Raw genomic sequence first — 114,043 nt, 5'->3', positions numbered from 1 at the left:
TGCGGGAACTCAAGAATCCTGCGCGAGGCTGGGATGGGCTCGTGGTGGGGGAGGCCACTCGGTGCTGGTTCGGGAATCAGTTCAGCCTGACGTGGCCCAAGTTCGACCGGTATGGCGTGTCGTTGTGGATCCCTAGCCTGGGAGGTCGGTTCGAGCCCGACAACACGGTGCATGACATGGCTATGACGATCACGGGCGGGTTGTCGAAGAGTGAGCGGCAGCATGTGCAGCGCAGGGTTCGGGCTGCGATGGCGGCTCAGGTGTTGATTGACGGGAAGCATCAGGGTGGGCGGGCGCCGTACGGGTATGTGGTGGTTGATGCGGGGTTGCATCCGAATCCGCGGAAGGCGCAGGAGGGATATCGGCTTCGGGTGTTGGAGATTGATGACGTTGCTGCGCCCGTTGTTGAGCGGATCTTTGAGATGTACCTCGACGGGATCGGGCTGAAGGGGATCGCCGAGATTCTGAACAGGGATGGTGTGTTGTGTCCGTCTGCTCATACCCCTCGGCAGAATCGGCATCGGAGGGGCGACGGGTGGCAGCACTCGGTGGTGAAAGCGATCCTGGAGAACCCTCGGTACACCGGCTACGCAATCTACGGCCGGTGGGAGAAGGTTGAAGAGCTGCTGGATCCGGATGATGTGGCAGCCGGCCACGTCGTGCGGTTTCGGCGGTCGGCGCAGTCGAAGATCGTGCGGTCGCGCGAGCCCGCTCATCCGGCGATTGTCTCGGTCGAGACCTTCACTCGGGTGCAGTTGGAGATGCGGGCTCGGCGTGGGTCGGACATGGCGAGTCGGGCGTCGCAGCCGCGGACTCGGGTGGCACCTAGGGCGACGTACCTGTTCCGTGGGGCGATTCGGTGTGAGAGCTGCGGGCGGAAGATGGAGGGGGCTCCGCGGAAGCACGCGATGTTCTATCGGTGTGCCGCTCGGACGCTCGTTCCGGGAGCTAAGGAGGAGCTCGGGCATCCGCCGACTGTCTATCTTCGCGAGGACCATCTCTCGGATGGGGTGAACGCCTGGATTGCGCGACTGTTCAGCCCGAAGAATCTTGATGAGACTGTTGCAATTCTTGTAGGGGCTCAGGGCAAGGAAGATGCCGTTGACGCGGCTGAGCAGGGCTTCCGGGGTCGGATCGCTGCGGCGGAGGCGACGATAGGGCGCCTGCAGCGGGCGTTGGAGGCTGGGTGGGATCCGGAGGCGCTCACGGGGCAGTACAACGCTGCTGTGGCGGAGAAGAAGGCTGCTCTTGCCGGGCTGGAGGCGTTGGAGCCGGCTGAGCGGCTGGGTGCGTCCGATATTCGCGCGATGGTGAAGGAGCTTGGCGCCATGAAGGCGGTGTTGGATCGGGCCGATCGCGGGGATCTGGCTGACCTGTACGGCGCCTTGGGACTGGAAGTGTCCTATAACCACAAAACGCGGGTGGCTGATGTCTCCATCAGTACCCCGCGTGTGGTTAGCCTGCGTGTCCGAGGGGGGACTTGAACCCCCACGTCCCGTAAAGGACACTAGCACCTCAAGCTAGCGCGTCTGCCATTCCGCCACCCGGACGAGTGGTCTGCCGCTCGGTGGTGCTCTGTGCGGCGCCGACTGGAGAACCTTAGCAAACCCCACGGGTGAATTTCACATCGGGCCCGGGCAGGATGGGGGGTATGACTTTTTCTAGCTCTGGGGACCAGCCGTCGTACGCGCCGGATGGCGAGGTGGTGGAGCTGTGTAGTGAGTTGATCCGGTTCGACACCACCAACTACGGCAACGGGAAGAGCAACGGGGAGCGGGGCGCCGCGGAGTACGTGGCGGCGAAGTTGGACGAGGTCGGGATCGACTCGACGATCTACGAGTCGGAGCCTGGGCGGGCCAGTCTGGTGGCGCACTGGGAGGGGGAGGACCAGAGCGCCGACCCGCTGCTGGTGCACGGGCATCTGGATGTCGTGCCGGCTGATCCGAAGGACTGGAAGGTGGACCCGTTCGCGGGCGAGATCTTCGACGGGTGTGTCTGGGGGCGGGGCGCGGTCGACATGAAGGACTTCGACGCGATGGTGCTGTCGGTGGTCCGGGCGCGGCAGCGGGTGGGGAAGAAGCCGCGGCGGCCGGTGCGGCTGGTGTTCACCGCGGACGAGGAGGCCGGCGGCCTGTACGGCGCGCAGTGGCTGATCAAGAACCATCCGGAGACGATCGCGGACTGCACCGAGGGGATCGGTGAGGTCGGCGGATTCTCGGTGACGCTGAAGGACGACCAGCGTCTGTACCTGATCGAGACGGCCGAGAAGGGCATGAACTGGATGCGCCTGAAGGCCCGGGGGACCGCGGGGCACGGGTCGATGGTGAACAACGACAACGCGGTGACGAACCTGGTCGAGGCGGTCACCCGGATCGGTAACCACGAGTGGCCGTTGCGGCTGACCCCGACGGTCAAGGAGTTTCTCAAGACGCTCGAGGACGTGCTCGGGACCGAGCTGGATCCGGAGGACATGACCGAGACGCTGGCCAAGTTGGGCAGCTTCAGCCGGATGTTCGGGGCGACGCTGCGTAACACCGCGAACCCGACGATGCTGAACGCCGGCTACAAGGTCAACGTGATCCCGGGCGACGCGGAGGCGCATGTCGACGGGCGGTTCCTGCCGGGGTACGAGGAGGAGTTCTTCGCCACCATCGACGAGTTGCTGGGTGACAAGGTGCAGCGCGAGACGGTGATCGAGGACATCGCGCTGGAGACCGGATTCGACGGTCGTCTGGTCGAGACGATGAAGGCCTGCCTGGCCGCCGAGGACCCGCTGAGCCGGACCGCGCCGCTGCTGATGTCGGGTGGCACGGACGCGAAGTCGTGGTCGCGGCTCGGCGTTCGGTGCTTCGGATTCGTGCCGCTGCAGCTGCCGCCGGATCTGGACTTCATGGGCATGTTCCACGGCATCGACGAGCGGGTGCCGACCGCCTCGCTGGAGTTCGGCTCGCGGGTGCTGGACCGCTTCTTCGACGAAGCCTGACAGCCGGTACTACGGTCCGCGCTGCCGCCTTGCTGCGCTGAAAACACATCCCCGCAGCGCTGCGCGATGCGGGGATCTGGAAGGGGCGAAGGCCGGCGCCTGCAGCTGGTGGCACGGCCGGGGCTCAGGAGGAGCGATGCGCGCCGTTACTTCAGTTGGCCGCGGATGGCGCCGGCGGGGAACGGCGTGTTGTGGACGTTGACGTAGTACGCGCGGGGGTCCGCGCTGATCGCGGCGGCCAGTTCGGGGGTGATCGTCCGGCAGCCGGTCATCTCGGGTCCGGGCAGGCCGTCGGTGTCCAGTGGGATGACGACCGGGCCGGCCACGTGCCGGGCGCCGAGGTGGATGTGCGCGGCGGTGGGGGTGACGATGTCCTGCCAGCTGAGGGTCCAGCAGAACGTCGTTCCCTCGATGGAGTAGGTGAAGAAACCGTGGCCGTCTTCGTCGGCGGCAGCGGTCTCCTGGCCGCCGCTCAACGGGATGGCCGGCGCCGCGGTGGCGGCCGGTACGGCGAAGGCTGAGATCCCCAGGATGACGCTGACCGCGATGGCACTGGAACGACTGAACATGATCCCTCCCGGTGAAGTGACTACATCGCAGTTCTACGTCGTGGAGCCACCCACCGCCATGGCTGAACCCTCAACAACAGTGAAAAGTCAGGTCGAGCGCCGGGTCGGCGAGAGGTGCAGAGCGGTTCGGAGCCGGGGCAGTACGGCCAGTAGCCGGGGTGGTGGGGTGGTTCCGGTGAGGAGGGTGAGGGTCAGGCGGTAGCGGAACGGGGCCGGGACGAGTTGTTCGCCGTCGGCCAGTTCGTGGGAGAGCGCGCTCTTGGGGATCAGGGCCAGTTGGGAGCGGTGTCTGGCCATCGCGACCGTGGTGGCGAGGGTGACTCCGCGGCGGGGTGTGGCGCCGAGGGCGATCAGGCGGGTGCGGATCTGGTCTCCGCCGCGGTCGTAGGTCGAGAAGGGCAGATCGCGTCCTCTGAGCGGCTGGCGGCCGGTGCCGGGGAGCTCGACGCCGCGCGGTACGAAGAGGACGAGCTCGTCCCGGCCGACCGGTCGGGCGATCGTGCCGCGGGGGAGCACCATCTGGTCGGCGATGGCGATGAATGCTGCATCCATGGTGCCTTCGGCAACCATGGTGGCGAGCTGCTGGCCGTGGTCGACCTGCTGCTCGATGACCAGGTCGGGCAGTGCGGCGTCGAGAACGGGGAACAGGATCGGTGCCAGGCTGACGAAGGTGCCGACGGCGAGTCGCTCTCCGACGGCGGCCGCGCGGGTGGCCTCGTACAGCTCGTCGAGGTGGCTGAGGATGTGCTCGGCCCGGCGGGCGAGTTCGGTGCCGGCCGGAGTCGGTCTCGCGCCTCGGGTGTCACGGAAGAAGAGCTGGGTGTCGCAGCTACGTTCCAGCCGAGCCAGCCGCTGGGAGGCCGAGGGCTGGGAGATCCGCAGTTCCCGGGCAGCGGTACCGACCGAGCCTGTCCTGCTGATCGCCAGCACGAGCTGGAGATCCTCGACCGATGGTGATGAGGGCATAGGGACAGCCTATGAGCGATGACAATTTGCTGATGGCTACCAGGTACCGTCCCACAGCGCGACGATCGATGGGTGACAGCTCGTCGGGATGCGTTGTTCTTGCTGGCAGGTGGTGGGTCCGCGGATCTGGCGTTCCGGATCGCGCAGGTCGCGCTGCCGCTGGTGGTGTTGCAGGAAACGGGGTCCGTGGCGGCGACGGGGCTGGCCGGTGGTGCTGCCGGCGTACCGGTTCTGCTGTCGCCGTGGTGGGCGCGGCGGGCCAGGCAGTGGGTCGATTCGGGGAGTCGGCTGGCCGTGGTCGCTCTTGTTCAGGCCATCGCTTTGGCGATGGTCCCGGCGGCGGCTGCCTTCAACCAGCTGCACGCGGGCTTGCTGATCGCGAGCGGGTTGATGCTCGGCTGTGGTGACGCGCTGAGCACTCCGGGCCGCAGCGCGCTGCTTGCCGACACCGGAGATCGATGGGACCAGGCCAATAACAGCAGGGATCGTGCGGTGGTGCTGCTGACCTGGCAGGACGGGATCCGGCGGCTCGGGATGATGGTTGGCCCGCCGATCGGGGCGTTGGCGGTGGCGACCGGCTTCACCAACGGGTTGCTGTGGGTGGAGGCAGCCGCAGTACTGGCGGCCGGGCTGCTGGCAGTTGGGGTTGTGGGGGAGCGGTCACCAGCCGAAGCCCCGGCGATGCCGTCGATCCGGGAGAGTCTGGTCGGGCGGCAGGACGTGCTCTATGGATGGATCGCCCGCGGGACGGGTTGCCTGACCTGGTTCGCGTTCACGCTCGGGCTCTCGGTGATCGGAGCTCAACGCGGCCAGCCCGGCGTGTACCTGGCGGCCGGGATGTCCGGCTACGGGATCGGGTCGGTGCTCGGCACGCTGGCATCGTTGGCCGTGATCCGGCGGGTCTCCCCGGTACCGCTCGCAGCCCTCTCGTGGGCCTTGATGGGGTTGTGCTGGGTCGGAATGGGCGTCTGGACGACCCCACCGGCGGTCGCCGCGCTGGGAGCGCTGTCGGGCGTCACCGTCGTACTGGGGATCGCCGCGATCTCGATGCTGATCACCCGGTCGTCGGCGGGTGCCGAGCGGCGGACGCTGCTGTCCGGGCAATCGGTCGTGGTCAACGCCAGCAGCTCGGCCGGGCTCCTGATCGGCGGGCCGGTGATCGCGGTCGCCGGTGCCGAGAACACGCTGGTCGGGGCGGGCGCGCTGACCGCGGCGGTGGCGCTCGGAGTTCTCCTGGTACGGCGAAATCGGGCTGCGCGGGACACGGCGCCCTGCCAAACTTCGGGCCATGTCGGACAAGATCACGATCACCACGCTGGCCGAGCGGCCTGAACTGAACCAGAAGCTGCGGGAGTTCTCCGGTAGCTGGCCGAAGTTCATGCAGCAGGACCCGATCGGTACGGCGTTGATGGGGCGGGTGCCGGAGCTCTTTCCCGAGCACGTGCTGTTGGCGTTGGAGGGCGACGACCTGGTGGCGCACGGTCGCAGCATCCCGTTCGTGTTTCCGGACGAGGAACGCGCCGAATTGCCGGCCGGCGGGTGGAACCAAGCGCTGATGTGGGGTGTGGCGGACCATCGCAACGGCCGTACGCCGACGGTCGCGAGCGCGCTGGAGATCTCGATCACGGCCGCTCATCTGGGCCGCGGGCTCTCGCACGACATGCTGGCGGCGATGCGGCAAAACGTGCAGGCGATGGGGCTCAAGACGCTGTACGCGCCGGTGCGGCCGAATGGTAAGCAGGACGCGAGGCAGCCGATGACGGAGTACATCCGGCAGGTCCGGGAGGACGGGCTGCCGGTGGATCCGTGGTTGCGGGTGCATGTGAAGGCGGGGGCGGAGCTTGTGAAGGTCGCGCAGACCTCGATGGTGATGGCTGGGTCGCTGGACGAGTGGCGGGAGTGGACTGGGTTGGCGTTCGACCGGACGGGTGAGGTGATCGTGCCGAAGGCGCTCGTTCCGGTGCGGTGTGATGTCGAGCACGACTATGCCGTGTACGTCGAACCGAACGTCTGGGTCCGGCACGAGCTCTGACGTACCCCAACTAATCGGGGTACTCCGGCACGAGCACGCGACGCACGATCGGCTCATGACCACGACAGAGCAGGGCAGGACTACAGCGCAGAACAAGGACACCGTTCGGGAGTTCATCGACGGGTTGTTCACCAAGGGCGACCTGGGGGCGATCGATACCTATCTGGCCGAGGACTTCGTCAACCACGATCCGCCGTTCGGGGTGTCGGCCGATCGGGAGGGGATGCGGGCCGCTGGGCAGATGATGCGGGCGAGCTTCCCGGACTGGCACAGCGAGGTGCACCAGCTGATCGCGGAGGGCGACCTGGTCGTCGAGCGGTTCACCGCGAGCGGTACGCACCGGGGCGAGGTGATGAGAGTGCCGCCGACCGGCCGGACGGTCAGCCTGCCCGGGATCAACATCTTCCGGCTCAGGGACGGACGGATCGTCGAACGCTGGGGACGCCTGGACGATCTTGGCTTTCTCAAGCAGCTCGGGCTGGCTCCGGCGTAGCATCAGGATCATGGCGGCCGGGGCTGATCGCCTGGAGGTGCTGATCCGTCGCTGCTATGCAGGGCTGGGGACCGATGAGTTGCGGTCCGAGGTGCTTCAGCGGCTCCGCGGGGTGCTGACCGTGGACGCGGCCTTCTTCGCCACCGTTGATCCGGCGACGCTGCTGTTCACCTCGGCGGTGGCGGACGAGCCGTTGCGCTCGGCAACTGCTGAGTTCCTGGCCGGTGAGTTCGGGCGCGCGGACGTCAACAGGTTCGCCGTACTCGCCGATGCGGCCGACCCGGTCGCCTCGCTGGACCACGCGACCAAGGGTGAGCGCGCGGCGAGTGCGCGCTCGGCCGAGGTGATGACGCCGCTCGGTCTGGGCGACGAGCTGCGGGCGGCGCTCATGTCCGGCGGTCGGTGCTGGGGTGTGATCTGTCTTCACCGTGAAGACGCCGCAGCCGGGTTCAGCGACGCCGACCTGACCCTGGTCAGACGACTGGCGCCTCATCTGGCGGAGGGTCTGCGGCGAAGCCTGCTTGTCGGTGAGCGACGGGAGGGGTCGGCCGGTCCGGGGGTCATCGTTCTCGATGCCGGGCTCAGGGTCGACTCGATGAGCCCGGAGGCGGAGTACTGGCTGACTGAGCTGGCGGATCAGGAGTGGGCCGTGCACGGCGACCTGCCGATCGCGGTACGGCTGGCGGCGAGCCAGCTGCGGCGGCTGTCCGAGCTTCCCGCGGAGGCGCCGGTACTGAAGCTGCGGACCAAGGCCGGGCACTGGCTGGCGATCCATGCGTCGGTACTACGCGGCGCGGACGAGCAGACCGCGGTGGTGATCGGGCCGGCCACGCCGGTGCAGCTGGGCTCCATGTTGCTGGATGTGCACGGGCTGACGCCGGCGCAGCAGCGGGTCGCGGCGCTCGTACTACGGGGTCGGTCGACCCGTCAGATCGTCGACGAACTGCATCTGTCACCGCACACGGTGCAGGAACACGTCAGAGCGGCGTACGACAAGGTGGGCGTCGGCAGCCGCCGGGAGATGATCGCGGCCCTCCTCGGCGAAGGCTGACCCAAACTCGTTAGAGGGTCCGCATGACCCGGATGATGCGGCGGCGGAGCCAGACGCGGCGGGTGCCGTCGGGGTAGCGCCTCAGGCGGGCGAGTTCCCAGCCGCCGTACTCGGCGTGCTCGGTGAGCAGCCGCCGCACCGCCCCGCGCGACTCCGTCCTGGGCACCTCGAACTGCTGCAGCTCGTATTCGGCCATCCGCACCTCCGCACCTCACGGAACACCTGCTAACTCACGAAACATCCTCCAGCGCGGCCACGATGGCCGGCGGCAGAGTGAGTTCCTCCACACCCAGGACCGACTTCAGCTGCATCGCCGTCCGGGCCCCGACGATCGCCGCGGTCACCCCGGGCCGGTCCCTGACCCAGGTGAGCGCCACCTCGAGCGGGGTCCAGCCCAGTCCGTCAGCGGCACGGGCGACCGCTTCCACGATGCCCGAACCTCGCCCGTCGAGATAGGGGTCGACGAATCTGGACAGATGCTGAGACGCCGCGCGCGAGTCGGCCGGAATCCCGGTCCGGTACTTCCCAGTCAACACACCCCGCCCAAGCGGCGACCAGGCCAGTACTCCGATCCCGAGGCCACCAGCAGCCCGGATGGCGTCCGCCTCGGCGTCCCGGGCGAGCAACGAGTACTCCACCTGGTTCGACACCGGTACTGCGCGCCCCGGCCACGCCTGCTGCCAGGTGACCGCACGGGCCGACTTCCACCCTGCGTAGTTCGACACACCGACATAGCGGACCTTGCCGGAGTTGACCGCGTGGTCGAGCGCCGACAGCGTCTCTTCCAGTGGCACGTCGTCGGACCAGGTGTGCAACTGCCACAGGTCGATGTAGTCGACGTTCAGCCGCCGCAGCGATCCCTCCAGGTCACGCAGCAGGGCGCCACGGGACGTGTCGGTGATCCGCTCGCCGCGGCGGACGCTGAAGCCGGCCTTGGTCGCGATCACCAGGTCGTCGCGGTCCACCACGTCGCCCAGCAGCGACCCGATCAGTCGCTCGCTGTCACCGTCGCCGTACGCCGCCGCGGTGTCCACCAGGGTGCCACCGGCGGCCACGAAGGCGGCGAGCTGTTCACGCGCCTCGTGCTCGTCGGTGTCGCGTCCCCAAGACATGGTGCCCAGGCCGAGCCTGCTCACCGTGAGGCCACTGTGACCGAGATAGCGCTGCTGCATGGACCGAGCCTATTGCGGGTCACCGGCAACGGCTCGTTAGGCTCGCCTGTCATGCGACTCGGACTCAACATCGGCTTCGTCTTCGGTGGCGACGACCACCTCGATCATCTGAGGCTGGTGAGGGAGGCCGAGGCACTCGGATTCTCGGTCACCTGGGCGGCGGAGGCGTACGGCTCGGACGCCGCCACCCTGCTCACCTGGATCGCCGCCCAGACCACCACCATCGACGTCGGAGCGGCGGTGTTCCAGATCCCGGCCCGGACCCCGGCGATGACGGCGATGACCGCGGCCACCCTGGACCGGCTGTCCGGCGGCCGGTTCCGGCTCGGCCTGGGCGTCTCGGGGCCGCAGGTGTCCGAGGGGTGGCACGGCGTACGCTTCGACAAGCCACTCGCGCGCACCCGCGAGTACGTGGCGATCGTCAACTCGGCGATGCGGCGGGAGACCGTCGTGTTCGAGGGTGAACACTTCACCTTGCCGCTGCCCGGTGGCCCCGGCAAGCCGCTGAAGCTGTCCATCCGCCCGGTCCGCGACCACGTGCCGATCTACCTGGCCGCGGTCGGACCCAAGAACCTCGAGCTGGCCGGCGAGATCGCCGACGGCTGGCTCGGCATCCTGAACGACCCCGCCTATCTGGGAGAGCAGTTGAATCACATCAAGGCGGGCCGGTCGGCCCGCCAGGAGGGCCTCGGCATGGACGGCTTCGACGTCGTCGCCCAGGTCCCGGTCGTGGTCGGTGACGACCTGGCCGCCGGTGCCGACCCGATCCGTGGCTACACCGCGCTGTACATCGGCGGGATGGGCAGCCGGGAGAAGAACTTCTACAACGCGCTCGCGGTCCGGATGGGCTACGAGAAGGAAGCCAAGGAGATCCAGGACCTCTACCTGGACAAGAAGCACCGCGAGGCGATGGCGGCGGTCCCACAGGCGTTCATCGACTCGGTCTCGCTGCTCGGTGGCAAGGAACGGATCGCCGACAAGCTCACCGCGTACGCCGAAGCCGGGGTGACCACGGTCGCGCTGACCCCGTTCGAGCCGACCGTCGACCAGCGGATCGCCACCCTCCGCACAGTCGCGGAGGCCCTGGAGCTCGCCGGGATCGGTGACTGACCCCCGATGACGATTTGGGACGCCATCATCCTCGGCATCGTCGAGGGATTGACCGAATTTCTGCCTGTGTCGAGCACGGGCCATCTGACCATCACCGCGAAGTTGCTCGGGCAGAAGATCGACGATCCGGCGGTCACCGCGTTCACCGCGGTGATCCAGTTCGGGGCGATCGCGGCCGTGGTGCTGTTCATGTGGAAGGACATCAGCCGGTACGCCGTCGCCTGGTTCCGCGGGCTGCGCCATCCGGAGTACCGCGGTGAGCTGGACCACCGGATGGGCTGGTTCGTGATCGTCGGCTCGCTGCCGATCTGCCTGGTCGGGTTCCTGGCCAGGGACATCATCTCCGGACCGCTGCGCAGCATGTGGTGGGTCGCGGGCTCACTGATCGTCTGGTCGTTCTTCATGGTCGCGGCCGAGAAGCTGGGCAGCAAAGCCCGGCCGCTGACCCGGATCACGTTGCTCGACGCGATCGTGATGGGCCTGATCCAGTGCCTGGCACTGATCCCGGGTGTGTCCCGCTCCGGCGCCACCATCACGGCCGGTCTGTTCCGCGGTCTCGACCGGGTCGCCAGCACCAAGATGGCGTTCCTGCTCGGCATCCCGGCGCTGGTCGGAGCGGCCGTGTTCGAGCTGAGGCACGCGCTCAGTGGCCACATCGGCGTGGCGCCGCTACTGGTCGGCACGGTGGTCAGCTTCATCGTCGGCTACGCGTCCGTCGCCTGGCTGCTCCGGTTCGTGGCCAAGCACTCGACCTCGATCTTCGCCTTCTACCGGATCCTGCTCGGCGTGGTCATCCTGATCCTGCTGGCCACCAGCACCATCACCGCCACCTGAGCCAGGCACCACGCAGTACCGGCTGAACGCAGAACCGGGCTTTCCCGTGTGGGGAGCCCGGTTCCGTCGTTACAGGTCAGTTCGGGGTACTGCGGTCCGGGTTGGGGGAGGGGCCGAGCCAGCCTGCCTTGCGGAAGCCGACGTACATCGAGGTGCAGGTGACGGCCATCAGGGCGAGCACGGCGAAGTAACCGTAGTACCAGCGCAGTTCGGGCATGTGGTCGAAATTCATCCCGTAGATGCCGGCGATCATCGTCGGGGCGGCCGCGATCGCGACCCAGGCGGCGATCCGGCGCATGTCGTCGTTCTGCTGGACCGAGACGCGGGCCAGGTGCGCGTTGAGCGCCGAGCTGAGCAGGGTGTCCAGCGCCTCGGTCTGGTCGGAGACCCGGATGACGTGGTCGGCCACGTCGCGGAAGAACGGCGCCGCCTCGGGACTGATCCCCGGCACCGCGCCGCGGGCGAACGCCTCGATCGGCTCGCGCAGCGGGGTGATCGCCCGGCGCATCTCCAGTACTTCGCGCTTCAGCGTGTAGATCCGGGCCGCGTCGCTGGTGCGCTCGGGGGAGAAGACCGAGGACTCCACCTCGTCGACATCCACCTCGACGGCCCCGGCGACCGTCTCGTAGCCGTCCACGACCGAGTCGCAGATCGCCCAGAGCACCGCGGCCGGGCCGTGGCCGAGCACCGAGGCGCGCTCCTCGAGCTCCTGGCGCGCGGTGGTCAGCGGTGCGCCCTCGCCGTGCCGGACCGTGACGACGTACCGCTTGCCGACGAAGATGCTGACCTGGCCGGTCTCGACGGCGTCCTCCGCGTCGACGTACCAGAGCGTGCGCAGGACCATCACGAACGAGTCGTCGTACCGCTCCACCTTGGGGCGCTGACGTGGTGCCAGGGCGTCCTCGACCGCCAGCGGGTGCAGGTCGAACAGGCGCTGGACCCGGGCCAGTTCGGCGGCGGACGGTTCGTGCAGCCCGATCCAGCCGAACGCCTGGCCGTCGTCGTCGATCGCCCGCGCCACGCTCTCGGGATCCTTGGGCAGGTTGTGCCGCGCACCCTCGGAATAGACCCCGCAATCGACGATCACCTTCCCATCATGGCACCGGTGACTTGTCCGACCGGATAACGTGCCGTCTATGCCCACGGTGATTCTGGTCCGGCACGGACGCAGCAGTGCCAACACGTCCGGCGTACTGGCCGGGCGGACGCCGGGGGTCAACCTCGACGAGACCGGCGTCCAGCAGGCGGCGGCGGTGGCCGAGCGGCTGGCCGTGCTGCCGCTGGCCGCGATCGTCACCTCGCCGCTCGACCGGTGCCTGCAGACCGCGGAGGCGATCGCGAAGCACCACCCGACGTTGCATCTGGCAACGGATCCGCGGCTGACCGAGTGCGGGTACGGCGACTGGACCGGGGAGAAGATCAGCACCCTCGCCAAGGACCCGCTCTGGGCGGTCGTCCAGCAGCACCCGTCGGGCGTGACGTTCCCGAACGGCGAGTCGATGCGCGGGATGCAGCAGCGCGCGGTGGACGCGATCCGGGACCACGACGCGGCACTGGCCGCCGAGCACGGCGACGGCGCGCTCTGGGTGGCGGTCTCGCACGGTGACGTGATCAAGGCGATCGTCGCGGACGCGCTCGGCCAGCACCTGGACGCGTTCCAGCGGATCGTCGTCGACACCGCCTCGACCACGATCATCAGCTACACCAAGACCCGCCCGTTCGTGGTCCGGCTGAACGACTCCGGCAGCGAGCTCGCATCGCTGATCCCCAAACCGCCGGAGCAGTCCGAAGGCGAGGCCGCGGAGTCCCCAGTACAGTCCTCTGACGCCGTGGTCGGCGGACGGTAACTAGAACATGCTCGGTAGCCCCCTGCGTGCTGCGCGGCACTCGGCACGGCACCTCGCCGCACTGGAGCAAAGGCAACGATGGAAAAACATCGCGGCCATCACTCCAGCACGCCGAGCTACCGCACCGAGCACCTGCTCGCGACTGCAGGGGACTACCGAGCATGTTCTAGGGTTCCTGGTATGGCGCGCGTAGTGCATTCGTATGACGATCCGGACCGGTTCGTCGCCGGCACCGTTGGTGAACCCGGTGCCCGGACCTTTTTCCTGCAGGCCAGGGCGGGTAACCGGCTGACCTCGGTGGCCTGTGAGAAGGAACAGGTGATGGCGCTCGCGGAGCGGCTGGACGTGATGCTCGACGAGGTCGCGCGGCGGTTCGACCGGGAGCCGGCCGCGCCGGGTGGGGTGGACGACACCGACCCGCTGGAGCAGCCGATCGAGGAGGAGTTCCGGGCCGGCACCATGACGCTGGCCTGGGAGGCCGACGCCGAGAAGGTGGTGATCGAGGTCTACGCCGTGGTCGCCGGCGAGCAGGCCGAGCTCGAGCAGACCGACCCGGTCGCGGCCGCGCTGGAGTCCGAGGACGCCGAGGTCTTCATCGTCCGGATCAGCGAGGAGCAGGCCCGCGCGTTCGCCCGCCGGGCGGTCGCGCTGGTCGCGTCCGGCCGGCCGAGCTGCCCGTTCTGCGGCCGGCCGATCGACCCGGAGGGGCACATCTGCCCGCGCGCCAACGGCTACCGCAGGCACGTCCGCGAATGATCGACCAGGACCTGCTCGCCCGCGGTGAGCTGTCCCTGCTCGGCCGGCTGGTGGCCGCGTCCAACGGAACCTTCCAGGGCACGGTCAGCCTGGACGGCGAGTCGGCCACGGTCGTCTACAAGCCGGTCGAGGGCGAGCGGCCGCTCTGGGACTTCCCCGACGGCACCTTGGCCCAGCGCGAGTACGCCGCGTATGTCGTCTCGGAGGCGCTCGGCTGGAACCTGGTGCCCCCGACGCTGCTGCGCGACGGACCCATCGGAGTCGGCATGGTCCAGCTCTGGATCGACGAGGTCGAGCTGCCCCCGGGCGAGACCGAGTTGGTCGACATCGTGCCGCAGGGCCGGGTGCCGAAGGGCTGGGTCGGCGTCCTGGACGCGCTCGACGGCCGGCACAACCCGGTCACGCTGGTGCACGCCGACAACGTCGCCCTGCAACGGATGGCGGTGTTCGATGCCATCGTCAACAATGCCGACCGCAAGGGCGGGCACGTGCTCAACCCCGGCGACGGCCGGGTGTTCGGTGTCGATCACGGAGTCACCTTCAACGCCGACGACAAGCTCCGCACGGTGTTGTGGGGCTGGGCCGGTACGCCGGTCCCGGACGAGCTGCTCGAAGACGTCAGGAAACTCGCGGATTCCCTGGCCGGTCAGCTCGGAACGGAGCTGACGGACCTGATCACCGCCGTCGAGTTGACCGCGACCCGCGAGCGGTGCGCGACGCTGCTGAAGACCGCGACCTTCCCGCTCCCCAGCGATGACTGGCCCGCCATTCCCTGGCCGGCCTTCTGAGCTAGCCGGACCGCCCCCACTCACAAACCCGCTTCGCGCGGCGCAGCGCCCACCCCGCCACGCTTGACCAGGACCTGCCGCGCGCGGTTTGTGAGTGGGAGCGGTCCGCGACTAGACGCCGGCTGGTTGGCGGAGGGTGCTCGGGCTGATGCCGCGTTCGCGTTTGAAGGCGGCGCTGAAGCTGAACGCGTCGGCGTACCCGATCCGGCGGGCGACCGCGCCGACCGACGAACCCGGCTCGGCGAGCAGGTCGGCGGCCAGGGTCATCCGCAGGTCGGTGAGGTAGCCGAGCGGGCTCTCGCCGGTGAGGTCCGTGAAACGCCGGGCCAAGGTGGTGCGCGAGACTCCTGCGATATCGGCGAGTGAAGCCAGCGTCCACGGGTCGGCGGGGGAGCGGTGCATCGCCTGCAGGACAGGGCCGACGACCGGGTCGCCGAGGGCGGCGTACCAGCGCGGGGAGTTGAGGTCGAACCAGTCGCGCAAGGTGCAGACCATCAGCCAGTCGACCAGCCGGTCGAGGCTGACCTGACGGCCGAGCTTGCCGATCGCCAGGGCGTTCTCGATGTAGTCGAGCAGTGGCGTGCAGTCGTAGTCGTCGGCCACGATCATCACGGCGGGCAGTCCCTGGATCAGCCGGCGAGGCATCTCCTGGCGGACGTGATAGGCGCCGGCCAGCAGGACCGTGCCGCCGGGCTGTTCGGTCTCGGGCTGAGCACCGATCGTGCCGTCGCAGGTGACGTCGATCGGCTCGATGGCTGGGTCGAGCCCGACGCTGCCGGAGCCGGAGCCGGAGCCGGGGCCGGAGCTGGGATCGCTGCTGGATTCACGACCGGCGGGCGGGGCGGTGCTGAAGACGAAAGGCTCGGGGCCGCGGACCACGGCGGTCTCGCCGGGCTTGAGGTGAACGGTTTGACCGTCGACGTGCAGCCAGCCTTCGCCGCGCAGGGGTGCGCACAGGGTGAGGGCGGCGGCGTCGGTGAAACGCAACGCGGTGCCGGCCGGCAGGACCGGCGTACCGAGGACCGAGCCGTTGGCGCGGACGGCGTACAGGAGCTCGTCGAGGGGATCCATGGAGCCAACGTATTCGGTGGGACCAATGGACAGGTGGACGGCGATCTCACGCATGGCCCGCGGCGGCCGTGGGCGGTTGGCTGTGGGTATGACGATTCTGGTAGTTGGAGCGACAGGGAAGACCGGCCGGCGAGTGGTTCCGCAATTGCGGGCCGAGGGCAACGAAGTACGGGCCGCCTCGCGGTCCGGTGAGGTGCGGTTCGATTGGAACGAGCCTGCTGGTTGGGCGGCTGTGCTCGAGGGTGTCCGGGCGGTGTACCTGGTGGCTCCGGACGATCCGGCCCCGACCGAGGGGTTCGTGAAGCAGGCGGTGCAGGCCGGTGTCGAGCGGTTCGTCGTGTTGTCCGGGCGGGGGATCGACCAGGCGGACAAGGATGCCTGGGCCGGGATGCGGGAGGGCGAGCGGGCCGTGGCGGCGTCCGGAGTGGGATGGACGGTACTGCGGGCCAACAACTTCAACCAGAACTTCAGTGAGGACCTCTGGCGCGAGCCCGTCCTGGCCGGCCGGCTGGCGTTGCCGATCGGCGCGGTCGGGGAGCCGTTCATCGATGTCCAGGACATCGCCGAGGTGGCCGCTCTAGCGCTGACCGGTGACGGTCACTCCGGGCAGGTGTACGACCTGTCCGGGCCGGAGTCGCTGACCTTCGCCGAGGCTGCCCGGATCATCGCGGACGTGCGGGGGAAGCCGATCGAGTACGTCGAGTTGTCGCCGGCGGAGTACCGGGAAGAGCTTCTCGCCGCGGGGTATCCGGCCGAGGCCGTGGAGGCGCTGGACAAGATGTTCGCCGGGATGCGCCAGGGATTCCTCAACGAGCCGACCGACACCGTGGAGAAGCTGCTCGGGCGACCGGCCACCACCTTCGCGCAGTACGCCGAAGACGTCTGGCGCACCTCATAGCGCATCCGGGCCGGGATCGCGCGATGGATCGGGGAGTGGAACCAGGTCATGGCGCGAATTCGCTGACTGGATAGGCTCCCTCCCATGCAGGCGTGGACGAAACCAGAAATCCCGGTCGTACCCGGGCCGGCCCGGCGTCTTCACCTCTACGACACCGCGTCGGCGGGGCTGGTCGAGGTGCCACCGGGCGACGACGGCGCCGCCCGGATCTACGTCTGCGGGATCACGCCGTACGACGCGACCCACATGGGGCACGCCGCGACGTACGTCACGTTCGACCTGATCAACCGGTTGTGGCAGGACGCCGGGTACGACGTGCGCTACACCCAGAACATCACCGACGTGGACGACCCGCTGCTCGAGCGCGCGACCGCGACCGGCGTCGACTGGACCGACCTCGCGCAGAGCGAGATCCAGCTGTTCCGCGACGACATGACCGCCCTGCGGGTGGTGCCGCCGCAGAACTACGTCGGCGTGGTCGAGTCGATCGAGCTGGTCGTCAGCGCGATCGAGGACCTGCAGCGGGCCGGCGCGGTCTACTCCGTCGACGACGACCTGTACTTCGCGGTGAAGGCCGACCCGAGGTTCGGCGCGGTCTCCGGGTACGACGTGGAGACGATGCGCGCGCTGTTCGCCGAGCGCGGTGGCGACCCGAAGCGGGAGGGGAAGCGCGACCCGCTGGACAGCCTGTTGTGGCGGGCCGAGCGGCCGGGGGAGCCGGCCTGGGACTCACCGTTCGGGCGCGGCCGGCCGGGCTGGCACGTGGAGTGCTCGGCGATCGCGCTGAAGCACCTCGGGATGACGTTCGACGTGCAGGGTGGTGGCAGCGACCTGATCTTCCCGCACCACGAGATGTCGGCTAGTGGCGCGCAGGTGGCGACGGGGGAACACCCGTTCGCGCGGGCTTACGTGCACCAGGCGATGGTCGGGCTGGACGGCGAGAAGATGTCCAAGTCCAAAGGCAACCTGGTGCTGGTGTCTCGGGAACGCCAAGCCGGCACGGACCCGATGGCCATCCGGCTGGCGCTGCTGGCGCATCACTACCGCACCGATTGGTTCTGGACTTCCTCAGACCTGCTCGATGCGCAGGAGCGTCTTGACGTTTGGCGGGGCGCGATCAGCCGGGGCTCAGGTCCAGACGGCGCCGCAGCTGTGGATGCCCTGCGCGCCGCACTGACCAACGACCTCGACACGGTCGCCGCCCTCGCCGCCGTAGACCAGTGGGCCGAAACGAACGGCGACGACACCACAGCTCCGGCGCTCATCGCCCAGGCCATCGACGCCTTGCTGGGGATCAAGCTCTAAGCCACATCTGGTGGGTTCGAAAAGCCAGCGGCGACCTTGCACAAGTTATTCCCCGTTCAAGGTCGCCGTTTGGTGTTCAGAGTCGCCGCTTCAGCCCGTGACTGGGTGGTGGGTCTTCACCGGGGTGGGGGTTGGCGCGGCGGGGGCCGGTTGCTCCGGGGCGGGGATTGGGAGTGTGGTTGTCGGCTGGGTTGGCTTCGGGGTGGGCTTGGCGGCCGGCTTGGCGCAGGTTGCTGAGGCTAGGCGGATGGTTTGGGCGCCGCCGAGGTTGATGGTCAGGCCGGTGATGGTGAAGGCGCCGTCGGAGTGCTTGGTCTGCTGGTTGACCGTGATGGTGGCCAGGGGTGCGGCCGGGATGGTCGCGCTTTGCTTGACCGTCGGTACTGCGACCCGCTGACCCAGCAGCGTCAGGGCACCGATGTCGACACCACCCTGATCGCCGGAGCACCAAACGCTGAGACTCTCGATGCCGAGCAGCGAGCTCGGCGGGGTGAGCAGCAGCTTGCACAGGTCGGGCAGGTTCTTCACCGGCAGGTCGACGGTCTTCAAGTCCGGCAGCGGAATGCCGAGCGAGGGCAGCGGGAGATTCGGGATCGGCAGCTCATCGGCGCCGGTGGCCGGCAAGGTGGCGCAACTCTTCTTCAGGTCCGGCGGAAGCTTCACCTGGTCGAGGATGTCGGGCCCGACCACGACGTCGAACAGCTCGACCGACGCCGCATCGTTGCCCGCGGCCACCGTCCCGGCGCGGACGGACAGCAGCGGGTTCTTCGGCAGCTCGAGCGCGGAGGAGGTCTGCCGCTTGCCGTTCGACGATTCGGCGTACGGCGTCTTCGCGATCGGCACCTGTCCCTCGGCACTGACCGCGTACGCCGAGGACGGGCGGGCGGCCGCGTTGCCCACCGGCGCCCCGGCGACCACCGTGAACGCCACCACCCCGGTCACAGCCGCGAACGTCGTCACGGTCGGCACTAGTCGCTGCATCGTGATCCTCACTTCTCCGCCGAATGCTGCATCAAAAGACTCATTTGCTGTCGATCAGAACGAGAGTTCCGAGTGGCACCTGCTGAAGAAGGGCGAGTGCTTTCTTCGGCACCCGGACACAGCCGGCGCTGACGGCCGCTCCGAAAACCTCTGGCCGGGGCCAGCCGTGGATCGCGACCGTACCAGGACCGCCACCGTACGTGTCGAGAGTGGGACTGTGCGCACCCAACGGCAGCACGATCGGCGACGCCGAGCGCTTCGGGTCGACGATCGAGCCGAGCAGGAAGGTCCGTCCCGGCGGCGTCGGGGTGTTCTTCGCGCCGACGCCGGCCTTCCAGCGGCCCAGACTCCTGCCCTGCTTGAACAGTTCGATCGTGCGCGACCCGGTGTGCACGCGGATCAGGTACGCCGACGAGGCCCGGTCCAGCCCGTCGTCGCGCAACCACCCGGTCGACCGGTTCGGTTTCGACGGGAGCAGCACCTGGACCCAGCCGTCGGACCGGCCGACGACGGGCAGCCAGGTCGGCCCGAACTGGGTCGGGCCGATCTTCGCGAACGGATCGCCCTCCGGAGCGGAGTACAAGGCGGTCTGCGTGCGCGGGTGGACGACCAGGCCGTCGGTTGCGGCGAACGGGTCGGCGTCGAGCGGCGCGGTGGTGATCGTGGTGTGCGTCGACGAGCCGGTCAGCGTGCTGAGGTCGACCGCGGCCTCGGCGTTCTTGCGGTTGCCGAGGATCCCGACGACGGCGACGGTGGCGAGCACGAGGAGCACGGCCAGTGCCCCGATCGACCCGCCGCCTCGCTCGTCGGCGCGTGTCTTGCGCATACCAGCTCCCCAGTGGTCCCGTCGTCCGACGAGGATAAGCCGCTGTCCGCCGAAGATGCTACTGCGCAGTACGGGTCACGCTCAGTCAGTCAGTCGGGGCGGTCCGTGTTGCGCCGGCGGAGATAGCGCTCGAACTCCGCGGCGATCGCGTCTCCGCTGGCCTCGGGCAGGTCGGTCGTGTCGCGCTGCTCCTCCAGGGACGCCACGTACTCCGCGACCTCCGGGTCCTCCTCGCTCAGCTCGTCCGCGCCGCGTTGCCAGGCGCGAGCCAGCTCGGGCAGGTCGCCCTCGGGCATCGGGAGATCCAGCAACGCCTCGACCTTGCTGAGCAGCGCCAGCGACGCCTTCGGGCACGGCGTACCGGCGATGTAGTGGGGGATCGCGGACCAGATCGACACCGCCGGTACGCCGAGGGCGCCGCACAGGTCGGCGAAGACACCGGTGATGCCGGTCGGGCCCTCGTAGCTGGACGGCTCGAGGCTCCACGACGCGGTCAGCTCGGGATCGGACGACGACGCGGTGACCGGGATCGGCCGGGTGTGCGGCGAGTCGGCCAGCAGCGCGCCGAGCACCACGACCAGCTGCGCGTTCGACTCGTCGACGATCTCCAGCAGTTCGCGGCAGAACCCCCGCCAGCGCATGTTCGGCTCGACGCCACGGATCAGCAGCACGTCGCGGCCGGTGTCGTCGGGCCGGGCCAGGAACACCCGGGTGGTCGGCCAGGTGAGCCGCCGGACGCCCTCGTCGTCGAACTCGACCTCGGGCCGCTTCACCTGGAAGTCGTAGTAGTCCTCCGGGTCGATCGCGGTGACGAGCTCCGCGTCCCACTCCTCGATCAGGTGATCGACCGCTCCGGTGGCCGCCTCGGCCGCGTCGTTCCAGCCTTCGAACGCGGCGATCACGACCGGATCCCTCAGGTTCGCGAGATCTGCCACTCGCCACCCCCTGTCCTAGTCGTCTCAAGTGCCTTACCGGACTGCCCAGCCTACGTGCATAGCGTGCCGCACGGCGGCGGTTTCACAGCCAGCGGAAAGGTGTCGCCCACCGGTTCCGTAGGATCGCCGCATGACCCTCGAAGCGGTGCTCTGGGACATGGACGGCACGTTGGTGGATTCGGAACCGGTCTGGGCGCGGGTCCAGATCGAGCTGCTCACCTCACTGGGCGCCACCTGGACCGAAGAGGACTGCATGGCGCTGGTCGGCAGCGACCTCGCCGACGCGGTCAAGGTGTGGATGGCGCAGTTGCGCCCCGGGGTGATCGAGCCCGAGGAACTGGCCGAGCGGATGTACGGCGAGGTGGTCCGGTCGCTGAAGGAGGGCGTCGTACTGCGGCCTGGCGCGCTGGAACTCCTGACCGGCCTGAAGGCGGCGGGGATTCCGTGCGCCCTGGTCTCGGCGTCGTACCGGGTGATGATCGACGCGGCACTGTCCCATCTGTCGCCCGACCTGTTCGACGTGATCGTGGCCGGTGACGAGGTCCGCAACGGCAAACCACACCCCGAGCCGTACCTGACCGCGGCGGCCGAGCTGGGTGTCGACGTGACGAAGTGTGTGGTGATCGAGGACTCGCTGACCGGCGTCCAGGCCGGTACCGCGGCGGGGGCGTTCGTGGTCGCCGTACCGCAGTGGGTGACGATCCCGGTGGCGCCGCGGCGGCTGGTCCTGCAGTCACTCGAACAGCTCACCCCGGATGCGCTGCGCGACCTGCTCCACTGAGGGGTTACCTTCTTTGAGTGCCTGTGGGGGTGTTCTGGGGGAAGGTTGAGATGGTGAGTGTGATGATGCGGCGAGCCGCGTGGCTGGCGGCAGCCGGTGTTCTGGCGGGCTCGATCGCCGGCTGTGGCAAGCCCGGCGCGGGCGGGCCGAGTCAGGACGAGCCACCACCGAAGCAGTTGGTCATCAAGGTGGCGACCGCCGATTCCGTCACCTCACTCGACCCGGCCGGACCGTACGAGATCGGCTCCCGCACGCTGCAGGCGAACCTTTTCCAGACGTTGCTGACGATCATGCCCGGCAAACCGACGCCGGTACCGGACGCCGCCGACTGCCAGTACGACGCACCGACGACGTACACCTGCAGTCTGAAGGACGAGCTGACCTTCCCGAACGGGCACGAGCTGACCTCGTCGGACGTGAAGTTCAGCTTCGACCGGCTGTTGCGGCTGAAGACGCCCGGCGGCGCGGCCGGGCTGTTCTCCTCGGTGGCCTCCGTGAGTACGCCGGACCGGCTGACCGCGGTCTTCACGCTGAAGAAGCCCGACGCGCGATTGCCGTACCTGCTGACCACGACGGCTGCGTCGATCGTCGACGAACAGTTCTACCCGGCCACCAAGCTGCTGAGCGACAACGCGATGGGCAGCGGGCCCTATCAGCTGAAGACCTATCAGCCCGGCACCTCGGCGGTGCTCGGCAAGTTCAAGAAGTACCGCGGCTCGCGGGCGGCGCAGAACGACGCGGTCGAGATCAGTTTCTTCCAAGACGCGCCGTCGCTGACCCAGGCGATGACGACCGGCAAGGCCGACATCGGCTTCCACGGCTTCGGGCCGGGGACGCTCGAGAAGCTGCGCGCCGGCGAGCAGGTCCAGGTGGTCGAAGGGGGATCGGCGGAGATCCGCTTCTTCGCCTTCAACCTGCGTTCGCCGGTCGCCCGCAAGCCCGCCGTACGACGGGCTGTCGCGCAACTGATCGACCGGCCGGCCATCGCCAAGAAGGCGTACGGCGATCACGTGTCGCCGCTGTACTCGGTGGTGCCGCCCGGATTCGCCGGGCAGGTGGACGCGTTCCGGACGCAGTACCGGGAGCCGAACAAGGCGGCCGCCGCGGCGATCCTGCGCGAGGCCGGCATCGTCACGCCGGTGACGCTCACCCTCGGCTGGACGTCCTTCCAGTACGGCGCGGGCGCCAAGGCCGAGGTGTTGGAGCTGAAGCGGCAACTTGAGGCATCGGGGCTGTTCAAGGTGGTGCTGAGGAGTGCCGAGTGGCCGAGGTACCAGCAGCTCGCCAAGGCCGGGGCCTACGACTTCTACCAGGCCGGCCTGATTCCGGACTACCTCGACAGCGGTGACTACCTGCAGCCGTTCGTCCGGGAGAGCGGGCAGTTCCAGAACGGCTACCGCAGTACGGCGGCCAACAAGCTGCTGGACCAGGAGATCGCGGAGCAGAACCAGCTCGAACGCGAAGCGTCGCTGACCGACCTGCAGAACCTGCTGGCCCAGGACAGCCCCGTGGTGCCCAGCTGGCAGGGCCGGCTGACCGTTGTCGCGGGCAAGAGCGTCGAGCACGTCGACAAGGCCCTCAATCCGCTCTCTTTCCTGTACTTCTCGCCGCTGCGCAAGTAACCCTCGGTGGCCCGGCAGTGTCAGTGACAGCGCGTCGCCAGCGACCGTCGGTAGGTACATGCTGTACTGCGAGTTGTCCCACGATACGGGACGATTTCCTACGCATCACGATCGGGCAACGCAGCACTTTGGGCGTTTGACTCCGGCGAGTAATGGCGGCAGGTTAAGGCGGCAGCTAGACCGGATCCGCACCAGGGTCCACCGACACAGGCAGGGGAACACATCGCGTGACGACACCACTCGAGGTCGAGCCCGGCAGAGACGATCCTGAAGCAGTCCTGAAAGGGATGCCCAAGATCGAGGGACGCTCGCTCGGCCAGATCGCGTGGATGCGGCTCAAACGGGACAAGGTCGCGGTCGCCGGTTTCGTCATCATCATCCTGCTGATCCTGATGGCGATCTTCGCCAACCTGATCATCAAGCTCATCGGCCATCCGCCGAACCAGTTCAACCAGGGCCTGATCGACACCGCGGGCGGCACGCTGGCGCCGATCGGCAAGTTCGGCGGGATGAGCTGGGACCACCCGTTCGGGGTCGAGCCGGTCAACGGCCGCGACCTGATGAGCCGGGTGATCTACGGGTCCCGGATCTCGCTGCTGATCGCGTTCTTCGCCACCCTGCTCTCGGTGGCCATCGGGACCACGATGGGCATCGTCGCGGGGTTCTTCGGTGGCTGGGTCGACGCCCTGATCAGCCGCCTGATGGACATCTTCCTGGCTTTCCCGCTGCTGGTCTTCGCGATCGCGCTGGCCGGGGTGGTCCCCGACGACGCCTTCGGGCTGCAGGGCGACTCGCTGCGGATCCTGCTGCTGATCTTCATCATCGGGTTCTTCAACTGGCCCTACATCGGCCGGATCGTGCGCGGCCAGACGATCTCGCTGCGCGAACGGGAGTTCGTCGACGCGGCCCGCAGCCTCGGCGCCCGGCGGCCGTACCTGCTGTTCACCGAACTGCTGCCCAACCTGATGGCGCCGATCCTGGTCTACGCCACGCTGCTGATCCCGACGAACATCCTGTTCGAGGCGGCGCTGTCGTTCCTCGGCGTCGGTGTCCGGGCGCCCACGGCGACCTGGGGCGGCATGCTGTCCGACGCGGTCACCTACTACACGATGCCGCACTTCATGCTCTGGCCCGGTCTGGCGATCTTCGTCACCGTGCTGGCGTTCAACCTGTTCGGGGACGGGCTGCGGGATGCACTCGACCCGCGGGCTCGCTGATCTCACCGTTCCACCGTTGCTGACAAGAAGGGGTGTACCAGCACCATGAGAACCAAACGATTGAGGACGGCCGCCGCACTGGCGGCGGTCGTCGCGCTGGGCCTGTCGGCCTGCGGCGGCTCAGGCACCGACGGCGATGGCGACGGTGGGACCGGAACTGGCGCGAAGTCGGAGTTCAACACCGCGCTGACCCAGGTCGTCAACCCTTCTGACAAGAAGGGTGGCACCATCAAGCTGGCCAACAGCGACGACTGGGACACCTTGGACCCGGGGGAGACCTACTACGGTTTCGCCTGGAACTTCGCCCGGCTGTACGGCCGGTCGCTGGTGATGTTCAAGGCGGCTCCGGGCAAGGCGAGCAGCGAACTGGTGCCCGACCTGGCCGAGGGCCTCGGGGTGCCCAGTGACGGCGGCAAGACCTGGACCTACAAGATCCGCAAGGGCATCAAGTACGAGGACGGGTCCGAGGTCAAGGCGGCGGACGTCAAGCACGCCGTGCTGCGCTCCACCGACAAGGAGACCTTCCCGAACGGCCCGGCGTACTTCGAGGCGTTCCTGAACCTGCCGGCCGGTTACAAGGGCCCGTACAAGTCGAAGGGTGTCAACACCGACTCGGCGATCAGCACCCCCGACGACTACACCGTCGCCTTCCACCTGAAGAACGCCTTCGGTGGTTTCGACTACCTGGCTCAGCTGACCCAGACCATGCCGGTCCCGGCGGCCAAGGACAAGGGCGCGCGGTACCGCGACCACGTCCTGTCCTCCGGCCCGTACAAGTTCGAGACGGTCCAGCCCGGCAAGCAGTACACGCTGATCCGCAACGACCAGTGGGACCAGGCGACCGACCCGAACCGCAAGGCGCTGCCGGACCGGTACGAGGTCGCGCTGAAGGTCAACGCGGACGACATCGACAACCGGGTCATCTCGGGTGACCTGCACGTCGACGTGGCGGGCACCGGCGTGCAGCCGGCGTCGCTGAGCAAGGTGCTGACCGACCCGGCACTGAAGGCGAACGCGGACAACCCGACGCTGGCCCGGCTGTGGTACACGTCGATCAACCCGACCGTGAAGCCGTTCGACAACATCGACTGCCGCAAGGCCATCCAGTACGCGATGGACAAGACCGGCTACCAGACCGCGTACGGCGGTCCCTTCTCCGGTGGTGAGCTGGCCACGACCGTGCTGCCGCCGCTCATCCCGGGCTACGAGAAGTTCGACCTGTACCCGGCCGGCCCGGACAGCAAGGGCGACGTGGCGAAGGCCAAGGAATCGCTGACCGCCTGCGGCCAGCCGAACGGATTCTCGACGAACATGGCCTACCGGGCCGACCGTCCGCGCGAGAAGGCCACCGCCGAGGCGTTCCAGCAGGCACTCGCCCGGGTCGGCATCAAGCTGACCCTCAAGGGCTACCCGGCCGGTGACTACTTCTCGCAGTACGCCGGTCACCCGGGCTTCGTGGTGAAGAACAACCTCGGCCTGGCCACCAACGGCTGGGGCGCGGACTGGAACGACGGTTTCGGCTACCTGTCCCAGATCGTCGACAGCCGGGTCATCCGGCCGACCGGTGGCTCGTCGAACACCAGCGTCCGGATCCCCGAGGTCGACAAGATGCTCGACGCCGCGATCCTGGAGACCGACAAGTCCAAGCGCGAGCCGATGTGGGCGCAGATCGACAAGAAGGTGATGGAGGAGTCGGTGATCTACCCGGGCGTCTACGCCAAGAGCCTGTTGCTGCGGCCGAAGGGTCTCACCAACGTCTTCGTCAGCGACGCCTTCAACATGTACGACTACCTGAGCCTGGGTGTCCAGTAACAGGTCCGTCCCTGCCACCGGAACTCACGTTAGGTAGGTGAAGGCTGCAGGCGCCCGGCCCGGGAGGATCTCCCGGGCCGGGCGCCGGTGCCGACCACTGTGATCACATACATCATCAGGCGCCTGCTGGCGGCTGTCGGGCTGCTGTTCATCGTCAGCGCGATCACCTTCTCGATCTTCTACCTGGTACCGCGCTGGGCCGGCGCCTCGCCGGAGACCCTGGCGACCCGCTACGTCGGTCGGGCGGCGACCGAGGAGACGGTCAAGCTGACGGCCGAGCGGCTCGGTCTGTACGACCCGATCGCAGTGCAGTACTGGAACTGGGCCAAGGGTGTCGTGGTGGGCGCCGAGTACGACTACGGCGCGGGTGTCGAGCGCTGCCCGGCACCGTGCCTGGGGTACTCGTTCATCACCAAGCAGCCGGTGTGGCCCGAACTGCTCGACCGAATACCGGTGACCATGTCGCTGGCCGCGGGCGCCTCGGTGATCTGGCTGGGCTTCGGGGTCGCCGTCGGCGTGCTGTCGGCGCTGAGACGCGGGTCGGTGTTCGACCGGGCCGCGATGACGGTCGCCTTGGCCGGTGTCTCGTTACCGATCTTCTTCACCGGCCTCATCTCACTGGCCTTCTTCAGTTACCGGCTGGGCTGGACGGTGCCCGGCGGGACATTCGTGCCTCTCGGTGAGAATCCGGTGAAGTGGGCCCAGGCGCTCACCCTGCCGTGGATCACGCTGGCCTTCCTGTTCTCGGCCCAGTACGCCCGCCACACCCGGGCGGGCATGCTGGAGACGATGAACGAGGACTTCATCCGGACCGCCCGGGCCAAGGGGCTGAAAGAACCCACCGTGGTCGTGCAGCACGGCCTGCGCGCGGCCCTGACGCCGATTCTCACCATCTTCGGTCTGGACGTCGGGCTGCTGCTGGGCGGCGCCGTACTGACCGAGAAGACCTTCTCGCTGAACGGTCTGGGCAAGTACGCGGTCGACGGCATCGTCTCCAACGACCTGCCGAAGATCATGGGTGTCACGATCCTGGCCGCGGTGTTCATCGTGGTGGCGAACCTGATCGTGGACCTCCTGTACGCCGTCGTCGACCCGAGGGTGCGGACCAAATGACCACCAGCAACGTGTTCCTGTCGGTCCGCGACCTGCGGGTCCACTTCCCGACCGACGACGGCCTGGTCAAGTCCGTCGACGGGTTGTCGTTCGACCTGGACCGGGGCCGCACGCTCGGCATCGTGGGCGAGTCCGGCTCCGGCAAGAGCGTCACCAGCCTGTCGATCATGGGCCTGCACAAGGGTGGCTCGGCCAGGATCAGCGGCGAGGTCCTGCTCGACGGCCAGGAGTTGGTCAGCTCGAGCCAGGAGGAGGTCCGGCTGCTCCGCGGCAAGCGGATGGCGATGATCTTCCAGGACCCGCTGTCGGCGATGCACCCGTACTACACGGTCGGCCACCAGATCATCGAGGCCTACCGGGTGCACAACAAGGTGACCAAGCAGGTTGCCCGCAAGCACGCGATCGAGATGCTCGACCGGGTCGGCATCCCCCAGCCGGACAAGCGGGTGGACGCCTACCCGCACCAGTTCTCGGGCGGTATGCGGCAGCGTGCGATGATCGCGATGGCGCTGTCGTGCGACCCCGACCTGCTGATCGCCGACGAGCCGACCACCGCGCTCGACGTCACCGTGCAGGCGCAGATTCTGGACCTGATCCGGGACCTGCAGCGTGAGTTCAACTCCGCCGTCATCATCATCACCCACGACCTGGGCGTGGTCGCCGAACTGGCCGACGACATCCAGGTGATGTACGCCGGCCGCGCGATCGAGTACGGCACCGCGGAGGACATCTTCGACCGGCCGCAGCACCCCTACACCTGGGGTTTGCTCGGCTCGATGCCGCGGATCGACCGGGAGCGCACCGAACGACTGATCCCGATCAAGGGCACCCCGCCCAGCCTCATCAACGTGCCGCCGGGCTGTGCCTTCAGCCCGCGCTGCAACTACGCGCACCTCAACGCCGGCGCGAGTGAGACCGAGCGGCCTGAGCTGCTGGACATCGGCTCCGGGCACAAGGTGGCGTGCCACCTGTCCCCGGCGCGACGCCAGGAGATCTGGACGACCGAGATCGAGCCGAAGCTGTGATATCGACGCCACGACGGAGCCACTGTGACTTCTGCTGAAACCGAGCCGGCCGCGCCGGTCCAGCCCACCGGCGAGGAACTGCTGTCGGTGACGAAGCTGACCAAGCACTTCCCGATCCGGCGCGGTCTGCTGCAGCGCCAGGTCGGTGCGGTCCAGGCCGTGGACGGGCTGGACTTCACCGTGACCAAGGGCGAGACGTTGTCGCTGGTGGGGGAGTCGGGCTGCGGCAAGACCACCACCGGCCGGCTGCTGACCCGGCTGCTGGAGCCGACGGACGGCAAGATCATCTTCGAGGGCCGGGACATCACCCACCTGTCCGAGGGCAAGATGCGTCCGCTCCGCAAGGACGTCCAGATGATCTTCCAGGACCCGTACGGCTCGCTGAACCCGCGGCACACGGTCGGCAAGATCGTCGGTGCCCCGTTCCGGCTGCAGAACGTGAAGACCGAGGGTGGCACCAAGAAGGCCGTCCAGGAACTGCTCGAACTGGTCGGCCTGAGCCCGGAGCACTACAACCGCTATCCGCACGAGTTCTCCGGAGGTCAGCGCCAGCGGATCGGCATCGCCCGGACCCTGGCGTTGCGGCCGAAACTGATCGTGGCCGACGAGCCGGTGTCGGCCCTCGACGTCTCGATCCAGGCGCAGGTGGTCAACCTGCTGGAGGACCTGCAGACCGAGTTCGATCTCACCTACGTGATGATCGCGCACGACCTGTCCATCGTCCGGCACGTGTCGGACCGGGTGGCGGTGATGTACCTGGGCAAGATCGTGGAGATCTCCGACCGGGTGGGTCTGTACGAGACACCGATGCACCCGTACACGCTGGCCCTGCTGTCCGCGGTACCGATCCCGGACACCAAGCGCAGGGGCAAGCAGGAACGCATCCGCCTCCAGGGCGACGTCCCGAGCCCGATCAACCCACCCCCGGCCTGCCGCTTCCACACCCGCTGCTGGAAGGCTCAGGACATCTGCAAAACAGTGGAGCCCCCACTTCTCGAACTGGCCCCCGGCCACCAGGCAGCCTGCCACTTCCCCGAAAACCAGCCAGGCGGCGAAGCACCCGCGAAGGCCACCGCCAGCTGAAAAGAGCCGCTCGGATACCCGAAGAACCAGCTACGGTTCTTCGGGTATTCCGGATCGACGTACCGGGGACGAGGAGGCAGGATGGCTGGCATCGACGGCCGCTTCGGGTCTCCGCGTGATCAGTCCGGCAAAGCCGAGGGTGGCTCGGACGAAATCGGGTCTGCGGCCGACGGGCTGAATTCGTCCGCAGTACTCGGTTGGGCCTATTACTGTGACGGCGTTCGGGTCAACGACCACACCACGTATCCGGCCGCTCTGGCGGCTGCGCGGCGCGGCAAGGGGTTCGTGTGGATCGGCCTGCTGGAGCCGACCGCGGAGCAGATCGCCGGTCTGGGTGACGAGTTCGGGTTGCATCCGTTGGCGTTGGAGGATGCGGTCAAGGCCCATCAGCGACCCAAGCTGGAACAGTACGCGGGTGGCGAACCGGGCCAGGAGACTTTGTTCGCGGTGTTCAAGACCGTTCGGTACGTGCCGCATGACGAGCTGACCGCCAGCTCGGAGGTGGTCGAGACCGGCGATGTGATGGTGTTTTGTGGCTCGGGGTTCGTGGTGACGGTGCGCCACGGCCGACATGGTGAGCTGACCGGGTTGCGGCAGTCGCTGGAAGCGGAGCCGGCACGGCTGGCCAAGGGGCCGGGAGCGGTGCTGCACGCGATCGCCGACTTGGTCGTCGACACCTATCTCAAGGTCGCCGACGAGGTGCAGCTGGACATTGATCTGGTGGAGGCCGAGATGTTCAGTCCCCGGGGCTGGCGCAACATCGAACGCGTCTACCAACTCAAACGCGAGGTGCTGGAGCTGAGGCGGGCCGTGGCGCCCCTGGCCGAACCGCTCCGGTCGCTGAGTGAACGCGACAGCAGACTGGTGCCGTCGGAGATTCGCCTGTACTTCCGCGACGTCGACGACCACTTGCAGCGGGTCCGTGACCAGATCGCCGGCTTCGACGAACTGCTGAGCTCCATCCTGGCCGCCGGGTTGGCTCAGGTGCAGGTGGCCGAGAACGAGGACATGCGGCGGATCGCCGCCTGGGTGGCGATCTTGGCCGCCGACACGATGCTTGCCGGGATCTACGGCATGAACTTCGACCACATGCCCGAGCTGACCACCAGGTACGGCTACTACGTCGTGCTCGGGGCGATGGCGTTGCTGTCGGTCGCGCTGTTCGTCTTCTTCAAGCGCAAACGCTGGTTGTAGCTCACCCGCAGTCGAAACTCGGTCACCTCATGCTGCCGTCCCGCGCCCCGGTGCCAAGACGCCGCTGGGTTTCCTCGTTCTGGCGTTGCCCGACCAGGGTGCTGTTGATGCCGATCAGGTTGACCAGGAGCACCCGGAAGCCGGCGGTTCGTTCCACCATCCGCTCAAGATGGTCGGCGACGTCACGCAGGTAGCGCTGCAGCTCCCCGTCGACGCGGTACTTGCCGAACCCGGCCTGCAAGCCGGCCAGCATCGCCGGCAGCGGCTCGGTGGCCCGCTGAAACTTCACCACCTCACGCAGTAGCTCTCGGCGTGGCGGACAGTGACAACGAACTCGGGCCCGGTGAACACGTGCAACTCACCGAACTCGATCCGTTCCACGTCGTCGAGGTACCGGGCCGGCCGCAACACCGTGAACAAGACGTTGTCGTAGCGCTCCAGCTTCGGCCGCTGATGAGCCATGACGGTGTCCTCGACCGCCAGCGGACGGATCTCGAACTCCTCGGCAACCGACTGCACCTCGGCCGCATCGGGCCGGTAGAGGCCGATCCAGCCCATCCCGTGCTTGTCGCGAAGGAGTTCGTAGGTGACCTCCAGCGACTCCGGTTCGCTGTCCCGCTTCCCGTCGACGTACACAGCGTTGTCCATGACACCCACACCATCACCCCTTCCCATACCGCACCGCAGACACCGGGTGCTCCGCCGGACTAGGGAAACCGTGAGGCAAACGCGACCGAGGCACCGGCAGCTGCCAGTGTCAGTAGCATGGCGATACCGGCGTAGCGCGAGGTGACTTCCTTGTCGACCTTGTCGAAGCCCACTGACGACCCGATGTCCTTGTAGACGTCCTCCAGCTCACCGGCCGACTCGGCTGTGTAGGCCTGGCCGCCGCTGATCTCGGCCGCAGTGCGCATTTCGGACCGATCCGGTGGTACCCGCTGGCGGATCCCATCCATTTCGATGAACCCCGAATCGGTGCCGAAGGTGATGGTGTACACCGGGACACCCTTCTTCTTCGCCTCGGCGGCCGCGTCCTGCACCGGCCGTCCGACCGTCCGCTTACCGTCCGAGAGCAGCACGATCCGGCCTGGCGCCGGCTCATCGGGGTGATCCGGATCTGGCGGTACCTGGGTCAGCGCCTGCAACGAGGTGAAGATGCCTTCACCGGATGCAGTCGACTCCGCCAGCTCCAGGCCGTCGATGGACCGCAGCACCGTCGCTCGATCCGTGGTCGGCGGCACGACGATCGAAGCGGTGCCGGCGAACGACACCACCGCCACGTTGAACTTCGCCGGCAACTGGTTGACGAAGTTCTTCGCCGACTTCTTCGCCGCCTCCAGCCGGTTCGGGTCCACGTCGGTGGCCATCATCGACAACGACACATCCACCGTGACAACGATCGTCGCCCGCTCCCGCGGCACCTTCACCTCGTCCTTGGGCTGCGCGAACGCCACAATGCACGCCATCGCCCCCAGCAGCCCCAGCACCACCGGCACATGACGGCGCCATTGAGGACGCCGTGGCGCGACCCGATCCAGCAACGCGATGTTGGTGAACCGCACCGCGTACTGCGCCCGTCGCCGCTGCAGCACCACGTAGACCACCACGACCAGGGGAACAAGCAGGAGAAGCCACAGCCTCGCCGGAGACAAGAACTCCACCGGATCACTCCCTTTCCACCCTGGCCAGCCCAGGCTACTCGTCCGATGCAATCGGCGATCACACCCGACATCCATGCTTGACCAACCGCCGTCCCGGAGCCGTCTCCTGAGCAACAGCGGAGGTCGCCTCTGGTCGCGCTGCCCCACGGGCCGGTCCCGGGCTCCTCGACCCGGCCGGCGCCGTAAGGGTGTAGCGGTGCGATGGGGGTTCGCCCGGGGTGGAGGCAGGCAGGCACCGCCGTGGTTCGGTTGGGCCCGGTGCCCCGGCCGCCGACACGAGTGCGGGTGGGCACGACGCGCCAGCCACCGACACGAGCACGGGTGGGGCGAAGCGCCGGCCTGGCGATGCGATGCGGGTCGGCCGGGGATCGCGGCTGGCCCGAATGGGTTCGGGTGGGCACGAGACGCCGGCCCGCGAGTTGAGTACGGGTGGGGCGATACGTGTGTCGCAACCGACATCTCGGCGTACCGCGTTCGACAATGTCGAACACCTGGCGTTGTGCCGCCTCGCTAACGCTCCTAGATTCCAGTTCTCCGTGGTCGTCACGGGGTGGAAGGGAGTTTCGGAATGGCTACGACAGCTGATCCAGAAGCGGTGAAGGCGAAGACCCTTCTGGGGGAGTGTTCCGCCGAGCTGGCCGGTACGTTCATCCTGATCCTGTTCGGTTGTGGCGTGGTCGCCCAAGTGGTCGCCGGCGGAGGCGGGCTGGGGGATCACGATTCGATTGCCTGGGCCTGGGGTATCGGCGTCACACTGGGCATCTACACCGCGGGCCGGATGACCGGCGCGCATCTGAATCCGGCGGTGACGATCGCTCTGGCGGCGTTCCGCGGGTTCAGCTGGAAGAAGGTGCTGCCGTACTCGGTGGCACAGTTCCTCGGGGCGTTCCTGGCGGCGCTCGTGGTTCGCTGGAACTACACCGAGGCACTCAACAAGTTCGACCCGGGGCTGACGATCAAGAGCCAGGGTGTGTTCTCGACCCTGCCGGGCAACGGCAGTACCGAGCTGGGCGTGGAGATGTGGGGCGGTTTCCGGGACCAGATCATCGGTACGGCGATCCTGATGTTCGTCATCCTGGCGATCACCGACCTGCGCAACACCTCGCCGGCGGCCAACCTGGCGCCGTTCATCGTCGGCCTGCTGGTGGTCGGCATCGGGATGGCGTGGGGGACGAACGCCGGCTACGCGATCAACCCGGCGCGTGACTTCGGGCCGCGGCTGGCGTCCTTCTTCACCGGCTACGGGGGAGCGTTCAAAGATCAGTTCGGGGATCTGTATTTCTGGGTGCCGATCGTGGCACCGATCATCGGCGCGCTCGTCGGCGCGTTCCTGTACGACCTGCTGGTCGGCCGCAACCTGCCGATCGCGGACGAGGACGAGGAACCGGGCCGGCTGCCTTCCGAATCCGGGGCCGAGGGAGAAACGACCACATGAGCATGCAGCGTGAGGAGAGGAAATTCCATGGCTGACTTCGTAGGTGCCGTCGACCAGGGCACCACGAGTACCCGCTTCATGATCTTCGACCACTCCGGGAACGAGGTGGGCAAGCACCAGCTCGAGCACGAGCAGATCCTGCCTCAGGCCGGCTGGGTCGAGCACAACCCGGTGGAGATCTGGGAGCGCACCAGCTCGGTGATCCGGACCGCGCTGAACGCGCAAGGGCTGCATGCGAGCGACCTGGCGGCGCTCGGCATCACCAACCAGCGTGAGACGGCCGTGGTCTGGAACCGCAAGACCGGACGCCCGTACTACAACGCGATCGTGTGGCAGGACACCCGGACCGACCGGATCGCGTCGGCCCTGGAGCGCGCAGGCAAGGGCGATGTCATCCGGCAGAAGGCCGGGCTGCCGCCGGCGACGTACTTCTCGGCCGGCAAGGTGCAGTGGATCCTGGAGAACGTCGACGGGGTCCGCGAAGCCGCCGAGGCCGGTGACGCCGTGTTCGGCAACACCGACACCTGGCTGCTGTGGAACCTCACCGGTGGCACCGAGGGTGGCGTCCACATCACCGACGTCACCAACGCCAGCCGCACGATGCTGATGAACCTGGAGACGCTCGACTGGGACGACGAGCTGATCTCGTTCTTCGACATCCCCCGGCAGATGCTGCCGGAGATCCGCCCGTCGTCGGATCCCAACAAGTACGGCGAAACGCTCGCCAACGGCCCGCTCGGCGGCGTAGTACCGCTGACCGGTGACCTCGGCGACCAGCAGGCGGCCACGGTCGGCCAGGTCTGCTTCAACCCCGGCGAGGCGAAGAACACCTACGGCACCGGCAACTTCATGCTGCTGAACACGGGGACCGAGCTGGTCCGCTCCAAGGCGGGGCTGCTCAGCACGATGTGCTACAAGTTCGGCGACGACGCGCCGGTCTACGCGCTGGAGGGGTCGATCGCCGTCACCGGTTCGGCCGTCCAGTGGCTGCGCGACCAGCTCGGCATCATCTCCGGCGCCAGCGAGACCGAGACGCTGGCCCGTCAGGTCAAGGACAACGGCGGCGTGTACTTCGTTCCGGCGTTCTCGGGCCTGTTCGCACCGTACTGGCGGTCCGACGCCCGCGGCGCGATCGTCGGGCTGTCCCGGTTCAACACCAACGCTCACCTGGCCCGAGCAACACTGGAGGCGATCTGCTACCAGAGCAAGGACGTGGCCGACGCGATGGAGAAGGACTCGGGCGTGAAGCTCGAGGTGCTCAAGGTCGACGGCGGCGTGACCGCGAACGAGCTCTGCATGCAGATGCAGGCCGACATCCTCGGCGTACCGGTGAGCAAGCCGGTGGTCGCGGAGACGACCGCTCTCGGCGCGGCGTACGCGGCCGGGCTGGCGGTCGGGTTCTGGAACAACACCGACGAACTGGTGCAGAACTGGAACGAGGACAAGCGCTGGAACCCGGAGTGGAACGACGAGCAGCGGGCGGACGGCTACAAGGGCTGGGAGAAGGCCGTCCAGCGCACGCTCGACTGGGTCGACGTCGACTGACGGCCCGCACGGCACCACGGAGTACAAGGCGATAGACGGAAGGAACAGCACAGTGGGCGCAGTGGCACTGTCACCGCAAGCGAGGACCGAAGCCATCGAGGCGATGGCAGACGGCCGGGAACTCGATGTCCTGGTGATCGGTGGCGGGGTGGTCGGCGCCGGGTCGGCTCTCGACGCCGCGACCCGGGGCCTGACCACCGGACTGCTGGAGGCTCGTGACTTCGCGAGCGGCACCTCCAGCCGATCCAGCAAGTTGGTGCACGGTGGCCTGCGCTACCTGGAGATGCTGGACTTCCGGCTGGTGCACGAGGCGTTGCAGGAGCGAGGACTGCTCCTGCAACGCCTGGCACCGCACCTGGTCAAGCCAGTGCCGTTCCTCTACCCCTTGCAGCACAGGTGGTGGGAGCGGTTCTATGCGGGCGCGGGCGTCGCCCTGTACGACGCCATGGCGCTCAGCTCGGGTCTCGGCGCCGGCCTGCCGATCCACAAGCACCTCACCCGGCGCGGAGCCATGCGGCTGGTCCCCAGCCTCAAGAAGTCGGCCCTGGTCGGCGCACTCCAGTACTACGACGCGCAGGTCGACGACGCTCGCCACACGATGGAGCTGGCCCGTACTGCGGCGTCGTACGGCGCTCATGTCGCCAACCGGGTCAAGGTGACCGGCTTCCTCCGGCAGGGCGAGCGGGTCACCGGTGTCCAGGCGAAGGACCTGGAGAGCGGGCGCGAGTTCGAAGTACGGGCCAAGCAGGTCGTCAACGCGACCGGTGTCTGGACCGACGACACCCAGGCGATGGTCGGCGAGCGTGGGCAGTACCACGTGCGCGCGTCGAAGGGGATCCACCTGGTGGTGCCGAAGGACCGGATCCAGTCCAGTAGCGGGATGATCCTGCGGACCGAGAAGTCCGTGCTGTTCATCATCCCGTGGGGCCGGCACTGGCTGATCGGCACCACCGACACCGACTGGAACCTGGACAAGGCCCACCCGGCCGCGACCAGCAAAGACATCGAGTACCTGCTCGACCACGTGAACGAAGTGCTGGTGACACCGTTGACGCGCGAGGACGTGGAGGGCGTGTACGCCGGGCTCCGACCCCTGCTGGCGGGGGAGTCGGAGAGCACGTCGAAACTCTCGCGTGAGCACGTCGTCGCGCACGCGGCTCCCGGGCTGGTGGTTGTTGCCGGTGGCAAGTACACGACGTACCGGGTGATGGCCAAGGACGCCATCGACGCGGCCGCGAATGCCCTCGACGGCCGGGTGCCCAAGTCGGTCACCAAGAGCACCCCGCTGGTCGGTGCCGACGGCTACCACGCGATGTGGAACCAGCGTCACCTGATCGCGCGGCGCTCCGGGCTGCACGTGGCCCGGATCGAGCACCTGCTCAACCGGTACGGCGCACTGATCGACGAGGTGCTCGCACTGGTCGAGGCGGATCCGTCGCTGGGCGAGCAGTTGCCCGGTACGCAGGACTACCTCAAGGCCGAGATCGTCTACGGCGCCACGAACGAAGGCGCTCGTCACCTCGACGACGTGCTGGCCCGGCGTACCAGGATCTCCATCGAGGCGTGGGATCGCGGGGTCGAGGCAGCCGAAGCGGCGGCCCGGCTGATGGCCCCGATCCTCGGCTGGGACGAGGCGACGATCGAGCGCGAGGTCTCCTTCTACCAGCAGCGGGTCCGGTCCGAACGCGACTCCCAGGACCAGCCCGACGACGAATCCGCCGACAAGGTCCGCCTCGAGGCCCCGGACATCGTCTCGCCCGCCTGACCTCTGAGGGGTCAACCCCTCAGTTGGTGGGTTGCCCCCTGGGATTCTCGGGAGGCAACCCACCCTTTGAGGGGTTAACCCCTCAAAGGGCCGCCCAGGGCCGTGGCGATCAGCGCAGTACCGGGGGCGGTGCGGCCGCCGGGGCCGGGAGACGGGATTGTGTTGTCGGTGGTGAGTTCACCAGAGCACTCGGAGCAGCAAACGGTCGCGGTCGTGGACTTGCCGCACGTCGTGTGAGTGAAGCGGATGGGTTGTCCAGCTGGCGGGGTGGCCCACCGATCACCCCATGCCGTCAGGGCGATCAGCACGGGGATCAGCTCCCGTCCGGACTGGGTGAGGGAGTAGGCGTAGCGGACCGGGTTCTCCTGGTACGGCGCTCGCGTGACCAGCCCGGCCGCCATCAGCGTGCCGAGACGGTCGGTGAGCAGGTTGCGCGAGATACCCAGATCGCCGACCAGTTGGTCGAAACGGTCCAGCCCCAGGTACAGGTCGCGCAGGATCAGTGGGCTCCACCAGTCGCCCATCACCTCCAGCGACTGGGCCAGCGAGCAGTGCATCTCGGCGAAACTCGTGTTGCGCATGACCGCATCCTACTAAGTTGCGTCATTGAACTCACCCTCCTAGGCTGGGGTTTCCCGAGGAGAGGAAACGGCATGTACCACCGATTCGTGGCCGGCCGGGTCCGGCAGGCCTTCGCCGAGATCAGCGCGGGGAACACCGAGGCGATGGTGTCCGGGATGGCGCCGACCTTCACCTACCGGTTCTACGGGGACCACGCGTTGTCGGGGGAGCGGCACACCCGCGAGGCGCTTCGGCGCTGGTGGGCGCGCTGTCAGAGATTGTTGCCTGAGACAAGGTTCGACGTGCAGGACGTGCTGGTTGCGGGCTGGCCGTGGGACACCAGGGTCGCGACGGCGGTCACCGTCGACGTCGGCCTGGCCGACGGGACGCGGTACCAGAACGTCGTGCACCAATTCCTCCGGATGCGCTGGGGGAAGATCACCGAGGTGCGCACGCTGGAGGACACCGCCGTCCTGGAGCGGACCCTGGACCGGCTGGCGGCGGCGGGGATCGAGGAGGCGCATGCCGCCCCGATCACGGATCGAGAACCCGCCGCCGCTTGACGCCCGGCTAGGGGCTACTGGTTGGCGATGGTGACGGTGTACCTGGCGTCGTCGTCGGTGAACTGGTAGTCGCCGGCGCCGGTGATGCGCTTCGCGCCGAGGTTGTCGTCGTCGTCCGGCTCGTCACCCTCCATCAGCGTGAGCACCCTGTCCTGGGTGACCGGAACGTCCTGGATGTCCTTGCTGTCGCCGGTCACCATCTGGCTGCTCCACAGGACCTTGCCGTCCTGCACCAGGTAGGCGTCGTCGGCGCCGGTGAAGTCCTCCTGCTCGTGACAGACGATGTGCGTGATCTTCAAGCCGGCCTGGATGCCTTCCGGTGCAGGCGTTGCTGCGTCGGCGACGGCCGGGCCGGCGATGACAGTGGCCGTGCCGAGTGCCGCGGCGATGAAGAGATGACGTACTGAGGACATGGTTTTCTCCCGAGTGTGAACTGACTCTTCGAACGCCATGGACGCTAGGCCGCCAGTGCATCAAGCGTTTGACAGCCACATCACGGTTGCCGCTCTTCGAGCCTGCTCGAAACGTCTACTGGTCGGGGCGGATCCAGCCGAAGGTGCGCTGGACGGCGGCCTGCCAGTTCGCGTACTCCGTCGCGCGGCGCTCGGGCTCCATGTGCGGTAGCCACTGACCCGCGCGGTGCCAGTTGCTGCGCAGGCCTTCGAGATCCGGCCAATAGCCGACCGCGAGCCCGGCGGCGTACGCGGCGCCGAGGGACACCGTCTCGGTCACCATCGGCCGCACCACCGGTACGTCGAGCAGGTCGGCGAGGAACTGCATCAGCAGGTTGTTCGCCGTCATGCCACCGTCGACCTTGAGTGCGGTCAGAGCGATCCCGGAGTCGGCGTTCATCGCGTCGACCACCTCCAGCGTCTGGAAGCCGGTCGCCTCGAGCACCGCCCGGGCCAGATGGCCTTTGGTGATGTACGACGTGAGGCCGGCGATCACGCCACGCGCCTCACTGCGCCAGTGCGGCGCGAACAGCCCGGAGAAGGCCGGCACGATGTAGGCGCCGCCGTTGTCCTCGACAGTCCGCGCGAGCGTCTCGATCTCGGCGGCCGTGTGGATCAGCCCGAGCCCGTCGCGGAACCACTGCACCAGCGAGCCGGTGACCGCCATCGACCCTTCCAGCGCGTACGCCGCGGGCTCCGACCCGATCTGGTAGGCGACCGTGGTGAGCATGCCGTGCGTCGACCGGACGATCTCCTTGCCCGTGTGCAGCAACAGGAACGACCCGGTCCCATAGGTGCACTTCGCCTCACCGGGACTGAAACACGTCTGCCCGAACAACGCGGCCTGCTGGTCCCCGAGGGCCGCCCCGATCCGTACCCCGGGCAGCACCGCGGTCGCGGTCGCGAACACTCCCGACGACGGCCGGATCTCGGGCAGAACGGTGCGCGGTACGTCGAACGCGGCCAGCAGTTCGTCGTCCCACTCGAGCGTCTCGATGTTCATCAGCATCGTCCGGCTCGCGTTCGTCACGTCGGTGGCGTGCAGACCGCCGTCCGGGCCGCCGGTGAAGTTCCAGATCAGCCAGCTCTCCATCGTGCCGAACAGCACCTCGCCACGGTTCGCGCGCTCCCGCAGGCCCGGCGTGTGGTCGAGCATCCAGCGCAGCCGGGGCGCGGAGAAGTACGTCGTGAGCGGCAGGCCGCACAGGTCCGCGAACCGGTCGGGCCCTTCGTCCCCGGCGAGTTCGGTGATGAGCCGGTCCGTGCGAGTGTCCTGCCAGACCACGGCATGACCGATCGGCTGGCCGGTCTTGCGATCCCACAGCAGGCTGGTCTCCCGCTGGTTGGTGATGCCGATGGCAACGATCTGGGACGCGTCGGCGCCGATCTGCCGGATCGCGGACGGCACCACCCGGGTCACGTTGCGCCAGATCTCGGCAGCGTCGTGCTCGACCCAGCCTGGCTTCGGGAAGTACTGCTTGTGCTCGCGTTGCGCGACCGAGACCAGCCGCCCCCGCCGGTCGAAGAGGATGCAGCGGGTGGAGTTCGTGCCCTGATCGACCGCGGCGACATACTGCTCAGCCATCGGTATCTCCTCGGTACTTGGTCATCGGTCCTCGCGCAGGTCGCGGCCGATGGCCTCGGCGGTGGCGCGCACCATCGTGACCAGATCGGCGCGATGGCGCAGCCGGCTGTCACAGATGCGTTCGATCCGGCCGGTCAGCCCGACCGCTCCGACCACCAGGCCGCCGAGGCCGCGGATCGGGGCGGCGATGCCGGCCAGCTCGACAGTGTGCTCCTCGAACTCACCCGCCCAGCCCTTCGCCCGTACGGCGGCGAGCTCCTCGGCCAGCCGAGCCGGGTCGGTGATGGTCCTGGTCGTGTAGGCGTCGAGTTTGCGTGGCCGGGCTGCTCCGGACGCGTCGAAGGCAAGCACCGCTTTACCGAGAGCGCACGCGTGCGGCGGCAGCGTCGTACCGACGTCGAGGTTCTGGTCGCTGTCGTCAGGGCGGAAGACGTGGTGGACCACGACGACCTTGCCCTCGACCAGGCGGCCGACGCGGACGACCTCACCGCTGCGGGAGGCGAGTGAGTCGGCCCAGTTGATCGCGCGGCTGCGCAGCTCGTTCGGATCGAGGTAGGTCTCGCCCAGCCGCCCGAACGCGTCACTGAGCCGGTACTGCGCGCCGCTGCGGTCCTGCTCCACGAATCCGACCTGGTGCAGCGTCTTGAGAATGCCGTGCACGGTCGCCTTGGCCAGGCCGAGGGCGTTGCTCAGATCGGCGACGCCCAACCCGCTTGGCGCGGCCGCCAGCAGCCGCAACACGGCCGCGGCACGCTCGATGGACTGCACACTGCCCGGCACACCGGCAGGCTACCCGCGATTAGGCGTCATGGCTGCCCCTGGTGGCCGCGGTTCGCCCGCCACAGCGAATAGCCGAGCTCGCCGCCCTCGTGCTCGCTACTCGGTGGCGATCGCCCGCAGTACGTCGAGTTTGGCCGCCCGCCGGGACGGCCAGACCGCAGCCAGTACGCCGACCGCGCCGGTGACCAGGACGGCGATCAGCAACTGGAGCACGGGGATGTCGAGGACGCCGAGACCGTCCTCCTTCATCACCTTCTGGACGGCGGCGCCGAACAGGACACCGATCAGTAGTCCGAGCAGTGCTCCCAGCAGGGCGATCGCGATTGCCTCGACCTGCAGCATCCGGCGCAACTGCGGGCCGTCCATGCCGATCGCGCGGAGCAGACCGATCTCGCGGGTCCGCTCGATCACGCCGAGTGCGAGGGTGTTCACGATGCCGAGGACGGCGATCAGGATGGCGAGGGTGAGCAGCATCGCGATCGCGCCGAGCACGAAGTTGATCGGTTGGCGCTGAGTCTGCGCGTAGGCCTGCTGGTCACGCACCCGGACGGCCGGGTAGTCGGTCAGCTGACGGGCGACGGCCAGCCCGACCGTGCCGGGATCGGTGCCGTCGGCAACTTCGACGTACAGGGTGTTGTCGGTGCCGGCGCCGCCGGCCTGGACGAAGGCGGGCATCGCCAGGATGACGGCGTTGAGCTGACGGTTCGGCGCGATGATGCCGGTCAGCCGGAGGGTGTGCTTGCCGGTGGTCGTGGTGAGCACGTACTTCTTGCCGACCTCGAGGCCGAGCTGCCGGGCGAGGTTGCGGGGGACCACCGCGTCGCCGGCCTTCAAACCGTCCGCCGAGCCTGAGTCGAACGTGGTGGTGATCGGGCCGTCGATCGTGCCGTCGTCGATGCCGGCCACGGTGATCCGGTTGCCGTCGAGCTCGCCCGGCATCTGCCGGACGCGGTGCACGGAGGCGACTCCGGGGACCTTCGCGACGGTGTCGCCGACCTGGCTGCTGAACGGCTCGTCGGAGCTGACCAGCAGTTCGGCGGTACCGATCGCGTCCTGCAGGCTCTGGTTGATCGAGGCCTTCGCCGATGCCGCGATGACGACCAGGCCGCTGATCAGGGCCAGCGAGATCATCAGGGCCGAGGCGGTCGCGGAGGTCCGGCGCGGGTTGCGCTCGGCGTTGCGCCGGCCGAGGGTGACCGGCGCCTTGCGGCCGAACGGCGCGATGAGTGCGCGGACGGCGTACCGGCTGATCAGGGGGCTGGTCATGATCACACCGACCAGCACGAGAGCGGCGCCCAGGGCGAGCAGGATCGTTGCCGACAGGCCCTGCAGCGTGAACGCGATCGGGACCAGGATGGCGGTCATCAGCAACAGGAAGCCGCCGATCAGGAGGCGGACGAGCAGCGAGCGTTCGGGGACGCTGACGTCGTCGCGCATTGCCGCGACGGGGGAGAGCTGGCCGGCTCGGCGCGCGGCCGGGTAGGCGGCGAAGAGGGTGATGCCGACGCCGACGACGTAACAGGCGATCACTGTCGCGGCGCTGATCTGGAGGTTCGCGCCGGGGATGGCGAGATCCAGCGACTTGTAGAACGCTTGCAGGCCGGCCGCCACGGCAGCACCAAGCAACAGGCCGAGGGTCGAACCGGCTACGCCGATCACGAACGCTTCGGTGAGGACGGTGAAGGTGACCTGGGCCCGGGACGCGCCGATCGCGCGCACCATGGCGAGCTCACGGGACCGCTGCGCGACGAGCATCGCGAAGGTGTTGATGATCAGGAACGTCCCGACGAACAAGGCGATCCCGGCGAACAGCAACAGGATGGCGGTGAACCCGCCGAAGGTGTTGTCGACCGCGTTCTCGCTGTCGGCCGCGACCTGGGCCGCGGTCCGGACGCTGACGTTCTTGCCGACGATCTTGGCGATCGCCTGGGTGACGGCTTGCACGTCCTGACCGGGCTCGACGGAGACGGTGATCGAGGTCCAGCCGGCCCGGCCGAGGAGGAGCCGCTGGGCGGTGGCCGCGTCGAAGGTGATCAGCGGGGCACCCGCCGACGGGCCGGACGTGTTGGGGGAAGTGACCGCGGTCAGGGTGGCGGTGAGCGCTTTGACCGGGGTGACGACCTTGACCTGGTCACCGATCTCGTAGCCCTCGCGTTTGGCGGTCGGCTGGTCGAGCGCGAGCTCGTGCTGTCCCCACGGTGCCTTGCCGTCTAGGACGCGGAAGGTCGCCGTCCGCGCGTCGCGCGGCCAGCTGCCGGCGTACGTGGGAAGGCCGAACGCGTCGGTCGGCTGACCGTCGGAGCCGAGCACCTGGGCGCCGGCGGCGAGCAGTTGCGGGTCGGTGCCGGCCACGCCGGGGACGTTGGCGATCTGGTTGGCGAGGTCGCTGGACAGCGTGGCGGGGCGGGCGCCGGACAGGCCGGCGTTGCTCCTGAATGCTTCGACCGGGGTGACGGTGATGTCGGCGGGGCTGCCGGCGAAGTTCTTCTTGAGCGCGGCCGAGAGGGTGTCGGTGAAGATCAGCGCGCCGCCGACGAAGGCCACGCCGAGCACCACGGCGACCGTGCACAGGACGAAACGGAGCCGGTGCGCGAGCACCGACCGCAGGCCGAGCCGAAGCATCAGCCCGCTTCCCGGGTGTCGAGTTGCTTCATCCGGTCCAGGACGGACTCCGCCGTCGGGTCGAGCAGTTCGTCCTGGAGCCTGCCGTCGGCGAGGAAGACCACCCGATCGGCGTACGACGCCGCGGTCGGGTCGTGCGTCACCATCACGACCGTCTGGCCGAACTCGCGCACCGACCGGTGCAGGAAGCCGAGCACATCGGCGGACGAGCGGGAGTCGAGGTTGCCGGTCGGCTCGTCGGCGAACACCACGTCGGGCCGGGAGGCGAGCGCGCGGGCACAGGCGACGCGTTGCTGCTGACCGCCGGACAGCTCGGACGGCTTGTGGGTGAGCCGGTCCTGCAGGCCGATCGTGGTGATCACCTTGTCGAGCCACTCCGCGTCGGGTTTGCGGTTGGCCAGGTCCAGGGGGAGCGTGATGTTCTCGAGCGCCGTGAGGGTCGGGACCAGGTTGAACGCCTGGAACACGAAGCCGATCCGGTCGCGGCGGAGGTGCGTGAGCCGCTTCTCGTCGAGCCGGGTGAGCTCGACGTCGCCGAGCACCACCTGCCCGGTGGTCGGCCGGTCGAGCCCGGCCAGACAGTGCAGCAAGGTCGACTTCCCCGACCCGGACGGCCCCATGATCGCGGTGAACCGGCCCTTGCCGAACTCCAGGCTGACATCCACCAGCGCATCCACCCGGGTGTCGCCACTCCCGTAGCTCTTCCCCAACGCAGCAGTCCGAACAGCCGCACCCTGCTCAACAACTCTCACCGTCACACCCAGAACGCTAGCTGCCCTCAGGTTCCCGCCACCCCGTCAGCCCACCTCAACCACGAACTACTTCGTTGTCTGTGGTGTTCGCTGGGCTGCCGGGTGCGAGTGCGGGTCAGGCGTCGATGACGACGGGGATTACTACCGGGCGGCGGCGCCAGTGGCGCCAGGTCCAGTTGCCTACGGCTCGGCCGACGAGTTCTTCCAGGGCGTTGGCGTCGCCGATGCTTTCGGACGCCGCCTTGGCCAAGGTGTCCTCGATGACCGGGATGACGTCCTTGAACGTGGTGTCGTCGTGGACGAAGCCGCGGGCCAGGAAGTCCGGCGGCTCGGCCAGCCGGCCGGTGTTGGCATCGACCAGCATGACGACCGTGACGACACCTTCCTCGGCCAGCGCGCGCCGGTCCTTCAGGTTCGCCTCGGTGACTCCGCCGACCGTCATCGCGTCGACGTAGACGTAGCCGGCCTCGACCTTGCCGGTGATCCGGGCGCGGCCCTTGTCCAGGTCGACGACCACGCCGTCCTCGGCGATGATCACCCGGTCCTCCGGTACGCCGGTGCTGACGGCGAGCGCCGCGTTCGCCTTCAGGTGCCGGTACTCGCCGTGCACCGGCATCACGTTGCGGGGCTTGACCAGGTTGTAGCAGTAGACCAGCTCGCCCGCGCTCGCGTGGCCGGAGACGTGCACCTTCGCGTTGCCCTTGTGGACGACGTTCGCACCCCAGCGGGTGAGGCCGTTGATCAGGCCGTAGATCGCGTTCTCGTTGCCCGGGATCAGCGAGCTGGCCATCAGCACGGTGTCACCGTCGCCGATCCGGATCATGTGGTCGCGGTTGGCCATCCGGGCCAGCGCGGCCATCGGCTCACCCTGCGAGCCGGTGCAGACCAGCGTGACCTTGCGGTCGGGGAGCTTCTCCAGTTCCTTCAGGTCGACGATCAGGCCCTTCGGGATCTTCAGGTAGCCCAGGTCGCCGGCGATGCCCATGTTGCGCACCATCGAGCGGCCGACGAAGGCGACCTTGCGGCCGCCGGCCTTGGCCGCGTCGAGCACCTGCTGGATCCGGTGCACGTGGCTGGCGAAGCTGGACACGATGATCCGGCCGGGTGCGGTCCGGAAGACGGTGTCGATCGCGGGGCCGAGGTCCTTCTCGGCGACCGTGAAGCCGGGTACGTCGGCGTTCGTCGAGTCGGTCAGGAACAGGTCCACGCCCTCCTCGCCGAGCTTGGCGAAGCCGCGCAGGTCGGTGAGCCGGCGGTCCAGCGGGAACTGGTCCATCTTGAAGTCACCGGTGTGCAGGACGACGCCGGCCTTGGTCCGGATCGCCACCGCGAGACCGTCCGGGATCGAGTGGTTGACGGCGAAGAACTCGGTCTCGAACGGACCGAGCCGGCGCCGCTCGCCTTCCTTGACCTCGATCGTCTTCGGCGTGATCCGGTGTTCCTTGAGCTTGGAGGTGATGAACGCCAGGGTCAGCTTGGAGCCGACCACAGGAATGTCGGCGCGCTCCTTCAGCAGGTACGGGACGCCGCCGATGTGGTCCTCGTGACCGTGCGTGAGGACGATCGCGTCGATCTTGTCCAGCCGGTCCCGGATCCAGCCGAAGTCCGGCAGGATCACGTCGACGCCGGGCTGGTGCTCCTCGGGGAACAGCACGCCGCAGTCGACGATCAGCAACCGGCCGCGGTGCTCGAACACGGTCATGTTGCGGCCGATCTCGCCGAGACCGCCCAGAGCGACCACGCGCAGGGCGTTGTCGGGGAGGCGAGGCGGCTGGCCGAGATCGGGATGCGGATGACTCATACTGCGGACCGTATCCGAACCGGGTGGTTGTCCCTGGCATCGACCGGGTGTGAGCAGAAACTCAGGCAGGTGCTAACAGGCGTCCGCAGCCGGTCGCCGAGGGGCCTCATCCGTCCACTCCGACCAGATCCACGCCCGCCGATTCCCGGGCCACCTCTTCCACCGAACGGGACGGCAGCGGGGGCGGAGTACCGCCCCAGGACGGGCAGAGGGCCTTGTGGTCGCACCAGTCGCACAGCGGTCCGGGGCTCGGTCGCCAGTCGCCGGAGTCCAGCGCCCGGGTGATCGCCGTCCAGAGCGCCCCGACCTTGCGTTCACAAGCGCGCAAGTCCGCCTCGTCGGGGACGTAGCGGACGATCTCGCCGTTGCCGAGATAGACCAGTTGCAGCATCGCCGGTACGACGCCGCGCAGCCGCCACAGCACGAGGGCGTAGAACTTCATCTGGAACAGCGCCTTCGCCTCGAAGAACTCCGACGGCGAACGGCCGGTCTTGTAGTCGACCACCCGGATCTCACCGGTCGGCGCGACGTCGAGACGGTCGACATAGCCCCTGAGGGTCAGGCCCGACTCCAGTTCGGTCTCGACGTACAGCTCGCGCTCGGCCGGCTCGAGCAGGTTCGGATCTTCGAGGGCGAAGTACTTGCCGAGTAGTTGGTGGGCCTCGGCCAGCCACTTGGCCAGCTCCGCGCCGTCGGCGTCCTCGGCGAACAGCTCCGCGACCTCGGGCTCGGCCTCGAGCAGCCGCTGCCACTGTGGCTCGACCATCTCGGTGGCTTGCTCGAGAGTTCGCTGGCCGCGGGGCAGATCGAAAAGCCGCTCCAGTACGGCGTGCACCACCGTGCCGCGGACCGCCGCGGAGGACGGTTTCTCCGGCAACCGGTCGATCACGCGGAACCGGTACTTGAGCGGGCAGCTCATGAAGTCCGCGGCCCGGGACGGAGACAGCGCTCCGCTCGGGTGGCCGTGTGGGTCGACTGCTGCTGCAACGCTCATGCCCGCAAGGCTAGGCCAGACCACCGACAGTTGGTGCCCACCGCGCTGGGGCTGTGGACAACCTCCCGACGCTCACCTTTTGGGCGAGCTCGGCCCAGGGGTCGGGGACGGGACCGCGGCCGGGTCGATGAGGACGAGGTCGATGTCCCACTGACCTTCGCAGGCGGCCCGGCGTACCAGGGCCTGGCCGGCGGCGTACTTGCCGGCGGTGAAGAACACCTCGGCCTCGAAGCCCTCGTTGTCCATCCCGGCGGGGCGATAGCCCACGGCGGTGACGGCGTCCTGGATCAGAACGGTCACCTCGTCGATGGGCTTCGCGGTGACCGCCCGCACGGTCAGGTGCCCTTGGGTTTTCTGCACGTGGGTGACCGTAGCGAAGCTGCTGAAGGTCAACCCGGCAGGCAGCAGCGCGGTCTCGGCCGGGGGAGCGGTAGCGGGCGTCGGGCACGCACCTTTGGCGTCGCTGCCGGAGCACCCGGCCAGCAGGACGGCCGACACGGCAGCAGTCGTTGCGATCAGCGCCCGGACGACCATGGCGCCAACTGTAGGGTGCGCGCCGGGATTGCAAGGGTCGTAAGCCAGTGAAATGTGGGTTGCCCGGTGTTACCGTGACCGCGCATCGTGGCGCGTGGGGCGCCCCTGTTCTCCTGGAGGCACGCGTGGCCATGCGCAGGAAATCCCTTGTTCCCTTGATCGCCGTGGCGGCGGTGACCGCCTTGGTGGGTGGTGGTGTCGTCTCGGCCGCCGGTCCCGACAGCGGTGGCGTAGCGCCGTCCGTGGAGTCGGCCGCGACCGCTGATCCGGTAGGCGCCGAGGAGTGGATGTACCAGCAGCGCGCCAACCCGGACGGCTCCCTCCCGGACGCCGCCATCGAGTCGGCGCTGACACAGTCCAAGCAGATGAGTGACGTGGCGATGAAGTCGCCGAGCACCGACCAGGTCTGGAAGGGCCTGGGCCCGAGCAACATCGGCGGCCGGATCCGTGACGTCGCCGCCGACCCGACCACCAAGGACGTCGTCTACATCGCCACCGGTACCGGCGGCCTGTGGCGGTCCTACAACGGTGGCGCGACCTTCGCCACCGCGTGGGACGACCAGCTGCCCCAGTCGATGGGCGCTGTCGCCGTCGACTCCAAGGGCGTCGTCTGGGCCGGTACGGGCGAGCCCGACCACGGCGGCGGTTCGGCGTACTACGGCAAGGGCGTCTACAAGTCGAAGGACGGCGGCGCCAAGTGGTCCAACATGGGCCTGAAGACCGGCGACACGATCGGCCAGATCGTCATCGACCCGCGCGACGACGACCGGGTCTTCGTCGCCGTGATGGGCGCGCTGCACGACACCGAGCCGACCCGCGGCCTGTTCATGACCGAGAACGGCGGCCTGACCTGGACCCGGGTGATCGTCCCGGACAGCGCCAGCACGGGCGCGATCGACGTGAGCATCAACAAGTCCAACCCGGACATCATGCTGGCCACCACCTGGGACAAGATCCGGGACGAGAAGTCGCGGATCTACGGCAAGAACTCGTTCCTCTACCGCTCGACCGACGCCGGCCGGACCTGGACGAACATCCACCAGGCGCCGCTGCCGCAGAGCACCGACGTCGAGGGCCAGCCGAACACGGCGACGTACGTCGGCCGGATGGGCGTCGACTTCAGTGACAGCGATCCCAACCGCGCCTACCTCATCTCGAGTGCCGCCGGCGGCAACTTCAACGGCTTCTTCACCAGCGCCGACGCCGGCGCGACCTGGACCGCGGTCGGACCGACGACCGGCGGCACCTTGCAATCCATCAGCGGCGGGTTCGCCTGGTGGTTCGGCCGCGTGTACGTCGATCCGGTCAACCCGCTGCACGTCTTCGTGGCCGGTGTCAGCCTCGCCGAGAGCCTCGACGGCGGTCTCACCTGGACCACCTCGCAGACCGTGCACGCCGACCAGCACGGTCTCGAGTGGGATCCGTTCACTCCGGGCAAGGTGATGCTCGGCAACGACGGCGGCTTCTACTGGTCGACCCAGAACGGTGCGGCCCGCGGCCTGTGGGCCAAGACCCCGCACCTGCCGGTGACGCAGTTCTACGCGATGGACGTCTCGCACCAGGACGGCTCGCGGGTCAACGCGGGTTCGCAGGACAACGGCTCGCTGAAGTCGTGGGCGGCCGACAACACCGTCAACGGGGACTGGTTCAACTTCGTCGGCGGCGACGGGATGATGAACCGGATCGACCCGACCAACGACCGCAAGTACTACGGCTGCTTCCAGAACGGCGGCTGCCGCGGCTTCGTGGACGGCGCCGGCTTCGTGATGACGATTCCCGGTGCGCGGAAGAACTGGGTGGCGCCGCTGGAATTCGCCGCCGACCCGCGGCACATGTTCGGCGCCAGCGAGTACGTGAGCCGGATCAACACCGATGCGGGCCAGCGGGTCTGGCAGCGGATCAGCCCCGACCTGACCGAGGGCACCGAGCCGCGTGCTCCGGGCTTCGGGACGGTCACGGCCCTCGGTACGACGAACGCCGACCCCAACCTGGTCTACGCCGGCACCGACAGCGGCCTGGTCTGGGTCAGCCGCAACGCGATGGCCGCTCCCGACCAGGTGACCTGGGAGAAGCTGCAGAGCCCGTCGTTCCCCGGCCGCTGGGTCACCCGCATCACGGTCGACCCGCAGAACCCGGCCATCGCCTGGGCCAGCTTCTCGGGCTGGCGCTCCGGTGACTCGTACCCGCACCTCGTGATGACCCGTGACGGCGGCCGCACCTGGTCCGACATCACCGGCATCCGCATCCCGCAGGCGCCGATCAACGATGTCATCCGGCACCCGTCGAAGAAGTCCTGGCTGTTCATCGCCACCGACGTCGGCGTCTTCCGCACCACCAACCTGGGCAAGACCTGGGTCAAGGTCGGCGGCAACCTGCCGCTGGTCCCGATCAACGACATCGACCTGCCGGCGGGCAGCCAGACCCTGTACGCCGCGACGTACGGCCGCAGTATCTGGACGACCTCGCTCGCCGACGCGGGCTGAGAACCGCGAAGGGCCGACCCTGCGACGCACCAGCCGGCCACCCCGACGGCCCGCCACCTGGCGGACCCTCGGGGTGGTCGCGCTGTCGGCCCTCTTCCTCGCGCCACTCGCCGTCATGGTGCTCGGATCCCTCCAGCGGCCACTCCAGCCACCTCCCGACGGGCTTGACCTGTGGCCCAACCCGGCTGAGTGGTCGAACTACTGGACCGTGCCGCGGTTCATGCCGCTGGCACGACTCCTGCTGAACTCCCTGCTGCTCGTGGTCGTCGCCGTACCGGTCACTGTCGTCGTGACCTCCATGGCCGGCCTCGCGATCGTCACGGCCCGCGGCCAGGTACGCCGCTGGCTCATCGGCCTGTCGGTGCTCATGCTTCTGGTGCCCGCCGCGGCGCTGTGGGTCCCGCGAGTCGTCCTGCTGCGCAGCCTGGGCCTCGCTGACACCCCACTCACTGTCGCCCTGTTGTCTCTTGCGGGCACCACCCCGTTCTATGTGCTGCTGTTCGCCCTGGCGTACTCGCGGATCCCCGGCTCGTTGCTCGAAGCCGCCGTCCTCGAAGGCCTGAGCCCGTACGCCGTCTGGCGGCAGATCGCGATTCCGCTGGCGCGCCCGGCAGTGGTCGCGGTCGCGGCGCTGTCGGGCCTGTTCTACTGGTCCACGTTCATGGATCCGCTGACCCTCGTGTCGTCACCCGCCAACTGGCCGGTGGCGCTCGGTCTGCGGAGCCTCAGCGAGATGGAGGCTGCTCTGTACCCGATCTACCTCGCCGCCGCGGTGATCGTCACCGCGCCCGCGCTGATCGCCTTCTGCATCGGCCAGCGCTCGTTCTTCTCCACCGTGGAACGCGCGTGAGGGCCCGTACTGCGCTCGCCGCGCTGGCCGTGTCCGCGCTGCTCGCGGTGAGCGCCTGCTCCGGGGAACCGGACGCGGCCGGCCAGCCCCAGGCGAGTAGCCCGCCGGCGAAGATCACCGTGCAGGTCCGGGCCGAGCCGGAGGAGGCAGCGGTCTACCGCAGCCTCGTTTCGGCGTACCAGAAGGAAACTGGCGGCGAGGTCGAGCTGGTCGCGGTCGGCCGGTCGGACCACCTGACCCGGCTGTTCACGGCGTTCGCGTCGGGTAAGGCGCCGGACGTCTTCCTGATCAACTATCGCGAGTACGCGCCTTTCGTGCAGCGCGGAGCGGTCGCGCCGGTGGGCCCGCTGCTCGACCAGCAGAAGCTCGACCGAGGCGGGTACTACGAGGAGCCGCTGAAGGCGTTCAGCTATCGCGGTGAGCTGCAGTGCCTGCCGCAGAACATCTCCTCGCTCGTTGTGTACTGGAACCGCACACTGTTCCGGAAGGCAGGCATCGCCCCGCCCAAGGCGGGCTGGACCTGGGCGGAGTTCGTAGCGATCGCCAAGGCTCTGACCACCGCGCAGACGAAGGGCGTCGGCATCGACGCGTCGATCACCCGGATGGCGCCGTTCATCTGGAGCAGCGGCGGCTCGATCGTCGACAACGACGAGAACCCGACCCGTACGACGCTGCACGAGCCCGGCGCCCGCGCCGCGCTCCAAGCCGTCGTCGACCTCATCGGCACGGGCGCTACCCCGACCAAGGCGCAGTTCGCCGCGCAGGATCTGGACGAGCAGTTCATGACCGGCAAGGTGGCGATGTTCCTGAGCTCGCGGGTCGAGGTCCCGGCGCTGCGGGAGCAACGCGGGCTCGACTTCGACGTGGCCGGCCTGCCCGTACTGGGCAAGCCCGCGTCGGTCCTGCACTCCGACGCGTACTGCGTCGCGAGCAGCTCGAAGCAGCAGGACGACGCCGCGAAGTTCATCGCCTACGCCGTCGGTCAGCAGGGCCAGACCATCACGGCACTCGGCGGACGGACCGTACCGTCGTTGCGCGCGGTCGCGACGTCGCCGGCCTTCCTCAGCCCGACCCGCGCGCCCGCGTCGTCCCAGGTGTTCCTCGACGCGATCCCGCACTTGAGGCACACGCCGGTGACGCCGTCGTGGCCGGAGGTCGAGGATGTCATCGGCAACCAGCTCGAGCGGGCGTTCTCGGACGGCGTACCGCTCGACCAGGTGCTCGGCGAGATCCGGAAGCAGGCGGACCCACTGCTCAAAGGCCGATGAGTCTGCGAGTCGTTGCCGCGCACAAGGTGTTCCGGGCGCACGGCGGGGCGCGGGTGGTGGCCCTCGACGGGGTCGACCTCGAGGCGGCGGACGGCGAGCTGCTCGTCATCGTCGGGCCGTCCGGGTCCGGCAAGTCGACGCTGCTGCGCGCGATCAGCGGGCTGGAGACGCTTGATTCGGGGCAGGTGATCATCGGCGGCCGGGACGTGACCGGAGTACCGGCTGGCCGGCGGGATGTCGCGATGGTGTTCCAGGAGGCCGCGCTTTTTCCGCATCTGAGTGTCGCGGCGAACATCGGGATCGGCGAACGGGCGCGCGGTGCGCGGCGACGTGAGGTCGAGGCGCGGGTCGTGGAGGTGGCGCGCAGTCTTGATGTCGAGCACCTGCTGCGGCGGATGCCGGGGGAGCTGAGTGGTGGCGAGAGGCAACGAGTGGCGCTGGCGCGGGTGATGATCCGGGTGCCGTCGGTCTGCCTGCTGGACGAGCCGCTCGCGTCGGTGGATGCCGAGTTGCGGCTGCGGATGCGCGGCGAGATCCGGGCGGTGCAGCGGTCGCTCGGGATTCCCATGGTCCACGTCACCCACGACCAGCTCGAGGCGATGGCGATGGGGGACCGGGTCGCGGTGATGGACGGCGGCCGCGTACTCCAGTGCGACACACCCGCCGCCCTCTACGCCCGTCCCGCAACAACAGCAGTAGCCCGCATAGTCGGCCCGCTACCAATGAACCTGCTACCTGCAGTCGACGGCGTAGTCGTCGGCGTCCGCCCCGAACGGGTCCGGCTGTGTGGGGACCCCGGAGGTGGGCGCCCGGGCAGGGTGGTTGCTGTAGAGCCAGCTGGCGAGGAGTGCCTGGTCCGGATCCAGACCGACAGTGAGTTGCTTGCGCGGTTGCCTCTGAGCGACGTCCCGCAGGTCGGCGAGCAGGTATCCGTGGTCTGGCGGCCTGAAGACGAACATCACTTCGATGCACTGAGTGGTCAGCGGCGATGAGGCGGTCGCCGCTCGCCGTTCCGTACCTGCTGGGGTCGGCGCTGCTGGTGCTGGTTCCGTTGGGGTTGGCTGGGGTGCTGGCGTTCAGTGACTACTTCGGGTTTCGGGGGCCGGAGTTCACCGGGGTGGACAACTTCGTCCGGGTGATGGGGGACGGCGCGTTTTGGAGCGCTGTGGGGGTCAGTGGGCTGGTTGCCGCGGTTGTTGTGCCGCTTCGGCTGCTTCTGGCGATCGGGGCCGCGTTGCTGCTCGCCCGCGGGCGTGGAGCGACGACAACGGTCGGCCGGACGTCGGCGTACCTGCCATCTGTCATCCCCGACGCCGCCTGGGCTCTGCTGTGGCTGTGGATCCTCAACCCGCTGTACGGGCCCTTGCCCGCCCTGCTCGGTGCGCTGGGCGTCCCCGATCCCGGCTTCCTCACGACGCCGTGGGGAGCCCGGCTGGGGCTGGTGCTGGTGATGGCCTTCCAGGTCGGCGAGGCGTTCACGGTCGCACTGGCCGCCCGGATCGCTATTCCCGCGCGACTGCACGAGGCGATCGAGCTGGAAGGTGGGTCCGCCTGGTTCGCGATGACGCGGGTGACGCTGCCGGTGATGGCGCCCATCGTGATCGTCCTGGCAGTGCGGGACGTGGTCGTCGTCGTACAGAACGCGTTCGTCCCGGCCCTGCTCGTCACCGGCGGCGGGCCGGTCAACGCGACCCTGACCGCGCCGCTGCTGATCTACCGCCGGGCCTTCGAGTACGGCGAACTCGGCTACGCGAGCACCCTGTCGGTGACTCTGCTCGTGCTCACCGCTGTCGCGGCCGCGCTCCCGCTCTGGATCGCGGCACGCCTGGCCGCTCGCCAGCGGACCCGGCAGTAGGCGGCTCACAGCGAACTCCCAGCGGACTTTCGGCCAACCATCGGCCTCGGTCGGCATGGTGGAGTCGTAAGCGAGCTGAGGAGACAAGAAATGCACCAACACGACCTGGGCCTGGAGCACGACCTGGGCATACTGCGACGGCGGAACGTCCTCCGGTTGCTCGCGGGAGCGGGCCTGGCGGTAGTCGCCGGCTGCTCCGCCGACGAGGCCGCCCCAGGCGGGAGCACCCCGTCGGCCGGCACTCCATCGGCCAGCGACCCGTCGGCCAGCACCACCTCTGGTACTCCGACCACCGGCGCCTCCACCCCGACCAACGTCGACGAGATCCCCGAGGAGACCGCCGGGCCCTACCCGGGCGACGGGTCGAACGGCCCGAACGTCCTGACCGAGTCCGGCATCGTGCGGAGTGACATCACCAAGAGCTTCGGTTCCGCCTCCGGAGTGGCGACCGGTGTCCCGCTCACCGTCGAGCTGCTGATCATGGACGCCGCCAAGGACACCGCGTTGCCGGGTGCGGCGGTCTACATCTGGCACTGCGACGCGGAGGGCCGTTACTCGCTCTACGACGACGAGATCGGCGAGGAGAACTACCTCCGCGGAGTACAGGCGGCTGACGCGCAGGGCAAGGTCACCTTCACCACGGTCTTCCCCGGCGCGTACCAGGGAAGGTGGCCGCACATCCACTTCGAGGTGTACTCGTCGCTGTCCGAGGCCACCGCTGCCGGGAAGATCAAGTCGACCTCACAGCTGGCCCTGCCGGCCGACGTGTGCAACACCGTCTACGCCTCCTCCGGGTACGACGGCAGCTCGCAGAACATGGCCAGAACGTCGCTGGAGAACGACATGGTGTTCCGCGACGACGGTGCTGAGCACCAGATGGCGACCACCACCGGCAGTGTTCAGGCGGGGTACCAAGCGCGGCTCACCGTGGGTGTGTAGCGCGCGGTTACCGCCGGACCAGTAGCGTTGCCTCGATGTCCGAGTCGCGTGATCCCCAGAGTCCCGCCCAGCCTGCCGGTCCAACCCCCGGTACCTGGGTGATCGGTAGCGTCCGCGGCATCAAGCTCACCATGAGGTTCACCTGGTTGCCGGTGGCCGTACTGCTGGCGCTGGGCTTCTCCAACATCATGGGCGCGCAGTTCCCGGAGCTGGGCAGCTGGCGGTACGTCGCGTCGTTCGGCTTCGTGGTCGCGTTCACCGCGTCGATCCTGCTGCACGAGCTGGCCCACGCGCTGGTCGCGCTGCGGTTCGGCATCCCGGTGACCGAGATCAACCTCGGGTTCTTCGCGGCCGGCACCCACATCGAGGGGGAGCGCAAGAGCCCGTTCGAGGAGTTCGCCATCTCGATCGTCGGCCCGCTGGCCTCGCTGCTGGTCGGCGGACTCGCGTACGCCGGCTCGCGGGCGGTGGACGAGGGCGTCGCGCACGTCGCGTTGTTCAACCTCGCGATCGCCAACCTGATCGTCGGCGTCACCAACCTGCTGCCCGGCCTGCCGCTGGACGGCGGCTGGGTGCTGCGGGCGTTCGTGTGGAAGCTGACCGGCAACATGCACACCGGCACCATCGCGGCGGCCTGGGCGGGACGGGTGCTCGCGATGGCGGTCCTGGCGGCGCCGGTGCTCATGCGGGAGCTCTTCGACCGGCAGCCGACCGTGATCGACTACATCATCGCCCTGGCGATCGGGTTCTTCCTCTGGATGGGCTCCACCGCGTCCCTGATGCAGGCGCGGCTCCGGCGCAAGCTGCCCGCCCTGCAGGTGCGCACCCTGGCCCGTCGCGCCATCGCAGTACACGCCGGTACGCCGATCTCCGAGGCGGTCCGGCTCGCGATCGGGGCGCAGGCCGGTGCCGTGGTGGTCACCGACGGCCAGGACAAGCCGCACGCGCTCGTCTCGGAGGCGGCTGTCAGTGCGGTGCCGCCGAACCAGCGCCCGTGGACCACGGTCGGCGAGGTCGCCACCCGGATCAGCGCGGGCCACATCATCGGCATCAACGACACCGGTGAGGAGATCCTGGGCATGCTCCGCAAGAACCCGGCCTCGGAGTACCTGGTGCTCGACGCCAACGGCGGCGTCTACGGCGTGCTCGCCACCGCCGACGTCGAACAGGCCTTCCGCTCCCGCTGACGGGGAGGTCAGCGGTGGCGAAGTAGGGTGAGCCCTCTTATGTCTGATCTTCGTGATTTTCCTGATGCTTCCTTCTCCGGGGTGCACCACGGGCCGCTGCAAGCCGGCGAATGGGTGACGCTGTCCGACTCGAAGGGGCGCCGGCACTCGGTGTTCCTGGAGCGGGGGAAGATCTTCCACACCACCAAGGGCGGCATCGCGCACGACGAGCTGATCGACGGCCCGGACGCCGTGGTGGTCCGGTCCGCGGGTGGCGTCGAGTACCTCGCGCTGCGGCCGCTGATGGCCGACTACTCGGTGTCGATGCCGCGTGGCGCGGCGGTGATCTACCCCAAGGACACCGCCCAGATCGTGACCATGGCCGACATCTTCCCCGGCGCGAAGGTGGTCGAGGCCGGAGCCGGTTCGGGCGCACTGACCACCGCGCTGCTGCGGGCGGTCGGCATCCACGGCCAGGTGATCTCGTACGAACGCCGCGAGGACTTCGCCGAGGTGGCCCGCAAGAACGTCACCGGCTTCTTCGGCGCGGAGCACCCGGCCTGGCGGCTGCAGGTCGGTGACCTGGTCGAGTCGCTGGACGAGCAGGACGTCGACCGCGTCGTACTGGACATGCTGGCCCCCTGGGAGTGCGTTGACGCCGTCGCGGCCGCTCTGGTGCCCGGTGGGGTGTTCTGCGCGTACGTCGCCACCACGACCCAGTTGAGCCGGGTCGTGGAGACGCTGCGGGCGCACGGCGAGTTCACCGAGCCGCGGGCCTGGGAGTCGCTGGTGCGGGACTGGCACGTCGAGGGGCTGGCCGTGCGGCCGGGGCACCGGATGCAGGGTCACACCGCGTTCCTGGTCACCGCGCGGCGGATGGCGCCCGGCGTACAGGCGCCGCGGAAGAAGCGCCGCCCGGCGCCCGGCGCGTACGGCGACGACTATTCCGGACCCCGCAAGTCCGATACCCCCTCGCAGGTGCCGGGGACAACGGAATCATCCGCAACCGACACGTGATGGGATTCGGCTTGCTCAGTGAGGTTTTCTGGGTAAGGTCCATAGGGTCGAGCCCCACATGGTGAGGTGATGATCGTGGCTGGAGACGAGAGTCCTACCGCGGCAGAGCTGCGTAACCAGGTCCGTTACCTGGAGGCCGAGGTCGCAGCGTTGCGGCGGAGGTTGTTGGAGCACCCGGCGGACAGCCGGTCGCTCGAGAGCAGACTGTCCGAAACCCAGGCGTCCTTGGCGAGTGTGACCGCGCAGAACGAGCGGTTGGCGGACACGTTGCGCGAGGCCCGAGAGAAGATCATCGCCCTGAAGGAGGAAGTCGACCGGCTGGCCCAACCGCCGTCCGGTTTCGGTACCTTCCTGGGCCGCAACGACGACGACACGCTGGACGTGTTCACCGGGGGACGCAAGCTCCGGGTCGCGGCGAGCCCCTCAGTCGACCTGGACGCGCTGCGGCTCGGCCAGGAACTGATGCTGAACGAGGCGCTGAACGTGGTCGAGGCCTGCGACTTCGAAGTCGTCGGCGACGTGGTGATGCTGAAGGAGCTGCTGGCCGACGGCGAGCGGGCACTGGTGATCGCGCAGGCCGACGAGGAACGCATCGTCCGGCTCGCCTCGCCGCTGCTCGACCAGCCGCTGCGGGCCGGCGACTCGCTGCTGCTGGAGCCCCGCTCCGGCTATGTCTACGAGAAGATCCCGAAGTCCGAGGTCGAGGAGCTGGTGCTCGAAGAGGTCCCGGACATCGACTACACCCAGATCGGTGGTCTGGCCGGCCAGATCGAGCAGATCCGGGACGCGGTCGAGATGCCGTACCTGCACAAGGACCTGTTCCTCGAGCACGAGCTGAAGCCGCCGAAGGGCGTCCTGCTGTACGGGCCGCCCGGCTGTGGCAAGACGCTGATCGCGAAGGCGGTCGCCAACTCGCTGGCCAAGAAGGTCGCCGAGCGGACCGGGGTGGAGGGGCAGAAGTCGTTCTTCCTCAACATCAAGGGTCCGGAGCTGCTCAACAAGTACGTGGGTGAGACCGAGCGGCACATCCGCCTGGTCTTCCAGCGGGCCCGGGAGAAGGCTTCCGAGGGCATGCCGGTGATCGTGTTCTTCGACGAGATGGACTCGCTGTTCCGCACCCGCGGTTCCGGCGTCTCCTCCGACGTCGAGAACACCATCGTCCCGCAGCTGCTGAGCGAGATCGACGGCGTCGAGGGCCTGGAGAACGTGATCGTCATCGGTGCCTCGAACCGCGAGGACATGATCGACCCGGCGATCCTGCGGCCGGGCCGGCTGGACGTGAAGATCAAGATCGAGCGGCCGGACGCCGAGGCGGCCCGGGACATCTTCTCGAAGTACCTGACCACCACCCTGCCGCTGCACGCCGACGACGTGAACGAGTTCGGTGGCGACCGGCGCGAGTGCGTGAACGGGATGATCCAGCGCACGGTCGAGCGGATGTACACCGAGGCCGACGAGAACCGGTTCCTCGAGGTCACCTACGCCAACGGCGACAAGGAGGTCCTGTACTTCAAGGACTTCAACTCGGGCGCGATGATCCAGAACATCGTCGACCGGGCCAAGAAGATGGCGATCAAGGCCTTCCTGGACGACAACCAGAAGGGTCTGCGGGTCCAGCACCTGCTGCAGGCCTGTGTGGACGAGTTCAAGGAGAACGAGGACCTGCCGAACACGACCAACCCCGACGACTGGGCGCGGATCTCCGGCAAGAAGGGCGAGCGGATCGTCTACATCCGGACGCTCATCTCCGGCAAGCAGGGCACCGAACCAGGCCGCTCCATCGACACGGCCACCAACACCGGTCAGTACCTGTAGCCCAAGCTCCACCACCAGCCGCCCTCGGATCTCCGGATCCGGGGGCGGCTGTTTGTCTGCCCTGCGCAGGTCGAAACATTTCGGCCGCAATCCGCTCATGGTATCGATCAGCGGATTGTCGAAAAGTATCGGACTCCCTGGTGGATAAGGGGAACAGTGACAACGAAAGTACGAAAATGTTTCGCAAACCTCCCAGGGAATTCACTCTTGATTTATCGGTGCCCCATGCCCACGATCACTGCGTGACGTCACCCGATAACTGACCGCCCCCAGAAAAGGTGAGCTGCATGATCAGAAGAAGCCTTGCGGCCCTGGCCGCCGGCGCCCTGGCCGCCACCGGCCTCGCAGTACTCGTCCCGACCCCCGCGGAAGCCGCCAGCACCCTCGGCGCCGCGGCGGCCCAGACCGGCCGGTACTTCGGTACCGCGATCAGCGCCGGCAAACTCGGCGACTCGACCTACACGACCATCGCCAACCGCGAGTTCGACATGGTGACCGCCGAGAACGAGATGAAGCTCGACGCCACCGAGCCCAACCAGAACCAGTTCAACTACACCGCCGGTGACCGGGTCGCGAACTGGGCGGCCAGCAACGGCAAACGCCTGCGCGGCCACACCCTCGCATGGCACTCTCAGCAGCCCGGCTGGATGCAGAACCTGAGCGGCACCGCGCTGCGCAACGCCATGCTGAACCACGTCACCCAGGTCGCCACCCACTACCGCGGCAAGATCTACGCCTGGGACGTGGTCAACGAGGCCTTCGCCGACGGCAGCTCGGATGCCCGGCGCGACTCGAACCTGCAGCGCACCGGCGACGACTGGATCGAGGTCGCCTTCCGGGCCGCCCGGGCCGCCGATCCGGGTGCCAAGCTCTGCTACAACGACTACAACATCGACAACGTCGACCACGCGAAGACCAAGGCCGTGGTGGCCATGGTCCGCGACTTCAAGAGCCGCGGGGTGCCGATCGACTGCGTCGGCCTGCAGGGACATTTCAACAGCGGCAATCCGGTGCCGAGCAACTTCCAGACGACGCTGTCGACCTTCGCCGGGCTGGGCGTCGACGTACAGATCACCGAACTCGACATCCAGGGCTCCGGCACCGACCAGGCGAACAAGTACCGCCAGGTGACGAACGCCTGCCTGGCGATCGCCCGCTGCAACGGCATCACCGTGTGGGGCGTGCGGGACACCGACTCCTGGCGGCCCGGTGACACACCCCTGCTGTTCGACGGCAACGGCAACAAGAAGCCGGCGTACACGGCAACGCTGGACGCTCTCAATGGAGGAGCTACACCGACCGATTGCCGCAACGGGTACGTCGCGCTGACGTACGACGACGGCCCGAACCCCGGTAACACCCCGGCGTTGCTCAACGCGCTGCGGGCGGCTGGAGTACGGGCGACGATGTTCAACACCGGGCAGAACGCCGCGGCCAACCCGGCTCTGGTCGCCGCTCAGGCAAGTGCGGGGATGTGGATCGCCAACCACAGTTACACCCATCCGCACATGCTCACGCTGAGCACGACCGCGATGTCGTCGGAGCTGTCCCGCACCCAGACGGCCATCCAGAACGCCGGGGGCGGTACGCCGAAACTGTTCCGGCCACCGTACGGCGAGACGAACGCCACCCTCGAGTCGGTCGCGTCCGGTCTCGGGCTGAGGACGATCACCTGGGACGTCGACTCCCAGGACTGGAACGGCGCCACCACCGCGCAGATCGTCCAGGCCGCCGAACGGCTCACGAGCGGCCAGAGCATCCTCATGCACGACCAGTACGCGGCCACCGTCGCCGCGGTTCCGCAGATCGTCTCGGGTCTGCGCAGTCGTGGCCTGTGCGCGGGGATGATATCCCCGACGACCGGCCGCGCCGTCGCTCCCGACGCCATCGACCCGCCGCCAGGCGGCGGTTGCACCGCGACGTACTCCGACGGTCAGTCCTGGCCCGACCGCTTCAACGGTCAGGTCGCGGTGACCGGCTCCAGCAACTGGACCGTCACAGTGACCGTCCGCGCGCCGCAGAAGATCATCGCCACCTGGAACGCCGCCGTGAGTTGGGACAGCAGCGGTAACGTCATGACCGCCCGCCCCAACGGCAGTGGCAACACCTTCGGATTCACCGTCCTCCACGGCGGCAACCAAACCCGTCCGGCCGTGACCTGCACCGCCACCTGATCCCCAATCCCCTCAGGTGGTGAGACCGCCTACCACTAGACCTACTTGAGTGCCAGGGACCTGGTACCACCAGGTCCCTGGCTTCCAGCTCGTCACCAGCGGAGGAGGGGTCAGGGTTTCCCCTGATCCCCCCGGAGCAGCCCCGGGCGTACCGTTGCTGCCATGGCGACGGATGAGGTTCGGAAGGACCTGCGGGCCGCGGTGGCGGCACGGCAGGAACTGGGGGCGGACTACGAACCCGAGATCATCGAGGGGTTCCTGGCGAAACTCGACGCGCACACCGCACAGCACCTGGCCACGCCGCCGGTGAAGGCCGCGGAGCCGAGCCGGGAGAGCGACCCGGGCGGACTCGCCCTGGCCATCGTCTCGGTGGTGGCCGGCATCCCGATCACCGCGATCGCCGCCAACCAGGAAGGTGCCTTCGCCATCGTCATCTGCTGGGGCGGCCTGGTCGGCATCAACCTGGCCCGAGCAATCACCCGCTTCGTCAGCCGCTGAAGCTCAACGTTGCTGGGGCTCAATCCGGTTGAGGCTCAACCGCGGCCGAGCCTCAACCTCCGGTAGAGCCTGACCTCGGTCAGAGCTGGACCGGGACAGGTTTGCCGTCGGCGTCGAAGGCACGGACCTCTTGCTTCAGTTGATCGCTGTGGCCGAACATCCCGTCGACCTGAACCTCCGTGTAGGCGAATCCGTTGTCGACGACACCCTCCGTCCACTCACCGAACTTGCCGTTCCACACGGACCGGGCCTCGACGCGGGCGATCTCCGGACGGGCCCGGTACAGAGTCCACGTCTGCAGCGTGCCACTGTCTTTCGCCTTGGGGTCGGGGATCCCCTTCCGGGTCCACGACGGCAGCGCGCCGCTCTTTGTCACGAAGTCGGAACCTATGGTCGGGAACGCCAGCAATCCTTGCGCGGCGGTCGGCCGACTGGTCCAGAGCTTGTCGGCCACGACGATGATCGAGCCGAGCGGCCCGCGTTTCCCGGAGGGCGTGCGCGTCACGCAGAGTCTCACCCCCAGGTTGAAGGCAGTGGTGGTCGACGACGGGCCGCCGCGAGTTGGCTTGCCACGGGTAGGCCCCGCAGTTGGCGGCGGACCGACTTTCTTCGGCTGGATGGCCACCGCCAGGGCTCTCGTGCTGTTGCTGGTGATGCCGCGCACGTGGCGCGTCCACAGCAGTTTGGGAGGTTCGGTCTCGTTGGGCCACTGGCACTCCTTGAAGAGTTGCGGTACCAGGGGCGCCGGAACTGCACCGCGGTCCACCTTCGGCGCTCCCGCAGCGGGGGACACGCTAGGAGCAGGCGTATCCGCGACGCCTGGATCGGTGGTCGGGTTGTTGGTGACGACCAGGGTGCCGGCTACGACTGCCGCTACGCCGCCGATGGCAATTACCGGGGCGGCCCAGCGCAAGGCTGAGCGACCGGCCGTGGGAGTGGCCTGGTCCATCACCCGGTTGCGCAGCCGGGACCGCTGGGACGGGCTCAGCGGGGGCACGGGTGGCGGGTTCAACTGGGTGTTCATGAGAGCTCCTCGGTGACAGCGACCCGCGCCAGCAGGTCAGGAAAACGGCGACGGGTGCGGTGCAGGCGGGCCTTGACGGTGCCGACCGGTACGCCGAGCGCATCCGCGGCCTCGGCCTGGGTGAGTCCGGCCCAGACGACCAGTTCGAGCGTCTCCCGCTCGTGCCGGGGCAGCTTGGCGACGGCCCGGCGGATGGCCGACATCCGGCGTTCGTCGTCGAGCCTGCGCGCCACCTCAGCGGCATGGTCGCTGCCGTGGACGGGGTCGGGCAAACGGTCGATCAGATTGCGGAAGCGGGCGGCCGTGCGGGCCAGCGTTCGGCATTCGTTGCCGGCTACGACCAGGAGCCAGCCGCGGGCGCTCGGAGCGGTCAGTGGGCCCGGTGGGTTGCGCTGGAAGCGTCGCCAGGTGCTGAGGAACGTCGTCTGGACGACGTCCTCGGCGGCACTCCAGGAGGCGGTACGCCGGAAGGCGAACGCGTGCACCTCGTCCGCATAGCGATCGAACAGTTCGCCGAGGGCCAGCTGGTCACCGTGCCGCAGCCGTTCCCACAGTTCGTGGTCGGACCCCGGCCCTGGTCTGGTCTCGGGCCCTGGGGATCCGGCGGCCATCGCGGGCTCCGTCTCGTCGGTCAGGATGATGTTCACAGCCGTAAGTGACCGCTGGGTCCTCCGATGGTTGCATCGGCGCCGGACTTTCCTGCGGAGAGCTACGCCTGGCCGGTCGGCTGGGCGTAGGCGCGGACCAGAGGGCCCAGCAGGGCGACGGTGTCGGGCGTGAAGGGCCAGGTGGGGTCGTCCAGCTTGGCGACCAGGTCAGTAGGGGACATCCAGGCGCCCCACTCGACTTCCTCGGGCTGGTGCTTGACCGGGCCGTCCCAGACGCACGTGTAGAGGTAGGCGTGGTAGTTGCTGCGGTTGTCGGCGTAGTCGCCTTCAGGCAGCCGGGTCAACTCGACGCCGGTGATGCCAAGCTCCTCGTCCAGCTCGCGCACCACAGCGTCGTACGGGTCCTCGCCGGCGGCTACGACACCACCGGCGGCGATGTCGTAGTGGCTTGGGTAGACGTCCTTGGTGGGGGTTCTGCGGTGCACGTAGATCTCACCGGCACTGTTCCGGACCAGTACGGCGGTGGCCGCATGCCGCAGGTTGTCGCGCCGCATGACCGAGCGTGGTGCGGAACCGCATACTCGGCCATCGGCGTCCAGCAAAGCTACTAGTTCATCCACCCCCGCAGTCTCACATGCGGCTGTTCCGCCATACGACGAAGATCACGCATCCCGGGATGGTGGCCAGTCCCAGGACCGGCGCCTGGTTCACGATCAACGCGGCGACCACGAGCAGCAGCAGGTTCATCGCCGTGATCCACCAGCGCCGGACCGACAGGTAGAGGGCCGACCACAACAGCACGCGGAGCCGCTCGCCGGAGCGGAGTACCAGGTCTGCCTGGGCAGTGGTCGCGGACGACAGCACCAGCACGGCCGCCACCGCCAGGGCCGGCACCAGGACGGCTCCGGCGCGGGAGCCGCGCAGTACTGCGATGTCCGCGACCAGTACGGCGGTCATTGCCAGCGACAACGACCAGAGGGCGACCGACCGGCGGAAGTGCCGCCGGTAGGCCCGCACCAGTTGCCGTAGGCCATCGTCTTCGTCGTCCAGGTAGGCGAACGCTCCCGCGGCCGACGGTCCCAGCGTGATTGCGAGGACCAGGAAGAACGCCGGATAGTGCCACGGACGGTCGACGATCGCGAGCGCGGCCAGCAGTGGCAGGTTCACCACCACCATCGCGGCGTTGATCATCAGGATCCGGTGCACCGACGACCAGACCAGGTCCCACGACGACGGCTGCAGGTTGAGCTGGACGGTAGCCATTACTTGAGCCCGCTGGTCGCGATGCCCCGGACGAAGTACCGCTGCCCGAGCAGGAAGACGATCAGGATCGGCAGCACCGAGAGCACCGAGCCGGTCATGATCATCGCGTACTCCGCGTCGTACAGGCCGACGAAGGAGCGCAGACCGAGCTGGACCGTCCACAGGTCGTTGTCGGTCAGGTAGATGAACGGACCCATGTAGTCGTTCCAGGTGTTCACGAAGGTCAGCAGCGCGAGACTGGCCAGCGCGGGTTTCGACAGCGGCAGGATGATCCGGTACCAGATCGCGTACTCGCTCAGTCCGTCCAGCCGGGCCGCCTCGCTCAGCTCGTCCGGGATGGTCAGGTAGTACTGCCGCATCAGGAAGACCCCGAAGGCGCTGAAGGCTTGGAGCAGGATCAGCGACAGGTGCGTGTTCACCAGCCCTGCCTTCTCCATGATGATGTACTGCGGCACCATGTACGCCTGCCACGGCACCGCGATCGTCGCGATGTAGGCCAGGAAGAGCACGTCGCGCCCGGGGAACCTGACCTTGGCGAACCCGTACGCCGCGAAGCTGCCCGTCAGAACCTGCAACGCGGTGATCGTGACACTGAGGAAGAGCGAGTTGCCCAGATAGGTGCCGAGCGGGATCCGGCTCCAGATCCGGGTGAAGTTGTCCCAGTGGAACTCGTCGGGGATCCAATTGATCGGCACGGTGAAGACTTCGGTGTCGAGCTTGACCGACGACACCAGCATCCAGCCGAACGGCACCAGGACGGCGATCGCGAGCACGGCCAGGACCGCGTGCAGAGCCACCTGCCCCGCAGTACGGAGCGTTGACCCTCGTCGCGACGGTGGCGGCGTCGGCGCCGGCTCGACCGCGTCGAGCGGAGGCCGGCCGGTCATCGTGGCACTCATACCTCGTTCCTTTTCTGCAGGCGGAACTGGATCACGGTGATCAGCAGCACGATCACGAACAGCACCATCGCGATCGCCGAGGAGTAGCCGAACCGGCCCTGGGTGATGCCTTCGCGGAAGATCAGCTGGGACAGCACCAGCGTCGACCGGCCCGGCCCGCCCTCGGTCATGATCTGGATCAGGTCGAAGACCTTGAAACTGGAGATCGTCAGCATGATCAGCACGAAGAAGGTGGTCGGCCGCAACGACGGCACGGTGATCTGCCAGAACCGCTGCCACGCGTTCGCGCCGTCGACCTTGGCCGCCTCGTAGAGCTCGCCCGGGATCGTCTGCAACCCGGCCAGGTAGAGGATCAGGTAGTAGCCCAGATCCCGCCAGACGCTGGTGATGATGACCGCGGGCATCGCCCACGTGGTGGAGGTGGTCCAGCCCGGCACGTTGTCGATGCCGATCGCCCGCAGGAACTGGTTGATCGGCCCGACCTCGGGACTGAACAGCATGTTCCAGACCACCGCCACCGCGACCAGCGAGGTGATGTAGGGGAAGAAGAAGGCCGTCCGGAGGAACCGCACGCCCTTCAGCTTCTGGTTCAGCAGTACTGCGAAGCCGAGCGCCGCGGCCAGCGTCAACGGGATGTGCCCGACTGCGTAGTACGTGGTGTTGCGCAGCGCCGTCCAGAACGTGTCGTTGCCGATCATCCGCCGGAAGTTGTCCAGGCCGACCCATTCGGGTGGGCTGTAGGAGTTCCAGGCCATGAACGACAGCGCCAGTGAGGCGATCACCGGGACCAGCGTCAGGGTGGCGAAGCCGAGGAAGTTCGGCAGGATGAAGCTCCAGCCGACGAGCGTCGTCCGGCGGCGCTGCCGGCTGGGGCTGTGGCCGGCCCTGCGGCTCCGGCGGTGGACGGCGGAGGGGGTGGTGGAGGCCATTCGGTCAGCCCACCTCGGACTTGACCCGCTTGCCCATCTCCGCGATGCCCTGGTCGACGGACTTCTCGCCGACCATCACCAGTTCGTGCTCCTCGGTGAGGATCGCGTCGATGTCGGAGGAGTTCTCGCTGACCGGCATCTCCAGCTTGACCGTGTCGGGCTTGAACGCCTTCTTGGCCGGCTCGTCCTGCGGCATCCCGGCCAGCGCGAAGTACGAGCTGAGGATCGCGTCGTCGCTGTACGACGGCACCACGCCGATCTTGCTGATCGCGGCGGCGCCCTTCGGGCCGGAGGCCCAGCTGACGAACTGCTTGGCCGCGTCGGCGTTCTTGGACTTCTTGTTGACCGCGAAGGCGGTGGGGGAGCCGAAGGTGGTCACCTTGCCGCTCTGGTCCACCTGCGGCAGCGGGGCGATACCCCAGTCCGGGGTGGGCTTGCCGTCCTTCTTGTCCTGCAGCAGCCCGGCGATGTACCAGGTGCCCATCGGCATCATCGCGGTCTTGCTGGTGGAGAACATCGTCCGGTACGAGATCTTCTGGCTGGAGGCCGTTGCCCACGGCATCGAGGCGTCGGCCTTCTGCAGGTCGACCGCGACGTTGTACTGGTCCTTCAGGAAGCCGTAGTCGCCGCTCAGCAGGTCGCCGCCGGTCTGGGCCGCGGCGATCGCCTGGACGACCGAGCGCCAGGTGTGGTGGTAGGTGCCGTAGACCTTGCTGCCGCCGCTGCCCTTGGTGAGCTTCTTGGCCGCGGCCGAGTAGTCGGCCCAGGTCAGCTTCGACGGATCGACACCGGCCGCCTTGAGCATCGTCTTGTTGTAGTACAGCAGCCAGAAGTCCTGCCGGTACGGCAGGGCGAAGTACTCGCCCTTGAGGTCGAAGTCGGTCAGACCGGAGTACTTCGCCTTGTCGAGCTTGCCGGCCTCGTCGGTCAGCGGCAGCAACTGGCCGCGGTTGGCGTAGCGGGCGTAGTCGGTGACGTTCTTCATCGTCAGGATGTCGGTGCTGTCACCGCCGGCCAGCATCGTGGTGAGCTTGTCGGAGTAGTCGTCGGCCAGGATGTCGACCGGCTGGATGTCGACACTGGTGTTCTCGGCCTCGTAGCCGTCGATCAGCGCCTTGAACTCCGGCGTACTGGCGTAGTTCCACAGCGCCATCTTCACCACCGTCTTGCCGCCGGCCGAGGCGGCCGGCTTGTCGTCGCCGCCGCAGCCGGCGAGCGCGAGCGCCAGTCCGGCGGTGGCCGCCAGGGTCTTGAGGAGGGTGCGGTTCATGATCTCTTCCTTCTGGACAGGGGTTCTGGACGGATGGTTCAGGCGTGCAAGGTCATGGCTTCGGCGGTGACTTCGGTGCGCAGGGGTTCGCCGGCGGTCCACCGGGCGAGCTCGGCCAGGGCGTGGTCGGTGAGCCGCAGGATCTCCGTGCCCTGGGAGCCGGCGATGTGGGGCGTGATCAGGACACCCGGCAGTCCCCGCAGCGGGGAGTCGGCCGGGAGCGGCTCGGGATCGGTGACGTCGAGGATCGCGAACAACCGGCCGGTGGCGCACTCGGCAGCGAGGGCTGCCGGGTCGAGCAGGCTGCCGCGCGCGGTGTTGATGACGGTCGCCTGGTCGGGCAGCAGTTTCAGCTCCTGCTCGCCGATCAGGTGGCGCGTCTCGGGGAGTTCGGGCGCGTGCAGTGAGAGCACATCCGCCCGGGGGAGCAGGTCGGCCAGGTCGACCAGTTCGGCTCCGGCGGCGGCCACCTCGGCCGGGTCGGCGTACGGGTCGGAGACCAGGCAGGTGACTCCGTCGAGCACCCGGAGCAGGTCGACGACCCGGCGGCCGATCCGGGAGTAGCCGACGACTCCGACGGTCCGCCGGAAGTTGGAGAGGTCGCCGTACCCGGTGAAGTGCTGCCAGCCCTGGTACGCCGCCCGCTCGTCCGCCGCCAGGAAGGGCACCTTCTTGCCGGCGAAGATGATGGCGGCCAGCGTGTACTCCGCGACCGGGATCGCGTTCGCGTCGGCGGCGTTGCTGACCCGGATGCCGCGGCCCCAGACCTCGTCGGCGACCAGCGACCGGACGCTGCCCGCGCAGTGGAAGACAGCCTTCAGGTTGGGCGCAGCCGCGAGCCGCTCGGCGGTCAGCTGCGGAGCACCCCACGAAGTCACCAGTACTTCGACCTCGGCGAGCCGGGCGCGGACAGCGGGGGAGTCGAGCTCGTCGGCCCAGACCGGATCGCCCAGCGCGACCAGGCCCGCGAGGGTGTCGAGCCGCTCGGCGTCGAAATGGGCCCGGACACTGTCGCGGTCCATCACGACCAAGGCGGCTGGCTTGCTCTTCATGCATCTCCTGACGGCGGGTGGGCTGATACGGACGGGCAACAGTGCCGTCATCTGGTGTTCATGTGGGAACCTGGATATCCGGATTCGAACGCCGCCTTCTACGGCTCGAATCGAAACGGTCCGAAACGATCAGACTCGAACACGAGATCGGGAGGCGTCACGATGGCCGACGACCGGCTGTTCAACGTGCAGCGCCGTGAGCGCCTGATGGAGGAGCTCCGACGGCACGGAGCCGTCCGGGTCAAGGACATCGCGCAGCTGCTCGGCGTCAGTGAGCTGACCGTGCGACGGGACATCGCGGCGCTCGCGACGCAGAACCTGCTGACCAAGGTGCACGGCGGCGCGACACTGCCGACCGAGTTGGACTCCGCACCACCGAGGCGGTCCCGGCCGGCCGTCTCCCGCTTCACCATCGGCATGGTCGTGCCGTCGCTGGACTACTACTGGCCGCCGATCGTCGGGGGCGCCCGGACGGCCGCAGCGGCCCAGGGAGTCCACATCCAGCTGCGCGGATCGAGCTACGACCCCGCCGAGGACAGGCGGCAGATCAGCCGGCTGATCGAGGCACAGCAGGTGCAGGGCCTGCTACTGGCGCCAACGCTCGACGGACCGGGCGCTGACGAGATGATCGACTGGATAGCCAAGCTGCCAGTACCGGTCATCCTGGTGGAGCGCCAGACGCCGCGCTGGCGGCGTACGCATCCCCTGTTGGAGTGGGTGCGCAGCGACCACGCGCTGGGCCTGGAGCTGGCCGTCCGGCACCTGTACGACCACGGTCACCGCCGGCTTGGCCTGGTGCTCTCCAAGGGCAGTCCGACCTCGGCTCACCTGGCCGAGGGCTGGGAGTCGGCCTGCGCGGACCTCGGCCTGCCGAACGACCTGGTACTCCGAGACACGGTCGGCCTGGACCAGCCCGGCCACCGCGAGGTCATCGCGCAACTGTTGGCCCGCTGCCGCAAGACCCGCACGACGGCTCTGATCGTGCACAGCGATCCCGATGCGATGTCGATCGCGCAGTACTGCGCCGAGCAGGGCCTGGTGATTCCGGACGACCTGGCGTTGATCGCCTACGACGACGAGGTGGCAGGGCTGGCCGAACCGGCGATGACCGCGATCCGGCCCGGCAAACCGCAGGTCGGCCGGGTGGCCGTCGAGATGATGGTGTCGCGGCTGCTGGAGGGCAAGCGGCGGCCGACCCAGCGGGTACTGATCATCCCGGAGCTCATCATCCGGAACTCCTCAGTACCGCGGCCTGGCGTCGATTCTGGCGGCCTACGCTTCCCTGCTCCCGTCCGGGAGCTCCAAGAGGGCTGACGCGGTGCTGCCGTCGACCCAGGTGACCCGCAGCAGCCCGTCGTCGACCTTCACGTTCGTTGGCATGTCGCTCTTGACCGCCTTGCCGTGGAGCAGGACGAACGCGATGTAGACCAGCCCGGGGACGGGCGGACCCGCGGTGCGGACTGTCGAGATTTCCACCTGGTCGGCTTGTGGGCTGGTGCCCGTCTCCTGGTGCGTGAAGGCGCTGTCGAAGCCGTGGACGGGGATGACCTGCGAAAAGAGGTCACCGGTGGGCTCGACCGGCCAGCCGCTGACTTCGAGGTGGGTGTCCGGCGCGTGGTCGTGGACCCGCACTGCGCGGACCTCACAGCATCCCCGGATCAGGGAAGCCACCGTGAGGGCCGGACCCCACGTCACCGAGCCGCCGCGCCCTGAACCGTGGTCTGGCGAGTCGTGCTCAACCTCAACCCAGTGCGCCCGTCCAGTGGAGACACCTACTGCTGTTGCCCCGTCCACTGAGCACTGGAGAGTCTCGAACCCGTTCCGGTGAGTCGCCCCTCGCACCGGATGAACCAGTACTGCGCTGTTGTCGCGAGGCCGCTCGGATGCCGTGCCGGCCAGCGGTGGCATCGTGCTGGTCGAGTAGCCCAAGCGGGCGTACAGCGGCGAGTCGGACCGGGCGTCGCCGGGCACTGAGTGATCGGTGCCGTGGTTGATGACTCGAGAGATACCGTCTGCAGCAGTAGTGCTCACCAGCCAACCGGGTGCCTCCAGTGCTTTCACCGTGTCGACCCGCTCGCCCGGCAGCGGCTCCTCGATCGCTGTCCATACGGGGTGATCGGCAGGCAGGGCCAGGCCGAGCATGCCTTTCACTGCCCAGTACGGCGAACCCGGGCCGGAGTACGACTGCGCCATAGCCGGCCACTCGTCGTACCAGCCGATGCTGAGGAGCCCTTGTTTGTTGGGGACACCGTGGTCGGTGAAGTGGCGCAGCATGCCGGAGGAGGCCCGGCGGATCAGGCCAGGGCTCAGCTTGGTCGCTCCTGTCATCGCGCCGACCCAGAAGGGAGCCGCAGCGGCGAAGCGGTAGATGAGGCTGCGGCCCTGTTGCAGGGGTGAGCCGTCGGAGCCGACCAGCAAGGCTGCGTCGTCCAGGAAGCTACTCAGGCGCTCTGCCCAAGCCTGGCGTAGTTCTGGCGGGCAGAGGTCGGGTGCCATGTCTGCCCAGAGCAGTGGATAGACGTGCAGGGCCCAACCGTTGTAGTGGTCGTAGGAACGCTCCGGGCCATCGGCGTACCAGCCGCCACTGCGGTAGAGCGACTCGTGGACGGCTAGGCCGCTGTCGATGTCGTCCTGCGACCAGGACGCGCCTACTGAGCGCAGGAAGGTCTCGACGACGATCTGGAACCAGACCCAGTTGATCGGCGGATACTCCTCGCCGATGACAGTCGACAACCAGTCAACGATGTTTGCCTGGTCGGCAGCGTCCAGGCGATCCCACAGCCATGGGCGGCTCAGGTGGAGGCCCAGGGCGATCGAGCAGGCTTCCACCTTCGCCTGGCCGAGGACATCGGGCCGCGGCCAGGCAGTGGCGGAACCGGGGGTGGTGCCGGCGCGCAGGCCGGCGGCGTACCAGGTGGCGAAGTCGTGCGGGTCCTTGCCGTCTTCACCCTTCAAGCGGATGGCCGCCAGCAGGAAGGTCCGTGCGAACGCCTCCAACGTGTCGCTGTCCGGGCCGTAGCGGCTGGGCCGGCCTGGTAGCTCGATCCGGGCGTTGTCCGGTGATGCCCACGGGCGGAGCGACAGGAGGAGGTTGTCCGCGGATGCAGCCCAGTGGTCCCTCGTCAGCCCGGTAATGGGGGACAGGTCAGTCATGCTGCACTCCTGGCTCGATGGTCAGTTCAAAGGTTCCGCCTTGCCCTACTGCGATCGACAGGCGGTGGACGGCGTCGCCCCACACGTTAGTGAGCAGGGGGTCCGTGATTGCGTGGGTCTCCAGGTCGCCTTGGCCCAGCGCGGGATCCCAGACCAGCTTGACGATGCCGCCTGTCAGGGTGCGGAGGTCGGCCGAGCCGTCAGCTCTCGCGATGACGGTGCCGGCGAGGACGTGGCGTAGTACGGCCTTGGTTGTGGTTGGCCAGGCGTCTGTGACTACGACGGCTCCGGTCTTGCGGTCGACGCGGGCTGTGCGCTGCCAGTTGTCGCAGTTGGACTCAGGTGGGTATGCGGCGGCGATGTCCAGCCGTAGCTCGGCTGTGTCGTCGGTCAGGTGGGCTGCCACCTCGCGAGCGGTGTACCGCTGACCGTTGAGCTGGCCCTGGCCGTTGATCGTCGGGGTGTTGTGCCACTGGCTCTGCATCGTCCAGATCGTGTAGCGGTCCTCGTTGAAGGTACTGCGCGCGTAGGTCGGCTGGCCGAGGTCGATGAGTACCGGCGTGCCGTCGTACGCGACCAGGTAGGAGCCGACGTCGTTGTGGTTGTGGTTCTCGGCGTTGTGGCCGCCCTTGGCTGCCAGGGTGAGACCTGTCGCAGAACCGGCCTGTTGTCTCGCTACCAGGACTTGCACGTCGGCTAGCCAGGTGGTTGCCGGCAGTGGGGGGTCGGCTGGCTCGGCGGCCGTCCAGGCTTGGTCGAAGAGGCCTACCAAGGCCCTGCCCAGACCGGCCTCGTGGTTGATCAGTGGTCGCTTGTGTGCGGCTGCGTGGGCCATGACAGCCGGGTCTGCGATTCGCGCGCCCCAGCGATGCAGTACGTGCCAAGGCTGGTCCGCGGACGGGCGAGCCGGGCCGTCGGCGACGTTGACGTACCAGCCATCGCCGAGTGCCATCCGGTGCGGGAAACGCGCCAGTTCACGCAGTACTGGTGCGTCGAAGCTGTTCAGTGCGCCTGCGGTTGCCCAGTCGACCAACTCCAGCGCTGCCGCGAGACGTGCCGGGCCGTTCCACCAATAGGCGTAGCCCTCGTCGCAGCCGCCGTCAGCGGGTAGCGCGGCGACGTACCGGCCCAGTCCGTCGAGTACTAGGTCAACCACCTCGGCCTGCAGGTCCGGGTCGTCCACGAGCGTCAGGGCTGTGATGAGGACGTTGCTGTGAATCCATGGGTTCCAGTTGTGCTGCCGGCCGTCCAGACCGAGCCAGTGCCAGTCGCGGCGGCGCAGGAACGGGTCGATCACCCGCTCGCGTACCTCGGCACGCATCCGCCGCCGCAGCCCTGGGACCCGCTCGTCCAGGGCGCTGTCCAGCACCAGGTCGGCCCAGGCCAGGACCGCCGCTGACTCGCCGGCACCGAGGTCGACGTACGGGTCGCGGGGGTCGGGCAGCACCTCACCACGTGCTGTCGCGAAGGACTCGTGAGCTGCCCAGCACCAGCTGGTCTGCTCGCACAGCATGAGCAGCCCGTCAGCTGCTTCGTCCAGCCACTCCTGTGCGCCCGTAGCGGCCGCCACGATCACATTGAGGGCGGTCCGATGAAGCAGCTCGCGGACGCCGTCCTCGTACGGCGTCCGTTCGCCGTCCCGCCAGAAGCGCGCGTACTGGCTCAAGGTCGGGGTCGGCCACGGGCGGGCTCGCTCGGCCTCTGCCTTGGTCAGGAGTCCGGCCAAGACCTCGCGATCGACCGCTGCCCAGGCCTCCCGGTCTCGCAATGGCCGGACCGGAATGCGGTCTCTTGCACCCTTCAGCAGGCTTCGCAGGTCAGTCGTCACCCCGGGACCCTCGACGGTCCGGACCCGGCAGGCAAGGCGGTGAACCGTTCCGATCGGAAACGATCACACTCGATCCGGTGGCCACTCAGTGCCGCGTGTGCCGGATCTGCGGACCGGCGACATGCTCTGGTCGGTGCGACCACGTAGGCTCGATCGTATGAGTGTGCGGCGGATCATGGGGACCGAAACCGAGTTCGGCATCTCGGTTCCTGGCCAGCCCGGGGCCAACCCGATGCTGACCTCGAGCCAGGTGGTGAACGGTTATGCGCAGACGCAGCCGTTGGCGCGCAAGACGCGGTGGGACTTCGACGAGGAGCACCCACTGCGGGACGCGCGCGGCTTCGACCTGAGCAGGGAGGTGGCGGACTCCAGCCAGTTGACCGACGAGGAGACCGGGCTGGCGAACGTCATCCTCACCAACGGCGCCCGGCTGTACGTCGACCATGCCCACCCCGAGTACTCCGCGCCCGAGTGCACCAACCCGCGCGACGTGGTGGTCTGGGACAAGGCCGGCGAGCTGGTGATCATGGAGGGCGCCCGGCAGGCGCGGCAGATCCCCGGGGCACCACCGCTGAACCTGTACAAGAACAACACGGACAACAAGGGCGCGTCGTACGGGTCGCACGAGAACTACCTGATGCGCCGGTCGACGCCGTTCGCCTCGATCGTGCGGCACCTGACCCCGTTCTTCGTCAGCCGCCAGGTGGTCACCGGGGCCGGCCGGGTCGGGATCGGCCAGGACGGCAACACCAACGGCTTCCAGATCAGCCAGCGGGCCGACTACTTCGAGGTCGAGGTCGGCCTGGAGACGACGCTGAAACGGCCGATCATCAACACCCGCGACGAGCCGCACGCGAACCCGGACCGCTACCGCCGGCTGCACGTGATCATCGGCGACGCGAACCTGTCCGAGATCTCGACGTACCTGAAGGTCGGCACCACCTCGCTGGTGCTGGCGATGATCGAGGACGGCTGGCTGACCGACGACCTGTCCGTCGACCGGCCGGTGACCGCGCTGCACGAGATCAGCCACGACCCGACCTGCACGCACCTGATGACGCTGAAGGACGGCCGCAAGCTGACCGCCGTCCAGCTCCAGGTGGAGTACCTGGAGCAGGCCCGCAAGTACGTCGAGAACAAGTACGGCGACGACGCGGACCGACAGACCAAGGACGTCCTGCAGCGCTGGGAAAGCGTTCTCGACCAACTGGCGACCGACCCGATGAAACTGGCCGACCAGCTCGACTGGGTCGCCAAGCTGAAGCTGCTGCAGTCCTACCGCGACCGCGACGGACTGGAGTGGGACGACTCGAAGCTGCACCTGGTCGACCTGCAGTACGCCGACCTTCGTCCGGACAAAGGGCTGTACTACAAGCTGGTCAAGGCCGGCCGGATGCAGCGCCTGGTCAGCGACGAGGAGATCCGGATGGCCGTCTCACACCCGCCGACGGACACCCGCGCCTACTTCCGCGGCCGCTGCATGCAGCAGTACGCCGGTCAGGTCGCCGCCGCCTCCTGGGACTCGGTGATCTTCGACCTGCCGGGCCGCGAGTCGCTGCAACGGATCCCGACGCTGGACCCGCTGCGGGGGACAAAAGCGCACGTCGGAGCACTTTTGGATCAGTGCGACACCGCGAGTGACCTGGTTCGCACCATTACTGGGGGCGCCGCCGGGTAGGGTCGCCATATAGATGTCACAGTGAGGGTCGGTTGGGCGGCTCTCCTGGGCGGTTCTAGGAGGTGTGTGCCATGGCGAAAGACGGCGGACAGCAGCACAAGCAGCCGAAGCGCTCGTCGACCGAGGAAGAGGTCACCGAGGTCAAGTCGACCGAGGACGTGGCCGAGCGCAAGGAACGGCTCGACGACGACGTGGACTCGATCCTCGACGAGATCGACGAGGTGCTGGAGGAGAACGCGGAAGAGTTCGTCCGCGGCTTCGTGCAAAAGGGTGGGGAGTGAACCGCTAGATGACATTCGATGCCTCCGGCCGGTTGCCGGAAGCCTTCCTGACCCCAGGTGGCTCGTCGTTCATGGACTTCCTGGCCGGGCACGCGCCCGACCTGTTGCCGGGACGACGCAACCTGGGGGCGGGTGACCTGTCCAAGGACGTCCCGCACGGCACCACGATCGTCGCCGCCACCTTCACCGGCGGCGTCGTGATGGCCGGCGACCGGCGCGCGACGATGGGCAACATCATCGCCCAGCGGGACATGGAGAAGGTGTTCCCCGCCGACGAGTACTCCTGCGTCGGGATCGCCGGCAGCGCCGGGCTCGCGGTCGAGATGGTGCGCCTGTTCCAGGTGGAGCTGGAACACTACGAGAAGCTCGAGGGCACTACGCTGAGCCTCGACGGCAAGGCGAACCGGCTGTCCGCGCTGATCCGGGGCAACCTGGCGATGGCGATGCAGGGCCTGGCCGTGGTGCCGCTGTTCGCGGGTTACGACCATGACATCAAGGGCGGCCGGATCTTCTCCTACGACCCGACCGGCGGGCGGTACGAGGAGACCCACTTCCACAGTGTCGGCTCGGGCTCGGTGTTCGCCCGCGGCGCGCTGAAGAAGCTCTACCGCGAGGACATGTCGGCGACCGAGTGTGTGACGGCGGCGATCCAGTCGCTGGTCGACGCGGCCGACGACGACTCCGCGACCGGTGGGATGGACATGATGCGGCGGATCTTCCCGGTGGTCGGGGTGGTCACCGCCGACGGCTACCAGCGGCTGTCCGCCGACGAGGTCGGCGAGATCGTCGACTCGATCATGACCGCCCGGCACCAGCGTCCCGACGGCCCGGCCGCGTCCCTCACCTGACCACCCATCGACTGATAGAGGACGACACCCTAGATGAGTACGCCGTTCTACGTCTCGCCCGAACAGTTGATGCGGGACCGGGCCGACTTCGCGCGCAAGGGCATCGCCAAGGGCCGCAGCGCGATCGCGCTGCAGTACGCCGACGGCATCCTGTTCGTGGCCGAGAACCGGTCCCCGGCCCTGCACAAGGTGGCCGAGATCTACGACCGGATGGCCTTCGCGGCGGTCGGGCGGTACAACGAGTTCGAGAACCTGCGGATCGCCGGGGTCCGGCTGGCCGACATGCGCGGGTACTCCTACGACCGGCGTGACGTCACCGGCCGGGCGCTGGCCAACGCCTACGCGCAGACCCTCGGCGCGATCTTCTCCTCCGGTGGCGAGAAACCGCTCGAGGTGGAGATCCTGGTCGCCGAGGTCGGTGCCAGCTCGGCCGAGGACCAGATCTACCGGCTCACCTACGACGGCTCGATCGCGGACGTCCGCGGCTACGCCGTGATGGGTGGCCCGGCCGAGCAGGTCGCGGAGTACGTCGGTGAGCACTACTCCGAGGGCATCTCGCTGGCGGGAGCGTTGCGGCTCGCGGTGGACGCGCTCGGTCACGACGGCACCGAGGTACGGCAGCTGGAGCCGGACCAGATCGAGGTCGCCATCCTCGACCGGACCCGCACCCAGATGCGGAAGTTCAAGCGGATCTCCGACGAGACGCTGGCCCGGATCCTGTCCGAGTCCCGCCCGGACACGTCGCCGTCCGACCCGGCCACCCACACCGAGGCGGCCGAGACGGTCAACGGCGGCAACTACGAGAGCGACGCCGCCGACGACGCACCGGTGGCCCCGCCCGCCGAGGACGACGACGCCCCGATCGCCCCGCCAGAAGACCCGGACACCGACCGGCCGCTGTGACAAACCCACCACCGTCCGCCCCGGAACCGTCCGGGGCGGACGCTGGCCGGCGTGAGCTGGAAGAGGAGACCGGCTATACCTGCGACTCGATCGAGGTGGTGGGCTGGACCTGGTCCGGTTCGTCCTCGACCTTCCGGAAGTACGTCGCGATCGCCCGCGGCTGCCGTCCCGACGGCAAGCAGTCGCTCGACGAGTTCGAGGACTGCGTCCCGGTCGAGCTCACCCCCGCCGAGTTCCGCACCGAACTCCGCACCCCCGGCACCATGACCGGCACTGACGCCGCCTACCTCGCCCTCGACCACGCTGGCCTGCTCTAACTCAGTTGCCCACTACCGCCACTGGCAAGAGGATTGCCGGGTGCTGACCACCCACTGGCCGCTGCGCCACCTCCGCCTCACCACCGAGCGCCTCGTACTCCGGCTGCCCACCGAGGACGAGCTCGCGGACCTGGCCGACCTCGCCGCGGCCGGGATCCACGAACCCGGCGAACGCCCGTTCCTCACGCCGTGGACGGATCTGGAGCCGGCCAAGCGGGCGCAGTGGGTGATGCAGGGGCATTGGAGCAGCCTGGGCAGTTGGTCACCTGACGACTGGGGTCTCGACCTGGCCGTCTTCCGCGACGGCGCCCCGATCGGAATGGTCACCCTGGCAGCAAAGCAGTTCGCAGTACTGCGGGAAGTTCGCTCCTCATCCTGGTTCGGCCTGGCCCATCACGGTCAGGGCTACGGGACGGAAGCTCGTACTGCGCTCCTGCACCTCGCGTTCGCGGAGCTCGGGGCGGAGGCGGCCACGTCGGAGGTTTTCCAGGACAACCATGGCTCTCAGGCGGTCTCCCGCAAGCTCGGCTACCAGCCGGACGGGATCTCGCGGGACGTGCTGCACGGCGAGGCCGTGGTCTCGGACCGGTTGCGGCTCACTCGCGCCGACTGGCGATCCCGCGCAGTACGGCACGCAGTACAGGTCGAAGGGCTGGAGCAGTGCCGGAGCTTCTTCGGCGCCGAGTAAACTTCCCGGCGGACCGCGACTGGCGCTGAGGTGGATCACCACCGGGGAACGGTCCGCCGGTGCTGAGCCGGATGGAGCCGCGCGCCTGGGCATACGAGAGATTCGTCGATGCCTGGAGGACTGTGCAGTGACCGCCGAGTTGATGGTTGGGACCGACCTTGCGGCCGAGATGGTGGCCAAGGCGGGGGAGCGGGCTGAGCGGCTCAGGGCTGAGACCGGCGTACAGCCGTGTCTCGCGACGGTGCTGGTGGGCGATGACCCGGCGTCGGCGACGTACGTCCGGATGAAGCAGAACCGCAGCAAGAAGGCCGGGATCGGGTCGCGGAGCGTCGTGCTGCCGGCCGAGACGACCACCGAGGAGCTGGTGGCCGAGCTGCACAAGCTCTCCGGCGATCCTGAGGTGCACGGCATCCTGTTGCAGCATCCGGTGCCCGCGCAGATCGACGAGCGGGCCGCGTTCGAGGCGATCGCGCCGGCCAAGGACGTCGACGGCGTGACCATGCACGGGTTCGCCGCGATGGCGTTCGGCGAGCCCGGCTTCGTCTCCTGTACGCCGGGCGGCATCCTCCGGTTGCTGCAGGCGTACGACGTCCCGCTGGAAGGGGCGCACGCCGTCGTGATCGGCCGCAGCCCGATCCTCGGCAAGCCGGCCGGGATGTTGCTGCTGGCATCGAACGCGACGGTCACCTACACGCACTCGAAGACCCGCGACCTGGCCGCGATCGTCCGGACCGCGGACATCGTGGTCGCGGCGGTCGGCCGGGCGAACTTCCTCCGCGGCGACTGGCTGAAGCCGGGCGCGGTGGTGATCGATGCCGGATACAACGAAGGCAATGTCGGCGACGTCCACTTCGGCGAGGCGGCGCAGGTCGCCGGGCTGATCACGCCGGTGCCGGGCGGGGTCGGGCCGATGACGATCGCGCTCCTGCTGGAGCAGACCGTCGACGCCGCCGAGGCCCAGACCAGACCCTGAGGTCCACGCCCGGCGCTGACGCCCTGACCGGGTGGCTGAGGCAACCAGAGCGGCGCCGCGCGACGCAGCCACCCGGGGCGGCGCGCGGAGCAGTATCCGAGACGGTGGAGCACGGGCCGGGGCTTCTGTCCTAGGGTTGACAGTACTGAGCACCACCGATCTAGGAGGCAAACGCTGTGGCGGTACGGGCGATCCGCGGTGCCACCCAGCTCGAGGTGGACGAGCGCGAGCATCTGCTCGAGCGGTCCGCCGAGCTGGTACGGGCCGTGCTGGAGGCCAACGACCTGGAGTCGGAGGACCTGATCAGCATCCTGTTCACCGTCACGCCGGACCTGCACTCGGAGTTCCCCGCGGTGGCCGGCCGGCAGATCGGGCTCACCGACGTCCCGCTGATGTGCATGCAGGAGATCGACGTACCGCACGCGCTGCCGCGGGTGGTCCGGATGATGGTGCACGCCGAGTCGGCGCGCTCGCGGGAGAAGATCCAGCACATCTACCTGCACGGTGCCGTCAGCCTGCGCCCCGACCTGACCGGCGCCCAGTGACCGAGCTGCGGGGACCCGTCCGGATCGTCGGAACCGGCCTGATCGGTACGTCGATCGGCCTGGCGCTCGGCCGGCTCGGTGTGGTGGTGGAGCTGGTCGACGCCGATCCCGACAACGCGTTGATGGCCGAGCGGATCGGGGCCGGCTCGCGCCTGGTCCAGATCGAGCCGCAACTCGTCGTTGTCGCAGTACCGCCCGATCACGTCGGCCGAGTCGTCGTCGAGCAGCTCCAGCAGACCGACGCGATCGTCACCGACGCCGCCAGCGTGAAGTCGAAGCCGCTCCTCGACGCCCGCGCGCTGGTCGACACCCCCGAGGAACTGTCCCGGTACGTCGGCAGCCACCCGATGGCCGGATCCGAGCGGAACGGCCCGCTGGCCGGCCGCGCGGACCTGTTCGAGGGCGCGACCTGGGCGATCACCCCGCACGAGACCAGCGATCCCGACGCGGTCGAGCTGGTACGCCGGCTCGCCGAGGCGGCGGGAGCCCGGACGGTTGAGCTCACCGTTGCCGACCACGACCTAGCGGTGGCCCGGGTCTCGCACCTGCCTCACCTGATGTCGTCCCTGGCCGCCGGCACTCTGGGCGACGCGCCCGCCGCTCACCTCGAGCTGTCCGGCCAAGGCGTTCGCGACGTCACTCGGATCGCGGCCGGCGATCCGGGCCTGTGGACCCAGATCGTCTCGGCCAACTCACCCGCGCTGAGCGGCCTGCTGGAGCAGATCCGGGACGAGCTGGACCGGCTGCTGATTGCCCTGGGCAAGGAAGAGGCGACCGACGAGGTGACCGCGGTACTGAACCGCGGCGTCTCCGGCGCGATCCGGGTCCCGGGCAAGCACGGTACGCCGCACATCGACCTCGTTCCGGTGCTCGTCACCATCCCCGACCGGCCCGGCCAGCTGGCCCGGCTGTTCGCGGACGCGGCCGAATCCGGCGCCAACGTCGAGGACCTGCGGATCGACCACAACCCCGGCCGCCCGGTCGGTGAGGTCGAGTTGTCGGTCAAACCGGCGTCGGTGGATCAGCTGGTCCGGGTACTGACCGAGCGGGGCTGGTCCGTCCACCGGTAATCTTCGGGCCATGATCATCGCTGTCGACGGCCCTAGCGGGTCCGGTAAGTCGAGCACGGCCCGCGGAGTCGCCAGCCGGCTCGGTCTGCAGTACCTGGACACCGGCGCGATGTACCGGGCCGTGACCTGGTCCGCGCTGGAGCACGGACTGGACCTGGACGACCTCGCCGCGGTCGCCGACCGGGCCCGCGCGGTCCAGCTGTCGATCAGCACCGATCCACAGCGGGCGCAGTTCGCCGCCGACGGCGTGGACGTGACGGAGGCGATCCGCGATCCGCGGATCAGCGCTAGTGTCAGCAAGATCGCCACCAACCTCGAAGTCCGGGCCGAGCTGATTCGCCGCCAGCGCGAGCTGATCGACGCCTCCCAGCCGACCGGTGGCGCGGTCGTCGAGGGCCGCGACATCGCCACCGTGGTCGCGCCGCAGGCGGAGCTGAAGGTGCTGCTCACCGCCGACCAGGACGCCCGGATGGCCCGCCGCCAGGCGGAGCTGGCCGAGGGATCGGTGACCGCTGAGCAGTTGCGTGACCAGATCGTCCGGCGAGACGCTGACGACTCCACCGTGTCGCAGTTCCAGGTGGCCTCGGACGGCGCGGTGGAAATCGATTCGACCCATCTGACGTTGGATGAGGTAATCGATGTCATCTGCCGACTCGCCAAGGAGGCTGAGGCCGTGCCACGCGACCAGGAGTCATGACTGCCGACGAGTTGACCGGGCGGGCCGAACTACCCCGCACCGATGATCTGCCCGCCGTGCCCCATCGGCTCGGCCGGGTACTGCGTGCTGTGGTCGGACCGTACCTGCGCGGCAAGTACGACCTGACCATCCACCACGAAGAGCGCTTTCCGCGGAGTGGGCCGCTGCTGATCGCCCCCAACCACCTCGGGTTGCTGGACGGGCCGTTGCTTGGCGCCGTCGCGCCCCGGATGACGCACCAACTGGGCAAACTCGAGGCGTTCGTCGGGCTGCAGGGCTTCATGCTGCACCAGGCGGGCCAGATCGCGATCGACCGTTCGCAGTACGACATCCGGGCGATCCGCCGGGCGATCCAGGTACTACGGGACGGCCGCGCGCTGACGATCTATCCCGAGGGGACCCGCGGTCCGGGCGACTTCCGTAAGGTCCGCACCGGAATCGCCTACCTGGCGATGGTCACCGGGGCGCCGATCCTGCCCGTCGCGCTGCTCGGGACCCGCCTGCCAGGCGGCGACATCGAGCGCTTTCCGCCCCGGGGCAGCCGCGTCGACGTGGTCTACGGCGAGACCTTCACGGTGGACCGCGTCTCGTTTCCCAGGCGGCAGGTCGACGTCCGCGCGGTTGCCGACCAGATCGGCGAGGTGTTGCGGGCTCATGTGCAGGCGGCCGTCGACGCCACCGGCCACCCGCTCCCCGGCGTACCGAACCAGAAGGATCCTGATGGGTGACCGACTGCCTGATCGTCATCAGGCAGTCGGTTTTCGCTAGTCGGTGCGGGTCAGCCGCTCACGCCGACGATGCGGTAGACGGCGGCGATGTGGCTCCGCCAGTAGGCCGACTCGGCGTGCTCGCCGATCGGCACGCCGGCGGTGTGGCCGTCGAAGACCTTGCCGGCGCCCACCCAGAAGGCGACGTGGTCGGCGGAGCGTGGGTAGTCCGGCCAGTCGTAGAAGACCAGGTCACCCGGCTGGCGTTCCGAGACCGGGACAGCGATCGCGTCGTACCGGGTTCGTTTGTTGTCGCCTGCCCACTGGCGGAACTTGAGCATCTCCGACTCGGCCGTCCGAATCCCGAGGGTGTCCTCGAAGTCCGGGAAGATCTCGGGACCCTGGCCGCGGTTCATGTTCTCGTAGGCGTACAGGACCAGGCCGGAGCAGTCGAACCGGTCCGGCCCTTCGGCCCCCAGCCCATAGGGGTCTCCGGCCTGGAACTCGGCGACCCGGCGGGCGAGCTGGCTGTAGTTCCAGATCCGCTTCGTCACCGTGCACGACGCGCCTTCCGCGTCGGTTCCGTTCTTCACCGTGACCAGCAGGTTGTGGACGAGCTCGATGGCCGACGGGTCCCAGGTGAAGTCGCCGCTGACGGATTCCTCTCCGGCCGGCACCTTGACCCAGCCGCTGCCGTGGTTCTGCTGCGGCTGGGTGTTGTTGTCCGCCGTGAACAGGATCTTCGGCGTCTTGCTGTCGGCGCCGTCGGTGTTGTTGAGGGTGAACCGGACAGACAGCTTCCGGGCGTGCCAGAAGCGAACCGAGACGAAAGCCTGGGCACCGTCACACTCGACCGGCACGCCGGTGATCGTCATGTCCGGGTCAGCGGCGACGGCAGTGCTGGTCGTGATGACGGCGAGGCCACCGAGGAGCGATGCGGTGCAGAGTACGAGTGCGACTGCGCGGGCGATTGTTGGGCGAATCATGTCCCTCTCCGTCTGCGGTTGCGCCCCGGGGTCCGGGGGATGCGCTCACGCTAAGTACTGGACCCGACACCCTGCTGCCCGTACGCCGCCCGTACCTCGGACGCACTCTGGTCAGGCGGCGATACTGAGGTGTCTCCGCCCCGCGGCAGCCGGGTCGACGGGTAAATGGCGAGACCTTCGCGGTGGACCGCGTATCCTTTCCTCGGAGGCATGTCGACGTACGCGCGGTTGCCGACCAGATCGGCGACGTGTTGCGGGCCCATGTGCAGGCGGCCGTCGAAGCCACGGCCACCCGCTCCCGGGCGCGCCAGACCCGAAGGATTCTGATGAGTGACCTGCCCACCGGCTACGAGATCGACGCGGAGCCGACCCACGAACGCGAAGACACCGGTCCGCTGCCGGTGGTGGCGATCGTCGGCCGGCCCAACGTCGGCAAGTCCACGCTGGTGAACCGGATCATCGGCCGCCGCGAGGCTGTGGTCGAGGACACTCCGGGCGTCACCCGCGACCGCGTCTCGTACGACGCCAACTGGGCCGGCCGCGGCTTCACCCTGGTCGACACCGGCGGCTGGGACCCTGACGCAGTCGGTATGGCCGCGTTGGTGGCGGCGCAGGCCGAGGTCGCGATCCACGCCGCCGACGCGGTGCTGTTCGTGGTTGACGCGACGGTCGGCATCACCGACTCCGACGAGGCCGTCGTCCGGGTCCTGCGCAAGGCGGGCAAGCCCGTCGTACTGGCTGCCAACAAGGTCGACGACCAGCGGGTCGAGGCCGAGGCGATGAACCTGTGGAGCCTGGGCATCGGGGAGCCGTTCCCGATCTCGGCGATGCACGGCCGGGGTACCGGCGACATGCTGGACGCCGTCCTGGCCGCGTTGCCGGAGGCGCCCGCCGAGCGGGACGCCGAGGTCGGCGGACCGCGCCGGGTCGCGATCGTCGGCAAGCCGAACGTGGGCAAGTCCTCGCTGCTGAACAAGGTGGCCAAGGAAGACCGCGTGGTGGTCAGCGAGATCTCCGGGACCACGGTCGACCCGGTCGACGAGGAGATCGTGCTCGGCGGCAAGCAGTGGCGCTTCATCGACACCGCCGGCATCCGGCGCAAGGTGAAGAACGTCCAGGGCCACGAGTACTACGCCAGCCTGCGGACCAACAGCGCGATCGAACGCGCCGAGGTGGTCGTGGTGGTGGTCGACGCGTCCGAGCCGATGACCGAGCAGGACCTGCGGATCATGAACACGGTCGAAGAGGCCGGCAAGGCCCTCGTCATCGCCTACAACAAGTGGGACCTGGTCGACGAGGACCGGCGGTACTACCTGGAGCGCGAGATCGACCGCGACCTGGTCCAGTTCCGCTGGGCGCCGCGGGTCAACATCAGCGCGATGACCGGCCGCCACATGGAGAAGCTGGTCCCGGCCATCGAGGCAGCCCTCGAAGGCTGGCAGACCCGTGTCCCGACCGGCCAGCTGAACGCGTTCCTGGGTCGTCTGGTCGCCGCCCACCCGCATCCGGTGCGCAGCGGCAAGCAGCCGAAGATCCTGTTCGGCACCCAGGCGACGACCATGCCGCCGACCTTCGCCATCTTCACCTCGGGCGCCTTCGAGGCCTCCTACCAGCGCTTCATCGAACGCCGCCTCCGCGAAGACTTCGGCTTCGTCGGCAGCCCCGTCCACGTCCAGATCCGCCCCCGAGTCAAAAAGCCAAAACGCTAGCCCCCCTTGGTCAAACCACCCCCAGGAATGGGGTAAGGTTTACCCCGGTCGCCCTCCCGAGGACGACCATTCGGGCTGTGGCCTAGCCTGGTAAGGCGCTTGTCTGGGGGACAAGAGATCCCGAGTTCAAATCTCGGCAGCCCGACCGAAAAGAGGGGCACCGACACTGTCGGTGCCCCTCTTTACTGTTGTGCCATGAACACGGTCGGTGACAGGCGCAGCTGGAACGACGCACAGTTGCGCGAGGCAATAGAAGCCAGCCGCTCATGGCGCGGGGTGGCCCGTGCGCTGGGGCTGAAGGGCACCTCGGCGAGTGTGCTCAGGACCATCAAGCGGCACGCGAGCAGGCTCGAACTCGACGTCTCGCACTTCACCGGGCAGCGTCGCTGGTCCGATCGCCAGCTCCGCGAGGCCGTCCTGGGTTCTACCTGCTGGGCCGACGTGATGGCGAGTCTCGGGGTGTCCGACAACGGCCCGGACCGGGTTCGGGTCAAGGGGCATTCGGCCAGACTCGGCCTGGATTGCACGCATCTGAAGGCGCCGCATCTCCAGCCAGAGCCTGATGAGGTGTTCGGCGAGCCGGTGCGCGAGGAACTGTTGCGGACGGCAGCACCAGCCGTCGCGATGGCCTGGTTCGCATTGCGCGGTTGTCCGGCAGCGTTGCCGGTCGAGCCGCAGGCGTACGACCTGCTGGTGACGATGGCCAGGGGTATCCAGCGGGTGCAGGTGAAGACCTGCGTGCGCCGCAACGGCAAAGGGCGCTGGGCGGTCGGCATCGGGCGGCGGCCGTATGTGCTCGACAAGACCGCGGGCAAGATGCCGTACGACCCGGACAGCCTCGACTTGTTCTTCATCCTGCTCGGCGACGGCAGCATCTACCTGATTCCCAGTTCGATCCTGGCCGGCCGCGTGCAGATCGATGCCGAAACCTACACGCCGTACCGGGTGGGAGATGCGTCGAGTTTGCTGGGTTAGGGGTGGGCGGGGCCGCCGCGGAGGGGGTGGTTGGTGGTGGCTCGGTGTTCGTTGTCTCGGAGGCGGGGTTCGTAGTGGGTGAAGAAGATCTTGCCGACCAGGTCGCGGCGGCTGCGGACGCCGGTTTTGTCGAAGATGCTCTTGAGGTGTTGCTGCACGGTGTTGGCCGAGACGTGGAGGCGGTCGGCGATCTCGGTGGTGGAGTTGCCCTGGAGGACGAGGCGGGTGACCTCCTGTTCCCGGTCGGTCAGCCCGTACGCCGCCATCAGGAGCGGAGCGATGCGACCCGGGTGGGCCGGTTCGACGATGACCGCGACGCGGCGGGAGGTCGACGAGACCAGCGAGGTGCCGTGCAGGACGATCCAGCGACCGGAGCGCGACATCACCCTCGAGACGGCGACGTCGCCGGCGTCCGGGAACCTCGCAGTACGCAAGGCGCGGCCGGCTACCGCGAGGACTGAAGACGGCAGGCGCCCCGCAGCCAGGTCGCCGTCCGGCAACTCGGCGAGCCAGCGCTCGACACCAGGTGTCGCGGACTCGATCTCCCAGTCCGCGGTGACCACGATCAGCCCGGGTGCGTCGGAGCCTTCGGGATCCGTGGCCTCGCCGAGAAGCAGGGAGCTCCGGGCGCCCGCCGCGAGCACCGGGCTGAGCTCCCGCACGAAGGCGAGGTCCTCGTCGTCGAACAGCGGCTGACCCTGTTCGCGGTACAGGCCGAGCGCGCCCCAGACCTTGCCGCTCTTGGTGCGCAGGCAGGCGATCAGCTCCTGGTCAGCGCCGAGTTCCATGTTCTGGTGCCATCGCGGGCTGCTGGCCGGGTTCCCATCCGTCGCCTCGTGCAGTGTCGAGATGCCCCGCGCGGATCGCGCCACATCCGCCAGTTGGTTGACGTCCTGCTCGTAGTACTCCTGGGCGAGCCACTCGGGTGGCAGCTCTGGCATGTCGTCGTTGAAGTGGCTGGTCACCAGCAACGAGGCGGGGTCGAGCGTGTACCAGCAGGGCGCAACGTAGTACGGGATCGCAGGGCGGAGCGCCTCGGTCACCTCTCGCCAGAGAGTCACCAGATCGAGGCTTTGTCGCGTCAGCGCGGAGATCTTCTCGCCGGCCCGCTGTTTCGCGTACCCGCTCACCTCCCCACCGTACGGCGGTTCGGCCTCGACCGCGCATACCAGATTTCTGGAATGGGCTGCGGCGGGTCCCGGTCGTAGCTTCAGCTGTAGTGCAGCGACAACCAGGGGAGCAGACATGAACGCGCAGATCACGGGGCCGCGAGTGCTGGGCCCGAACGACGGCTTGGCCCTCACGGACGCAGAAGGTCGTGTCGACCGATTCCTGATCGACGCCGCGGACTCCGGCGGTGGCTTCTCGCTCGTGGAGCACACGTTGCTACCCAAGACGCTGGCCGCGCCCGTTCACCTGCACACCAGGGAGGACGAGTACAGCTTCGTGCTGGACGGCCGGCTGGGGGTGTTGCTGGGGGATGAAGAGGTGTTCGCGGAGGCCGGAACGCTGGTCTTCAAGCCGCGGAGGCAGTGGCACACGTTCTGGAACGCGGGGGACGGCCCGGTTCGCCTGCTCGAGATCATCTCGCCCGGTGGGCTGGAGCAGCTCTTTCGCCGGCTCGGTGAGCCCGGGGGAGAGTACGACCCCGAGACGCTTCCGGCGCTGGCCGCGGAGTACGGCTGCGAAATCGACTTCGAGGCGACGATGCCGCTCGTCGAGCGCCACCAGTTGACCTTCTAGCTACCAGCCGCGGGCGCGCCACTCGGGCAGGCTCGGGCGCTCGGCGCCGAGGGTGGTGTCGGCACCGTGGCCGGGGTAGACCCAGGTCTCGTCGGGGAGACGGTTGAAGAGTTTGGTCTCGACGTCGTGCAGGAGCGACTCGAAGTTCTTCTTGTTGCCCCGGGTGTTGCCGACGCCGCCGGGGAAGAGGGAGTCGCCGGTGAAGAGGTGCGGCGGGCCGGTCGGGTCGTCGTACAGGAGGGCGATCGAGCCGGGGGTGTGGCCGACTAGCTGGATCACCTCGAGGCTCAGTCCGCCGAACTCGACCCGGTCGCCGTCGCCCACGAGCTCGTCGGTCGGCACCGGGATGCCCTCGGCGTCGTCGCGGCCGGCGACCGTGATCGCGTTCGTCCGGGCGACCACCTCGGCCAGCGCCTGCCAGTGGTCGCCGTGCTGGTGGGTGGTGATGACCCGGCTGATGCCGCCCTCGCCGATCACCTTGAGCAGGGTGTCCGCCTCGTCGGCGGCGTCGATCAGCACCTGCTCGTCGGTGATCCGGCTGCGCAGCAGGTAGGCGTTGTTGTTGCCGGGTCCGACGGCGACCTTGGTGATCATCAGCTTGGCCAGCTCGTGCGTCTGGGCCGGCCCGCCGACGCGGACGTTGCCGTGGTACTCCGTCATGAGCTCTCCCTGTGTCCTGTCATCCGAACGACGGCAGCTCGGGCAGGTCGCTGCCCAGCTCGCGGCCGTCGCTGCGGCCGAGCGCCCAGCTCAGCAGAGCCGCACTGCCGCCAGTGACGATCCTTGCACCGGCAGGTCGCACAGGCGACGACCAGGTGCTGTCCGAGCTCTCCAGTACTACGGGGAGGTCCGAGGGCCACCTAGCGGTCACATAGGTGAGCAGTACGTCGCGCACCCCGGCCGGTACGTCGTCGAACGTGTACCCGAGCCCCAGATCGACATGGTGCACCTCCAGCTCGTTCAGCCGAGCAGGCACCACCTGGTACGCCGTACCGGGGGCCCCGCTCGGCCAGACCACTGGGGCTGTCCAGGCGGCCGCGGGGAGATCCTCGAAGCGCTCCATCAGCCTTGCCTGGGCGGCGGCAATATCCTCGACCTGCTCCCCGAGCGGCCGGGACGCGCCCTCGGCGATATCGGCCACGCGGGCCTCCGTGGACACGTACATCGGCTTGCGGACGCCGGTCAGGGCCCAGTCGCACAAGTTCACCAGGGCGTCGGCATTGCGGGCGAGGTGAGTTAGCACATGGCCCACGGTCCAGCCGGGCAGCAGCGACGGGCGCAGTACTGCGTCGTCCGGCAACTGGGTAAGAGTGTCCAGCAGGCGCCGGCTCGCGGGCGGTAACTCCGCGATCAGGCGGCTCGTTGCCTCCGGTGCGTCCATGGCCGGACTCTATCGAATATGCTTTCGAAAGACGTCCTGCCACGGTCGGGCGACCGGCGTGGAGTTTTTGTCGGTGGGCCTCGTTAGCATGACCGGGCATGTCCCAGGTGCGTCGTCCAGTGCCGCTGAACGACCCCAGAAACCCTCGAGAACGGCTGAGAGTGAGCTTGTGTCTGACCGACTGATCGTGCGTGGAGCGCGTGAGCACAACCTGAAGGACGTCTCGCTCGACCTGCCGCGCGACGCCATGATCGTCTTCACCGGCCTGTCCGGTTCCGGCAAGTCCAGCCTGGCCTTCGACACCATCTTCGCCGAGGGCCAGCGGCGCTACGTGGAGTCGCTGTCCGCGTATGCGCGGCAGTTCCTCGGCCAGATGGACAAACCCGACGTGGACTTCATCGAGGGCCTGTCACCGGCCGTCTCGATCGACCAGAAGTCGACCTCGAAGAACCCGCGCTCGACCGTCGGCACGATCACCGAGGTCTACGACTACCTGCGGCTGCTGTTCGCCCGGGCGGGCCGGCCGCACTGCCCCGAGTGTGGTGAGCCGATCGCGAAGCAGACCCCGCAGCAGATCGTCGACCGGGTGCTGGAGCTGGACGAGGGCATCCGGTTCCAGGTGCTCGCGCCGGTGATCCGCGGCCGCAAGGGGGAGTACCTCGACCTCTTCCGCCAGCTCACCGGCCAGGGCTTCTCCCGGGCCCGGGTGGACGGCGAGACGATCCAGCTGACCGAGCCGCCGAAGCTCGACAAGCAGAAGAAGCACACCATCGACGTGGTGGTCGACCGGCTCGCGGTGAAGGGCTCGGCCAAGCAGCGGCTGACCGACTCGGTCGAGACCGCGCTCGGGCTGTCCGGCGGTATCGTCACGCTGGACTTCGTCGACCTGCCGGAGGACGACCCGGGCCGCGAGCGCCGGTTCTCCGAGAAGCTCGCCTGCCCGAACGACCACCCCCTGGCGATCGACGAGCTGGAGCCCCGCTCGTTCTCGTTCAACTCGCCGTACGGCGCCTGCCCGGTCTGCTCCGGGCTCGGCACCCGGATGGAGGTCGACCCCGAGCTGCTCGTCCCCGACCCGTCGAAGTCACTCGACGAGGGCGCGATCCAGCCATGGGCGGGAGCCAACGTCTCGCAGTACTTCGAGCGGCTGCTCGGCGCGCTGGCCAAGGACCTCGGCATCAAGACCAGTACTCCGTTCGCCGAACTGCCGGCCAAGGCGAAGAAGTCGCTGCTGACCGGTCACGACCAGCAGGTGCACGTCTCGTACAAGAACCGCTACGGCCGCGAGCGCTCGTACTACACCACTTTCGAAGGCGTCATCCCATACGTCGAACGCCGGCACGCGGAGGCGTCCAGCGACACCAGCCGGGACCGGTTCGAGGGCTACATGCGCGAGGTGCCCTGCCTGGCCTGCAACGGCGCCCGGCTGAAGCCGATCTCGCTCGCGGTCACCATGGGCGGCAAGAACATCGCCGAGATCAGCGCGATGTCGATCGACGAGGTACACGAGTTCCTGGCCGGGATGGAGCTGTCACCGCGGGAGAAGCAGATCGCCGAGCGGGTGGTCAAGGAGATCGGCGAGCGGCTGCGGTTCCTGCTCGACGTCGGCCTGGACTACCTGGCGCTGAACCGGCCGGCCGGTTCGCTGTCCGGTGGCGAGGCGCAGCGGATCCGGCTCGCGACCCAGATCGGCTCCGGCCTGGTCGGCGTGCTGTACGTGCTGGACGAGCCGTCGATCGGTCTGCACCAGCGCGACAACCGGCGGCTGATCGACACCCTGGTCCGGCTCAAGGACCTGGGCAACACGCTGATCGTCGTCGAGCACGACGAGGACACCATCGACCACGCCGACTGGGTGGTCGACATCGGCCCGGGCGCGGGCGAGCACGGCGGCCAGGTGGTGGTGTCCGGCACCGTCGAGGACCTGCGCAACCACCCGGACTCGATCACCGGCGCCTACATCTCGGGCCGCCGGGAGATCCCGATCCCCGCGGTACGGCGGCCGCTGACCGAGGGTCGCGAGCTGAAGGTGTTCGGGGCCCGCGAGCACAACCTGAAGGACATCGACGTCTCGATCCCACTCGGGGTCTTCGTCGCGGTCACCGGGGTGTCCGGCTCGGGCAAGTCGACGCTGGTCAACGACATCCTCTACACCTCGCTGGCGCGGCAGATCTACGGCGCCAAGACGATCCCCGGCCGGCACACCAAGATCTCCGGGCTCGAACTGGTCGACAAGGTGATCCACGTCGACCAGTCCCCGATCGGCCGGACACCGCGGTCCAACCCGGCGACGTACACGGGAGTCTGGGACCACGTCCGGAAGTTGTTCGCGGAGACGCCGGAGGCGAAGGTCCGCGGGTACCAGCAGGGCCGGTTCTCGTTCAACGTCAAGGGCGGCCGCTGCGAGGCCTGCTCGGGTGACGGCACGCTGAAGATCGAGATGAACTTCCTGCCCGACGTGTACGTGCCCTGCGAGGTGTGTCACGGCGCCCGGTACAACCGGGAGACGCTCGAGGTGCACTACAAGGGCAAGACGGTCGCGGACATCCTGGACATGCCGATCGAGGAGGCGGCCGAGTTCTTCGCGGCGATCCCGGCGATCGCCCGGCACCTGACCACGCTGAACGAGGTCGGCCTCGGGTACGTCCGGCTCGGTCAGCCGGCCCCGACGCTGTCCGGTGGTGAGGCGCAGCGGGTGAAGCTGGCGTCGGAGCTGCAGAAGCGTTCCACCGGCCGGACCGTGTACGTGCTGGACGAGCCGACCACAGGTCTGCACTTCGAGGACATCCGCAAGCTGCTCGGCGTTCTCGGCAGCCTGGTCGACAAGGGCAACTCGGTACTGGTGATCGAGCACAACCTCGACGTGATCAAGACGGCCGACTGGATCGTCGACCTCGGTCCGGACGGCGGCCGGCGCGGCGGCACGTTGGTTGCCGAGGGCACCCCGGAGGACGTCGCGGCGAACCCGGGCTCGTACACCGGGCAGTTCCTGGCCGAGATTCTCAAAGGCCGGGCAGCAAAACCGAGCGCCAAGCAGGCGCTCGAGAAGACAGCCGTGAAGGCCACTGCTGTGAAGAAGGCGCCGGCGAAGAAGGCTGCTGTCAAGAAAGCCGCTGTGAGGAACGGGACGGCGAAGAAGGCCGCTGCGAAGAAGGCGCCGGCCAAGAAGGCGGTCGCGCGCAAGCGGGCCGGCTGACGGTTCGCGGCACTTTCGCAGTACCGGAAATTCAGGGGCCGTCGGCAACTCAATCGGCGGATTCCGGCGGCGACCTTTCAGTTCTGATCGAAAGGTCGCCGCTGATCGGAGGCGGGAACCTGGTGACCCGTCGGGCCGTCTATCGTTGCGTTCGCGGCGTAACGACTTCGAAGGAGAAATTGTGAGCGGACGTTGGGACATGGGTCAGGACACCCTGAGCCAGTTGGCCAAGAAGACCGGGACGGGAACGCAGGATCTCGGTGGCCTGGTGAAGCAGCTGGTCGCCGCGGCGCAACCGCTGGAAGGCAAGATGAGCGGCGCCGGCAAGGCGATGTTCGACGGCTTCAAGGCCAACGTGGACGGGATCGCGAACGACCTGAACGCCGGGCTCGCGGCGATCAACCAGGGCCAGTCCGGGATGGACGCGGCCTTCCGCACCGGTGACTCCGAGATGGCCGAGACCGCGAAGAAGAACCAGAGCGCGGCGGACTTCAACGCCGCCAAGTTCGGCAAGCGCTGAGAGAGAGACTGACGATGGCAAATCGCAACAGCTACGACACCGCCGCCTCCGGCGAGGTACAGGCCACCATCAACAACCTCTCCGGCCAGATCTCGGCCCTGATCGCGACGCACAAGCAGAACGTGGCCGCGGCCCTGGCGGACGCCTCGGCCAGTGGCGTGACGGAGAACTACCGCGGCGTCGAGGCGAAGTTCAACACGGCAGCCGACCAGACCCTGGCGATCATCCGGTCGCTGAAGGAGACGCTGGCTCAGAACGACTCGACCGCCGCCGCGACGCTGAAGAAGGCCTCGGCCGCTGTCGACGGCATCGGTGGCTGACCGGTAGTACGCGCATCTTCACGGCCGTGGACGGCACCTCCTGATGGGGCCGTCCTGGCCGTTTGTGGCCTGTGCAGGGCCGGAGAACCTGAGGGGTGACAGTGGACTGGGACATCGACATCGCGGGGGCCAGCAAGGTCCTCACCGACACGGTGACCGCGGCGGAGCCGTTCGACGGGTTGGCGACGACGTACGGCACCAACCTCAAAGCGATCATGGAAGGCCTGAACTACAGCATGTTCACGGTCGTCGCGGTGGCTATGGGCGAGTACGCGCAGCATTGGTCGCCGACGCTGGAGGCCGCGGCGAAACAGGTCGGTGCCTCGCTGACCGGCGCCCAGAACGCCCTCAAGGCCTACATGGAGGGGCAGGAAGAGATGGCCCTGACCGCGCAACGCGCCGCGTCGAACGGCGTGATCCCTGACCCGCCTGGGACACCACCCAGGTCGACCGGAAAGAACGTGGCGGTATGACCGAGCAGGTACCGGCGGAAGTGCCGGCCGAGGTCGCTCAGGCGGCGCGTGTGCGGCTGGCCGAGTGGCTGACCGCCGAAGCGCCGACCCCCGAACTGGGCGCGACGCCCGAGGATCTGGCCGACTGGACGGCGCACCAGGCGGAGGAGTACCTGGTGTTCGTTCCGCCCGGGTACGCCAACTTGCTGTTCCTGGTGGCTGATCACGGCATCAGCTCCTTCGCGCCGAGCGAGCAGTCGCTCGAGCAGGCGATGGCGGCGGCCCGGCCGCCGTCGTCGTGACCACGGCCGCGCGCCGGATCTGAAGCAATCGTCGACCCACGTGTGACCGAGGACTGAACTAGATGATCAAACCCGAAGGTATCCCGATCACGGAGCTGACCAAGGTGGTCACCGCTCTCGACAACAACGTGGCAGGGCTGAGCGGCCTCGGGCAGAAGTTCGTCGACGTGGGCAACGGCGTCCACAACACGTTCGGTGGGTTGAACAACGTCTACCACGCGCCCGAACGGGAGCTGCTGGTCAACTCGACGAAGAAGATCCAGACGAACCTCGCCGAGTTCGGTCCCAGCCTGCCGGCGATGTCGCGGCACCTGGAGCACCTGGCCGGCGAGGTGCGTAGCCGGCTGGGCAAGCTGAAGGACATCCGGGACGAGGCCTACGAGTGGCATCGACGCAAGAACGGCAATCCGGACTGGCAGAACGATCAGGACATGATCGACGACAACAACCGGATGTTCCAGGACACCAACCGGATCATGAAGGAGGAGCTCCCTGGGCTCTGCTTCGCCGCGGCCAACGAGATCGTGAAGCTGCACGGCGGCAAGGCCTGGGATCCGAAGACCGGTGTGCGCGAGGGCGAGCAGCCGCCCCCGCCCCCGGACGAGGACGCCGAGCCGGAGGAGCCGGCCTGGGGATCCGAGGAGGAGCGGGACAAGCCGCTCTGGCAGGACATCATCGAGTTCCCGGTGGATTTCGCGGTCGGTGTCCTGACCGTCGTCGGTGAGACCGTCGAGGGCATCCTGACGCTGATCCCGGTGCTCCCGCTGCTCGGCATGATCCCCGGCCTGAAGGACTGGGCGAAGGACACCCTCGGGTACGACATCCCGACCTGGGAGGACGCGGGTAATGCCTGGAAGGGGTTGGGCACGTTCGTCGGACAAGTGCTGACGGTCGGTCCACAGCTCGCCTGGTGGGCCTTCGACAGCATCACCGGGATGGACACCCGGCCCGACTGGGTGAAGGAGTGGGGCGAGACCGGCCTCAACATGGGCGAGCAGATGTTCAAGGGCTTCGTCGCCTGGGACGAGTGGGCGAAGAACCCGGGCAAGGCCCTTGGTATGGCGCTCACCAACATCGTCGCCACCGTGGCGACGGGCGGTAGCGCGGGCGCGGTCAAGACCGCGGCGATGGCCGGTAAGTTCGGCGCCGCGAGCACTGCGGTGTCGAGAGTTGCTGGTGCGGCCTCGAAGTTGCAGGGGATGCGGGCCGGGCTGCACGACCTGGCCCTCGGCGCGACGATGAAGATCCCGAAGGTCGGCGACGTCATCAACGGCCTGGCGAAGATCCCGATCGTCGGCGACACCTTCACGATGCAGAACGTCCCGAAGGTGGACGTCCCGTCGGTCAACACCCCCGGCACCACCCACACCTCGGTCGACACCTCGACCACGTCGGTAGACACCCCGTCGGTGGACAGCCCGACGGTCAGCAACCCAACCGTCAACACCCCGAACACCGGCAACGTCGACGCCCCCAACACCCCGACCACTCCAGTCGCCCACGCCAACCCAGGCACAACGAGCCCGGGTACGACGACGCCGAGCACCAGCACCCCGGGCACGACGACCCCGAGCACGAGCACCCCGGGCACCACCACTCCGGGCACGACCACTCCGGGCACGACCACGCCGGGCACGACCACGCCGGGCACGACCACGCCGGGTACGACCACGCCGGGTACGACGACGCCGGGTACGACGACGCCTGGTACGACGACGCCTGGTACGAACACCCCGGGCACGAGCACACCGGGTAGCACGACGGCGGGCACGAACACGCCTGGCACGACGACCCCGAGCACGGCGACTCCCGGGTCGCACACGGATCCTGGTACGACGACGCCAACCAACCGCGCGCCCGAAACCAGCACCTCACCCACGACGCGGACGCCGGACTCCACCACGTCCCCCACGACGCGGACGCCGGACGCGAACACCCCGAGCACCACCAACACCCCAGACACGTCCCGCACCCCGGACTCGACGACCCGCACGCCGGACTCGACCAACACCCCCGAGCCCAGCCGCACCCCAGAGACCTCCCGCACCCCGGAAACCTCGCGGACCCCGGAGTCGACGAACACGCCGGAGACCTCCCGTACGCCGGAGACCTCGCGCACCCCGGAGACCTCGCGGACTCCGGAGACCACGCGGACCCCGGAGTCGACGAACACTCCCGAGACGAGCCGGACTCCAGAGACTTCGCGGACCCCGGAAACCTCCAGCACACCCGAGACCTCGCGGACCCCCGAGTCGACGAACACGCCGGAGACCTCGCGGACCCCGGAGACCTCGCGGACCCCGGAGACCACGCACACGCCGCAGACGAGCCGTACGCCGGAAACGCAGACTCCGGGAACGACGCGGACGCCGGAGACGACCACGCCTGGCACCCCGAACACGCCGGACCCGGTGACGGCTCGGCACGCGGACCCCGCTGTCACTCCCGTCATGCCGATGCACCCCGGCATGCCCGGCCACACCAACGTGCCCAACACCCCCGGCCACACGAACGTGCCGAACACGCCGGGCCACACGAACGTGCCGAGCACTCCGGGCCACACGAACGTGCCCAACACCCCGAACACGCCGGGCACGCCTAACACCCCGAACACGCCCAACACCCCGAACACCCCGAGCACGCCCAACACCCCGAACACGCCGAACAACAAGCCGGGGCACGACGGCGGGAACGATCCGAAGTACGACAGTCCGCTCGAGCGCCAGAAGGTGGTCGACGAGCTGAAGCCGGAGTACCTCCGGCCCGAACCGAACAAGGACCGCTCGAAGATCGACCCCGACCAGTACATCGAGGCGCACCCGGCGGACCCCCGTCGGGACGACCTGCGCGACTCGGTCGGCGATCCGCCGGAGTCGAACCCGGAGAACTGGGCCGGCAAGGTCAACCCGAACTACGCCGTCAGCCCGCAGTACCGGATGAACTGCGCGGACGGTTCCCGCAAGACCGCGGCGATCCTGAACGGCGAGACGCCGGACCTGTCCGCCGGCCGGAAGCTCGCGAACGGCGAGAACCCCGAGGCCACCCTCGAGTGGATGGACATCGAGGACTTCCCGGCCGAGAACAAGATGGGCCTGCAGGACTGGGACGCCGACCCGGCGGACTTCACCAACGCGGCGTACCAGCGGGTGTTCGACGCGCTGAACGGCCGCCCGCCGGGCACGCACGCGAACATCTTCGTGACCTGGCGATCGAGCATGCCCAACATCCCGGGCGGTGGTCACGTGCTGAACGCGTTCGTCGACCCGTCGGGCCGGGTCAAGTTCCTGGACTCACAGCCGCCGGGCGGCAAGGTCGTCGACGCGTTCCCCGACGGTCACACCGGTTCGCACCCGAAGAACCCGTACGACAACGGCAACGGCACCGGCAACATCACGTCGATCCAGTTCGCCGTCCGCGAGCGCGGCGGCCGCTGGGAAGGCCCGCCGCGCACCCCGAACACCCCGCCGGCGTCGCAGCTGCAGTACATGCGCCAAACCATCCCCCCGATCGCCCCCCGCCCCGGCACCCCCGGCTACAACCCACCGAACACCACCCCCCACGGCACACACACCCCAGACCCCAACACCCCGAACGCCCCAGATCCACGAACGCCAGATCCAAACACCCCCACACCGGACCCGGCCACACCGCAACCCCGCACGCCGGACACAAATGCGCCGGACTCGCGGACGCCGGAGTCCCGTACGCCGGACACGAATGCGCCTGACTCGCGTACCCCGGACTCGCGCAGCCCGGAGTCGCGGACGCCGGACACGAATGCGCCCGAGTCGGGCATGCCGGAGTCGCGGACGCCGGAATCGAACACCCCGGACAAGAGCACCCCGGAGGCTGGGCGGGCTGATCAGTACGGGGCGGGGACTCCTGGCCGGCGGGATCTTGGGCGGTACAACGGGTCGGAGCTTGCTGACCCGAACTTCCGGGCGTCGGCGCAGGACCTGGCGCGGTTGCGCGACAGCATGAAATCGATCGACCCGGGCAAGATCGCCGAGCACCGGCGACGCGGGCGGGAGCAACTGCCGGGCACCATCGACGACCTGTCGGACGTCGAGCTCACCGCCATGGAGCGGATGCTGGGCACCGACCACCAGGACATCAACAACGCCTACCGCGCCGGCGACCCGAACGTCGAGAACAACCCGCTGGTCCGGGTCGCCACCTCGGCGATGCGGAAGCTGCCTGACTTCCAGGGCAAGATCGACCGGGGTATCGCGTTCGACACCCCGGAGCAGCTGCAGGCGTTCCTGAACCGCTACCAGCCGGGTCAGAGCCCGACGGAGAACGCGTTCACCCACTCGGACAAGGACCCGGACGGCGCGAAGATCTTCAGCGGCGGCCAGTACTCCGCGGGCCGGGTCGTGCTGCACATCGACGCCCGGCACGGCAAGGACATGTCGTTCCTGCGGGACAAGTACGTCGGCGTCGACGAGGTCATCCACCCGCCGCACACCACGTTCTACCCGACGTCGAAGCCGGTGTACGACGCGGAGACCAACACCTGGCACGTACACGTCCGCGACCACAGCGGCCCGGTAGACGTACCGGAGGGAGACGCGTCGCCGGTCACGGTCGAGCCCGACACCAGGCGCAACTACTGGGCAGAGCACGCAGATGCCCAGTACCAAACCCCGCAACAGCCCGGCCAATTCGGCCCGACCGGCAACCAGCCGGGCCAGTTCGGCCCGACTGGTCAGCAGCCCAGCTACAACCCGGCGCAGCAGCCTGCGCAGTTCGGCCCGACGGGTCAGCAACCCGGCTACAACCCGGCCCAACAGCCTGGACAGTTTGGGCCGACGGGCCAGCAGCCCGGCTACAACCCGTCGCAGCCGCAATATGGGCCGCCGCAGAACCAGCCCGGCTATAACCCAGGCCAGCCGTCGCAGCCGCAGTACGGCCCGCCACCACACCAGCCTGGTCAGCGGCAGCCCGGGCAGTTCGGCCCGACGGGCCAGGAGCCGGGGTATCACCCGGGTCAGCAGTCGCAGCCGCAGTACGGGCCACCGCAGAACCAACCCGGCCACCACCCGACCCAGCAGCAGTCCGGGTATCACCCGAGCCAGCAGCAACCTGGTTACCACCCGGGGCAGCAGCAGCCTGGGCAGTTCGGGCCGACTGGTCAGCAGCCCGGATATCACCCGGGTCAGCAGCCCGACGGCCAGTTCGGGCCGACCGGGCAGCAGCCCGGTCACCACCCGAGCCAGCAGCCGCAGCACCCGGGACAGCAGCCGCAGTACGGGCCGGGGCAGCAGCAGCCGGGGTATCACCCTGGGCAGCAGCCGGGACCGCAGTCGCAGTACGGGCCGCCGCAGAACCACCCAGGGCAGCAGCCGTTTGGGCCCGGGCATCGGCAGGGGGAGCAGCCGGGGTATCAGAACCAGCAGCCTGGGCATCCGGGACAGCCGGAGGCGCCGTATCGGCAGCCTGGGCAGCCCTACCCGGGGCAGCACCCGCACCAGCCGGGTCAGCCGAACCAGCCTGGGCGGTATCCGGAGCAGCAGTCGCAGTACGGGCCGGCGCAGCAGCAGCATGGGTATCACCCTGGGCAGCAGTCGCATCCGGGGCAGCAGCCGTTTGCGCCTGGGCATCGGCAGGGGGAGCAGCCGGGGTATCAGAACCAGCAGCCTGGGCATCCGGGACAGCCGGAGGCGCCGTACCGCCAGCCGGAGCAGCACTACCCAGGGCGGCAGCCGCATCCTCACCAGCCGCACCCGCACCAGCCGGGTCAGCCGAACCAGCCGTACCGCCAGCCGGAGCAGCAGTCGCAGTACGGGCCGGGACGTCAAGACCCGTATGCGCCTTTGCATCAGCCGGATCCGTACGGACCGCCGCACCAGCCGGGTCAGTACGCACCGAACCAGCCCGATCAGTACCCACCGCACCAGTACCCGCCACACCAGCCTGGGCAGCACTACCCGCCTAACCAGCCTGGACAGCAGTACCCGCCACACCAGCCTGGGCAGCACTACCCGCCTAATCAGCCGGGGCAGGCGGATCCGTATGTGCCTCCGCGTCCGCACGACCCGTACGGTCAGCCGCAGCAGCCCGGGCACTACCAGCCTCAGCAACCGTTCGGGCAGCCGCAGCGGCCGGCGTACAACCCGCAGGAGTTCGGACCGAGCGCGCGGAACACGCCGGAGCAGCCATCGCATGGCCAACCTGACCCGTACGGTTCGGCCGATCCGTACGGTTCGGCGGATCGTCAATCGGAGCCGCCGCGTCAGCCCGACGGCCAGGGCCCGCCGCAGCCGCACAATGAGCAACCGACCGGGGGCTCGCCCGCGCGACGCGACAACTCGGAGTTCCCCGTCCGGCAGCCGGCAAAGGGTGAGTTCGTCGAGCCGGACACGTCAACGGCGGAGAAGGCTTATCAGAACATCCGGAACCGGACCGATGACGTTCCGAAGGTGGCCGCGTCGCTCGACCTCGACCCGGGTGTGGTCGACGTGGCGAAGCGGAACCTCTTCGTGAACAAACATGATGTCGCGGTCGGCGGAGGCGATATCGTGCACGGGTACTTCACGGCTGACGACTACATCGCCGGCCTGTGGAAGTCGGCGATCGCTGGAAAGCTGCAGAGTCCGAACGAGTTCAACGAGTTGCGGTCCGTGATCGCGCACGAGTACGTAGAGGCCAAGCTGATGGAGGCCGGTGTTCCGTACAACTATGCCGATCCGAGGCTGTGGGACGACGTGGACGGCTACGGCGACACCACCGAACACGTCGGTGCGCACACCGCGGCGCCACGCGCGCTGCAGGCCACCAGTAACCTCGAGCTCCTGCTGGAGCACTGGAAGAGCCACGGACTGACGCCGCCTCCTGGAGGAGTCGCGCCCGATCTGTCCAATCTGGACGACATCGTCCGGCGAGCAATCGAAGGGATGGGATGGTGACCGACACAGTCGCGGCAGAGCGGATGGTCGACCGCCTCGTCGCGGTGGAATGGGACGAAGCCGCGGCGCGCGCGCATCGGCGTTCCCGTGGCCGGCTGGCGCGCGAGTTCCTCCGCCGTACTGCGCAGTGGGCGCTGGCCGTCGGCGCGGAGGAGGGCTGGCCGTTCAGCGACCTGGCGGGTGCTCTGGATCCGGAGCTCGTCGTCGACCCGGCGTTGCTGGCGAAGCTCGAGATCGACGCGACGACCGTGGGACTGTTCCCCGTCCGGCCGGCGCATGCCGCGGTGATCGTTCGGTGGGCGGCGCTCGGCGACCTGCCGCGCCAACGGTTCCCGGAGCTGGACGATCCGTACGAGCCACTGCTCAGCCTGCTCGGCCGCGGCGGCGGCTATTCGGTGTCGAAGGGGTTCATCGAGCTCGGCTCCGGATCGTTCCCGATTCGCTCGCTGGCCGACCGGGCCGCGCTGGAACCGCTGCCGATCGACGAGGCAACGCTGGACATGGCGGACCGGGAGAGCTGAGCGCGGATGTCGGGGAACTACGGTACGCAGGTCATCGAGTCCGTCGCGGTACGGCGACGACGGCTACGGGAAGCCTGGTTGTTCGGGGCCGAGCGGGCCAGGAACACGCTGAACGAGCAGACCGGCAAGGTGCTCGCGAGTGTGATGATCGGTGCGGTCGCGTGCGCGGGCTGTGCCGGAGTGTCGTACTTCAAGTCGGCGCAGGCGAAGGAGAAGCAGAACCAGCAGCCCACGCCGACCGCGACCACCTCCGGCCCGGTCAGCCCGTCACCCTCCAAGTAGTCAGCACCCCTCCAAGTAGTCAGCACCCGCCAAGCAGTCAGCGGCCGAAGAAAGTAGTCAGCGGCCGAAGAGATGCCGCAGCCAGGTACGACGGGGCTGCGGCTTCAGCGCGGCGGGCAGGACGGCACCCGGCGGAGTCGCCAGCGTGATCGGTACCTGCGCCATCTGGTCGCCCTGCAGCCAGTAGAGGTCGGGGGAGCACTGGTCCGGAGCGCCGCGGTAGCTGTCGGTGACCCAGCGGGCCAGCGCGTCGGCCTGTGCCTGGCCGGCATCGGCGGGGCAGTAGCCGACCGCACTCAACCGCGGTACGCCGACCAGCACGCCGGCGCCCAAAGATGCCTGGGGCAACAAGTTGTCCCGGTCGACGATCGCCATCGAGACCAGCGGATCACCGTCGCGGCTGAGCACCGAGATTCCGCCGTCCTGGCGCGGTTTCAGGCCCGCGATCTCCGCCAGGCTGAGCTGGACCGGCGACGGTACGCCGGGGTCGCCGAGTCCCAGCATCGACCGCCGGACGACGGTCAGCCGGCGCAACTCGCTGCCGGTCCGGATGAACACGACCACCTCGAAGTGCTCCCCGAACGGCACCAACGCGTCGGCGACCGGCCCCGCGGTGCGTGCCGACCAGCCGCGCTGCACCAGCAACGCCCGCTGGCGTTCCGCGATATCGCCGTACCGGTGCTCCTCGGTGGCCAGTTCGCCCTCGGCGACGACGGCCCGCAGCCAGGCTTCGATCTGCTCCGGCCAGCGGGCCTGTGGTAGCTGAAGGCAACGATCGACGACCTCGGTGACGCTGACCACGGCCGACATCCGCAGCCCGCCGCGGCCCCAGTCGACCTCGACCGTGCGACGCTCGCTGTCGACGACGCAGCCCGGTAACCAGAGCGGCGCGAGGTCCGCAATCATTTCCATCACAGTGGAATCGTCCGTACCCGTCATCTCGTGACCTCACCCCACCACTAGAGTGTCTCGCGCGTCCGTCGCTCAGAAACAGCAAAGTCCCCGCGCACCCGCGGGCTGGTCCAGCGGAGGAAAACCTTAGTGGCAAGCCGGATCGTGCACCGCCCGGCGCGGCGCACATCTGCCCCCGTTGTCCCCCAGCAGCGCGTGATCGAACCCGCGCCCTCCCTCGGCGGAGGTGGCGGTGGTGGGGGCGGTGGCGCGATGCAGATGCTGCTGCCGATGGTGGGCAGCCTCGGCTCGGTCGCGATGATGACGATGGGCCGGTCCGGCCCGATGGTGATGGTCGGCGTCGGGATGCTGGGGCTGACCCTGGTCGGCTCCGTCGCCGCCATGCTCTCGTCCCGGGGCCGGGGCGGCAAAGACCGCAAGAACCAGCGCCGCCGGTACCTCGACTATCTCGAGCGAATGCGGGACGACTTCTCCGTCCAGGAGCGCAAGGCCCGGTCGCAGGCGCTGGAGTTGAACCCGCCGCCGGATGCGCTGCTGGACTGCGTGGCCGACGTGTCCCGGCTGTGGGAGCGCCGTCGTACCGACAGTGACTTCCTGCAACCGCGTTGTGGCAGTGGCCGCGTGCCCGCGGTTCCCGCGATGGTCGGTCAGGGCGGTTCCGCGATGGATCCGCCGGACCAGTTCATGATGGCCGAGGCGAACAGCCTGGTCCGGCGCTTCATGCTGAACCCGGACATGCCGCTGACCGTGCCGCTGGACCACGTCGGCAACGTCAGCATCATCGGCGACCGTGAGGGCGTCGTCCGGGTGGCCCGCTCGCTGCTCGCGCAGACGGCGGTCTTCCACGCGCCGGAGGACGTGAAGATGGCCGCGTGCTTCCCGCGGGCCACGATGCGGGACTGGCAGTGGATGAACTGGCTGCCGCACATCCAGGACCCGGAGCGCCGGCAGGGCCCGATGCCGTTCCGCCGGATCGCCGAGACCCCGGCCGCGCTGGGCCGGCTGCTGTCGGACGATCTGAGCGAGCGGGTCCAGTGGGCCACCGAGTCGCGTCGCGGGTCGGTCAACTTCGAGGACCGCAAGCGGCTGACCAAGCGGCTGCTGGTCCTGCACGACACGTACGGCGACGTCGCCGCCGAGGTCCGCCCGCAGGCCGACGACTCCCTCCTGCCCGGCGAGCTCGGCGTCACCGTGCTGCACCTGGTCGCCGACCGCGTCCAGGAGCCGAGCTCGGTGACGATCCGGATCATCGTGTACGGCGACGAGGTCCGGATCGAGGACCTGCGCGGGCCGTACCCGATGGTCGCCAGCGGCCAGGTCGACCGGATGGAAGCCGCCGTTGCCGAGGGGATCGCCCGCGAGCTCGCCCCCCTGCGGCTGTCCGCGGAGTCGCTGGACGAGGACGCGCAGCGCGACAACGTCGACTTCATGGGCCTGATCGGCATCAGCGACGTGGCCCGGCTGGACTTCAAGCAGCTGTGGCGGCCGCGTCCGGATCGCGCGTTCCTGCGGGTCCCGCTCGGCATCGACGACCAGGGCGCCGTCGTCCTCGTCGACCTGAAGGAATCGGCCCAGCTCGGGATGGGCCCGCACGGACTCTGTATCGGTGCGACCGGCTCCGGAAAGTCCGAAGTACTGCGAACGATGGTGCTGGCCCTGCTGGCCACGCACAGCCCGGAGGACCTGGCGCTGGTGCTGGTCGACTTCAAGGGTGGCGCCTCGTTCGCACCGTTCGAAGGGGTGCCGCACGTGGCCGGCATCATCACCAACCTGCGCGATGACGCGAGCCTGATCGAGCGCGCGTACAAGAGCCTGGAAGGGGAGGTGCAGCGCCGCCAGGAGGTGCTGAAGGCGGCGGGCAACAAGGCCAACATCACCGACTACCGGCTGGCGCGGGAAGAGAACCCGGACCTGCCGCCGCTACCGCACCTGTTCGTCATCATCGACGAGTTCGGCGAGTTGCTGAACGAACGGCCGGACTTCATCGACCTGTTCCTCTCGATCGGCCGGATCGGCCGGTCGATCGGTGTGCACCTGCTGCTGTCCAGCCAGCGGGTCGAGTCGGGCAAGCTGCGCGGCCTGGAGACCTACCTGTCGTACCGGCTGGGTCTGCGGACGTTCTCCGAGGAGGAGAGCCGGACGGTGCTGGACACCACCGACGCGTTCCACCTGCCGCCGCTGCCCGGATTCGGGTTCCTCAAGGTCGACACGAGCATCTACCAGCGCTTCCGCGCGGCGTACATCTCCGGCCCGTACGTTCCGCCGACGGACGACATCATCGAGGACGAGGGCGCGGAGGTCCGCCCGCAGGCGTTGACGCCGTACCAGCAGTCCGAGGAGGAGCTGGAGGCGCAGAAGCCGGTCGAGGCGAAGGCCACCGAGCGTTCGACGGGACCGACGGTGCTGACCGTGTTCGTCGACCAGGTGTCGAAGGCCGCCGAGTCGGTGCTGAAGATCTGGCTGCCCCCGCTGCCGGCCGCCTGCACGCTGGACGGCCTGGCCGGCCGTGCCGACTTCGTTCCCGATCGCGGTCTCCAGCTGTCGGTGAAGTCGCCGCAGATGAAGCCTCCGGTCGGCGTGATCGATGACCCGAGCAACCAGCGCCAGGAGGTTCTGCGGCTGGACCTGACCCGGGCCGGCGGCCACGTCGCGATCGTCGGCGGTCCGCAGTCCGGCAAGACGACGGCGTTGCGAACGCTGGTCACCTCGCTGGCGCACACCCACACTCCGGCCGAGGTCGCGATCTACGCGCTCGACCTGGCCGGCGGTGGCATGCAGGCGCTGGAGAAGCTGCCGCACGTCGGTGGCGTCGCGCTGCGGACCGACCGGGAGAAGGTCCGGCGGACGGTCGAGGAGATCCGCGGGATGATCGACCACCGCGAGCGGGTGTTCCGCAACCACGCGATCGACACCATGGAGGCGCTCCGCCGGGACCACGCGGCGGGCGCGATCCCGGAGCTGCCGACGGCCGACATCGTGCTGGTGATCGACAACTTCGGTGCGATCCGGACCACCTTCGACGAGCTGGACGAGCCGATCACCGACATCCTGTCGCGCGGCGGCAACTACGGCATCCACGTGGTCACCTCGATGATGCGCTGGAACGACGTCCGGATGCAGAACCAGGCAATGTTCGGCACGATGTACGAGCTGCGCCTGAACGACCCGTCGGACTCCAACATCGACCGGCGCCTGCAGGAGGTTCTGCGCAAGGCCGGTCCGGGCCGGATGCTGGTACCGGGATCCGCCAAGCTGTTCGCGCAGTTCGCGCTGCCGCGGGTGGACGGTGTCGCCTCCGACGAGAACCTGGCCGAGGTGCTCGAGGCGCAGGCCGTGTCCGCGCGGTCGACCTGGCAGGGACCGCGGGCGCCGCAGGTCCGGATTCTGCCGCTCAAGCTGCCGCGGGCCGAGGTGGCCGACGAGATCCGGCAGCCGGCCGTCGTACCGATCGGGGTGGACGAGCGTGCGCTGGCACCGGTGTACCTGGACCTGGCCGGTCGCGACAGCAACCTGGTGGTCTTCGGCGACAGCGGCTCGGGCAAGACGAACATCGTCCGCCTCGTCGTCCAGCAGCTGATCGAGCGGCACAAGTCCGACCAGCTGGTGTTCGCGGTGATGGATCCGCGGCGCGGCCTGCGCGACGTCGTACCGGAGGAGTATGTCGGTGGCTACGCGCCGAACGGCCGGGTTGCCGCCGGGCTGGCCGGGGGAGTGTCGGAGGAGCTGGCGAAGCGGATGCCGGACGACACCGGCGCCATCCCGGAGGCCGGCCAGGGCGGGCCGCGGATCGTGGTGCTGGCCGACGACTACGACCTGCTGACCACGGGTGGGCAGTCACCGATGGACCCGTTCCTGCCCTACATCGCGTCCGGCCGGGACATCAGGCTGCACTTCATCGTGACCCGGCGCGCCTCGGGTGCGTCGCGGCAGATGTACGAGCCGTTCCTGTCCGCGGTCGTCGAGTCCGGGGCGGCCGGCCTGGTGATGTCCGGCGACCGCAACGAGGGACAGCTCTTCACCGGCGCGCGTCCGGGCGACTACCCGCCCGGCCGGGGATTGTTCGTACGACGGGGCGACGGGCCACAGCTCGTCCAGACGGCCCTCGCCGACGCGGCGCGGCAGGCCGGCACGGAGAACAGCGGAGGAACGACATGACCTACGACCTGGTGGCGCTCGTGGACGGGCGTCCGTCGAGCGACGACGTGCTGGCCGGTCTCGGCGCGGCCGGGAAGGAGCTCGGAGTCCGCGCGGTGAGCGGCGGCGCCGTCGTCCAGCTCTGCGACGACGAGAACCTGCCGCTGGTCTCGATCGAGCTTCCGCTGCTCGTGCAGGTGCCGGGGGAGGTCGAGCGGATGCTCGGTACCGCGGCCGGGTCGGTGGAGACGCCGGTCTGGTGGGTCGAGATCCGGGCCTCGGCCCGCGACGGTGCCCGCGAACTCGCCGAGAAGTACGCGAACACGCTGATCGATCGGCTCGGCGGCAAGGTCTGGACGTCCGGCGGCGCCGAGATGAACCAGACCACGATGGCGCACAGCACGATGGCCCCGGGCCCGGACCACAGCACGACGGACCAGAGCACGAGTGAAGGAACCGACTGAGATGCCGCAAGACCTGATCTTCAGCCCTGGTGTCGACCTGATCACCGAGAAGGTTGCCGTCGTCATGCAGGACCGTCCGGTGATCGGCATGTCGGCCTGGCTCACCGACGCGCTGACCTCGGCCAAAGCGGCCGGGCGGGACGTCCAGCTGGTCACTCCGCTGACCTCCCGGCTGACCTGGCCGGTCCGGTCGACGCTGTTCCGTGGCCCGTACTCGCGCTGGGTCGTCACCGGTTCGGACGGCGAGTACTTCGACGGGCTGAACGGCGTCAAGCTGAAGTGGAACGGGGACATGTTCCTGGCCCGGTCGGTCGCCGCCGAGCGCGGGCAGCCGAACTCGGACCTGCACCCGGACTTCGTGGTCCAGGAGGAGCCCTTCGGCCAGCTTCAGTTCACCGTTCGGGTCCGGCACAAGCCGGTCCAGAGCCTCGTCCTGGGCCGGGTCGCCGAGCGGCTGTTCACCGCGGCCACCGGGATCGGGCCGGCCGGCTGGGCGACCTCCGAGCCGGTGACCCAGCCGTGGAGCCCGGACGCGCTGACGGAGTACTGCCGGGGCCGGGCGCCGGAGCCGACCTGGTTGATCCTGGCCGGACAGCCGGGTGCGGAGTACAAGCCGTCGGTCGGCACGCTCGAGGCACGCCGGACCAAGTCCGGGCTGGACGAGACGGTGACGCTGGCGGTGGCGCAGCCCGGGATGGACTTCCCGGACGTGAACGAGGTCGGCCGGTGGATCGACGACATCGCGGACCACTTCGAGCTGATCTCGGCGATGGTGATGGGCTCGCACGGCGCCGCGGACGGCACCTACCAGCCGCGCTTCGTCGGGATGGCCTGCCCGATCGGCGTGGCCGCCGGCAACGAGGCGGTCCAGGCGTCGAGCGTCGCGGAGATGGTCAAGGTCCCGGGCATCAGCCGGGCCCTGGCGATCGGTCCGGCGCACTCGCCCGCGATCTGGTACCCGATCGGGAACGGGCGCGAGCCGAAGGACTGGGAGAAGTACGCGGCCCTGATGAAGAAGCTGATCCCGGCCGACGTTGCGGCCGGTCAGCGGTGACGAACCACCAGAAGCGAGGAATTCGATGAGCGTGTACAGCCGGGTCACGGTGATCGGGCAGCGGAAGCGGATGGATGCCGTGCTGCCCGCCGACGAGCCGCTCGGCGTACTGCTCCCCGACCTGCTCCGGCTGCTGGACGAGCCGATGCAGCCGACGCCGCAGCGGCGGTTCCTGACCACCGCCGCGGGCACGCTGGTCCCGCCGGAGGGCACCTTGAGCAGTGCCCAGATCACCGACGGCGCCGTACTGCGCCTCGCGGCCGAGGGCGAGCTGCCCCCGCCGCCGACCGTGTACGACGTGACCGAAGAGGCCGTCGAGGACCTGAAGCGGCGCGGCGCGAGCTTCTCGCCCAAGCACCGCCGGATCCTGGCCGGTGCCGGTCTGGTGTTCTCCGCGCTCGCTGCCGCGGTGTCTCTGCTGATCGCCGCGCCGGTCGTGCCGGTCGGCGCCGTCCTGCTGGTACTCGCCGCGATCTGCGCGTTCGCCGGGATCGTGCTCGGCCGCGGCGGAAACACGGTCGTCGCCTTCCCGCTCGTCACCATCACCACGCTGGTGCTGGCGGTGACAGCCGGGTTCTGGGCCGCTGACGCGGGCTGGGAGACCGGGCTCGTGGTGACGTCGGCGGCGTTGTGCCTGAGCTTCGGGCCGCTGATCTTCGCCTGCGCGGGTCTTGCCGGTGGCGGCGTGGTCGCGGGTGCGACCGCGGTGCTGTTCGTCGCTGTCTGGATGGTCGGCCTCGGATCCGGTCTGGCGGCCGGCCGGGTCGGTGCGCTGGCCGCTCTGCTTGCTGTGCTCTTGCTGGGCCTGCTGCCGCGCCTGGCGCTGGCGTTGTCGGGTCTGTCGCGCTTGGACGACCGGCGGGCTGCCGGGCAGGAGATCATGCGCGGTGACGTCCGGAGCGCGTTGAACGCGGCGCACCTCGGTCTGGCGCTGGCGACGGTCCCGATCGGGGTGTCGTCCGCGGTGGCCGGCGTGATGCTGGTGCGCGACGGCTCGGCCTGGGCCATCGGTCTCGCGCTGGTGCTGGCGCTCCTGCTGGCTTCGCGGTCGCGGCTGTATCCGCTGGTCAGTGAGGTCGCGGTGCTGTTCGCGGCGTCCTTCACCGTGGTCGCCGGCTGCGTACTGATCGCGGCGGTGAAGGGCCAGGGCGGCGCGTTCATCGCCCTCGGGCTGCTGGTCGTGGTGGTGATGGTCTGCGCCTTCGGTCTCAGTTTCGCACCGGCGGAGCATGTTCGCGCGCGGCTCACCCAGCTGCTCGACTATGTTGAGGTCGGTGCGATCATCGTGACCGTGCCCTTGGCGCTGGGGGTCTTCGGCGTCTATTCCGACCTGCTGCAAGCTTTCTGACCGGATGGCATGACTGATTCTGACTGGCAGGGCGACATGCTGCGCCGCATCACGGCGGAGCAGTCGGCCGGCGAACAACCTGACAACGCCGACGTTGCCCCGGGCCAGGCAGCACCACCGCCGGCACCGGGGCAGCAGCCCGTGCCCCCGGTCGCCCCCAGTCAGCCACCGCCTCCGCAGTACCCACCGCCGCCGGGCTACCAGCAGCCTCCACCGCAGCAGCCTCCACCGCAGCAGTACCCGCCGCAGCAAGGTCCGCCGCAGGGTTACCCACCGCCGCCGCAGCAGCCGCACCCACCACAGCAGGGCTACCCACCGCCGCCACAGCAGCAGCCGTACCCGCCGCAGCCGGAGTACCAGCAGCCTCCGCCGCAGCAGCAGCCCTACCCACCGCAGCAGCCCTACCCACCGCAGCAGCCACCGCCGCCGCAGTACCAGCAGGGCCCGCCGGGACAGGTTCCGCCGTACCGGCCGGCGCCGTACGAGCAGTACCCGCCGCCTCAGCCTGCCCCGCCTTACGAGCAGCCACCGGCGTACCAGCAGGCGCCGTACGCCGACGGCGCCTACCAGGCCCTGCCGCCGTACCACCAGCAACCACCCGGCCAGGCCGCGCCGCAGTACCAGCAGCAGCCGCCACAGACCCAGACAGGCTGGGGAGCGCCGCAGCCGGAACCTGACTCCGGGGGAGTCTTCAAACGGTTCCGTCGCATCGCGTCGGAGGCGGCCTACCTGGTGGGCGCATCCGGTCAGATGCAGCGCGACGTCGACAACATCGCCGCGGTCCGCCGCCCGATCGCGATCATGCGCAGGGTCGGCGTCCTCAGCCCGGTGACCGGTGCCGGTACGTCGACCGTCACCGCCTTGCTGGCCAGTGTCCTGTCAGCACAGCGCGCGGACCGGGTGGTCGCGGTCGACGCCGACCCGACGGAGGCGGAGCTCTCCCGTCGGCTCGAGCGAGCTCCAGGCTCGGGCGCTCTCGAGGGAGTGAGCCTGGTCCGCAGCGAGACCACGGTCGAGTCGGTCCGGAGCACGCTGGCCGAGGTCCAGGGCCAGGGCGCCCGGGACGTAGGACTGGCCGTCGTCGACTGCCCGGACACGATGTTCGGCGAGATCAGTACCGAGCTGGCCACCAACGGCCACGCGACGGTGCTTGTCGTACCGTCGATCCAGCACATCGCGACGTACGCGCTGGGGCAGCTGGACCAGCTCACGCCGGCCGGTCAGGACGTGCTGCTGACCCGCGGCATCATCGTCATCACGATCACCCAGAACGTCGACCCGGAATCGGTCCGCTGGCTGGTCGAGGCGTTCCGCCAGCGCGGTCTCGATCCGGTCGTGATCCCGTACGACCTGCACGTCGCGCAAGCCTGGCCGCTGCGCACGGAGCAGCTGCAGGCGGAGACCCGCCGCGCGGTCCTGGACCTGGCCGCCCGGGTGGTCGGTGTGGTCACCCGGACCACCGCCGGCTGACAGGTTTTCTGCACCAGCGGCTGAACCGACCTGCTGATTCGGCCGTGTGTGTGGTTGTGACCCGTCCGCGGCCGCGTCTTTCGGCCGATTTTTGGCCGGGTCCGGTAGAAAGCTAAATGCCAAGCGTTCAACTACTTGCCAGCAGGCTCCTGGAGGTCCAGATTCATGAGCGACAACACGGCAGAACTCGGCCGAGCGATCGACACCTTGCGCGACCGGCGGGCGGTGCTGCGCGGCGCGGCAGTGGTCGGCCTGGCGGGCGTCAGCGTTCCGCTGCTCGCAGCGTGCGGTGACGACGGCGCCGCCGGCGGTACGCCGACCACGGGCGGCACCAGCTCCGCACCGACCTCGGCACCGGCGTCGACCCCTGCCTCGTCCGCTCCGCCGTCCAGCGGTGGCGGGGGAGCGGTGCTCGGTCCGGTCAGCGACGTCCCGGTCGGCGGCGGCAAGGTGTTCGCCGACAAGATCGTGGTGACCCAGCCGAAAGCCGGTGAGTACAAGGGCTTCTCGGCGATCTGCACGCACAAGGGCTGCCCGGTCAAGACGGTGGAGAACAACACCATCAACTGCCCGTGCCACGGCAGCAAGTTCAGCGTCGAGGACGGCAGCGTGAAGGCCGGTCCCGCGACCTCGCCGCTGGCGCCGATCCAGGTGACGGTCCAGGGCGGCAACATTCTCGGCCCCGCCTGACCCAGCACAACGGACAGGCCCGGCCGACAGCGGCCGGGCCTGCCTTTTACCGACTCAGTTCTGTCCCACCGCCGGGTCGACCTTGCCGGCGTACAGCAGCTTGTTCGGCGAGCCCGTGCCCGGTTCGCCGACCTTGTCCGCGGTCGACGCGCCGAGCAGCGCGGTGGCTACGTCGGCCGGCTTGGCCTCCGGGTGCGCGCCTAGGTACAGCGCGATGGCACCGGCCACGTGCGGGGTCGCCATCGACGTACCGCTCATCTTGGCCGTCGAGTCCGGCGAGGTGATGCCGGCCGACTCGACGTCCACGCCGGGCGCGAACAGGTCGAGGCACTTGCCCCAGTTGGAGAACGTCGCCTTGGCGTCCTTGTCGTCGGTCGCGCCGACCGTGATCGCCGACGGCTCCTTGGCCGGTGAGCTGCCGCAGGCGTCCGACGAATCGTTGCCTGCCGCAACGGCATAGGTGACGCCGGAGTCGACCGACTTCTTCACCGCCGCGTCCAGTGCCGCGTCGGCGCCGCCGCCGAGGCTCATGTTCGCGACGGCCGGCTTCTTCGCGTTCGCCGTCACCCACTCGATCCCGGCCACGACGCTCTCGGTCGAGCCCGAGCCGTTGCAGTCGAGCACCCGGACGCCGAAGATCTTCGCGCCCTTGGCCAGCCCGAAGGTCGTCCCGGCGACGGTGCCGGCCACGTGCGTGCCGTGACCCATGCAGTCGACGCCGTTCTGGCCGTCGCCGACGGTGTCCGTGCCGACCGACGCGCGGTCGCCGAAGTCCTTGTGCGCGGGGTAGATGCCGGTGTCGATCACGTACACGTTGACGTTGTCGGCGGGCGCCGCCGGCTCGAACTTCTTGTCCAGCGGCAGGTCCCGCTGGTCGGACCGGTCCAGGCCCCACGGCGGATTGTCCTGGTTGGCGGTGAACTTCTGGTTCTGCTGGACGAACGCGACCCGCGAGTCGCCGGCCATCTTCTGGGCCTGCTCGGGCGTCATGCTCGCCGAGAAACCCTTGATGGACGCACTGAACTGCTTGCGCACCTTCGCGTCGTACGACGCCGACAGGCTCTGCGTGGTCGCCCGCGTCTCGACGGCCGACCGGGCACCGGACAGTACGACGACGTAGGTGCCGGGGATGGCGGACGTGCTGCCGGCCCCACGGACGGAGGCGGTTGGGGCCTCCGCCGGGATGGGACCGGCATGACTGGTGGTCGTGGTGGCGACCAGACCGGCTGCCGCGATCGCGGCGGCGGCCGTGGCGCCGATGGCGGTCCTCAACCGACGGGGTGGTGTCACTGGGGACATGGGCGGAGCTCCCTCGAGTCAGCGCGGGCCCGGTTGCCTCACGCTCGGATCCTGCACGTCAACCCTGGGTGACAAGTTACGGATCGCGCCCATCCCAATCGGGGATCAAACGAGCAGTATGAGGTAAGCCGCAACACGATCTCCGCGCGATCGTGAGGTCGGTCGGTCGTTGTCGGTGCGCCGAACCTAGTGCCCTACCTCCGACATTCCATGGCGCTAGCGGCGCCCAGGCACGCACCTCGCGGCACTGGCGAAGCATCCACGATGCTTCGCATCGAGCACGCTCCTCCAGCACCGCGATGCACGCACCTGAACACCGCTATCGCTCATGGAATGTCGGAGGTAGGGCACTAGGCTGGGCCGGTGGCTGATCCTTCCTCCTACCGTCCCGCTCCCGGGTCGATCCCCGACTCACCTGGTGTGTACCGCTTCAGCGACGCCGCCGGGCGGGTTATCTATGTCGGCAAGGCGAAGAACCTGCGGTCCCGGCTGTCGTCGTACTTCCAGGACGTGGTCAACCTGCACCCGCGGACCCAGACGATGGTGACCACGGCGGCCAAGGTCGACTGGACGGTGGTGGCCAACGAGGTCGAGTCGCTGCAACTGGAGTACTCCTGGATCAAGGAGTACGACCCGCGCTTCAACGTGAAGTACCGCGACGACAAGTCCTACCCCTGGCTCGCGATCACCCTGAACGAGGAGTACCCGCGGGTGATGGTCGGCCGCGGCCCCAAGAAGAAGGGCGTCCGGTACTTCGGTCCGTACAGTCACGCGTGGGCGATCCGGGAGACGGTCGACCTGCTGTTGCGGGTGTTCCCGATGCGCTCCTGCAGCAAGGGCGTCTTCAACCGGCACCGCCAGATCGGCCGGCCCTGCCTGCTCGGCTACATCGGCAAGTGCGCCGCGCCCTGCACCGGCCAGGTCAGCCAGGACGAGCACCGCAAGATCGTCGAGGACTTCTCCGCGTTCCTGTCCGGCCAGACCGCGACGTACGTGCGCCGGCTGGAGAAGGAGATGAAGGCGGCAGCGGCCGAGCTGGAGTACGAGCGGGCCGCGAAGATCCGC

103 protein-coding genes, 2 tRNA genes and 1 riboswitch (2 of these 106 only partly in view) are annotated in these 114,043 nt (G+C 68.6%); of the genes, 67 read left to right on the top strand and 38 right to left on the bottom strand.

Annotated features, from left to right (window positions below; genetic code table 11):
* Positions 1-1,484, top strand: partial view of a recombinase family protein gene (locus ACQPYM_RS22835; RefSeq protein WP_433003209.1) — the 3' portion only. Its footprint begins 286 nt before the window's first position; 1,484 of the gene's 1,770 nt are visible here — the last part of the coding sequence; its start codon lies beyond the left edge, outside the window; it ends in the stop codon at positions 1,482-1,484.
* Here the strand turns inward: ACQPYM_RS22835 and ACQPYM_RS22830 are convergent.
* A tRNA-Leu gene (locus ACQPYM_RS22830) sits at positions 1,466-1,550 on the bottom strand. The genes ACQPYM_RS22835 and ACQPYM_RS22830 overlap by 19 nt on opposite strands.
* Before the next feature lie 101 nt (positions 1,551-1,651).
* Between ACQPYM_RS22830 and ACQPYM_RS22825 the strand changes: the two genes are divergently transcribed.
* The gene (locus ACQPYM_RS22825) at positions 1,652-2,983 is read left to right on the top strand and encodes a M20/M25/M40 family metallo-hydrolase (protein ID WP_433003206.1); all 1,332 of its coding nucleotides are present in this window, start codon (positions 1,652-1,654) and stop codon (positions 2,981-2,983) included.
* Positions 2,984-3,129: 146 nt separating this feature from the next.
* On the opposite strand, the gene ACQPYM_RS22820 is transcribed toward ACQPYM_RS22825, so the two are convergent.
* Both ACQPYM_RS22820 and ACQPYM_RS22815 read right to left on the bottom strand, forming a co-directional pair.
* A complete protein-coding gene (locus ACQPYM_RS22820; protein ID WP_433003203.1) occupies positions 3,130-3,552 on the bottom strand; it encodes a CHRD domain-containing protein in 423 nt (140 codons plus the stop codon).
* 87 nt (positions 3,553-3,639) lie between these two features.
* The gene (locus ACQPYM_RS22815) at positions 3,640-4,518 is read right to left on the bottom strand and encodes a LysR family transcriptional regulator (protein WP_433003200.1); all 879 of its coding nucleotides are present in this window, start codon (positions 4,516-4,518) and stop codon (positions 3,640-3,642) included.
* A 72-nt stretch (positions 4,519-4,590) separates the two neighbouring features.
* Here ACQPYM_RS22815 and ACQPYM_RS22810 point away from each other — a divergent pair, with 72 nt between their 5' ends.
* Genes ACQPYM_RS22810 through ACQPYM_RS22795 form a run of 4 tightly spaced genes read left to right on the top strand, consistent with a single transcriptional unit; the run spans position 4,591 to position 8,094 of the window.
* A complete protein-coding gene (locus tag ACQPYM_RS22810; protein ID WP_433003197.1) occupies positions 4,591-5,850 on the top strand; it encodes an MFS transporter in 1,260 nt (419 codons plus the stop codon).
* Entirely contained in the window at positions 5,807-6,550 is a 744-nt protein-coding gene (locus tag ACQPYM_RS22805) for an N-acetyltransferase (RefSeq protein ID WP_433003194.1), read from the top strand. The genes ACQPYM_RS22810 and ACQPYM_RS22805 overlap by 44 nt, the downstream gene beginning before the upstream one ends.
* A 55-nt stretch (positions 6,551-6,605) precedes the next feature.
* Positions 6,606-7,043, top strand: coding sequence for an ester cyclase (locus tag ACQPYM_RS22800; protein ID WP_433003191.1), 438 nt, complete (start codon positions 6,606-6,608; stop codon positions 7,041-7,043).
* Positions 7,044-7,053: 10 nt separating this feature from the next.
* Complete coding sequence (locus ACQPYM_RS22795) at positions 7,054-8,094, top strand: LuxR C-terminal-related transcriptional regulator (protein WP_433003188.1); 1,041 nt, start codon at positions 7,054-7,056, stop codon at positions 8,092-8,094.
* Between the two features lie 10 nt (positions 8,095-8,104).
* Here the strand turns inward: ACQPYM_RS22795 and ACQPYM_RS22790 are convergent, their stop codons facing one another.
* Entirely contained in the window at positions 8,105-8,290 is a 186-nt protein-coding gene (locus tag ACQPYM_RS22790; protein WP_360274490.1) for a DUF5703 family protein, read from the bottom strand.
* Between the two features lie 34 nt (positions 8,291-8,324).
* Positions 8,325-9,266 carry an aldo/keto reductase gene (locus tag ACQPYM_RS22785; RefSeq protein ID WP_132297909.1) on the bottom strand — a complete coding sequence of 314 codons (942 nt, stop codon included), beginning with the start codon at positions 9,264-9,266 and terminating at the stop codon, positions 8,325-8,327.
* 51 nt (positions 9,267-9,317) lie between these two features.
* On the opposite strand from ACQPYM_RS22785, the gene ACQPYM_RS22780 reads away from it, so the two are divergent.
* Positions 9,318-10,376, top strand: coding sequence for an LLM class F420-dependent oxidoreductase (locus tag ACQPYM_RS22780; RefSeq protein WP_433003184.1), 1,059 nt, complete (start codon positions 9,318-9,320; stop codon positions 10,374-10,376).
* A 6-nt stretch (positions 10,377-10,382) separates the two neighbouring features.
* Positions 10,383-11,210, top strand: a complete 828-nt coding sequence (locus ACQPYM_RS22775; RefSeq protein WP_433003181.1) for an undecaprenyl-diphosphate phosphatase — start codon at positions 10,383-10,385, stop codon at positions 11,208-11,210.
* Positions 11,211-11,286: 76 nt separating this feature from the next.
* Here ACQPYM_RS22775 and corA read toward each other — a convergent pair whose 3' ends face one another.
* A complete protein-coding gene (gene corA / locus ACQPYM_RS22770) occupies positions 11,287-12,297 on the bottom strand; it encodes a magnesium/cobalt transporter CorA (RefSeq protein ID WP_433003178.1) in 1,011 nt (336 codons plus the stop codon).
* A gap of 49 nt (positions 12,298-12,346) precedes the next feature.
* Here corA and ACQPYM_RS22765 point away from each other — a divergent pair, with 49 nt between their 5' ends.
* From ACQPYM_RS22765 to ACQPYM_RS22755, 3 genes are all read left to right on the top strand, one after another.
* A complete protein-coding gene (locus tag ACQPYM_RS22765) occupies positions 12,347-13,057 on the top strand; it encodes a histidine phosphatase family protein (protein ID WP_433003175.1) in 711 nt (236 codons plus the stop codon).
* Positions 13,058-13,237: 180 nt separating this feature from the next.
* Entirely contained in the window at positions 13,238-13,813 is a 576-nt protein-coding gene (locus ACQPYM_RS22760; protein ID WP_433003172.1) for a DUF3090 family protein, read from the top strand.
* Positions 13,810-14,601: an SCO1664 family protein gene (locus ACQPYM_RS22755; protein WP_433003169.1), complete on the top strand. Its 792-nt coding sequence runs from the start codon at positions 13,810-13,812 to the stop codon at positions 14,599-14,601. Before ACQPYM_RS22760 ends, ACQPYM_RS22755 begins: the two co-directional genes overlap by 4 nt.
* Before the next feature lie 111 nt (positions 14,602-14,712).
* On the opposite strand, the gene ACQPYM_RS22750 is transcribed toward ACQPYM_RS22755, so the two are convergent.
* On the bottom strand, positions 14,713-15,672 hold the full coding sequence (locus tag ACQPYM_RS22750) for an AraC family transcriptional regulator (RefSeq protein WP_433003167.1): 960 nt from the start codon (positions 15,670-15,672) through the stop codon (positions 14,713-14,715).
* A gap of 88 nt (positions 15,673-15,760) precedes the next feature.
* Between ACQPYM_RS22750 and ACQPYM_RS22745 the strand changes: the two genes are divergently transcribed.
* Both ACQPYM_RS22745 and mshC read left to right on the top strand, forming a co-directional pair.
* Positions 15,761-16,570: an NAD(P)H-binding protein gene (locus tag ACQPYM_RS22745; RefSeq protein WP_433003164.1), complete on the top strand. Its 810-nt coding sequence runs from the start codon at positions 15,761-15,763 to the stop codon at positions 16,568-16,570.
* A gap of 84 nt (positions 16,571-16,654) precedes the next feature.
* The gene (mshC, locus tag ACQPYM_RS22740; protein ID WP_433003161.1) at positions 16,655-17,875 is read left to right on the top strand and encodes a cysteine--1-D-myo-inosityl 2-amino-2-deoxy-alpha-D-glucopyranoside ligase; all 1,221 of its coding nucleotides are present in this window, start codon (positions 16,655-16,657) and stop codon (positions 17,873-17,875) included.
* 90 nt (positions 17,876-17,965) lie between these two features.
* Here the strand turns inward: mshC and ACQPYM_RS22735 are convergent, their stop codons facing one another.
* From ACQPYM_RS22735 to ACQPYM_RS22725, 3 genes are all read right to left on the bottom strand, one after another.
* On the bottom strand, positions 17,966-18,856 hold the full coding sequence (locus ACQPYM_RS22735; protein ID WP_433003158.1) for a hypothetical protein: 891 nt from the start codon (positions 18,854-18,856) through the stop codon (positions 17,966-17,968).
* Positions 18,857-18,896: 40 nt separating this feature from the next.
* Positions 18,897-19,682: a L,D-transpeptidase gene (locus ACQPYM_RS22730; protein WP_433003155.1), complete on the bottom strand. Its 786-nt coding sequence runs from the start codon at positions 19,680-19,682 to the stop codon at positions 18,897-18,899.
* Positions 19,683-19,771: 89 nt separating this feature from the next.
* Complete coding sequence (locus ACQPYM_RS22725) at positions 19,772-20,617, bottom strand: PAC2 family protein (RefSeq protein WP_433003152.1); 846 nt, start codon at positions 20,615-20,617, stop codon at positions 19,772-19,774.
* A gap of 130 nt (positions 20,618-20,747) precedes the next feature.
* On the opposite strand from ACQPYM_RS22725, the gene ACQPYM_RS22720 reads away from it, so the two are divergent.
* From ACQPYM_RS22720 to ACQPYM_RS22685, 8 genes are all read left to right on the top strand, one after another.
* Positions 20,748-21,398 (top strand): HAD family hydrolase, encoded by a 651-nt coding sequence (locus ACQPYM_RS22720; protein WP_433003149.1) that lies wholly within the window; start codon positions 20,748-20,750, stop codon positions 21,396-21,398.
* Positions 21,399-21,415: 17 nt separating this feature from the next.
* Complete coding sequence (locus tag ACQPYM_RS22715; RefSeq protein WP_433003146.1) at positions 21,416-23,020, top strand: ABC transporter substrate-binding protein; 1,605 nt, start codon at positions 21,416-21,418, stop codon at positions 23,018-23,020.
* Between the two features lie 287 nt (positions 23,021-23,307).
* Complete coding sequence (locus ACQPYM_RS22710; RefSeq protein WP_433003143.1) at positions 23,308-24,237, top strand: ABC transporter permease; 930 nt, start codon at positions 23,308-23,310, stop codon at positions 24,235-24,237.
* Between the two features lie 45 nt (positions 24,238-24,282).
* Positions 24,283-26,049: an ABC transporter substrate-binding protein gene (locus ACQPYM_RS22705; protein WP_433003140.1), complete on the top strand. Its 1,767-nt coding sequence runs from the start codon at positions 24,283-24,285 to the stop codon at positions 26,047-26,049.
* Positions 26,050-26,148: 99 nt separating this feature from the next.
* Positions 26,149-27,162, top strand: a complete 1,014-nt coding sequence (locus tag ACQPYM_RS22700; protein ID WP_433003137.1) for an ABC transporter permease — start codon at positions 26,149-26,151, stop codon at positions 27,160-27,162.
* Positions 27,159-28,187 carry an ABC transporter ATP-binding protein gene (locus ACQPYM_RS22695; RefSeq protein ID WP_433003134.1) on the top strand — a complete coding sequence of 343 codons (1,029 nt, stop codon included), beginning with the start codon at positions 27,159-27,161 and terminating at the stop codon, positions 28,185-28,187. Before ACQPYM_RS22700 ends, ACQPYM_RS22695 begins: the two co-directional genes overlap by 4 nt.
* A 24-nt stretch (positions 28,188-28,211) precedes the next feature.
* Positions 28,212-29,270, top strand: a complete 1,059-nt coding sequence (locus ACQPYM_RS22690; protein ID WP_433003131.1) for an ABC transporter ATP-binding protein — start codon at positions 28,212-28,214, stop codon at positions 29,268-29,270.
* An 81-nt stretch (positions 29,271-29,351) separates the two neighbouring features.
* The gene (locus ACQPYM_RS22685) at positions 29,352-30,464 is read left to right on the top strand and encodes a magnesium and cobalt transport protein CorA (protein WP_433003128.1); all 1,113 of its coding nucleotides are present in this window, start codon (positions 29,352-29,354) and stop codon (positions 30,462-30,464) included.
* A 22-nt stretch (positions 30,465-30,486) separates the two neighbouring features.
* On the opposite strand, the gene ACQPYM_RS22680 is transcribed toward ACQPYM_RS22685, so the two are convergent.
* The 3 genes from ACQPYM_RS22680 to ACQPYM_RS22670 are packed head-to-tail and all read right to left on the bottom strand — an operon-like array spanning position 30,487 to position 32,125.
* Positions 30,487-30,753, bottom strand: a complete 267-nt coding sequence (locus ACQPYM_RS22680) for a hypothetical protein (RefSeq protein ID WP_433003125.1) — start codon at positions 30,751-30,753, stop codon at positions 30,487-30,489.
* A complete protein-coding gene (locus ACQPYM_RS22675; protein WP_433003122.1) occupies positions 30,750-31,112 on the bottom strand; it encodes a CorA family divalent cation transporter in 363 nt (120 codons plus the stop codon). The genes ACQPYM_RS22680 and ACQPYM_RS22675 overlap by 4 nt, the downstream gene beginning before the upstream one ends.
* Before the next feature lie 59 nt (positions 31,113-31,171).
* The gene (locus tag ACQPYM_RS22670; protein WP_433003119.1) at positions 31,172-32,125 is read right to left on the bottom strand and encodes a VWA domain-containing protein; all 954 of its coding nucleotides are present in this window, start codon (positions 32,123-32,125) and stop codon (positions 31,172-31,174) included.
* Between the two features lie 568 nt (positions 32,126-32,693).
* Between ACQPYM_RS22670 and ACQPYM_RS22665 the strand changes: the two genes are divergently transcribed.
* The 3 genes from ACQPYM_RS22665 to ACQPYM_RS22655 are packed head-to-tail and all read left to right on the top strand — an operon-like array spanning position 32,694 to position 36,870.
* Positions 32,694-33,560, top strand: coding sequence for an MIP/aquaporin family protein (locus tag ACQPYM_RS22665; protein ID WP_433003116.1), 867 nt, complete (start codon positions 32,694-32,696; stop codon positions 33,558-33,560).
* 27 nt (positions 33,561-33,587) lie between these two features.
* Positions 33,588-35,105 (top strand): glycerol kinase GlpK, encoded by a 1,518-nt coding sequence (gene glpK, locus ACQPYM_RS22660; RefSeq protein WP_433003113.1) that lies wholly within the window; start codon positions 33,588-33,590, stop codon positions 35,103-35,105.
* 52 nt (positions 35,106-35,157) lie between these two features.
* Positions 35,158-36,870: a glycerol-3-phosphate dehydrogenase/oxidase gene (locus ACQPYM_RS22655; protein WP_433003110.1), complete on the top strand. Its 1,713-nt coding sequence runs from the start codon at positions 35,158-35,160 to the stop codon at positions 36,868-36,870.
* A gap of 74 nt (positions 36,871-36,944) precedes the next feature.
* Here the strand turns inward: ACQPYM_RS22655 and ACQPYM_RS22650 are convergent, their stop codons facing one another.
* Positions 36,945-37,451 (bottom strand): winged helix-turn-helix transcriptional regulator, encoded by a 507-nt coding sequence (locus tag ACQPYM_RS22650; protein ID WP_433003107.1) that lies wholly within the window; start codon positions 37,449-37,451, stop codon positions 36,945-36,947.
* A 72-nt stretch (positions 37,452-37,523) separates the two neighbouring features.
* Between ACQPYM_RS22650 and ACQPYM_RS22645 the strand changes: the two genes are divergently transcribed.
* Positions 37,524-37,994 (top strand): nuclear transport factor 2 family protein, encoded by a 471-nt coding sequence (locus tag ACQPYM_RS22645; RefSeq protein ID WP_433003104.1) that lies wholly within the window; start codon positions 37,524-37,526, stop codon positions 37,992-37,994.
* A gap of 14 nt (positions 37,995-38,008) precedes the next feature.
* Here ACQPYM_RS22645 and ACQPYM_RS22640 read toward each other — a convergent pair whose 3' ends face one another.
* The 8 genes from ACQPYM_RS22640 to ACQPYM_RS22605 all read right to left on the bottom strand — a co-directional run bounded on the left by ACQPYM_RS22640 (position 38,009) and on the right by ACQPYM_RS22605 (position 47,514).
* Complete coding sequence (locus tag ACQPYM_RS22640) at positions 38,009-38,407, bottom strand: hypothetical protein (RefSeq protein WP_433003101.1); 399 nt, start codon at positions 38,405-38,407, stop codon at positions 38,009-38,011.
* A 115-nt stretch (positions 38,408-38,522) separates the two neighbouring features.
* Positions 38,523-40,031, bottom strand: a complete 1,509-nt coding sequence (gene glpK / locus ACQPYM_RS22635; RefSeq protein ID WP_433003098.1) for a glycerol kinase GlpK — start codon at positions 40,029-40,031, stop codon at positions 38,523-38,525.
* 21 nt (positions 40,032-40,052) lie between these two features.
* A complete protein-coding gene (locus ACQPYM_RS22630; RefSeq protein WP_433003095.1) occupies positions 40,053-40,811 on the bottom strand; it encodes an IclR family transcriptional regulator in 759 nt (252 codons plus the stop codon).
* A gap of 96 nt (positions 40,812-40,907) precedes the next feature.
* A complete protein-coding gene (locus ACQPYM_RS22625) occupies positions 40,908-43,433 on the bottom strand; it encodes an ABC transporter permease (RefSeq protein WP_433003091.1) in 2,526 nt (841 codons plus the stop codon).
* Positions 43,433-44,191, bottom strand: a complete 759-nt coding sequence (locus ACQPYM_RS22620; RefSeq protein WP_433003088.1) for an ABC transporter ATP-binding protein — start codon at positions 44,189-44,191, stop codon at positions 43,433-43,435. Before ACQPYM_RS22620 ends, ACQPYM_RS22625 begins: the two co-directional genes overlap by 1 nt.
* Before the next feature lie 109 nt (positions 44,192-44,300).
* Complete coding sequence (locus tag ACQPYM_RS22615; protein ID WP_433003085.1) at positions 44,301-45,986, bottom strand: ribonuclease J; 1,686 nt, start codon at positions 45,984-45,986, stop codon at positions 44,301-44,303.
* A gap of 106 nt (positions 45,987-46,092) precedes the next feature.
* Positions 46,093-46,980: a RecB family exonuclease gene (locus ACQPYM_RS22610; protein WP_433003082.1), complete on the bottom strand. Its 888-nt coding sequence runs from the start codon at positions 46,978-46,980 to the stop codon at positions 46,093-46,095.
* Positions 46,981-47,052: 72 nt separating this feature from the next.
* Positions 47,053-47,514, bottom strand: a complete 462-nt coding sequence (locus ACQPYM_RS22605; RefSeq protein WP_433003079.1) for a hypothetical protein — start codon at positions 47,512-47,514, stop codon at positions 47,053-47,055.
* A 173-nt stretch (positions 47,515-47,687) separates the two neighbouring features.
* Between ACQPYM_RS22605 and ACQPYM_RS22600 the strand changes: the two genes are divergently transcribed.
* From ACQPYM_RS22600 to ACQPYM_RS22550, 11 genes are all read left to right on the top strand, one after another.
* A complete protein-coding gene (locus ACQPYM_RS22600; protein WP_433003076.1) occupies positions 47,688-49,997 on the top strand; it encodes a WD40/YVTN/BNR-like repeat-containing protein in 2,310 nt (769 codons plus the stop codon).
* 73 nt (positions 49,998-50,070) lie between these two features.
* The gene (locus tag ACQPYM_RS22595) at positions 50,071-50,847 is read left to right on the top strand and encodes a carbohydrate ABC transporter permease (RefSeq protein WP_433003073.1); all 777 of its coding nucleotides are present in this window, start codon (positions 50,071-50,073) and stop codon (positions 50,845-50,847) included.
* Positions 50,844-52,115, top strand: a complete 1,272-nt coding sequence (locus ACQPYM_RS22590; protein ID WP_433003070.1) for an ABC transporter substrate-binding protein — start codon at positions 50,844-50,846, stop codon at positions 52,113-52,115. The genes ACQPYM_RS22595 and ACQPYM_RS22590 overlap by 4 nt, the downstream gene beginning before the upstream one ends.
* On the top strand, positions 52,112-53,107 hold the full coding sequence (locus ACQPYM_RS22585) for an ABC transporter ATP-binding protein (protein WP_433003067.1): 996 nt from the start codon (positions 52,112-52,114) through the stop codon (positions 53,105-53,107). The genes ACQPYM_RS22590 and ACQPYM_RS22585 overlap by 4 nt, the downstream gene beginning before the upstream one ends.
* Positions 53,104-53,970: a carbohydrate ABC transporter permease gene (locus ACQPYM_RS22580; protein ID WP_433003064.1), complete on the top strand. Its 867-nt coding sequence runs from the start codon at positions 53,104-53,106 to the stop codon at positions 53,968-53,970. Before ACQPYM_RS22585 ends, ACQPYM_RS22580 begins: the two co-directional genes overlap by 4 nt.
* Before the next feature lie 90 nt (positions 53,971-54,060).
* Positions 54,061-54,909 (top strand): intradiol ring-cleavage dioxygenase, encoded by an 849-nt coding sequence (locus ACQPYM_RS22575; RefSeq protein ID WP_433003061.1) that lies wholly within the window; start codon positions 54,061-54,063, stop codon positions 54,907-54,909.
* A gap of 35 nt (positions 54,910-54,944) precedes the next feature.
* Complete coding sequence (locus ACQPYM_RS22570) at positions 54,945-56,096, top strand: M50 family metallopeptidase (protein WP_433003058.1); 1,152 nt, start codon at positions 54,945-54,947, stop codon at positions 56,094-56,096.
* 39 nt (positions 56,097-56,135) lie between these two features.
* Positions 56,136-57,092, top strand: a complete 957-nt coding sequence (locus ACQPYM_RS22565) for a tRNA (adenine-N1)-methyltransferase (protein WP_433003055.1) — start codon at positions 56,136-56,138, stop codon at positions 57,090-57,092.
* A gap of 69 nt (positions 57,093-57,161) precedes the next feature.
* Positions 57,162-58,907 (top strand): proteasome ATPase, encoded by a 1,746-nt coding sequence (gene arc / locus ACQPYM_RS22560; protein WP_433003052.1) that lies wholly within the window; start codon positions 57,162-57,164, stop codon positions 58,905-58,907.
* A 287-nt stretch (positions 58,908-59,194) separates the two neighbouring features.
* Complete coding sequence (locus ACQPYM_RS22555; RefSeq protein WP_433003049.1) at positions 59,195-61,081, top strand: endo-1,4-beta-xylanase; 1,887 nt, start codon at positions 59,195-59,197, stop codon at positions 61,079-61,081.
* 162 nt (positions 61,082-61,243) lie between these two features.
* Entirely contained in the window at positions 61,244-61,579 is a 336-nt protein-coding gene (locus tag ACQPYM_RS22550; RefSeq protein ID WP_433003046.1) for a hypothetical protein, read from the top strand.
* 79 nt (positions 61,580-61,658) lie between these two features.
* On the opposite strand, the gene ACQPYM_RS22545 is transcribed toward ACQPYM_RS22550, so the two are convergent.
* The 8 genes from ACQPYM_RS22545 to ACQPYM_RS22510 all read right to left on the bottom strand — a co-directional run bounded on the left by ACQPYM_RS22545 (position 61,659) and on the right by ACQPYM_RS22510 (position 68,624).
* Complete coding sequence (locus tag ACQPYM_RS22545) at positions 61,659-62,603, bottom strand: hypothetical protein (protein ID WP_433003043.1); 945 nt, start codon at positions 62,601-62,603, stop codon at positions 61,659-61,661.
* Positions 62,600-63,250 (bottom strand): RNA polymerase sigma factor, encoded by a 651-nt coding sequence (locus ACQPYM_RS22540; protein ID WP_433003040.1) that lies wholly within the window; start codon positions 63,248-63,250, stop codon positions 62,600-62,602. Before ACQPYM_RS22540 ends, ACQPYM_RS22545 begins: the two co-directional genes overlap by 4 nt.
* A 62-nt stretch (positions 63,251-63,312) precedes the next feature.
* Positions 63,313-63,765, bottom strand: a complete 453-nt coding sequence (locus ACQPYM_RS22535; RefSeq protein ID WP_433003037.1) for an NUDIX hydrolase — start codon at positions 63,763-63,765, stop codon at positions 63,313-63,315.
* A gap of 76 nt (positions 63,766-63,841) precedes the next feature.
* Positions 63,842-64,474, bottom strand: coding sequence for a hypothetical protein (locus ACQPYM_RS22530; RefSeq protein WP_433003034.1), 633 nt, complete (start codon positions 64,472-64,474; stop codon positions 63,842-63,844).
* Positions 64,474-65,373 (bottom strand): carbohydrate ABC transporter permease, encoded by a 900-nt coding sequence (locus tag ACQPYM_RS22525; RefSeq protein WP_433003031.1) that lies wholly within the window; start codon positions 65,371-65,373, stop codon positions 64,474-64,476. The genes ACQPYM_RS22530 and ACQPYM_RS22525 overlap by 1 nt, the downstream gene beginning before the upstream one ends.
* Entirely contained in the window at positions 65,370-66,302 is a 933-nt protein-coding gene (locus tag ACQPYM_RS22520) for a carbohydrate ABC transporter permease (protein ID WP_433003028.1), read from the bottom strand. The genes ACQPYM_RS22525 and ACQPYM_RS22520 overlap by 4 nt, the downstream gene beginning before the upstream one ends.
* A 4-nt stretch (positions 66,303-66,306) precedes the next feature.
* Entirely contained in the window at positions 66,307-67,572 is a 1,266-nt protein-coding gene (locus tag ACQPYM_RS22515; RefSeq protein WP_433003025.1) for an ABC transporter substrate-binding protein, read from the bottom strand.
* A gap of 38 nt (positions 67,573-67,610) precedes the next feature.
* The gene (locus ACQPYM_RS22510) at positions 67,611-68,624 is read right to left on the bottom strand and encodes a hydroxyacid dehydrogenase (protein ID WP_433003022.1); all 1,014 of its coding nucleotides are present in this window, start codon (positions 68,622-68,624) and stop codon (positions 67,611-67,613) included.
* A 162-nt stretch (positions 68,625-68,786) separates the two neighbouring features.
* Here ACQPYM_RS22510 and ACQPYM_RS22505 point away from each other — a divergent pair, with 162 nt between their 5' ends.
* Entirely contained in the window at positions 68,787-69,938 is a 1,152-nt protein-coding gene (locus ACQPYM_RS22505) for a LacI family DNA-binding transcriptional regulator (protein ID WP_433003019.1), read from the top strand.
* Here the strand turns inward: ACQPYM_RS22505 and ACQPYM_RS22500 are convergent.
* On the bottom strand, positions 69,897-71,777 hold the full coding sequence (locus ACQPYM_RS22500; RefSeq protein WP_433003016.1) for a DUF2264 domain-containing protein: 1,881 nt from the start codon (positions 71,775-71,777) through the stop codon (positions 69,897-69,899). The genes ACQPYM_RS22505 and ACQPYM_RS22500 overlap by 42 nt on opposite strands.
* Positions 71,770-73,605, bottom strand: coding sequence for a heparinase II/III domain-containing protein (locus ACQPYM_RS22495; RefSeq protein ID WP_433003013.1), 1,836 nt, complete (start codon positions 73,603-73,605; stop codon positions 71,770-71,772). The genes ACQPYM_RS22500 and ACQPYM_RS22495 overlap by 8 nt, the downstream gene beginning before the upstream one ends.
* Positions 73,606-73,762: 157 nt before the next feature.
* Between ACQPYM_RS22495 and dop the strand changes: the two genes are divergently transcribed.
* The 11 genes from dop (at position 73,763) to ACQPYM_RS22440 (ending at position 82,333) form a co-directional block, all read left to right on the top strand.
* Positions 73,763-75,283 carry a depupylase/deamidase Dop gene (gene dop / locus ACQPYM_RS22490; protein ID WP_433003010.1) on the top strand — a complete coding sequence of 507 codons (1,521 nt, stop codon included), beginning with the start codon at positions 73,763-73,765 and terminating at the stop codon, positions 75,281-75,283.
* Positions 75,284-75,354: 71 nt separating this feature from the next.
* Positions 75,355-75,564, top strand: coding sequence for a ubiquitin-like protein Pup (locus ACQPYM_RS22485; RefSeq protein WP_360273306.1), 210 nt, complete (start codon positions 75,355-75,357; stop codon positions 75,562-75,564).
* 8 nt (positions 75,565-75,572) lie between these two features.
* Positions 75,573-76,412, top strand: a complete 840-nt coding sequence (prcB, locus tag ACQPYM_RS22480; protein WP_433003006.1) for a proteasome subunit beta — start codon at positions 75,573-75,575, stop codon at positions 76,410-76,412.
* A gap of 33 nt (positions 76,413-76,445) precedes the next feature.
* A complete protein-coding gene (prcA, locus tag ACQPYM_RS22475; RefSeq protein WP_433003003.1) occupies positions 76,446-77,315 on the top strand; it encodes a proteasome subunit alpha in 870 nt (289 codons plus the stop codon).
* Positions 77,312-77,632: an NUDIX domain-containing protein gene (locus ACQPYM_RS22470; protein WP_433003000.1), complete on the top strand. Its 321-nt coding sequence runs from the start codon at positions 77,312-77,314 to the stop codon at positions 77,630-77,632. The genes prcA and ACQPYM_RS22470 overlap by 4 nt, the downstream gene beginning before the upstream one ends.
* Before the next feature lie 40 nt (positions 77,633-77,672).
* Positions 77,673-78,320 carry a GNAT family N-acetyltransferase gene (locus ACQPYM_RS22465; RefSeq protein ID WP_433002997.1) on the top strand — a complete coding sequence of 216 codons (648 nt, stop codon included), beginning with the start codon at positions 77,673-77,675 and terminating at the stop codon, positions 78,318-78,320.
* A 5-nt stretch (positions 78,321-78,325) separates the two neighbouring features.
* A riboswitch (ZMP/ZTP riboswitch) is annotated at positions 78,326-78,418 on the top strand.
* Between the two features lie 29 nt (positions 78,419-78,447).
* A complete protein-coding gene (locus ACQPYM_RS22460) occupies positions 78,448-79,293 on the top strand; it encodes a bifunctional 5,10-methylenetetrahydrofolate dehydrogenase/5,10-methenyltetrahydrofolate cyclohydrolase (RefSeq protein WP_433002994.1) in 846 nt (281 codons plus the stop codon).
* Between the two features lie 176 nt (positions 79,294-79,469).
* On the top strand, positions 79,470-79,838 hold the full coding sequence (gene aroH, locus ACQPYM_RS22455; RefSeq protein WP_433002991.1) for a chorismate mutase: 369 nt from the start codon (positions 79,470-79,472) through the stop codon (positions 79,836-79,838).
* The gene (locus ACQPYM_RS22450) at positions 79,835-80,908 is read left to right on the top strand and encodes a prephenate dehydrogenase (RefSeq protein ID WP_433002988.1); all 1,074 of its coding nucleotides are present in this window, start codon (positions 79,835-79,837) and stop codon (positions 80,906-80,908) included. The genes aroH and ACQPYM_RS22450 overlap by 4 nt, the downstream gene beginning before the upstream one ends.
* Before the next feature lie 10 nt (positions 80,909-80,918).
* The gene (gene cmk, locus ACQPYM_RS22445; RefSeq protein ID WP_433002985.1) at positions 80,919-81,605 is read left to right on the top strand and encodes a (d)CMP kinase; all 687 of its coding nucleotides are present in this window, start codon (positions 80,919-80,921) and stop codon (positions 81,603-81,605) included.
* Entirely contained in the window at positions 81,602-82,333 is a 732-nt protein-coding gene (locus ACQPYM_RS22440; RefSeq protein ID WP_433002982.1) for a lysophospholipid acyltransferase family protein, read from the top strand. Before cmk ends, ACQPYM_RS22440 begins: the two co-directional genes overlap by 4 nt.
* A gap of 50 nt (positions 82,334-82,383) precedes the next feature.
* Here the strand turns inward: ACQPYM_RS22440 and ACQPYM_RS22435 are convergent, their stop codons facing one another.
* Positions 82,384-83,298 carry a C40 family peptidase gene (locus ACQPYM_RS22435; protein ID WP_433002979.1) on the bottom strand — a complete coding sequence of 305 codons (915 nt, stop codon included), beginning with the start codon at positions 83,296-83,298 and terminating at the stop codon, positions 82,384-82,386.
* Positions 83,299-83,624: 326 nt separating this feature from the next.
* Between ACQPYM_RS22435 and der the strand changes: the two genes are divergently transcribed.
* The 3 genes from der (at position 83,625) to ACQPYM_RS22420 (ending at position 85,982) form a co-directional block, all read left to right on the top strand.
* Positions 83,625-85,007: a ribosome biogenesis GTPase Der gene (gene der, locus ACQPYM_RS22430; protein ID WP_433002976.1), complete on the top strand. Its 1,383-nt coding sequence runs from the start codon at positions 83,625-83,627 to the stop codon at positions 85,005-85,007.
* A gap of 71 nt (positions 85,008-85,078) precedes the next feature.
* Positions 85,079-85,152 (top strand) — tRNA-Pro (locus tag ACQPYM_RS22425).
* Positions 85,153-85,202: 50 nt separating this feature from the next.
* A complete protein-coding gene (locus ACQPYM_RS22420; protein ID WP_433002973.1) occupies positions 85,203-85,982 on the top strand; it encodes a hypothetical protein in 780 nt (259 codons plus the stop codon).
* On the opposite strand, the gene ACQPYM_RS22415 is transcribed toward ACQPYM_RS22420, so the two are convergent.
* Complete coding sequence (locus ACQPYM_RS22415) at positions 85,979-87,112, bottom strand: LuxR C-terminal-related transcriptional regulator (protein ID WP_433002970.1); 1,134 nt, start codon at positions 87,110-87,112, stop codon at positions 85,979-85,981. The two genes, ACQPYM_RS22420 and ACQPYM_RS22415, sit on opposite strands and share 4 nt — an antisense overlap.
* 115 nt (positions 87,113-87,227) lie before the next feature.
* Here ACQPYM_RS22415 and ACQPYM_RS22410 point away from each other — a divergent pair, with 115 nt between their 5' ends.
* Positions 87,228-87,725, top strand: coding sequence for a cupin domain-containing protein (locus ACQPYM_RS22410; RefSeq protein ID WP_433002967.1), 498 nt, complete (start codon positions 87,228-87,230; stop codon positions 87,723-87,725).
* Here the strand turns inward: ACQPYM_RS22410 and ACQPYM_RS22405 are convergent, their stop codons facing one another.
* Positions 87,726-88,385 (bottom strand): MBL fold metallo-hydrolase, encoded by a 660-nt coding sequence (locus ACQPYM_RS22405; RefSeq protein ID WP_433002964.1) that lies wholly within the window; start codon positions 88,383-88,385, stop codon positions 87,726-87,728. It abuts the gene before it with no gap.
* 19 nt (positions 88,386-88,404) lie between these two features.
* The gene (locus ACQPYM_RS22400; RefSeq protein WP_433002961.1) at positions 88,405-89,106 is read right to left on the bottom strand and encodes a maleylpyruvate isomerase family mycothiol-dependent enzyme; all 702 of its coding nucleotides are present in this window, start codon (positions 89,104-89,106) and stop codon (positions 88,405-88,407) included.
* Between the two features lie 169 nt (positions 89,107-89,275).
* On the opposite strand from ACQPYM_RS22400, the gene uvrA reads away from it, so the two are divergent.
* The 8 genes from uvrA (at position 89,276) to ACQPYM_RS22360 (ending at position 101,607) form a co-directional block, all read left to right on the top strand.
* A complete protein-coding gene (gene uvrA, locus ACQPYM_RS22395; RefSeq protein WP_433002958.1) occupies positions 89,276-92,302 on the top strand; it encodes an excinuclease ABC subunit UvrA in 3,027 nt (1,008 codons plus the stop codon).
* 181 nt (positions 92,303-92,483) lie between these two features.
* Positions 92,484-92,822 (top strand): hypothetical protein, encoded by a 339-nt coding sequence (locus tag ACQPYM_RS22390; protein ID WP_433002955.1) that lies wholly within the window; start codon positions 92,484-92,486, stop codon positions 92,820-92,822.
* A gap of 14 nt (positions 92,823-92,836) precedes the next feature.
* The gene (locus tag ACQPYM_RS22385; RefSeq protein WP_433002952.1) at positions 92,837-93,142 is read left to right on the top strand and encodes a hypothetical protein; all 306 of its coding nucleotides are present in this window, start codon (positions 92,837-92,839) and stop codon (positions 93,140-93,142) included.
* 95 nt (positions 93,143-93,237) lie between these two features.
* Entirely contained in the window at positions 93,238-93,615 is a 378-nt protein-coding gene (locus ACQPYM_RS22380) for a DUF6507 family protein (protein ID WP_433002949.1), read from the top strand.
* Positions 93,612-93,896 (top strand): hypothetical protein, encoded by a 285-nt coding sequence (locus tag ACQPYM_RS22375; RefSeq protein ID WP_433002946.1) that lies wholly within the window; start codon positions 93,612-93,614, stop codon positions 93,894-93,896. The genes ACQPYM_RS22380 and ACQPYM_RS22375 overlap by 4 nt, the downstream gene beginning before the upstream one ends.
* 62 nt (positions 93,897-93,958) lie before the next feature.
* Positions 93,959-100,804: a toxin glutamine deamidase domain-containing protein gene (locus tag ACQPYM_RS22370; RefSeq protein ID WP_433002943.1), complete on the top strand. Its 6,846-nt coding sequence runs from the start codon at positions 93,959-93,961 to the stop codon at positions 100,802-100,804.
* On the top strand, positions 100,801-101,325 hold the full coding sequence (locus ACQPYM_RS22365; RefSeq protein WP_433002940.1) for a hypothetical protein: 525 nt from the start codon (positions 100,801-100,803) through the stop codon (positions 101,323-101,325). Before ACQPYM_RS22370 ends, ACQPYM_RS22365 begins: the two co-directional genes overlap by 4 nt.
* A gap of 6 nt (positions 101,326-101,331) precedes the next feature.
* Positions 101,332-101,607, top strand: a complete 276-nt coding sequence (locus tag ACQPYM_RS22360) for a hypothetical protein (protein ID WP_433002937.1) — start codon at positions 101,332-101,334, stop codon at positions 101,605-101,607.
* Between the two features lie 57 nt (positions 101,608-101,664).
* On the opposite strand, the gene ACQPYM_RS22355 is transcribed toward ACQPYM_RS22360, so the two are convergent.
* The gene (locus ACQPYM_RS22355; RefSeq protein WP_433002934.1) at positions 101,665-102,513 is read right to left on the bottom strand and encodes a hypothetical protein; all 849 of its coding nucleotides are present in this window, start codon (positions 102,511-102,513) and stop codon (positions 101,665-101,667) included.
* A 258-nt stretch (positions 102,514-102,771) separates the two neighbouring features.
* On the opposite strand from ACQPYM_RS22355, the gene eccCa reads away from it, so the two are divergent.
* The 6 genes from eccCa to ACQPYM_RS22325 all read left to right on the top strand — a co-directional run bounded on the left by eccCa (position 102,772) and on the right by ACQPYM_RS22325 (position 111,679).
* Positions 102,772-106,674, top strand: a complete 3,903-nt coding sequence (gene eccCa, locus ACQPYM_RS22350) for a type VII secretion protein EccCa (RefSeq protein ID WP_433002931.1) — start codon at positions 102,772-102,774, stop codon at positions 106,672-106,674.
* The gene (locus tag ACQPYM_RS22345; RefSeq protein ID WP_433002928.1) at positions 106,671-107,117 is read left to right on the top strand and encodes a hypothetical protein; all 447 of its coding nucleotides are present in this window, start codon (positions 106,671-106,673) and stop codon (positions 107,115-107,117) included. The genes eccCa and ACQPYM_RS22345 overlap by 4 nt, the downstream gene beginning before the upstream one ends.
* Position 107,118: 1 nt before the next feature.
* Positions 107,119-108,171, top strand: a complete 1,053-nt coding sequence (locus ACQPYM_RS22340; protein ID WP_433002925.1) for a DUF6177 family protein — start codon at positions 107,119-107,121, stop codon at positions 108,169-108,171.
* Positions 108,172-108,196: 25 nt separating this feature from the next.
* Positions 108,197-109,519 carry an EsaB/YukD family protein gene (locus ACQPYM_RS22335; protein WP_433002922.1) on the top strand — a complete coding sequence of 441 codons (1,323 nt, stop codon included), beginning with the start codon at positions 108,197-108,199 and terminating at the stop codon, positions 109,517-109,519.
* 9 nt (positions 109,520-109,528) lie between these two features.
* The gene (locus ACQPYM_RS22330; RefSeq protein ID WP_433002919.1) at positions 109,529-110,989 is read left to right on the top strand and encodes a hypothetical protein; all 1,461 of its coding nucleotides are present in this window, start codon (positions 109,529-109,531) and stop codon (positions 110,987-110,989) included.
* A 165-nt stretch (positions 110,990-111,154) separates the two neighbouring features.
* Positions 111,155-111,679, top strand: a complete 525-nt coding sequence (locus ACQPYM_RS22325) for a Rieske (2Fe-2S) protein (protein WP_433002916.1) — start codon at positions 111,155-111,157, stop codon at positions 111,677-111,679.
* A 54-nt stretch (positions 111,680-111,733) separates the two neighbouring features.
* Here ACQPYM_RS22325 and ACQPYM_RS22320 read toward each other — a convergent pair whose 3' ends face one another.
* On the bottom strand, positions 111,734-112,978 hold the full coding sequence (locus ACQPYM_RS22320) for a S8 family serine peptidase (protein ID WP_433002913.1): 1,245 nt from the start codon (positions 112,976-112,978) through the stop codon (positions 111,734-111,736).
* Positions 112,979-113,341: 363 nt separating this feature from the next.
* Here ACQPYM_RS22320 and uvrC point away from each other — a divergent pair, with 363 nt between their 5' ends.
* Positions 113,342-114,043, top strand: the start of a protein-coding gene (gene uvrC / locus ACQPYM_RS22315; protein WP_433002910.1) for an excinuclease ABC subunit UvrC. Its footprint extends 1,326 nt past the window's final position; 702 of the gene's 2,028 nt are visible here — the first part of the coding sequence; its start codon is at positions 113,342-113,344; its stop codon lies beyond the right edge, outside the window.

Origin of the sequence: Kribbella sp. CA-294648 (assembly GCF_050943845.1) — a bacterium.
Taxonomy (GTDB): Bacteria; Actinomycetota; Actinomycetes; order Propionibacteriales; family Kribbellaceae; genus Kribbella.
Note: the sequence above shows the minus strand (reverse complement) of the source record. Positions and strands in the feature narration are given on the sequence as shown.

What these genes read in the sequence shown, in the direction of transcription:
- ACQPYM_RS22825 (WP_433003206.1), top strand. Translation starts at nt 1,652, where the DNA reads ATGACTTTTTCTAGCTCTGGGGACCAGCCGTCGTACGCGCCGGATGGC.
- ACQPYM_RS22820 (WP_433003203.1), bottom strand. Translation starts at nt 3,552, where the DNA reads ATGTTCAGTCGTTCCAGTGCCATCGCGGTCAGCGTCATCCTGGGGATC.
- ACQPYM_RS22815 (WP_433003200.1), bottom strand. Translation starts at nt 4,518, where the DNA reads ATGCCCTCATCACCATCGGTCGAGGATCTCCAGCTCGTGCTGGCGATC.
- ACQPYM_RS22805 (WP_433003194.1), top strand. Translation starts at nt 5,807, where the DNA reads ATGTCGGACAAGATCACGATCACCACGCTGGCCGAGCGGCCTGAACTG.
- ACQPYM_RS22800 (WP_433003191.1), top strand. Translation starts at nt 6,606, where the DNA reads ATGACCACGACAGAGCAGGGCAGGACTACAGCGCAGAACAAGGACACC.
- ACQPYM_RS22795 (WP_433003188.1), top strand. Translation starts at nt 7,054, where the DNA reads ATGGCGGCCGGGGCTGATCGCCTGGAGGTGCTGATCCGTCGCTGCTAT.
- ACQPYM_RS22790 (WP_360274490.1), bottom strand. Translation starts at nt 8,290, where the DNA reads ATGGCCGAATACGAGCTGCAGCAGTTCGAGGTGCCCAGGACGGAGTCG.
- ACQPYM_RS22785 (WP_132297909.1), bottom strand. Translation starts at nt 9,266, where the DNA reads ATGCAGCAGCGCTATCTCGGTCACAGTGGCCTCACGGTGAGCAGGCTC.
- ACQPYM_RS22780 (WP_433003184.1), top strand. Translation starts at nt 9,318, where the DNA reads ATGCGACTCGGACTCAACATCGGCTTCGTCTTCGGTGGCGACGACCAC.
- ACQPYM_RS22775 (WP_433003181.1), top strand. Translation starts at nt 10,383, where the DNA reads ATGACGATTTGGGACGCCATCATCCTCGGCATCGTCGAGGGATTGACC.
- ACQPYM_RS22765 (WP_433003175.1), top strand. Translation starts at nt 12,347, where the DNA reads ATGCCCACGGTGATTCTGGTCCGGCACGGACGCAGCAGTGCCAACACG.
- ACQPYM_RS22760 (WP_433003172.1), top strand. Translation starts at nt 13,238, where the DNA reads ATGGCGCGCGTAGTGCATTCGTATGACGATCCGGACCGGTTCGTCGCC.
- ACQPYM_RS22755 (WP_433003169.1), top strand. Translation starts at nt 13,810, where the DNA reads ATGATCGACCAGGACCTGCTCGCCCGCGGTGAGCTGTCCCTGCTCGGC.
- ACQPYM_RS22750 (WP_433003167.1), bottom strand. Translation starts at nt 15,672, where the DNA reads ATGGATCCCCTCGACGAGCTCCTGTACGCCGTCCGCGCCAACGGCTCG.
- ACQPYM_RS22745 (WP_433003164.1), top strand. Translation starts at nt 15,761, where the DNA reads ATGACGATTCTGGTAGTTGGAGCGACAGGGAAGACCGGCCGGCGAGTG.
- mshC (WP_433003161.1), top strand. Translation starts at nt 16,655, where the DNA reads ATGCAGGCGTGGACGAAACCAGAAATCCCGGTCGTACCCGGGCCGGCC.
- ACQPYM_RS22735 (WP_433003158.1), bottom strand. Translation starts at nt 18,856, where the DNA reads ATGCAGCGACTAGTGCCGACCGTGACGACGTTCGCGGCTGTGACCGGG.
- ACQPYM_RS22730 (WP_433003155.1), bottom strand. Translation starts at nt 19,682, where the DNA reads ATGCGCAAGACACGCGCCGACGAGCGAGGCGGCGGGTCGATCGGGGCA.
- ACQPYM_RS22720 (WP_433003149.1), top strand. Translation starts at nt 20,748, where the DNA reads ATGACCCTCGAAGCGGTGCTCTGGGACATGGACGGCACGTTGGTGGAT.
- ACQPYM_RS22710 (WP_433003143.1), top strand. Translation starts at nt 23,308, where the DNA reads ATGCCCAAGATCGAGGGACGCTCGCTCGGCCAGATCGCGTGGATGCGG.
- ACQPYM_RS22705 (WP_433003140.1), top strand. Translation starts at nt 24,283, where the DNA reads ATGAGAACCAAACGATTGAGGACGGCCGCCGCACTGGCGGCGGTCGTC.
- ACQPYM_RS22695 (WP_433003134.1), top strand. Translation starts at nt 27,159, where the DNA reads ATGACCACCAGCAACGTGTTCCTGTCGGTCCGCGACCTGCGGGTCCAC.
- ACQPYM_RS22685 (WP_433003128.1), top strand. Translation starts at nt 29,352, where the DNA reads ATGGCTGGCATCGACGGCCGCTTCGGGTCTCCGCGTGATCAGTCCGGC.
- ACQPYM_RS22675 (WP_433003122.1), bottom strand. Translation starts at nt 31,112, where the DNA reads ATGGACAACGCTGTGTACGTCGACGGGAAGCGGGACAGCGAACCGGAG.
- ACQPYM_RS22665 (WP_433003116.1), top strand. Translation starts at nt 32,694, where the DNA reads ATGGCTACGACAGCTGATCCAGAAGCGGTGAAGGCGAAGACCCTTCTG.
- glpK (WP_433003113.1), top strand. Translation starts at nt 33,588, where the DNA reads ATGGCTGACTTCGTAGGTGCCGTCGACCAGGGCACCACGAGTACCCGC.
- ACQPYM_RS22650 (WP_433003107.1), bottom strand. Translation starts at nt 37,451, where the DNA reads ATGCGCAACACGAGTTTCGCCGAGATGCACTGCTCGCTGGCCCAGTCG.
- ACQPYM_RS22645 (WP_433003104.1), top strand. Translation starts at nt 37,524, where the DNA reads ATGTACCACCGATTCGTGGCCGGCCGGGTCCGGCAGGCCTTCGCCGAG.
- ACQPYM_RS22640 (WP_433003101.1), bottom strand. Translation starts at nt 38,407, where the DNA reads ATGTCCTCAGTACGTCATCTCTTCATCGCCGCGGCACTCGGCACGGCC.
- glpK (WP_433003098.1), bottom strand. Translation starts at nt 40,031, where the DNA reads ATGGCTGAGCAGTATGTCGCCGCGGTCGATCAGGGCACGAACTCCACC.
- ACQPYM_RS22625 (WP_433003091.1), bottom strand. Translation starts at nt 43,433, where the DNA reads ATGCTTCGGCTCGGCCTGCGGTCGGTGCTCGCGCACCGGCTCCGTTTC.
- ACQPYM_RS22615 (WP_433003085.1), bottom strand. Translation starts at nt 45,986, where the DNA reads ATGAGTCATCCGCATCCCGATCTCGGCCAGCCGCCTCGCCTCCCCGAC.
- ACQPYM_RS22610 (WP_433003082.1), bottom strand. Translation starts at nt 46,980, where the DNA reads ATGAGCGTTGCAGCAGCAGTCGACCCACACGGCCACCCGAGCGGAGCG.
- ACQPYM_RS22605 (WP_433003079.1), bottom strand. Translation starts at nt 47,514, where the DNA reads ATGGTCGTCCGGGCGCTGATCGCAACGACTGCTGCCGTGTCGGCCGTC.
- ACQPYM_RS22585 (WP_433003067.1), top strand. Translation starts at nt 52,112, where the DNA reads ATGAGTCTGCGAGTCGTTGCCGCGCACAAGGTGTTCCGGGCGCACGGC.
- ACQPYM_RS22580 (WP_433003064.1), top strand. Translation starts at nt 53,104, where the DNA reads ATGAGGCGGTCGCCGCTCGCCGTTCCGTACCTGCTGGGGTCGGCGCTG.
- ACQPYM_RS22575 (WP_433003061.1), top strand. Translation starts at nt 54,061, where the DNA reads ATGCACCAACACGACCTGGGCCTGGAGCACGACCTGGGCATACTGCGA.
- ACQPYM_RS22570 (WP_433003058.1), top strand. Translation starts at nt 54,945, where the DNA reads ATGTCCGAGTCGCGTGATCCCCAGAGTCCCGCCCAGCCTGCCGGTCCA.
- ACQPYM_RS22565 (WP_433003055.1), top strand. Translation starts at nt 56,136, where the DNA reads ATGTCTGATCTTCGTGATTTTCCTGATGCTTCCTTCTCCGGGGTGCAC.
- arc (WP_433003052.1), top strand. Translation starts at nt 57,162, where the DNA reads ATGATCGTGGCTGGAGACGAGAGTCCTACCGCGGCAGAGCTGCGTAAC.
- ACQPYM_RS22555 (WP_433003049.1), top strand. Translation starts at nt 59,195, where the DNA reads ATGATCAGAAGAAGCCTTGCGGCCCTGGCCGCCGGCGCCCTGGCCGCC.
- ACQPYM_RS22550 (WP_433003046.1), top strand. Translation starts at nt 61,244, where the DNA reads ATGGCGACGGATGAGGTTCGGAAGGACCTGCGGGCCGCGGTGGCGGCA.
- ACQPYM_RS22545 (WP_433003043.1), bottom strand. Translation starts at nt 62,603, where the DNA reads ATGAACACCCAGTTGAACCCGCCACCCGTGCCCCCGCTGAGCCCGTCC.
- ACQPYM_RS22535 (WP_433003037.1), bottom strand. Translation starts at nt 63,765, where the DNA reads ATGCGGCGCGACAACCTGCGGCATGCGGCCACCGCCGTACTGGTCCGG.
- ACQPYM_RS22530 (WP_433003034.1), bottom strand. Translation starts at nt 64,474, where the DNA reads ATGGCTACCGTCCAGCTCAACCTGCAGCCGTCGTCGTGGGACCTGGTC.
- ACQPYM_RS22525 (WP_433003031.1), bottom strand. Translation starts at nt 65,373, where the DNA reads ATGAGTGCCACGATGACCGGCCGGCCTCCGCTCGACGCGGTCGAGCCG.
- ACQPYM_RS22520 (WP_433003028.1), bottom strand. Translation starts at nt 66,302, where the DNA reads ATGGCCTCCACCACCCCCTCCGCCGTCCACCGCCGGAGCCGCAGGGCC.
- ACQPYM_RS22515 (WP_433003025.1), bottom strand. Translation starts at nt 67,572, where the DNA reads ATGAACCGCACCCTCCTCAAGACCCTGGCGGCCACCGCCGGACTGGCG.
- ACQPYM_RS22510 (WP_433003022.1), bottom strand. Translation starts at nt 68,624, where the DNA reads ATGAAGAGCAAGCCAGCCGCCTTGGTCGTGATGGACCGCGACAGTGTC.
- ACQPYM_RS22505 (WP_433003019.1), top strand. Translation starts at nt 68,787, where the DNA reads ATGGCCGACGACCGGCTGTTCAACGTGCAGCGCCGTGAGCGCCTGATG.
- ACQPYM_RS22500 (WP_433003016.1), bottom strand. Translation starts at nt 71,777, where the DNA reads ATGACTGACCTGTCCCCCATTACCGGGCTGACGAGGGACCACTGGGCT.
- dop (WP_433003010.1), top strand. Translation starts at nt 73,763, where the DNA reads ATGAGTGTGCGGCGGATCATGGGGACCGAAACCGAGTTCGGCATCTCG.
- ACQPYM_RS22485 (WP_360273306.1), top strand. Translation starts at nt 75,355, where the DNA reads ATGGCGAAAGACGGCGGACAGCAGCACAAGCAGCCGAAGCGCTCGTCG.
- prcB (WP_433003006.1), top strand. Translation starts at nt 75,573, where the DNA reads ATGACATTCGATGCCTCCGGCCGGTTGCCGGAAGCCTTCCTGACCCCA.
- prcA (WP_433003003.1), top strand. Translation starts at nt 76,446, where the DNA reads ATGAGTACGCCGTTCTACGTCTCGCCCGAACAGTTGATGCGGGACCGG.
- cmk (WP_433002985.1), top strand. Translation starts at nt 80,919, where the DNA reads ATGATCATCGCTGTCGACGGCCCTAGCGGGTCCGGTAAGTCGAGCACG.
- ACQPYM_RS22440 (WP_433002982.1), top strand. Translation starts at nt 81,602, where the DNA reads ATGACTGCCGACGAGTTGACCGGGCGGGCCGAACTACCCCGCACCGAT.
- ACQPYM_RS22435 (WP_433002979.1), bottom strand. Translation starts at nt 83,298, where the DNA reads ATGATTCGCCCAACAATCGCCCGCGCAGTCGCACTCGTACTCTGCACC.
- der (WP_433002976.1), top strand. Translation starts at nt 83,625, where the DNA reads ATGAGTGACCTGCCCACCGGCTACGAGATCGACGCGGAGCCGACCCAC.
- ACQPYM_RS22420 (WP_433002973.1), top strand. Translation starts at nt 85,203, where the DNA reads ATGAACACGGTCGGTGACAGGCGCAGCTGGAACGACGCACAGTTGCGC.
- ACQPYM_RS22410 (WP_433002967.1), top strand. Translation starts at nt 87,228, where the DNA reads ATGAACGCGCAGATCACGGGGCCGCGAGTGCTGGGCCCGAACGACGGC.
- ACQPYM_RS22405 (WP_433002964.1), bottom strand. Translation starts at nt 88,385, where the DNA reads ATGACGGAGTACCACGGCAACGTCCGCGTCGGCGGGCCGGCCCAGACG.
- ACQPYM_RS22400 (WP_433002961.1), bottom strand. Translation starts at nt 89,106, where the DNA reads ATGGACGCACCGGAGGCAACGAGCCGCCTGATCGCGGAGTTACCGCCC.
- ACQPYM_RS22385 (WP_433002952.1), top strand. Translation starts at nt 92,837, where the DNA reads ATGGCAAATCGCAACAGCTACGACACCGCCGCCTCCGGCGAGGTACAG.
- ACQPYM_RS22375 (WP_433002946.1), top strand. Translation starts at nt 93,612, where the DNA reads ATGACCGAGCAGGTACCGGCGGAAGTGCCGGCCGAGGTCGCTCAGGCG.
- ACQPYM_RS22370 (WP_433002943.1), top strand. Translation starts at nt 93,959, where the DNA reads ATGATCAAACCCGAAGGTATCCCGATCACGGAGCTGACCAAGGTGGTC.
- ACQPYM_RS22360 (WP_433002937.1), top strand. Translation starts at nt 101,332, where the DNA reads ATGTCGGGGAACTACGGTACGCAGGTCATCGAGTCCGTCGCGGTACGG.
- ACQPYM_RS22355 (WP_433002934.1), bottom strand. Translation starts at nt 102,513, where the DNA reads ATGATTGCGGACCTCGCGCCGCTCTGGTTACCGGGCTGCGTCGTCGAC.
- eccCa (WP_433002931.1), top strand. Translation starts at nt 102,772, where the DNA reads ATGCAGATGCTGCTGCCGATGGTGGGCAGCCTCGGCTCGGTCGCGATG.
- ACQPYM_RS22345 (WP_433002928.1), top strand. Translation starts at nt 106,671, where the DNA reads ATGACCTACGACCTGGTGGCGCTCGTGGACGGGCGTCCGTCGAGCGAC.
- ACQPYM_RS22340 (WP_433002925.1), top strand. Translation starts at nt 107,119, where the DNA reads ATGCCGCAAGACCTGATCTTCAGCCCTGGTGTCGACCTGATCACCGAG.
- ACQPYM_RS22335 (WP_433002922.1), top strand. Translation starts at nt 108,197, where the DNA reads ATGAGCGTGTACAGCCGGGTCACGGTGATCGGGCAGCGGAAGCGGATG.
- ACQPYM_RS22330 (WP_433002919.1), top strand. Translation starts at nt 109,529, where the DNA reads ATGACTGATTCTGACTGGCAGGGCGACATGCTGCGCCGCATCACGGCG.
- ACQPYM_RS22325 (WP_433002916.1), top strand. Translation starts at nt 111,155, where the DNA reads ATGAGCGACAACACGGCAGAACTCGGCCGAGCGATCGACACCTTGCGC.
- ACQPYM_RS22320 (WP_433002913.1), bottom strand. Translation starts at nt 112,978, where the DNA reads ATGTCCCCAGTGACACCACCCCGTCGGTTGAGGACCGCCATCGGCGCC.